The 115,343-nt window shown below is 55.9% G+C and carries 99 protein-coding genes and 1 pseudogene (2 of these 100 running past the window's edge); 57 read left to right on the forward strand and 43 right to left on the reverse strand.

Annotation, left to right across the window (positions count from 1 at the left end):
• From deoR to ACJ69_RS02835, 3 genes are all read right to left on the reverse strand, one after another.
• Positions 1-569, reverse strand: the 5' portion of a protein-coding gene (gene deoR, locus ACJ69_RS02825) for a DNA-binding transcriptional repressor DeoR (RefSeq protein ID WP_059346396.1). The gene continues 190 nt to the left of window position 1, outside the view; 569 of the gene's 759 nt are visible here — the first part of the coding sequence; the start codon lies at positions 567-569; its stop codon lies beyond the left edge, outside the window.
• Between the two features lie 67 nt (positions 570-636).
• On the reverse strand, positions 637-1,245 hold the full coding sequence (ybjG, locus tag ACJ69_RS02830) for an undecaprenyl-diphosphate phosphatase (RefSeq protein ID WP_029739928.1): 609 nt from the start codon (positions 1,243-1,245) through the stop codon (positions 637-639).
• A 7-nt stretch (positions 1,246-1,252) separates the two neighbouring features.
• Positions 1,253-1,981: a phosphatase PAP2 family protein gene (locus ACJ69_RS02835; RefSeq protein ID WP_059346397.1), complete on the reverse strand. Its 729-nt coding sequence runs from the start codon at positions 1,979-1,981 to the stop codon at positions 1,253-1,255.
• A gap of 168 nt (positions 1,982-2,149) precedes the next feature.
• Here ACJ69_RS02835 and ACJ69_RS02840 point away from each other — a divergent pair, with 168 nt between their 5' ends.
• Positions 2,150-3,382 (forward strand): MFS transporter, encoded by a 1,233-nt coding sequence (locus ACJ69_RS02840; RefSeq protein ID WP_029739435.1) that lies wholly within the window; start codon positions 2,150-2,152, stop codon positions 3,380-3,382.
• A gap of 89 nt (positions 3,383-3,471) precedes the next feature.
• On the opposite strand, the gene ACJ69_RS02845 is transcribed toward ACJ69_RS02840, so the two are convergent.
• Together ACJ69_RS02845 and ACJ69_RS02850 are read right to left on the reverse strand one after the other, a co-directional pair.
• On the reverse strand, positions 3,472-4,284 hold the full coding sequence (locus ACJ69_RS02845) for a Cof-type HAD-IIB family hydrolase (protein ID WP_054830334.1): 813 nt from the start codon (positions 4,282-4,284) through the stop codon (positions 3,472-3,474).
• Positions 4,274-5,488 (reverse strand): MFS transporter, encoded by a 1,215-nt coding sequence (locus tag ACJ69_RS02850; protein WP_059346398.1) that lies wholly within the window; start codon positions 5,486-5,488, stop codon positions 4,274-4,276. Before ACJ69_RS02850 ends, ACJ69_RS02845 begins: the two co-directional genes overlap by 11 nt.
• 81 nt (positions 5,489-5,569) lie before the next feature.
• On the opposite strand from ACJ69_RS02850, the gene ACJ69_RS02855 reads away from it, so the two are divergent.
• Positions 5,570-6,121 (forward strand): TetR/AcrR family transcriptional regulator, encoded by a 552-nt coding sequence (locus ACJ69_RS02855; protein ID WP_054830182.1) that lies wholly within the window; start codon positions 5,570-5,572, stop codon positions 6,119-6,121.
• Here ACJ69_RS02855 and ACJ69_RS02860 read toward each other — a convergent pair.
• The 5 genes from ACJ69_RS02860 to ACJ69_RS02880 all read right to left on the reverse strand — a co-directional run bounded on the left by ACJ69_RS02860 (position 6,118) and on the right by ACJ69_RS02880 (position 11,039).
• Entirely contained in the window at positions 6,118-6,888 is a 771-nt protein-coding gene (locus ACJ69_RS02860) for an SDR family NAD(P)-dependent oxidoreductase (RefSeq protein WP_059346399.1), read from the reverse strand. The two genes, ACJ69_RS02855 and ACJ69_RS02860, sit on opposite strands and share 4 nt — an antisense overlap.
• Before the next feature lie 118 nt (positions 6,889-7,006).
• On the reverse strand, positions 7,007-7,438 hold the full coding sequence (gene arsC / locus ACJ69_RS02865) for a glutaredoxin-dependent arsenate reductase (RefSeq protein ID WP_054830183.1): 432 nt from the start codon (positions 7,436-7,438) through the stop codon (positions 7,007-7,009).
• Between the two features lie 12 nt (positions 7,439-7,450).
• The gene (locus tag ACJ69_RS02870; RefSeq protein WP_059346400.1) at positions 7,451-8,740 is read right to left on the reverse strand and encodes an arsenic transporter; all 1,290 of its coding nucleotides are present in this window, start codon (positions 8,738-8,740) and stop codon (positions 7,451-7,453) included.
• Between the two features lie 40 nt (positions 8,741-8,780).
• Entirely contained in the window at positions 8,781-9,101 is a 321-nt protein-coding gene (locus ACJ69_RS02875; RefSeq protein WP_054830184.1) for a metalloregulator ArsR/SmtB family transcription factor, read from the reverse strand.
• Positions 9,102-9,353: 252 nt separating this feature from the next.
• Positions 9,354-11,039, reverse strand: a complete 1,686-nt coding sequence (locus ACJ69_RS02880; protein ID WP_029739442.1) for an aspartate:alanine antiporter — start codon at positions 11,037-11,039, stop codon at positions 9,354-9,356.
• 273 nt (positions 11,040-11,312) lie between these two features.
• On the opposite strand from ACJ69_RS02880, the gene ACJ69_RS02885 reads away from it, so the two are divergent.
• A complete protein-coding gene (locus ACJ69_RS02885) occupies positions 11,313-11,687 on the forward strand; it encodes an inner membrane protein YbjM (RefSeq protein ID WP_029739443.1) in 375 nt (124 codons plus the stop codon).
• A 30-nt stretch (positions 11,688-11,717) separates the two neighbouring features.
• Here the strand turns inward: ACJ69_RS02885 and ACJ69_RS02890 are convergent, their stop codons facing one another.
• Positions 11,718-11,987, reverse strand: a complete 270-nt coding sequence (locus ACJ69_RS02890; protein ID WP_006809455.1) for a GrxA family glutaredoxin — start codon at positions 11,985-11,987, stop codon at positions 11,718-11,720.
• 184 nt (positions 11,988-12,171) lie between these two features.
• Here ACJ69_RS02890 and nfsA point away from each other — a divergent pair, with 184 nt between their 5' ends.
• The 11 genes from nfsA (at position 12,172) to ACJ69_RS02950 (ending at position 22,939) form a co-directional block, all read left to right on the forward strand.
• Positions 12,172-12,894, forward strand: a complete 723-nt coding sequence (gene nfsA / locus ACJ69_RS02895) for a nitroreductase NfsA (protein WP_059346401.1) — start codon at positions 12,172-12,174, stop codon at positions 12,892-12,894.
• 69 nt (positions 12,895-12,963) lie between these two features.
• The gene (gene rimK, locus ACJ69_RS02900; RefSeq protein WP_029739445.1) at positions 12,964-13,866 is read left to right on the forward strand and encodes a 30S ribosomal protein S6--L-glutamate ligase; all 903 of its coding nucleotides are present in this window, start codon (positions 12,964-12,966) and stop codon (positions 13,864-13,866) included.
• A 63-nt stretch (positions 13,867-13,929) separates the two neighbouring features.
• A complete protein-coding gene (locus ACJ69_RS02905; protein ID WP_054830185.1) occupies positions 13,930-14,406 on the forward strand; it encodes a YbjN domain-containing protein in 477 nt (158 codons plus the stop codon).
• Between the two features lie 351 nt (positions 14,407-14,757).
• Positions 14,758-15,870, forward strand: coding sequence for a spermidine/putrescine ABC transporter substrate-binding protein PotF (potF, locus tag ACJ69_RS02910; RefSeq protein ID WP_023335062.1), 1,113 nt, complete (start codon positions 14,758-14,760; stop codon positions 15,868-15,870).
• Positions 15,871-16,013: 143 nt separating this feature from the next.
• Positions 16,014-17,147 (forward strand): putrescine ABC transporter ATP-binding subunit PotG, encoded by a 1,134-nt coding sequence (gene potG / locus ACJ69_RS02915; RefSeq protein WP_059346402.1) that lies wholly within the window; start codon positions 16,014-16,016, stop codon positions 17,145-17,147.
• 9 nt (positions 17,148-17,156) lie between these two features.
• Positions 17,157-18,110 (forward strand): putrescine ABC transporter permease PotH, encoded by a 954-nt coding sequence (gene potH / locus ACJ69_RS02920; protein ID WP_029739446.1) that lies wholly within the window; start codon positions 17,157-17,159, stop codon positions 18,108-18,110.
• Positions 18,107-18,952 carry a putrescine ABC transporter permease PotI gene (gene potI, locus ACJ69_RS02925; protein WP_059346403.1) on the forward strand — a complete coding sequence of 282 codons (846 nt, stop codon included), beginning with the start codon at positions 18,107-18,109 and terminating at the stop codon, positions 18,950-18,952. The genes potH and potI overlap by 4 nt, the downstream gene beginning before the upstream one ends.
• Positions 18,953-19,017: 65 nt before the next feature.
• Positions 19,018-19,491: a YbjO family protein gene (locus ACJ69_RS02930; RefSeq protein WP_059346404.1), complete on the forward strand. Its 474-nt coding sequence runs from the start codon at positions 19,018-19,020 to the stop codon at positions 19,489-19,491.
• Positions 19,492-19,531: 40 nt separating this feature from the next.
• Positions 19,532-20,662 carry a 23S rRNA (uracil(747)-C(5))-methyltransferase RlmC gene (gene rlmC, locus ACJ69_RS02935; RefSeq protein ID WP_054830186.1) on the forward strand — a complete coding sequence of 377 codons (1,131 nt, stop codon included), beginning with the start codon at positions 19,532-19,534 and terminating at the stop codon, positions 20,660-20,662.
• Positions 20,663-20,778: 116 nt separating this feature from the next.
• Entirely contained in the window at positions 20,779-21,486 is a 708-nt protein-coding gene (locus tag ACJ69_RS02945; RefSeq protein ID WP_059346405.1) for a response regulator transcription factor, read from the forward strand.
• The gene (locus ACJ69_RS02950) at positions 21,470-22,939 is read left to right on the forward strand and encodes a sensor histidine kinase (protein WP_059346406.1); all 1,470 of its coding nucleotides are present in this window, start codon (positions 21,470-21,472) and stop codon (positions 22,937-22,939) included. The genes ACJ69_RS02945 and ACJ69_RS02950 overlap by 17 nt, the downstream gene beginning before the upstream one ends.
• Before the next feature lie 80 nt (positions 22,940-23,019).
• Here ACJ69_RS02950 and artJ read toward each other — a convergent pair whose 3' ends face one another.
• From artJ to ACJ69_RS02980, 6 genes are all read right to left on the reverse strand, one after another.
• Positions 23,020-23,751: an arginine ABC transporter substrate-binding protein ArtJ gene (gene artJ, locus ACJ69_RS02955; RefSeq protein ID WP_025912906.1), complete on the reverse strand. Its 732-nt coding sequence runs from the start codon at positions 23,749-23,751 to the stop codon at positions 23,020-23,022.
• Between the two features lie 173 nt (positions 23,752-23,924).
• Positions 23,925-24,593 (reverse strand): arginine ABC transporter permease ArtM, encoded by a 669-nt coding sequence (artM, locus tag ACJ69_RS02960; protein ID WP_029739452.1) that lies wholly within the window; start codon positions 24,591-24,593, stop codon positions 23,925-23,927.
• On the reverse strand, positions 24,593-25,309 hold the full coding sequence (gene artQ, locus ACJ69_RS02965; RefSeq protein ID WP_023310941.1) for an arginine ABC transporter permease ArtQ: 717 nt from the start codon (positions 25,307-25,309) through the stop codon (positions 24,593-24,595). The genes artM and artQ overlap by 1 nt, the downstream gene beginning before the upstream one ends.
• Before the next feature lie 6 nt (positions 25,310-25,315).
• Entirely contained in the window at positions 25,316-26,047 is a 732-nt protein-coding gene (gene artI / locus ACJ69_RS02970) for an arginine ABC transporter substrate-binding protein ArtI (protein WP_008500032.1), read from the reverse strand.
• A 19-nt stretch (positions 26,048-26,066) separates the two neighbouring features.
• On the reverse strand, positions 26,067-26,795 hold the full coding sequence (artP, locus tag ACJ69_RS02975) for an arginine ABC transporter ATP-binding protein ArtP (protein ID WP_023335075.1): 729 nt from the start codon (positions 26,793-26,795) through the stop codon (positions 26,067-26,069).
• A 226-nt stretch (positions 26,796-27,021) separates the two neighbouring features.
• Positions 27,022-27,540 (reverse strand): lipoprotein, encoded by a 519-nt coding sequence (locus ACJ69_RS02980; protein WP_029739453.1) that lies wholly within the window; start codon positions 27,538-27,540, stop codon positions 27,022-27,024.
• Positions 27,541-27,637: 97 nt separating this feature from the next.
• Here ACJ69_RS02980 and ACJ69_RS02985 point away from each other — a divergent pair, with 97 nt between their 5' ends.
• Both ACJ69_RS02985 and ACJ69_RS02990 read left to right on the forward strand, forming a co-directional pair.
• A complete protein-coding gene (locus ACJ69_RS02985; protein ID WP_023310944.1) occupies positions 27,638-27,961 on the forward strand; it encodes a heavy metal-binding domain-containing protein in 324 nt (107 codons plus the stop codon).
• Positions 27,958-28,788: an N-acetylmuramoyl-L-alanine amidase gene (locus ACJ69_RS02990; RefSeq protein WP_059346407.1), complete on the forward strand. Its 831-nt coding sequence runs from the start codon at positions 27,958-27,960 to the stop codon at positions 28,786-28,788. The genes ACJ69_RS02985 and ACJ69_RS02990 overlap by 4 nt, the downstream gene beginning before the upstream one ends.
• An 81-nt stretch (positions 28,789-28,869) precedes the next feature.
• Here ACJ69_RS02990 and ACJ69_RS02995 read toward each other — a convergent pair.
• Positions 28,870-29,567 (reverse strand): IS1-like element IS1A family transposase gene (locus ACJ69_RS02995; RefSeq protein WP_103215986.1). Its coding sequence is split into 2 segments (ribosomal slippage): positions 28,870-29,318 and positions 29,318-29,567, totalling 699 coding nucleotides; the frame shifts between segments, so codons are not numbered across the junction.
• Between the two features lie 175 nt (positions 29,568-29,742).
• On the opposite strand from ACJ69_RS02995, the gene ACJ69_RS03000 reads away from it, so the two are divergent.
• Positions 29,743-31,572, forward strand: coding sequence for a chitinase (locus ACJ69_RS03000; protein ID WP_059346408.1), 1,830 nt, complete (start codon positions 29,743-29,745; stop codon positions 31,570-31,572).
• Positions 31,573-31,642: 70 nt separating this feature from the next.
• Here the strand turns inward: ACJ69_RS03000 and ACJ69_RS03005 are convergent, their stop codons facing one another.
• From ACJ69_RS03005 to poxB, 4 genes are all read right to left on the reverse strand, one after another.
• Entirely contained in the window at positions 31,643-32,656 is a 1,014-nt protein-coding gene (locus ACJ69_RS03005) for an NAD-dependent epimerase/dehydratase family protein (protein WP_054830052.1), read from the reverse strand.
• Between the two features lie 92 nt (positions 32,657-32,748).
• Entirely contained in the window at positions 32,749-34,188 is a 1,440-nt protein-coding gene (locus tag ACJ69_RS03010; protein WP_054830051.1) for an SDR family oxidoreductase, read from the reverse strand.
• Between the two features lie 10 nt (positions 34,189-34,198).
• The gene (gene ltaE / locus ACJ69_RS03015; RefSeq protein ID WP_059346409.1) at positions 34,199-35,200 is read right to left on the reverse strand and encodes a low-specificity L-threonine aldolase; all 1,002 of its coding nucleotides are present in this window, start codon (positions 35,198-35,200) and stop codon (positions 34,199-34,201) included.
• 38 nt (positions 35,201-35,238) lie between these two features.
• Positions 35,239-36,957, reverse strand: coding sequence for a ubiquinone-dependent pyruvate dehydrogenase (gene poxB / locus ACJ69_RS03020; protein WP_059346410.1), 1,719 nt, complete (start codon positions 36,955-36,957; stop codon positions 35,239-35,241).
• A 151-nt stretch (positions 36,958-37,108) separates the two neighbouring features.
• Between poxB and ACJ69_RS03025 the strand changes: the two genes are divergently transcribed.
• Positions 37,109-37,543: a DoxX family protein gene (locus ACJ69_RS03025; RefSeq protein ID WP_029739477.1), complete on the forward strand. Its 435-nt coding sequence runs from the start codon at positions 37,109-37,111 to the stop codon at positions 37,541-37,543.
• A 90-nt stretch (positions 37,544-37,633) separates the two neighbouring features.
• Here the strand turns inward: ACJ69_RS03025 and hcr are convergent, their stop codons facing one another.
• The 4 genes from hcr to aqpZ all read right to left on the reverse strand — a co-directional run bounded on the left by hcr (position 37,634) and on the right by aqpZ (position 42,186).
• The gene (gene hcr / locus ACJ69_RS03030) at positions 37,634-38,602 is read right to left on the reverse strand and encodes an NADH oxidoreductase (protein ID WP_054830050.1); all 969 of its coding nucleotides are present in this window, start codon (positions 38,600-38,602) and stop codon (positions 37,634-37,636) included.
• A 10-nt stretch (positions 38,603-38,612) separates the two neighbouring features.
• Positions 38,613-40,265 (reverse strand): hydroxylamine reductase, encoded by a 1,653-nt coding sequence (gene hcp / locus ACJ69_RS03035; protein ID WP_059346411.1) that lies wholly within the window; start codon positions 40,263-40,265, stop codon positions 38,613-38,615.
• A gap of 144 nt (positions 40,266-40,409) precedes the next feature.
• The gene (locus ACJ69_RS03040; RefSeq protein WP_059346412.1) at positions 40,410-41,309 is read right to left on the reverse strand and encodes a LysO family transporter; all 900 of its coding nucleotides are present in this window, start codon (positions 41,307-41,309) and stop codon (positions 40,410-40,412) included.
• A gap of 181 nt (positions 41,310-41,490) precedes the next feature.
• Positions 41,491-42,186 (reverse strand): aquaporin Z, encoded by a 696-nt coding sequence (gene aqpZ / locus ACJ69_RS03045; protein WP_014883193.1) that lies wholly within the window; start codon positions 42,184-42,186, stop codon positions 41,491-41,493.
• A gap of 372 nt (positions 42,187-42,558) precedes the next feature.
• Between aqpZ and ACJ69_RS03050 the strand changes: the two genes are divergently transcribed.
• Complete coding sequence (locus ACJ69_RS03050) at positions 42,559-44,217, forward strand: ATP-dependent endonuclease (protein WP_059346413.1); 1,659 nt, start codon at positions 42,559-42,561, stop codon at positions 44,215-44,217.
• Between the two features lie 33 nt (positions 44,218-44,250).
• On the opposite strand, the gene ACJ69_RS03055 is transcribed toward ACJ69_RS03050, so the two are convergent.
• Positions 44,251-45,204, reverse strand: coding sequence for a VirK/YbjX family protein (locus ACJ69_RS03055; RefSeq protein WP_059346414.1), 954 nt, complete (start codon positions 45,202-45,204; stop codon positions 44,251-44,253).
• Between the two features lie 159 nt (positions 45,205-45,363).
• Here ACJ69_RS03055 and macA point away from each other — a divergent pair, with 159 nt between their 5' ends.
• On the forward strand, positions 45,364-46,479 hold the full coding sequence (macA, locus tag ACJ69_RS03060; protein WP_047648189.1) for a macrolide transporter subunit MacA: 1,116 nt from the start codon (positions 45,364-45,366) through the stop codon (positions 46,477-46,479).
• Positions 46,476-48,416: a macrolide ABC transporter ATP-binding protein/permease MacB gene (macB, locus tag ACJ69_RS03065; RefSeq protein ID WP_029739484.1), complete on the forward strand. Its 1,941-nt coding sequence runs from the start codon at positions 46,476-46,478 to the stop codon at positions 48,414-48,416. The genes macA and macB overlap by 4 nt, the downstream gene beginning before the upstream one ends.
• A 70-nt stretch (positions 48,417-48,486) precedes the next feature.
• Here the strand turns inward: macB and cspD are convergent, their stop codons facing one another.
• Positions 48,487-48,708 (reverse strand): cold shock-like protein CspD, encoded by a 222-nt coding sequence (gene cspD / locus ACJ69_RS03070; protein ID WP_006809408.1) that lies wholly within the window; start codon positions 48,706-48,708, stop codon positions 48,487-48,489.
• A 267-nt stretch (positions 48,709-48,975) separates the two neighbouring features.
• Here cspD and clpS point away from each other — a divergent pair, with 267 nt between their 5' ends.
• The 3 genes from clpS (at position 48,976) to ACJ69_RS03085 (ending at position 52,342) form a co-directional block, all read left to right on the forward strand.
• A complete protein-coding gene (gene clpS / locus ACJ69_RS03075) occupies positions 48,976-49,296 on the forward strand; it encodes an ATP-dependent Clp protease adapter ClpS (RefSeq protein WP_006174393.1) in 321 nt (106 codons plus the stop codon).
• Positions 49,297-49,323: 27 nt separating this feature from the next.
• Positions 49,324-51,603: an ATP-dependent Clp protease ATP-binding subunit ClpA gene (gene clpA, locus ACJ69_RS03080; RefSeq protein ID WP_059346415.1), complete on the forward strand. Its 2,280-nt coding sequence runs from the start codon at positions 49,324-49,326 to the stop codon at positions 51,601-51,603.
• A gap of 298 nt (positions 51,604-51,901) precedes the next feature.
• Complete coding sequence (locus ACJ69_RS03085) at positions 51,902-52,342, forward strand: hypothetical protein (RefSeq protein ID WP_054830049.1); 441 nt, start codon at positions 51,902-51,904, stop codon at positions 52,340-52,342.
• A gap of 268 nt (positions 52,343-52,610) precedes the next feature.
• Here the strand turns inward: ACJ69_RS03085 and ACJ69_RS25120 are convergent, their stop codons facing one another.
• Positions 52,611-53,885 carry a hypothetical protein gene (locus tag ACJ69_RS25120; RefSeq protein WP_153251222.1) on the reverse strand — a complete coding sequence of 425 codons (1,275 nt, stop codon included), beginning with the start codon at positions 53,883-53,885 and terminating at the stop codon, positions 52,611-52,613.
• Between the two features lie 122 nt (positions 53,886-54,007).
• Here ACJ69_RS25120 and ACJ69_RS03105 point away from each other — a divergent pair, with 122 nt between their 5' ends.
• Genes ACJ69_RS03105 through ACJ69_RS25635 form a run of 3 tightly spaced genes read left to right on the forward strand, consistent with a single transcriptional unit; the run spans position 54,008 to position 57,109 of the window.
• Entirely contained in the window at positions 54,008-55,561 is a 1,554-nt protein-coding gene (locus ACJ69_RS03105; protein ID WP_059346416.1) for a bifunctional metallophosphatase/5'-nucleotidase, read from the forward strand.
• A gap of 22 nt (positions 55,562-55,583) precedes the next feature.
• On the forward strand, positions 55,584-56,570 hold the full coding sequence (locus tag ACJ69_RS25630) for an aryl-sulfate sulfotransferase N-terminal domain-containing protein (RefSeq protein ID WP_233424640.1): 987 nt from the start codon (positions 55,584-55,586) through the stop codon (positions 56,568-56,570).
• 41 nt (positions 56,571-56,611) lie between these two features.
• Positions 56,612-57,109, forward strand: coding sequence for a hypothetical protein (locus ACJ69_RS25635; protein WP_233424641.1), 498 nt, complete (start codon positions 56,612-56,614; stop codon positions 57,107-57,109).
• A gap of 208 nt (positions 57,110-57,317) precedes the next feature.
• On the opposite strand, the gene infA is transcribed toward ACJ69_RS25635, so the two are convergent.
• From infA to trxB, 5 genes are all read right to left on the reverse strand, one after another.
• Complete coding sequence (gene infA / locus ACJ69_RS03115) at positions 57,318-57,536, reverse strand: translation initiation factor IF-1 (protein ID WP_002211347.1); 219 nt, start codon at positions 57,534-57,536, stop codon at positions 57,318-57,320.
• 284 nt (positions 57,537-57,820) lie between these two features.
• Positions 57,821-58,525 (reverse strand): leucyl/phenylalanyl-tRNA--protein transferase, encoded by a 705-nt coding sequence (gene aat / locus ACJ69_RS03120; RefSeq protein WP_029739486.1) that lies wholly within the window; start codon positions 58,523-58,525, stop codon positions 57,821-57,823.
• 45 nt (positions 58,526-58,570) lie between these two features.
• Positions 58,571-60,292: a heme ABC transporter ATP-binding protein/permease CydC gene (cydC, locus tag ACJ69_RS03125; RefSeq protein WP_059346417.1), complete on the reverse strand. Its 1,722-nt coding sequence runs from the start codon at positions 60,290-60,292 to the stop codon at positions 58,571-58,573.
• A complete protein-coding gene (gene cydD, locus ACJ69_RS03130; protein WP_059346418.1) occupies positions 60,292-62,058 on the reverse strand; it encodes a heme ABC transporter permease/ATP-binding protein CydD in 1,767 nt (588 codons plus the stop codon). Before cydD ends, cydC begins: the two co-directional genes overlap by 1 nt.
• Before the next feature lie 114 nt (positions 62,059-62,172).
• Entirely contained in the window at positions 62,173-63,141 is a 969-nt protein-coding gene (gene trxB, locus ACJ69_RS03135) for a thioredoxin-disulfide reductase (RefSeq protein WP_023616696.1), read from the reverse strand.
• Positions 63,142-63,685: 544 nt separating this feature from the next.
• Between trxB and lrp the strand changes: the two genes are divergently transcribed.
• From lrp to ACJ69_RS03185, 10 genes and pseudogenes are all read left to right on the forward strand, one after another.
• A complete protein-coding gene (gene lrp / locus ACJ69_RS03140) occupies positions 63,686-64,180 on the forward strand; it encodes a leucine-responsive transcriptional regulator Lrp (RefSeq protein WP_000228469.1) in 495 nt (164 codons plus the stop codon).
• 135 nt (positions 64,181-64,315) lie between these two features.
• Positions 64,316-68,023, forward strand: coding sequence for a DNA translocase FtsK 4TM domain-containing protein (locus tag ACJ69_RS03145; protein WP_059346419.1), 3,708 nt, complete (start codon positions 64,316-64,318; stop codon positions 68,021-68,023).
• Between the two features lie 128 nt (positions 68,024-68,151).
• The gene (lolA, locus tag ACJ69_RS03150; protein WP_023310983.1) at positions 68,152-68,766 is read left to right on the forward strand and encodes an outer membrane lipoprotein chaperone LolA; all 615 of its coding nucleotides are present in this window, start codon (positions 68,152-68,154) and stop codon (positions 68,764-68,766) included.
• A 9-nt stretch (positions 68,767-68,775) separates the two neighbouring features.
• Entirely contained in the window at positions 68,776-70,119 is a 1,344-nt protein-coding gene (gene rarA / locus ACJ69_RS03155) for a replication-associated recombination protein RarA (RefSeq protein ID WP_059346420.1), read from the forward strand.
• A 92-nt stretch (positions 70,120-70,211) separates the two neighbouring features.
• Positions 70,212-71,504, forward strand: a complete 1,293-nt coding sequence (gene serS, locus ACJ69_RS03160) for a serine--tRNA ligase (protein ID WP_008499983.1) — start codon at positions 70,212-70,214, stop codon at positions 71,502-71,504.
• A gap of 211 nt (positions 71,505-71,715) precedes the next feature.
• Positions 71,716-74,160, forward strand: a complete 2,445-nt coding sequence (dmsA, locus tag ACJ69_RS03165; protein WP_029739491.1) for a dimethylsulfoxide reductase subunit A — start codon at positions 71,716-71,718, stop codon at positions 74,158-74,160.
• 10 nt (positions 74,161-74,170) lie between these two features.
• Positions 74,171-74,787, forward strand: a pseudogene (locus tag ACJ69_RS03170) (DMSO/selenate family reductase complex B subunit).
• Position 74,788: 1 nt separating this feature from the next.
• On the forward strand, positions 74,789-75,652 hold the full coding sequence (locus ACJ69_RS03175; protein ID WP_059346421.1) for a dimethyl sulfoxide reductase anchor subunit family protein: 864 nt from the start codon (positions 74,789-74,791) through the stop codon (positions 75,650-75,652).
• Between the two features lie 275 nt (positions 75,653-75,927).
• A complete protein-coding gene (locus ACJ69_RS03180; protein ID WP_023335120.1) occupies positions 75,928-77,076 on the forward strand; it encodes an MFS transporter in 1,149 nt (382 codons plus the stop codon).
• Between the two features lie 123 nt (positions 77,077-77,199).
• Positions 77,200-77,721, forward strand: coding sequence for an anti-virulence regulator CigR family protein (locus ACJ69_RS03185; RefSeq protein ID WP_054829900.1), 522 nt, complete (start codon positions 77,200-77,202; stop codon positions 77,719-77,721).
• 36 nt (positions 77,722-77,757) lie between these two features.
• Here the strand turns inward: ACJ69_RS03185 and pflA are convergent, their stop codons facing one another.
• The 4 genes from pflA to ycaO form a co-directional block, all read right to left on the reverse strand.
• Complete coding sequence (pflA, locus tag ACJ69_RS03190; protein WP_059346422.1) at positions 77,758-78,498, reverse strand: pyruvate formate lyase 1-activating protein; 741 nt, start codon at positions 78,496-78,498, stop codon at positions 77,758-77,760.
• A 204-nt stretch (positions 78,499-78,702) separates the two neighbouring features.
• The gene (pflB, locus tag ACJ69_RS03195; protein WP_029739495.1) at positions 78,703-80,985 is read right to left on the reverse strand and encodes a formate C-acetyltransferase; all 2,283 of its coding nucleotides are present in this window, start codon (positions 80,983-80,985) and stop codon (positions 78,703-78,705) included.
• A 51-nt stretch (positions 80,986-81,036) separates the two neighbouring features.
• Positions 81,037-81,894, reverse strand: a complete 858-nt coding sequence (gene focA / locus ACJ69_RS03200) for a formate transporter FocA (RefSeq protein ID WP_008499974.1) — start codon at positions 81,892-81,894, stop codon at positions 81,037-81,039.
• A 406-nt stretch (positions 81,895-82,300) separates the two neighbouring features.
• Entirely contained in the window at positions 82,301-84,061 is a 1,761-nt protein-coding gene (gene ycaO / locus ACJ69_RS03205) for a 30S ribosomal protein S12 methylthiotransferase accessory factor YcaO (protein WP_167347071.1), read from the reverse strand.
• A 127-nt stretch (positions 84,062-84,188) separates the two neighbouring features.
• On the opposite strand from ycaO, the gene ACJ69_RS03210 reads away from it, so the two are divergent.
• The 13 genes from ACJ69_RS03210 (at position 84,189) to ACJ69_RS03270 (ending at position 99,119) form a co-directional block, all read left to right on the forward strand.
• Entirely contained in the window at positions 84,189-84,881 is a 693-nt protein-coding gene (locus tag ACJ69_RS03210; protein WP_054829901.1) for a DUF421 domain-containing protein, read from the forward strand.
• Positions 84,882-85,043: 162 nt separating this feature from the next.
• On the forward strand, positions 85,044-86,132 hold the full coding sequence (serC, locus tag ACJ69_RS03215) for a 3-phosphoserine/phosphohydroxythreonine transaminase (RefSeq protein WP_039261569.1): 1,089 nt from the start codon (positions 85,044-85,046) through the stop codon (positions 86,130-86,132).
• A 69-nt stretch (positions 86,133-86,201) separates the two neighbouring features.
• On the forward strand, positions 86,202-87,485 hold the full coding sequence (aroA, locus tag ACJ69_RS03220; protein WP_029739498.1) for a 3-phosphoshikimate 1-carboxyvinyltransferase: 1,284 nt from the start codon (positions 86,202-86,204) through the stop codon (positions 87,483-87,485).
• A 185-nt stretch (positions 87,486-87,670) separates the two neighbouring features.
• Positions 87,671-88,354 (forward strand): (d)CMP kinase, encoded by a 684-nt coding sequence (cmk, locus tag ACJ69_RS03225; protein WP_013097305.1) that lies wholly within the window; start codon positions 87,671-87,673, stop codon positions 88,352-88,354.
• 111 nt (positions 88,355-88,465) lie between these two features.
• A complete protein-coding gene (gene rpsA, locus ACJ69_RS03230) occupies positions 88,466-90,139 on the forward strand; it encodes a 30S ribosomal protein S1 (protein WP_014169387.1) in 1,674 nt (557 codons plus the stop codon).
• Positions 90,140-90,309: 170 nt separating this feature from the next.
• The gene (ihfB, locus tag ACJ69_RS03235; protein WP_008499965.1) at positions 90,310-90,597 is read left to right on the forward strand and encodes an integration host factor subunit beta; all 288 of its coding nucleotides are present in this window, start codon (positions 90,310-90,312) and stop codon (positions 90,595-90,597) included.
• Between the two features lie 214 nt (positions 90,598-90,811).
• Entirely contained in the window at positions 90,812-93,076 is a 2,265-nt protein-coding gene (locus ACJ69_RS03240) for a ComEC family protein (RefSeq protein WP_059346424.1), read from the forward strand.
• Between the two features lie 36 nt (positions 93,077-93,112).
• Entirely contained in the window at positions 93,113-94,864 is a 1,752-nt protein-coding gene (msbA, locus tag ACJ69_RS03245; protein WP_023335128.1) for a lipid A ABC transporter ATP-binding protein/permease MsbA, read from the forward strand.
• Positions 94,861-95,838 carry a tetraacyldisaccharide 4'-kinase gene (gene lpxK / locus ACJ69_RS03250; protein WP_059346425.1) on the forward strand — a complete coding sequence of 326 codons (978 nt, stop codon included), beginning with the start codon at positions 94,861-94,863 and terminating at the stop codon, positions 95,836-95,838. The genes msbA and lpxK overlap by 4 nt, the downstream gene beginning before the upstream one ends.
• 44 nt (positions 95,839-95,882) lie before the next feature.
• Entirely contained in the window at positions 95,883-97,112 is a 1,230-nt protein-coding gene (locus ACJ69_RS03255; RefSeq protein ID WP_059346426.1) for a winged helix-turn-helix domain-containing protein, read from the forward strand.
• A gap of 45 nt (positions 97,113-97,157) precedes the next feature.
• Positions 97,158-97,340, forward strand: a complete 183-nt coding sequence (gene ycaR / locus ACJ69_RS03260; protein ID WP_006174474.1) for a protein YcaR — start codon at positions 97,158-97,160, stop codon at positions 97,338-97,340.
• A complete protein-coding gene (gene kdsB, locus ACJ69_RS03265) occupies positions 97,337-98,083 on the forward strand; it encodes a 3-deoxy-manno-octulosonate cytidylyltransferase (RefSeq protein ID WP_023311001.1) in 747 nt (248 codons plus the stop codon). The genes ycaR and kdsB overlap by 4 nt, the downstream gene beginning before the upstream one ends.
• 142 nt (positions 98,084-98,225) lie before the next feature.
• The gene (locus tag ACJ69_RS03270) at positions 98,226-99,119 is read left to right on the forward strand and encodes a YcbJ family phosphotransferase (RefSeq protein WP_029739503.1); all 894 of its coding nucleotides are present in this window, start codon (positions 98,226-98,228) and stop codon (positions 99,117-99,119) included.
• Here ACJ69_RS03270 and elyC read toward each other — a convergent pair.
• Positions 99,096-99,875, reverse strand: coding sequence for an envelope biogenesis factor ElyC (gene elyC, locus ACJ69_RS03275; RefSeq protein ID WP_059346427.1), 780 nt, complete (start codon positions 99,873-99,875; stop codon positions 99,096-99,098). The genes ACJ69_RS03270 and elyC overlap by 24 nt on opposite strands.
• Positions 99,876-99,999: 124 nt before the next feature.
• On the opposite strand from elyC, the gene cmoM reads away from it, so the two are divergent.
• The 7 genes from cmoM to ACJ69_RS03310 all read left to right on the forward strand — a co-directional run bounded on the left by cmoM (position 100,000) and on the right by ACJ69_RS03310 (position 110,636).
• The gene (gene cmoM, locus ACJ69_RS03280; RefSeq protein ID WP_023311004.1) at positions 100,000-100,779 is read left to right on the forward strand and encodes a tRNA uridine 5-oxyacetic acid(34) methyltransferase CmoM; all 780 of its coding nucleotides are present in this window, start codon (positions 100,000-100,002) and stop codon (positions 100,777-100,779) included.
• Between the two features lie 3 nt (positions 100,780-100,782).
• Positions 100,783-102,105, forward strand: a complete 1,323-nt coding sequence (gene mukF / locus ACJ69_RS03285) for a chromosome partition protein MukF (RefSeq protein ID WP_059346428.1) — start codon at positions 100,783-100,785, stop codon at positions 102,103-102,105.
• Positions 102,086-102,790 carry a chromosome partition protein MukE gene (gene mukE, locus ACJ69_RS03290; protein ID WP_021240871.1) on the forward strand — a complete coding sequence of 235 codons (705 nt, stop codon included), beginning with the start codon at positions 102,086-102,088 and terminating at the stop codon, positions 102,788-102,790. The genes mukF and mukE overlap by 20 nt, the downstream gene beginning before the upstream one ends.
• A complete protein-coding gene (mukB, locus tag ACJ69_RS03295; protein WP_059346429.1) occupies positions 102,790-107,241 on the forward strand; it encodes a chromosome partition protein MukB in 4,452 nt (1,483 codons plus the stop codon). Before mukE ends, mukB begins: the two co-directional genes overlap by 1 nt.
• 177 nt (positions 107,242-107,418) lie before the next feature.
• Positions 107,419-109,242 carry a L,D-transpeptidase gene (ldtD, locus tag ACJ69_RS03300; protein WP_054829902.1) on the forward strand — a complete coding sequence of 608 codons (1,824 nt, stop codon included), beginning with the start codon at positions 107,419-107,421 and terminating at the stop codon, positions 109,240-109,242.
• Positions 109,243-109,416: 174 nt separating this feature from the next.
• A complete protein-coding gene (locus ACJ69_RS03305; protein WP_023335137.1) occupies positions 109,417-109,968 on the forward strand; it encodes a YcbK family protein in 552 nt (183 codons plus the stop codon).
• Between the two features lie 20 nt (positions 109,969-109,988).
• Positions 109,989-110,636 carry an MBL fold metallo-hydrolase gene (locus ACJ69_RS03310; RefSeq protein ID WP_023311009.1) on the forward strand — a complete coding sequence of 216 codons (648 nt, stop codon included), beginning with the start codon at positions 109,989-109,991 and terminating at the stop codon, positions 110,634-110,636.
• Between the two features lie 48 nt (positions 110,637-110,684).
• Here ACJ69_RS03310 and ACJ69_RS03315 read toward each other — a convergent pair whose 3' ends face one another.
• The 4 genes from ACJ69_RS03315 to pncB all read right to left on the reverse strand — a co-directional run.
• Entirely contained in the window at positions 110,685-111,875 is a 1,191-nt protein-coding gene (locus ACJ69_RS03315; protein ID WP_029739507.1) for an amino acid aminotransferase, read from the reverse strand.
• Positions 111,876-112,059: 184 nt separating this feature from the next.
• Entirely contained in the window at positions 112,060-113,166 is a 1,107-nt protein-coding gene (locus ACJ69_RS03320; RefSeq protein WP_054829903.1) for a porin, read from the reverse strand.
• 606 nt (positions 113,167-113,772) lie between these two features.
• Complete coding sequence (gene asnS, locus ACJ69_RS03325) at positions 113,773-115,173, reverse strand: asparagine--tRNA ligase (RefSeq protein WP_029739509.1); 1,401 nt, start codon at positions 115,171-115,173, stop codon at positions 113,773-113,775.
• 166 nt (positions 115,174-115,339) lie between these two features.
• Positions 115,340-115,343, reverse strand: the 3' end of a protein-coding gene (pncB, locus tag ACJ69_RS03330) for a nicotinate phosphoribosyltransferase (RefSeq protein ID WP_059346430.1). It continues 1,199 nt past the right edge of the window; 4 of the gene's 1,203 nt are visible here — the last part of the coding sequence; the start codon falls outside the window, past its right edge — the gene reads right to left on this strand; the stop codon is at positions 115,340-115,342.

Consider the following 115,343-nt stretch of genomic DNA (forward strand, 5'->3'; position numbering starts at 1 on the left):
AGCTCTTCCAGGTTAAAGCAGGTCGCACCCTGACGCACGCTGACGCCTGCGGCGGAATAAAACGCGATATCCGGGCAGAGATTGCTGAGCGTGTCGTGCAGGTTAAGCGGCTTAAAGATGGCGTTGCTGGCGTGAAACTCGCCGCCGCAGAGAATAACCCGGCACTCGGGTTTCTCCTGAAGCGCCAGAAAGGTGTTCAGGGAGTAGCACACGGCGGTAAAAGGGATGCTGCTGTCGATGGCTTCGATAATCCACGGCGTGGTGGTTCCGCAGTCAAAAAACAACGTCTGGTGCGGCTGTACCAGTGAGGCCGCAAGCCGGGCGGCTTTGCGTTTCTCTTCCACCAGGCGCGTCTTCTGGTCGCTGATCAGGTAATGGCTGGCGCTACGCGGCTCAAGCACAATATACCCGCCCAACAGCACGACGGGCGCGCTTTCGCTGTTCAGATCCCGACGAATGGTCATCTCTGAGACGCCGAGGAGGTTGGCGGCTTCCTTAAGATGCAGCTTATCGCTGCGCTTCAGCGCCTGTAGCAGCTGAGCAATGCGGTCATCGCGACGTGTTTCCATAGTTCCTCGGGATAAAAAAGTGAACCCCCGCAGGGCGGGGGTTCAAGTGTAACCTGTCAGGTTGGGGTTAGTCACGTATCCAGCCTTTGCGGATCGGGATAGCGAAAATGGCGCGATAGAGCGAAGACAGCGTGCGGTAGAGCGCTTCACCGAAGAGGCTCCACAGGATAGCCGCGCTCACGCAGCCAATCAGCCCGACCAGGAAACCGCCCACCATATCCAGCGGCCAGTGAACGCCCAGGTAAACGCGAGACCAGGCGATTGCCAGGGCCGCCACCATCAGGACCGCACCGGACCACAGGCGATGCCAGAACAGGAAAGCCAGCGCGAAGGTGAAGATTACCGTACCGTGATCGCTCGGGAACGAGTCATCCGGCGCGTGGTGCAGGAAGGTATAGCCGACATGATCGACAAAAGGACGATCGTGCGGGAAGGCGTGACCCAGAATGTAGCTCAGCAGTACGCTTACCCCGAGCGCCATCGCCACTTTAATCACAAGCTGGCGCTGCGCCTTCACCTGGCTGCGGGGCCCCCACAGCCAGAGAATCGCAGCCAGTGCAGGCACGATGCTGATCAGATCTTTTGCCAGAAAGGTGGCAAAATCGATCGTCCACTCAGGCGAGGCTGGCGTGGCGTTGATCAGATAAAACAGCTGATAATTCAGATTCTCTAACATAGCGTTATCACTCTTTAGCAAACCGGGTGGAAATGAGTCCGTAGACAACCACCTGGGAAAACCAGACCCACCACCCGGCCCACAGGTTGTGAGAGAAAAAATGCGCCCCGCGCATGACCTGGCCATAGCCCATCGCCAGACCTAACACCACGCCCAGCGCGACGAAGCACCAGGCGAGACGCGGACGCTCGCGCCAGAAGGCAAAAAACAGCCCCATCACCATAAAGCCGCTGGAGGCATGACCGCCGGGGAAACAGCGCCCCGGACCGCTGTCAGCAGGGACGGCGCTGAACAGGGGATAAGACATAGCCTTACCGCCATATTCCACCAGATCCCACGGGCAGCTGTGATGGCTCACGCTTTTCAGCACGCCCACCACCAGCGCGCCAACGCCCATCAGCAGCGCCGCCGTGACCAGCCTTGCGTTACGCTTGTAGGCACCGTAAAACAGCGCCACGGCGCCTAAGGCGATGGCAATGTACTTCGCCAGACGGTGGTTCAGCAGATCCAGCAGATGATCTTTCTGCAGCGGAAAGGTCTGCGTTGCCGCGTCATACCAAAAGCCGGTGATCCACCTGTCGAGCGCTTCATTGCGCGATAGCCATGTAAACACCACGGCAAGGGCGATCAGTACGAAAAGCTGATAACCATAAAAGCGGGTCGGTAAGCGGTAAAGTCGTTTTGTCTTATTTGTCTGTAAGTTAGACAATTCTGAACGGCTGGAGGTGAGTGCCATAATTTGGGATCGTTGACGAGTAATCGGGCTATCATAAAACTGTCAACTTAAGGAAACCTTAAACGAAGACGATATGTGCTTTATTTCTGTTTATCCTCGATAAATCACTATCTCGGGCTGCGGCATTTCATTAAACTCGTCGCGATTTTGTCATTATAAAGAGATTGCATGTTAAACCGTTCTTCTTCTGGTTCACGTCTGGGTCGTCAGGCGTTGCTTTTCCCTCTGTGTCTGGTGCTCTACGAATTCTCTACCTATATCGGCAACGATATGATCCAGCCCGGTATGCTGGCCGTTGTGGCGCAGTACAACGCGGGTATTGAGTGGGTGCCGACCTCCATGACCGCCTATCTGGCCGGCGGCATGTTTTTACAGTGGCTGTTAGGCCCGCTGTCGGATCGTATTGGTCGTCGTCCGGTGATGCTCACGGGCGTGGTGTGGTTTATCGTCACCTGTCTCGCCACGCTGCTGGCGCAAAACATTGAACAATTTACCCTGCTGCGTTTCCTGCAGGGGGTGAGCCTGTGCTTTATCGGCGCCGTGGGGTATGCCGCCATTCAGGAGTCGTTTGAGGAGGCGGTGTGTATCAAGATTACCGCGCTGATGGCGAACGTGGCGCTGATCGCCCCCTTACTCGGGCCGCTGGTGGGTGCCGCGTGGGTGCACGTTGCGCCGTGGGAAGGGATGTTTGTGCTCTTTGCGCTTCTCGCCGCCTTCGCGTTCTTTGGCCTGCACCGGGCGATGCCGGAAACGGCCACCCGCATCGGCGAGAAACTCTCGCTGAAAGAGCTGGGTCGGGATTACAAAGAGGTGCTGAAGAATGGCCGCTTTGTGGCGGGCGCGCTGGCGACCGGGTTCGTTAGCCTGCCGCTGCTGGCGTGGATCGCGCAGTCGCCGGTCATTATCATCAGCGGTGAAAAGCTCAGCAGCTACGAGTATGGTCTGCTGCAGGTGCCGATCTTTGGCGCGCTGATTATCGGTAACCTGGTGCTGGCACGTTTGACGTCACGCCGGACCGTGCGTTCCCTGATTATCATGGGTGGCTGGCCAATTGCGGCAGGGCTGATTCTGGCTGCGGTCGCGACCGTGGCGTCATCCCACGCCTACCTGTGGATGACGGCGGGGCTCAGCCTCTATGCGTTCGGGATTGGCGTGGCCAACGCCGGGCTGGTGCGCCTGACGCTGTTTGCCAGCGAGATGAGTAAAGGCACGGTCTCAGCAGCGATGGGGATGCTGCAGATGCTGATTTTTACCGTCGGTATTGAGGTGAGCAAACATGCCTACGCGATGGGCGGCAACGGGCTGTTCAGCCTGTTTAACCTCGCCAACGGCGTGCTGTGGGTTGGCTTAATGGTGGTGTTCCTGAAAGACAAGCGCGTCGGAAACGCCCTGCAACCTTAATTCTTATTCCCTCTCCCTGTTGGCGAGCACGGAACAGTCCCCTCTCCCTGTGGGAGAGGGCTAGGGTGAGGGCACCAGACCGCACGCGGTCAATTAAACGGCGCCTCCCCGTTCAATACCTTCTCAATCACGTTTAAAACGCCTTCATCGTTATTATGTGGCGCTTCAAAACGCGCGGCCGCTTTAATATGCGGTCTGGCATTCGCCATCGCAAAGCTGAACCCGGACTGGCGCAGCATCTCCACGTCGTTGCCGCTGTCGCCGAAGGCCACCACTTCGCTATCGTCAATGCCCCAGCGCTTTTGCAGGATCCGCAGGCCGTTAGCTTTGTGCACGCCGGGGATGATCAGATCGATACTGCCGTGGCCGGTGGTGACGGGGACCATGATGTCACTCAGCTTTTCATGCAGCAGCGCCTGAATACGCGGAATTTCATCGTCAGACACGTTAAGCCCGAACTTAAAGAAAATATCGTTCAGATTGTCGAAATCGCTGACCATTTCGAGGCGGTGGTAATACTTCGCCGCGATATCCTTAAAGCCCTCGTCATAGCATTTCAGCGTGTACGCGCTGCTTTTCCCGCAGGCGATAATCTCAATGCCTGGAACCTCGTTTAACACGTTCGCGACGGTCTCGAAATGGGCTTTCGACAGTTCGCCGTTAAAGACATCTTCACCTTCGCTTACGACCCAGCCGCCGTTCTCCGCGACGAAGGCAATCTCATGCGCAATCTCCGGGAAAAAGGAGATCAGCTGGTAATACTGGTTGCCGCTGGCGACCACGAAGCGTATGCCTTGCGCCTTCATGCGGGCATACTGCGCCAGAAAGCGCGGGCGATTATAGGTCTTGGTATCGCTCAGGAAGGTACCATCCATGTCGACGGCGATCAGTTTAACGCTCATATCCCTTCTCCAGTGTCGTTTTATTCGTTTCCGGCTTTGCCACCGCGCGCGCCACCAGCGCCGCGATGATGACCAACCCTAACACCACCAGCATGGCGCTGCGCAGTCCGTAGTGCTCGCCGAGGAAGCCGAGCAGCGGCGGCCCGACCAGGAAGGCGAGATAGCCCGTGGTCGCCACCACGCTGACGCGCGTCGGGGCATCCGGGCCGGTATCGCTGGCGGCTGAAATGGTCAGCGGGAAGCCGAGCGACGCGCCCAGTCCCCAGAGGATCACCGAGACGCCGGCAATCCAGTCCACATCCACAAAGATGATCATCGCGATACCCAGGCCGCCCAGCAGGGCGCTGGCGCGCACCACTGCCACGCGGCTGTAGCGGTCGATAAACCAGCCGCCGGTGAAGCGACCCACGGTCATCCCCAGCGTAAACCCGGCGTAAATCAGCGAGCCGGAGGTCGGGCTAAAGCCGTGACCGTCGACCATCAGCAGCGGCAGCCAGTCGTTGGCGGAACCTTCGGCGAACGCCATCGCCAGCACCACCACGCCGATCAGCATCAGCTGGAAGTCGCGGTAGAAGGGCAGCCCTTTTTCGGCCGAATGCTGTTCGTCAGCGGAGTTCTTACCGGTGCCGTCCGGGATCGCCCGGATGCCGGTCAGGATCGGAATGATGCACACCAGCGCCGCCAGCAGGATATGCAGATTCGCGCTTACGCCGGTGGCCGTCAGCGCCATCCCCACGCCCGCGCCGGCCAGCGTGCCGAGGCTGTAAAAACCGTGCATCATCGGCAGCACGGTTTTGTTCATCTCACGTTCGACCGCCGCCCCTTCAACGTTGATGGCAACTTCAGCCGAACCGAAGCTGCCGCCGAATACCGTCAGGCCCAGGGCGAACAGCAGCGGCGAGGCAAACCACAGCGCCACGCTCAGTATCCCCATCCCGAACACGGCAAAGCACATGGTGGTGTGGATCACCGCTCGCGTACCAAAGCGCTTTACCAGCCACGCGGAGCAGAGGATGCCGCTCATGGAGCCTATCGACAGGCCGAACAGCACGATGCCCATCTCGGCGGTAGAAACGGACAAAATATCGCGAATAGCGGGGGTGCGCGTGGCCCAGGAGGCCATCAGCAGTCCGGGAATAAAGAAGAACATAAACAGCGCCCACAGGCGTCGCTGCAGGGCTTTACGGGGGGAGGTCAGCGTCATTGGGGTAGCACCAGAAGTACAACAATAGCGACAACACTAGCAAGTTTGTGTACATTTGTACACAAACCACGTGAGGAATTTATGAGCAGACCACCGAACGATCCGCATCGCAGGGAAAAGATCCTGCAGGCAACGCTCGATACTATCGCCGAGCACGGTATTCACGCCGTCACGCACCGTAAAATCGCCACCTGCGCGGGCGTGCCGCTGGGGTCGATGACCTACTATTTCGACGGCATGGAGCCGCTGCTGGAGGAGGCCTTCACGTGGTTTACCCGGCAGATTTCGCAGCAGTACCGGGATTTCTTTGCGGGCGTCACCGGGCCGGAAATGGCGTGCGAATCTATCACCACGCTGATCCACAGTTCCCAGGTGACCACGCCGCACAACATGGCGCTAATGTATCAGCTCTACGCCTTTATGCACCGCAGCGCGGCGCTGAAAACGGTGATGCAGGACTGGATGAGGATGAGCCAGACCACGCTGGAGCAGTGGTTCGACCCGGTCACCACCCGCGCGCTGGACGCGTTTATCGAAGGGATGACGCTGCACTATGTCACCGACCGGGCGCCGTTAACCCGCGAAGAGATCCGGGCGATGGTGGGCAGGATTGCGGGCGAGAGCGGCCGCTAGGTTGCGCCCGCGGTCATATTGACGGTAGTTCCCGTGATGGCGCCCGCCGCATCTGAGGCCAGAAACTTAATCGTGTCTGCCACCTGTGCCAGCGTCGGCAGGCGATGCGTCAGGGTGCTTTGCGCGGCACCGCCGAGAAACTGCTCAACCGTGATCCCCATCGCCTGCGCCCTGGAGGCGAAAATGGTCCCCACATACGAACCCGCCTGCACCGCGTCGGCTATCGCGTGTGAACGCACGCACAGCACGCGAATATTGTGTGTACCCAGTTCCGCAGCCAGCGCCCGGGTCAAGGCTTCCGTTCCGGCGCAGCCGACGATATGCCCGAGGTGGCCCGCCATTGTCATGTTGGCGGCGGGGGCGACGACGGTAATTATGGTCCCGCCATGCTCGCCGCCCATGCGGGGCGACGCGGCTTTTGCAATGTTAAAGTACGCGGCCAGGAAGGGGTCGAAACCCTGCCTGAACTCGCCGAGCGTTAACGCCTCAAGGCGTTTACCCTGATCGTGCATAAAGCCCGTGGCGTTGACGACGACATCAATGCGGGCAAGATCCGGGAGCTGCGAGGAGTCATCGAGCACATCGAAAATAAACGTGCTGGCAGACCCTCCGGCGGCGCGAATACGGCTGGCGACCTGCTCCAGCCTGGCGTGGTCACGCGCGGCGAGGTACACATCCGCCCCTTCACGCGCCAGAACGTGCGCCGCTGAACTGCCGATGGCGCCGCTGCCGCCGAAGATGACGGCGGTTTTATTTTTCAAGCCCATACCTGCATACCCTCACCAGGATTACCCCTCAAAAGTATGTGCCGGGTTTCGGCTGATGCAACCCGGCCGGTGGGTGAGGTATGCGGCTGGCAGGCCTTACTGCGCCATTATCAACGGGTTACTTTGGCGAGATTTTTTTCCCGCTGGCGTCCACGACGGCTTCGCCATCCTCTTTCGTAAACGCCCCTTTCTGCGCATCCGGCAGGATGTCGAGGACGACTTCAGACGGTCGGCACAGGCGGGTACCCAGCGCCGTCACCACGATCGGACGGTTAATCAGAATCGGGTGCTGCAGCATAAAATCGATAAGCTGGTCGTCGGTGAAGCTATCGTCGGCAAGGCCGAGCTGTTCATAGGGCTCCACGTTTTTACGCAGCAGGTCCCGCACCGAAATGCCCATATCGGCAATCAGGGTGGTCAGCTCATCGCGCGACGGCGGGGTTTCCAGATAGAGGATAATCTCTGGCTCCTTGCCGCTGTTGCGGATCATCTCCAGCGTGTTGCGCGACGTGCCGCAGGCGGGGTTGTGGTAAATGGTGATGTGGCTCATATCAATGGCTCATTACAGTGTGAAGGAGAGACGTAGCGCCAGCGCGGCGAGCGTCACAAACAGGACCGGCAGCGTCATGATGATGCCCGTCCGGAAATAGTAGCCCCAGGTGATCGTCATGTTTTTCTGCGCCAGCACGTGGAGCCAGAGCAGGGTGGCGAGGCTGCCGATAGGCGTGATTTTCGGCCCCAGGTCGCAGCCAATCACGTTGGCGTAAATCATCGCTTCCTTGATCAAACCTGTCGCCGTACTGCCCTCGATGGAGAGCGCGCCAATCAGCACCGTGGGCATATTGTTCATTATGGATGACAGGAACGCGGTGATGAATCCGGTCCCCAGCGTGGTGGCCCACAGCCCGTGTCCGGCCAGGCTATCCAGTACGCCGGAGAGATATTCCGTCAGCCCGGCATTGCGCAGGCCATACACCACCAGATACATCCCCAGCGAGAAGATGACGATCTGCCACGGCGCGCCGCGCAGCACTTTTCCGGTGTTTATCGCATGTCCGCGTTTTGCGACAGCGAATAAAATCAGCGCGCCGACGGTCGCGATGGCGCTGACCGGAATGCCGAGAGGTTCAAGCACAAAGAAACCGACGAGCAGAAGGAGCAGGACGAGCCAGCCCGTTCTGAACGTCGGGAGATCGTGAATGGCCCGCGCGGGCTCGCGGAGTTTTGCAAGGTCATATTCCGGGGGAATTTCCTTGCGGAAGAAGAGATGCAGCATCATCAGCGTTGCGGCAATGGCGGCGATATCTACCGGGATCATCACCGAGGCGTATTCGCTGAACCCCAGCTTAAAGAAGTCTGCCGACACGATGTTGACCAGGTTGGACACAATCAGCGGCAGGCTGGCGGTATCGGCGATAAAACCCGCCGCCATCACAAACGCCAGCGTGGCCTGCTTGCTGAACCCCAGCGCCAGCAGCATGGCGATAACGATAGGCGTCAGGATCAGCGCCGCACCGTCATTGGCAAATAGCGCCGCCACGGCTGCGCCCAGCAGCACGATATACGTAAACAGCAATCGCCCGCGACCGTTCCCCCAGCGGGCAACGTGCAGCGCCGCCCACTCAAAAAAGCCGGACTCATCCAGCAGCAGGCTGATGATGATGACGGCAATGAACGTTGCCGTGGCGTTCCAGACGATATTCCACACGACCGGAATATCGTTAATGTGAATCACGCCGCTGGCCAGCGCCAGTACGGCGCCAATGCTGGCGCTCCAGCCGATACTGAGCCCTTTGGGCTGCCAGATGACCAGTACCAGCGTAAACAGAAAAATAGCCCCTGCCAGAAACATCTCTTACTCCGTTATATCTGTTTTTGTGAATGTGTTTCGATCAGCACGAGCCTGAAAGTCGGTTTTTCAGCTTCATGCGCGTCTCTTCCCGCAGGCAGTTCCAGCTGTTGTCGATAACCGCTGCCGCCCATGCAGGCATGTTGGGAGAGAGACGGTAATGGACCCATTTCCCTTCACGGCGATCGATAACCAGCCCGGACTCGCGCAGCAGGGCCATGTGGCGGGAGACCTTCGGCTGCGACTCGGTGGTCGCGGAGCAGAGATCGCAGACGCACAGCTCGCCTGCTTCACGGAGCAGCATGACGATGGCGAGCCGCGTTTCGTCGGAGAGGGTTTTGAAGAGCTGGAGCGGGTGGAGCATAGGCGTTCCTGCAGGTGTGATTTTATATATGTTTAATCATATATGTTTTGGTGGCAAGAGAGAAGGTGAGATTTGAGGAAGGGGAATTTCAGGCAACAAAAAACCCATCAACCTTGAACCAAAACGGCGGGGTTGATGGGCTCCACAAATTGGGGACATCAAAGAAAAGCAGTGGCACTAGTTATGACTGCCCCCTGATAAAAAAGTTCTGCGCGTAACGAAAATATTTTCCATCACGCGCAAACTTAGGAGTTATCCGAGTCCCGGCCAGATGATAACGATCAGCGTACCCGCCAGCGTAAGCAGTACGTTAGCGATAGCGTACGTGCCCGCATACCCCAGCGCCGGGATGTTGCTGCGCGCGGTATCGCTGATGATTTCCATCGCAGGCGCACAGGTACGCGCGCCCATCATTGCCCCAAAGAGCAGGGCGCGGTTCATGCGCAGCACATAGGCGCCGAACAGGAAGCAGATCACCACCGGTACCAGGCTAACGATAAGTCCGGAAACCAGCATCTGCCAGCCGACGGCGCCCAGGCTGTGGCCGATACCGCTTCCCGCGCTTAAGCCGACGCCTGCCATAAAGACCATCAGACCGAACTCTTTCACCATGTTCAGCGCACCTTGCGGAATGTAGCCGAAGGTTGGATGGTTCGCTCGCAGGAAGCCCAGCATGATCCCGGCAAACAGCAGCCCGGCGGCGTTACCGATGCCGAAACTGAAGTTGCTGAACTGGAAGGTGATCATCCCGATCATCAGGCCAACAATAAAGAAGGCGCAGAAGGCCAGCAGGTCGGTGACCTGGCTGTGAATGGAGATAAAGCCGATGCGGTCGGCAACGGTTTTCACGCGACGCGCGTCGCCGCTGACCTGCAGAACGTCGCCTTTGTTGAGCACGACGTTATCGTCGATAGGCATCTCAATCTGGCTGCGGATCACGCGGTTGAGGAAGCAGCCGTGGTCGGTCAGCTTCAGCTGCGCCAGACGGCGGCCCACGGCGTTATGGTTTTTCACCACGATCTCTTCGGTGACGATACGCATGTCGAGCAGGTCGCGGTCGAACACCTCCTTGCCGTTACGGAAGCTCGGGTCGAGACGGGCGTGGGCATCCGGGTAACCCACCAGCGCGATGTCGTCGCCCATCTGCAGCACCGCGTCGCCGTCCGGGTTCGCCAGAATGCCGTTGCGGCGGATACGTTCGATATAGCAGCCCGTCTGGCGGTAAATCCCCAGCTCGCGCAGGTTTTTGCCGTCAGCCCATGCCACCAGCTCTGGCCCGACGCGATAGGCGCGGATCACCGGGAGATAGACTTTACGTTTGGAATCGGTATCGAGACCGCGCTCGCGGGCGATTTGCTGGGCGCTGGTCTGCAGATCCTGATGCTGAAGTTTTGGCAGGTAGCGCGCGCCAACGATCAGGCTCACCAGACCAATCAGATAGGTCAGGGCATAGCCCAGGCTCAGGTGGTCGAGCGCGGTAGAGAGCTGCGCGCCGGCCATGCCGGAATGGCGAAGAGTATCACCGGCACCCACGAGCACGGGGGTGGAGGTCATGGAGCCTGCCAGCATACCGGCCGTTAACCCGATATCCCAGCCAAACAGTTTACCCAGCCCTAACGCGATCAGCAGCGCGCTGCCGACCATCACCAGCGCCAGCATCAGATAATTTTTGCCGTCGCGGAAGAAAATTGAAAAAAAGTTCGGTCCTGCTTCCACGCCAACACAAAAAATAAACAGCATAAAACCTAAGTTGAGCGCGTCCGTGTTAATGCTGAAGTGCTGCTGGCCTAATAATAAGGAGACGACTAAAACGCCAATGGAATTACCAAGTTGAACTGAACCCAGGCGCAATTTACCCAGGCAAAGGCCCAGCGCCAGTACCACAAATAATAACAGGATGTAATTCCCATTTAACAAGTCTGCGACGTTTATATTCACGGAGGCTAACTTCTTGTTTACCAGTAAGTTGTTGAATGAAAGGACTATTTGGGCTACTGTTTTCTGGGTCAGGGAAAGGCGTTAACGCTCCCTGTTTCCTGCTTTATTCCCTAAAACATTAGCTGGCGTGTAGTTTAATCGCATTAGCTACTGACAGCTACCTATTATCGCATCACCCTGTGCGTACTTTGGCAAGGATTGCCGCACTGCTTTATCTGACTGGGCGTCTACCCGACGAAGGTGTATTTGATAGAGATAAGTCAGGAGGATAGTTTGAACATTAAACGAAACTGGGCGGGGGTGATCAGCTGCTTTTTGCTGTTTACCGTCGTGTGCATGTCGCTCGCTTTTAATGTGAAAGGGGCATTCAGGGCTGCCGGACATCCGGAGCTGGGGCTGCTCTTTTTTACCCTGCCGGGGGCCGCTGCCAGTTTTCTTTCCCGTAAAGGGGAGGTGGTCAAGCCGCTTATTGGCGCAATGCTGGCGGCACCGCTGTGTCTGCTGCTGATGCGCATGCTGTATGTATCAACGCGAAGTTTCTGGCAGGAGCTGGCGTGGTTGCTGAGCGGTGTCTTCTGGTGCGCCCTTGGCGCGCTGTGCTATTTGTTTGTGTGCAATCTGATTAAGCATCGACGGCACCACAATTAAAAACGCCCTCAGGGTGAGGGCGTCTTCGCATTACTGAGCGGCAAACAGGCCCAGATGCTCTTTGGCGTAAGCTTCAAAGTCAGTGCAACCGCCGATGTGTTTCTGATCGAGGAAGATCTGCGGTACGGTTTCAACCGGCTTGCCGACGGTTTTTTCGAGATCCGCTTTGGTGATGCCTTCCGCGTGGATATCCACGTAGCGGAAGTTGAAGTCATCGCGCTCTTCGGTCAGTTTCTCAGCCAGCTCTTTCGCGCGCACACAGTAAGGGCACCCTGGACGACCAAAAATTACTGCAAACATTTCTCTCTCCTCAAAAAACAAGCCTGACGGCGAATAGGACATATAGTGCCCGATAACCTGCCGCCATTAAAGAAGGTTTCGCCTGTCGCTTTGATACAGTAAGGCTATGTTTCGCCAATTACACCGCGCAAATCATTGCCTATACTGGCTGCCATACGGTTTAAGCAAGACAAAGAGAGACAAGATGACGCCAACCATAGACCTGCTCACATCCCACCGTTCCATTCGCCACTTCACCGATGAGCCGATTACCGAGGCGCAGCGCGAAGCGATTATTAACAGCGCCAGGGCGACCTCCAGTTCCAGTTTCCTGCAGTGCAGCTCGATTATCCGCATCACCGACCCGACCATGCGTGAACAGCTGGTCACGCTGACCGGCGGGCAGAAGCATGTGGCCCAGGCCGCGGAGTTCTGGGTGTTCTGCGCCGACTTCAACCGCCACCTACAGATCTGCCCAGAGGCGGAGCTGGGGCTGGCCGAACAGCTGCTGCTGGGCGTGGTGGATACCGCGCTGATGGCGCAAAACGCCTTTACGGCGGCGGAGTCGCTGGGTTTGGGCGGTGTCTACATCGGCGGCCTGCGTAACAACATCGAAAGCGTGACCGAGCTGCTGAAGCTGCCAAAACACGTCCTGCCGCTGTTCGGCCTGTGCCTCGGCTGGCCTGCGGATAACCCGGATCTGAAGCCGCGCATTCCTGCCGCCATGCTGGTGCACGAAAACCACTACCAGCCGGTCGATCAGGACGTCCTGAATCAATATGATGAAGAGCTGGCGAACTACTACATGACCCGCGGCAGCAATAACCGCCGCGATACCTGGACTGACCATATTCGTCGCACCATCATTAAAGAAAATCGCCCGTTTATTCTTGATTACCTCCACAAACAGGGCTGGGCGACGCGATAGTCCATTCCGCCTGCGCCAGCCTGCGTATATGATATGCAGGCTTTTTCCATGTCTTCAGAGAGGTGCAGGGTGAAAATTGCCATATTGTCCCGGGATGGAACGCTCTATTCATGTAAACGCCTGCGTGAGGCGGCGGCGAAACGCGGGCATCAGGTTGAGATCCTCGACCCGATGTCCTGCTATATGAACATCGACCCGGCCGCTTCGTCGATTCACTACAAAGGCCGCAAGCTGCCGCACTTTGATGCGGTGATCCCGCGCATCGGCTCCCAGATCACCTATTACGGCACCGCCGCGCTGCGCCAGTTCGAGATGCTGGGCAGCTATCCGCTCAACGAATCCGTCGCCATATCCCGCGCCCGCGACAAGCTGCGCTCGCTGCAGCTGCTCGCCCGTCAGGGGATCGATCTCCCCGTCACGGGGATTGCCCATTCACCGGACGACACCAGCGATCTCATCGATATGGTGGGCGGCGCGCCTTTGGTGATTAAGCTGGTGGAAGGCACGCAGGGCATTGGCGTGGTGCTGGCGGAAACGCGTCAGGCGGCGGAGAGCGTTATTGACGCCTTTCGGGGCCTCAATGCGCACATCCTGGTGCAGGAGTACATCGAAGAGGCGAAAGGGCGCGACATCCGCTGCTTCGTGGTCGGCAATGAGGTGGTGGCGGCCATTGAGCGCCAGGCGAAAGAGGGCGATTTCCGCTCTAACCTTCATCGCGGCGGCGTGGCGCGGGTAGCCGATATTAGCGATCGCGAACGGGAAATTGCCGTGAAAGCGGCGCAAACCCTGGGGCTGGACGTGGCGGGCGTAGACCTTCTGCGGGCGACGCGCGGGCCGCTGGTCATGGAGGTGAACGCCTCGCCGGGGCTGGAAGGCGTGGAAAAAACCACAGGTGTCGATATTGCGGGTAAAATGATCGCATGGATCGAGCGACATGCCACGCCGGGCTACTGTCTGAAAACGGGCGGTTAAATGGTATTGAACGCACTTTTTGCGTAATCTATGCGAAGTTTTTATTGAAGAGGCTGCACAGCGATGGATTTACAGATCGTACCTACACTGGATACGTTACGTCAATGGCTTGATGATGCCGGAATTACGTTCTTCGAATGCGATTCCTGTCAGGCGCTGCATCTGCCTCATATGCAGAATTTCGACGGCATTTTCGATGCCAAAATCGATCTCATTAACGACGTGATCCTTTTCTCCGCGCTGGCCGAAGTGAAGCCGTCCGCGCTGCTGGCGCTGGCCTCCGACCTGTCGGCGATCAACGCCAGTTCTTTGACGGTGAAAGCATTTCTCGACATACAGGATGATAATCTGCCAAAACTGGTCGTTTGCCAGTCTTTATTCTCCGGTGCCGGGCTGTCGTTCAAGCAGTTCTCCTGGTTTATGCGCTTGAGTGAAGAGCAAATTTCCATGGTCATGATGGAAGCCAATGCACACCATCTGCTGTATAGCGCGGAAGATGATGCAGAGAATAATGATGCATCTCCCAATTTTCTTCACTAAGCCTGTCTGACTTTTGCGCAGTCGCTGCCATAGCGGCTGCAGAAGGCCATTTTTTCTGCTGCTTTTAACCTTTCTTTAAAGAATTTTTCACCTCCCTGAAGGCCGTTTCGGCTTATCACGTAGACATAACCTGCATAAAAAATTGATAAAAGGCGTTTTTTCGTCTGGGCTATAGCCGGAGACACGGGCTACAGTTATTCTTGCGATGCTTAAAAAAGCGAGCGGAAGCTGCCGGGTAAAGAGGTTTCTTTTTATTTTAGGCAGAGCGACAAACTATGCATGATTATTGCATATCTTCAGATTGCACAGTTTTAGTTCGTTTGTTAACGAGCTTTCAGAAGGAATAAAGATATGATCGCCTTGAATAAAAAATGGTTATCGGGTCTGGTTGCGGGTGCTCTGATGGCCGTCTCTGCCGGCACGCTCGCTGCGGAACAAAAAACGCTGCACGTTTACAACTGGTCTGACTATATTGCGCCGGACACGGTGGCGAATTTTGAAAAAGAAACCGGCATTAAAGTGGTCTACGACGTTTTCGATTCCAACGAAGTGCTGGAAGGAAAACTGATGGCGGGCAGCACCGGGTTTGATCTCGTGGTGCCTTCTGCAAGCTTCCTCGAGCGCCAGCTGACGGCAGGCGTCTTCCAGCCTCTGGACAAGAGCAAGTTACCGAACTGGAAAAACCTCGATCCGGAAGTGCTGAAGCTGGTGGCGAAGCATGACCCGGACAACAAATACGCGATGCCTTACCTGTGGGCGACCACCGGTATCGGCTACAACGTGGATAAAGTCAAAGCGGTGCTCGGCCCGGACGTCAAACTGGACAGCTGGGACGTGGTGCTGAAGCCGGAAAACCTTGAGAAGCTGAAAAGCTGCGGCGTCTCCTTCCTCGATGCGCCGGAAGAGATTTTCGCCACCGTGCTGAACTACCTGGGCAAAGACCCGAACAGCAGTAAAGCCGATGATTACACCGGCCCGGCGACCGATCTGCTGCTGAAGCTGCGTCCAAACATTCGTTATTTCCACTCGTCTCAGTACATCAACGACCTGGCGAACGGCGACATCTGCGTCGCGATCGGCTGGGCAGGGGACGTGTGGCAGGCGGCTAATCGCGCGAAAGAGGCGAAAAACGGCGTGAACGTCTCTTACTTCATTCCGAAAGAGGGGGCGCTGGCGTTCTTTGACGTCTTCGCGATGCCGGCTGATGCGAAAAACAAAGACGAAGCCTATCAGTTCCTCAACTACCTGATGCGTCCTGAGGTGATCGCCCACATCAGCGACCACGTTTACTACGCGAACGGTAACAAGGCCTCGGTGCCGCTGGTAAGCGAAGAAATCCGTAACAACCCGGCTATCTATCCGCCAGCGGATGTGTTCGCTAAGCTCTTCACCCTGAAAGTTCAGGATCCAAAAATTGACCGCGTGCGTACCCGCGCGTGGACCAAGGTGAAAAGCGGTAAATAACGGCGTTTGGTATTGTTGCCCGGTGGCACTGTCGCCTACCGGGCCTGTACAACCCGTAGGCCGGGCAAGCATTAGCGCCGCCCGGCGATGCGCACCCTGACGGTGCGTTTGCACCAGTACTGATCTATGCCGGAGAACACCCCGTGAATGACGCGATCCCCCGCCCGCAGGCGAAAGTCCGTAAAGCGCTCACCCCGCTTCTTGAAATTCGTAACCTCACCAAATCTTTCGATGGCCAGCATGCCGTGGACGACGTCAGCCTGACTATCTATAAAGGCGAAATTTTTGCCCTTCTGGGGGCTTCTGGCTGCGGAAAATCGACCCTGCTGCGTATGCTGGCCGGTTTTGAACAGCCCACCGCCGGGCAAATCATGCTCGATGGCGTGGATCTCTCCAGCGTGCCGCCGTATCAGCGCCCGATTAACATGATGTTCCAGTCTTACGCGCTGTTCCCGCACATGACGGTGGAGCAGAACATCGCCTTTGGCCTGAAGCAGGACAAGCTGCCGAAGGCCGAAATTACCGCGCGCGTGGCCGAGATGCTGAGCCTGGTGCACATGCAGGAGTTCGCGAAGCGTAAGCCGCACCAGCTCTCCGGCGGCCAGCGCCAGCGCGTGGCCCTGGCGCGCAGTCTGGCAAAACGTCCGAAATTATTGCTGCTCGATGAGCCGATGGGGGCCCTGGATAAAAAGCTGCGCGACCGCATGCAGCTCGAAGTGGTGGATATCCTGGAGCGCGTGGGGGTGACCTGCGTGATGGTGACCCACGACCAGGAAGAAGCGATGACCATGGCCGGGCGTATTGCGATCATGAACCGCGGGAAGTTCGTGCAGATCGGCGAGCCGGAAGAGATTTATGAGCACCCGACCACCCGCTACAGCGCGGAGTTCATTGGCTCGGTTAACGTTTTCGAAGGGCTGCTGAAAGTTCGTCAGGAGGATGGGCTGGTCATCGAATCGCCGGGGCTGCAGCATCCGCTTAAGGTCGATCCTGATAACTCCGTGGTGGACAACGTGCCGGTCTACGTCGCGCTGCGTCCGGAGAAAATCATGCTCTGTGAGGATCCGCCTGCCGATGGCTATAACTTTGCCGTAGGCGAAGTGGTGCACATTGCCTATCTGGGCGACCTGTCTATCTACCACGTGCGGCTGAAAAGCGGGCAGATGCTCAGCGCGCAGCTGCAGAACGAACATCGCTACCGCAAGGGGCAGCCAACATGGGGTGACGAAGTGCGCCTGTGCTGGGATGCTGACAGTTGCGTAGTGCTGACGGTATAGGAGCGGCAAATGAGTGCACTTGAACCTCCAGCCCGCGCAGAAAAGCCGGGCGGCTTTGCCCAGTGGCTGACGCGCATGCAGATGAACCACGGCCGCAAGCTGGTGATCGCCATGCCGTACGTGTGGCTGATCCTGCTGTTCCTGCTGCCGTTTCTGATTGTTTTCAAGATAAGCCTGGCGGAAATGGCGCGGGCGATCCCGCCCTATACCAACCTGCTGGACTGGGCCGACGGGCAGCTGACGCTGACGCTTAATCTCGGCAACTTCCTGCAGCTCACCGACGATCCGCTCTATTTCGAAGCGTATCTACAGTCGCTGCAGGTGGCGGCAATTTCGACGCTCTGCTGTCTGGTGATGGGTTACCCGCTGGCGTGGGCGGTGGCGCACAGCAAGCCGTCGACGCGTAATATCCTGCTGCTGCTGGTGATCCTGCCGTCGTGGACCTCGTTCCTGATCCGCGTTTACGCCTGGATGGGGATCCTGAAAAACAACGGCGTGCTGAATAACTTCCTGATGTGGCTCGGGGTTATCGATCAGCCGCTGACGATCCTGCACACCAACCTCGCGGTCTATATCGGCATTGTGTACGCCTATCTGCCGTTTATGGTGCTGCCGATCTATACGGCCCTGACGCGTATTGATTATTCGCTGGTGGAAGCGTCGCTCGATCTCGGCGCCCGCCCGTTAAAAACCTTCTTCAGCGTCATTGTCCCGCTGACCAAAGGCGGCATTATCGCCGGATCAATGCTGGTCTTTATCCCGGCGGTAGGGGAGTTTGTGATCCCGGAACTGCTCGGCGGCCCGGACAGCATCATGATTGGCCGCGTGCTGTGGCAGGAGTTCTTCAATAACCGCGACTGGCCGGTGGCCTCTGCGGTGGCGATTGTTATGCTCCTGCTGCTGATCGTGCCGATCATGTGGTTCCACAAGCATCAGCAGAAACAGATGGGAGATCACGGATGAACAACTTACCGGTAGTGCGCTCCCCGTGGCGAATAGCGATCCTCGTTGTCGGCTTTACCTTCCTGTATGCGCCGATGCTGATGCTGGTGATCTACTCCTTCAACAGCTCCAAGCTGGTGACGGTCTGGGCAGGCTGGTCGACGCGCTGGTACAGCGAGCTGTTCCACGATGATGCGATGATGAGCGCGGTGGGGCTGAGCCTGACGATTGCCGCCCTGGCGGCGACAATGGCGTCCGTTCTGGGTACGATCGCCGCGCTGGTGATGGTGCGCTTCGGGCGTTTTCGCGGCTCAAACGGTTTCGCCTTTATGATCACCGCGCCGCTGGTTATGCCGGACGTGATCACCGGCCTCGCTCTGCTGCTGCTGTTCGTGGCCCTGGCGCACGCCATCGGCTGGCCGGCGGATCGCGGCATGCTCACCATCTGGCTGGCGCACGTCACCTTCTGTACGGCGTACGTGGCGGTAGTGATCTCCTCGCGCATGCGCGAGCTGGATCGCTCCATTGAAGAGGCGGCGATGGATCTTGGCGCGACGCCGCTGAAGGTCTTTTTCATCATTACCCTGCCGATGATTATGCCGGCGGTGATCTCCGGCTGGCTGCTGGCGTTTACGTTGTCGCTGGACGATCTGGTTATCGCCAGCTTTGTCTCCGGACCGGGCGCGACGACGCTGCCGATGCTGGTCTTCTCCAGCGTGCGCATGGGGGTTAACCCGGAGATTAACGCCCTGGCTTCCATCATCCTCGGCGTGGTCGGAATTGTCGGATTTATCGCCTGGTATTTGATGGCGCGCGCGGAAAAACAGCGCGTGCGCGATATCCAGCGTGCAAGACGCGGCTGAAGGATTTAAAATTTCCAGTGAAGTGCCGCGCATGACGCGGCACTGTTTTTCAGGGAAGTAAAACATTGGGATTATTAAATAAATCACGTACTACGCACGCGCGTCCTAACGTACCTGCACTGGTTCAGGTGGCGGCGCTCGCCATTATTATGATCCGCTGCCTGGACGTGCTGATGATTCTGAACACCCTGGGCGTGCGCGGCATCGGTGAATTCATTCACCGCAGCGTGCAGACGTGGAATCTGACGCTGGTCTTTTTGAGCAGCCTGGTGCTGGTGTTTATCGAGATCTACTGCGCGTTTTCGCTGGTCAAAGGACGCAACTGGGCGCGCTGGGTCTATCTGCTGACGCAAATTACCGCCGCCAGCTATCTGTGGGCCGCCTCGCTGGGATACGGCTACCCGGAGCTGTTCAGCATTGCCGGGGAATCCAAACGCGAGATCCTGCGCGCGCTGTTTATGCAAAAACTGCCGGATATGCTGGTTCTGTTTCTGCTTTTTATCCCCGCCTCCAGTCGGCGGTTCTTCCGCCTGCAATAATGTGTATAATCGCAGCCCTCGTGATTCTTAAGGTTTTCATATGCAGTGCGCACTCTATGACGCCGGACGCTGCCGCTCCTGTCAGTGGATAGAACAGCCGGTCTCTCAACAACTCACCGCCAAAATGGCCGACCTGCAACAGCTGCTCGCAGCGCACGCGGTGGGCGAGTGGTGCGCACCCGTCAGCGGCCCGGAGCAGGGCTTTCGTAATAAAGCCAAAATGGTGGTCAGCGGCAGCGTGGAAAAACCGCTGCTGGGGATGCTGCACCGCGACGGCACGCCGGAAGATTTAACCGACTGCCCGCTGTATCCCGCCTCCTTTGAGCCCGTCTTTGCCGCGCTGAAACCGTTTATCGCGCGTGCAGGATTAACGCCATACAGCGTCGCCCGCAGGCGCGGCGAGCTGAAATACCTTCTGCTGACGGAAAGCCAACTCGACGGCGGCATGATGCTGCGCTTCGTGCTCCGCTCCGAAACCAAGCTGGAGCAGCTGCGCGCGGCGCTGCCGTGGCTGCAGGAACAGCTGCCGCAGCTGAAGGTCATTACGGCGAATATTCAGCCGGTGCATATGGCGATCATGGAAGGGGAGAAAGAGATTTTCTTCACCGACCAGCACGCGCTGGCCGAAAGCTTCAACGGCGTGCCGCTGTGGATCCGCCCGCAAAGCTTCTTCCAGACCAACCCGACCGTGGCAAGCAGCCTGTACGCCACCGCCCGCGACTGGGTACGTGCGTTAAACATCCAGCATATGTGGGATCTCTTCTGCGGCGTGGGCGGCTTTGGCCTGCACTGCGCCACGCCCGAGATGCAGCTCACCGGCATTGAGATCTCTGCCGAAGCGATTGCCTGCGCGAAACAGTCTGCCGCCGGGCTGGGGTTAACGAATCTGCACTTCCAGGCGCTGGACTCCACGCAGTTTGCGACCGGCCAGGGCAACGTGCCGGAGCTGGTTCTGGTCAACCCGCCGCGCCGCGGCATCGGCAAGTCGCTGTGCGACTACCTGAGCCAGATGGCGCCCGAGTACATCGTCTATTCCAGCTGTAACGCCCAGACCATGGCAAAGGATATCGGCAGCCTGCCGGGCTACCGCATTGAACGCGTTCAGCTTTTCGATATGTTCCCGCATACTGCGCATTATGAAGTGCTGACGTTGTTGGTGAAAACGCGCTAATCCTTAACACAGCGCCACCCGGCATGAACCCCGCACAATGTTCAACAAAATGTGAACTCTTCCCCCGCTCGAAATCAGGTAAGCTTACGTCATAAGAAATGATTGAAGGCTTACCCATGAAGCAGATCCTGCTGGTGGAAGACGACCACGATATCGCGGCGCTTCTGCGACTCAATTTAGAAGACGAAGGCTACGCCATCACCCACGAGCCCGACGGGGGCAAGGCCTTACAGCGCCTTGAAAAACAGCCGTGGGATGCGGTGATCCTCGACCTGATGCTGCCCAACGTTGACGGTCTGGAGATTTGCCGCCGCATCCGTCAGATGACGCGCTACCTGCCGGTGATCATCATCAGCGCCCGCAGCAGCGAGACCGACCGCATTACCGGGCTGGAAACCGGCGCTGATGATTATCTTGCGAAACCATTCTCGGTTCAGGAACTCATTGCACGCATCAAAGCGCTGTTCCGCCGCCAGCAGGCGATGGGGCAGGCGCAAACCGACGGTCAAATTCAGGCCCACGGTCTGACCATCGATCCGCTGGCGCGCAGCGTGCTGCTTCACGGCCAGGTGGTGGATCTCACCCCGCGCGAATTCGAGCTGCTGTACTTTTTTGCCCGTCATCCTGGCGAGGTCTTTTCGCGTCTGGCGCTGCTGGAGCAGGTCTGGGGCTATCAGCACGAAGGCTATGAGCACACCGTTAACACCTATATTAACCGCCTGCGCATCAAGATTGAGAAGGATGCCGCCGAGCCGGAGATTATTCGCACCGTCTGGGGCAAGGGCTATAAGTTTGCGGAGCCAAATCATGATGCGCCGCTTTAGCCTGAGCCAGCGCCTGACGCTGCTGTTCATCCTGCTGATGATGCTCTGCGCCACCGTCGCCTGCGCGGTACAGCTCTACACCAGTACACAGTACGGTAATGCGATGGTGCAGCGGCTGTCGGGAGGGCTGGCGCAGCAGATCGTTCAGCGTGAAGCGATTCTGGACGCGCAGGGCAGGGTCGACCGAACGGCACTCAAGCCGCTGTTTGATCGGCTGATGACCTTTAATCCGAGCGTTGAGCTGTACGTCGTCTCCCCTGACGGCGATATCCTGGCCGACGCCGCACCGCCGGGGCACATTCAGCGGCAAAAAATCGATCTGGCCCCGGTGCAGACCTTCCTGAGCGGTACCGCCATACCGGTCCTGGGCGACGACCCGCGCAGTAAAAATAAAAAGGTCTTTAGCGCCACGCCGCTGCGGCAGGACGGCGAGCTAAAAGGCTACCTGTACATTATTTTGCAGGGCGAGGAGTCAAACGCCCTGGCGGAGATGGCCTGGTACAAGGCGCTGTGGAGCACGGTGCTGTGGTCACTGCTGTGGGTTGCGCTGTTTGGCCTGCTGGCAGGTTTACTGGTCTGGTACTGGGTTACGCGCCCGGTAAAACAGCTAACGGTCGAAGTCGCCGGGCTGGAGCAGGACAGCATCAGCGCTATCAGGCAGCTGGCGGCACAGCCGTCGGACGCGGCGGCAAAGGATGAAGTGGCGATCCTGCGCAACAGCTTTATCGAGCTGGCGCGCAAAATCTCCCGCCAGTGGGACCAGCTGGCCGACAGCGATCGCCAGCGCCGGGAGTTTATCGCCAACATTTCGCACGATCTCCGTACGCCGCTGACCTCGCTGCTGGGCTACCTGGAAACCCTGTCGCTAAAAGCCGCCACGCTGACGCCGCAGGAGCACCAGCAGTATCTCGCCACCGCGCTGCGTCAGGGGCAAAAAGTCCGTCATCTTTCGCAGCAGCTGTTTGAGCTGGCGCGCCTTGAGCACGGCGGCATTAAGCCGCAGCGCGAGCGTTTTGCGATGGGGGAGTTAATTTCCGACGTGGCGCAGAAGTTTGAGCTCACCGCCCGCACGCGCGAGGTGAATCTGCATATTGACGTGCCGGGACCGCTGCCGCTGATTAACGCCGACGTGTCGATGATCGAACGCGTAGTGACCAACCTGCTCGATAACGCGATGCGCCATACGCCAGGCGGCGGGGAAATTCGTCTGGCGGTCTGGCAGGAGAATGAACGGCTTCAGGTCGAAGTAGCAGACAGCGGAACGGGCGTGGATGCCTCGCTGCGCGACGATCTGTTCCAGCGCCCATCGGCGTTGAATACCCAGGCATCGCGGGAGAATCGCGGCGGGCTGGGGCTGTTAATCGTGAAACGCATGCTGGAGCTGCACGGCGGCGGGATTAGGCTGATGGAGTCGGCGAGCGGTGCACGGTTCAGGTTCTTTGTGCCGCTTTAAGAAATTGCCGGGTGGCGGCTTTCGCCTTACCCGGCCTACAGACTACCACCCCCGCAGGCCGAGTCACCCGGCAAAAAACGTTACTGCGGGAACCACTGCTCGCTGATTTTCTGATACGTACCGTCCGCTTTAATCGCTTTCAGCGCGCCGTTCAGTTTTTCCAGCAGGGCCTTGTTATCCGGACGTACCGCGATGCCGAGGCCCGTACCGAAGTACTGCGGATCGGTCACTTTCTCGGTTGCGGTGCCCAGCTGCGGATTGGTTTTCAGCCATTCGTTCACCACGGCGGTATCGCCGAACACGCCGTCGATGCGGCCATTTTTCAGGTCGATAATCGCGTTCTGATAGCTGTCATAGGCGACGGTTTTCACTTCAGGATGCTTGTCCTGGAGGTATTTCTGGTGCGTGGTGCCGTTTTCCATCCCGATGCGTTTGCCTTTCAGCTGCTCGAAAGAGGTATAAGCGCCTTTCTTCGCAATCACGACCGCAGAGTTGGCATAGTACGGGTCGGTGAACGCGACCTGCTTGCTGCGCTCAGGCGTGATGTCCATCCCGGAGATCACCGCGTCGTATTTTTTAAATTTCAGCGACGGGATCAGGCTGTCGAAGGCATGGTTGGTAAAGGTGCAGTCGGCCTGCATTTGTTTGCACAGCGCTTTCGCCAGGTCGATATCGAAACCGACGATCTGGTTGCTGGCATCCAGCGATTCAAACGGCGGATAGGTGGCGGACACGCCAAAATTGATTTTATCAGCTGCGGATGCGCCAGCGGCGAAGGTGGCGAGTAATGCGGCCAGAACTAACTTTTTCATTGTAATGCTCCCGTCTGTCTTATTTATGCGCCGTGTCTGCGGCATGGATGTACAATGCCATTTAATGAATTTATATGCAATAAAAATGATTAAATATTATTTAATGGTAAAAAAAAAGCGGATAACCCATCAGGTTACCCGCTCCATAAATACCGTTTTATGCACTCGCGTAGTTAATTTCTGCGCTCAAACGCCAGTGCTCTGCGCTCGATCAGGCGCATCATCAGCGTCAATAGACCGTTAACCACCAGGTAAACCACGCCTGCCGCACCGAACACCATCACGTCATAGGTGCGTCCGTACAGCAGCTGTCCGTGACCCATCACCTCCATCAGGGTGATGGTATAGGCCAGAGAGGTACTCTTGAACACCAGTACCACTTCGTTGGAGTAAGAGGAGAGCGCGCGCTTAAAGGCGTACGGCAGCAGGATCGCCAGCGTGTCTTTCTTGCTCATGCCCAGCGCTCCGCAGGACTGCCATTGTCCTTCCGGAATGGCGCGGATCGCCCCGTAGAACAGCTGGGTGGTATAGGCCGCACTGTTCAGCGAAAGGGCAATCAGAGCGCACAGCCACGGTTCAGAAAGCAGATGCCAGATAACCGGATACTCCTGCAGCGACGGAAACTGGCCCGGGCCGTAGTAAATCAGGAAGATCTGCACCAGTAGCGGCGTACCGGTAAACAGGGTGATGTACCCGCGCACAATCCACACCAGCACCGGCGTTTTCAGCGTCAGGATGATGGTGAAGATAAGGGCCAGGATCAGCGCCACGATAATGGACGCCACGGTCAGCGTCAGGCTGGTGTGGAGCCCTTTCATCAGCTCGGGGAAATATTCAAGCATCAGCCTGGTCTCCGTTCAAAGCGCGTCGCACGCAGGTCAATACGCTTGAGGATGTACTGACTGAGCAACGTGATCACCAGGTAGATAGCCGCCGCCACAATGTACCAGGTAAAAGGCTCCTGGGTGCGGGTGGCGATGCTTTTGGTTTGCAGCATCAAATCGTTAACGCTTATCAGGCTCACCAGCGCGGTATCTTTCAGCAGCACCAGCCACTGATTGCCGAGGCCTGGCAGGGCATGGCGCCACATCTGCGGCATGACCAGACGGAAGAAGATCGCTGATTTCGACAGACCTAACGCCTGACCCGACTCCCACTGACCCTGCGGCACGGCTTTCAGCGCACCGCGCAGGGTTTGCGACGCGTACGCGGAGTAGAGCAGGGAGAGGGCAATCACGCCGCACAGGAACGGGCTGACGTCGAAGTTTTCAATCTGCATCTGCACCGGGATCTGCGCAAAGCCAAGATTGATCGTGAAGCCGTCCGACAGCGTCAGCAGCAGCTGTGAGGAGCCGAAATAGATAAACAGGACCACCAGAATTTCCGGTAGCCCACGCAGCACGGTGACCAGCGCGGAGCCTGTCCAGGCGACGGGGAACCATTTCGCGGATTCCCACACCGCAAAGAACATCGCCAGCACGAGGCCGATAATCAGTGCGCAAACGGCAAGGCCGACGGTCATCCCGGCGGCGCTTGCTAAAGGAAAAATTTCATTCATCAGGAATTACTTCTGGAACCATTTTTTGTAGATGGTTTCGTAGGTGCCGTCTTTCTTCACTTTTTCCAGCGCAGCGTTGAATTTCTGCTGCAGCTCAGTGTTGCCCTGACGAACGGCAATCCCCAGACCGGTACCGAAGTAATCCTTATCGGTCACTTTGTCGCCCACTGGCGCCAGTTTATCGTTGGCTTTCAGCCACTCGGTCACGACCGCGGTATCACCAAATACGCCGTCGATACGGCCATTTTGCAGATCCAGCTTCGCGTTCTGGTAGCTGTCATACGGAACGGTGGTAATTTCCGGATGTTTATCCATGATGAATTTCTGGTGCGTGGTGCCGTTCTGCACGCCAACTTTTTTGCCTTTCAGCTGATCGACAGAGGTGAATTTCCCTTTCTGACCAATGAACAGGGCGGAGTTGTCGTAGTAAGGGGTGGTGAACAGCACCTGCTTTTCACGCTCCGGGGTGATGTCCATACCGGCCATCACGGCGTCGATACGGCGGAACTTCAGGCTTGGGATCAGGCTGTCGAACGCCTGGTTGCTGAAGGTACAGGTCGCGTCGATCTCTTTACACAGGGCGTTAGCCAGGTCCACGTCGAAGCCAACAATTTTGTTGTTCGCATCAATCGACTCAAACGGAGGGTAAGAGGCTTCCGTGGCGAAACGAATGGTCTGGGCTGCGGTAGCGGAAAGGGTAACGCCAGCAAGCAGCACGGCAAGTAATACTTTTTTCATTATATTTCCCCTGACACAATCAATGAGATAAATAGTTTTTGAAGGCATCGGTTTGCGGGTTCGCGAAGCAGCCCGCATCACCTTGCTCAACGATATAACCGTTTTCCATATAGACCACACGGCTGGCGGTTTTACGCGCCACTTCCACTTCGTGGGTGACGATAACCTGCGTAATATTGGTTTCCGCCAGCTCGCGAATGATGCTGACGATCTGGGCGGTAATTTCCGGGTCCAGCGCCGCGGTTGGCTCATCAAACAGCAGTACCGCGGGCTCCATCATCAGCGCGCGGGCAATGGCCACGCGCTGCTGCTGACCACCGGAAAGGTGCAGCGGATAGCGGTCGCTGTAAGGCTTAAGACGCAGACGATCCAGCAGCTTTTCGGCACGCGCGATCGCCTGATCCTTGCTTAACCCCAGCACGCGGCACGGCGCTTCAATCAGGTTTTGCAGGACGGTCAGATGCGGCCAGAGATTGTATTGCTGGAAGACCATGCCGACGTTTTGACGCAGTTCGCGAATCGCTTTATCAGACGGCGTTTTTGCGAAGTCAAAATGGTTACCGGCAATTGCCAGCGTACCTGAACGGGGCATTTCAAGCAGATTAAGGACACGCAGAAGGGAGCTTTTGCCTGCACCGCTTGGGCCAAGCAAAACCAGCGTTTCGCCTTCCGGGCAGTTCAGCGTGATGTCAAACAGCGCCTGGTGTGCGCCGTAGAAGCAGTTAATGCCGTTTAGTTTAATACTCATCGGGGCAGTCTTTACTCATCCAGGCAATCTATAGCAATTGAGGCCGCAGATAGTACCGTTGACAGAATAGTTATGCAATATTTATGCGTTAAAAGTTAAATATAACCCGTGTTTCCTCTTAAACATAGCACAAAATAGCGAACGGTAAGGTCGGCGAGTATAAATGTCGGCATTCCGCATGAAATGCCGCACATTTTACGGGGGTTACCAGGTTGTATCGGCGGGTTTAGCGATTCTCAATCGACTGGCGAAGGGTGCCTGCCGGGGCATGAACGCTGCCGCCAACGTAGCGCACGTCGTCTACCGCCCAGCACTGTCCTTCACGGATCATCAGCACTTCATCCTGCCAGGTTTGGGTTCCCTGCGTCAGCTTCACGCGCAGCGGAATATTGCGGGCATCGGTGTTCGGGATGGTTGACGCGCTGGCCACTTCGGCGCTGTCCGGCAGCGTGGTACGGCTGGAGAACGGATCGGATTTCAGCAATGTGTTGTGCTGAGGATCGCGGGTAGCGTCGTTAAGCAGTTTTGCCAGACCGTCGCTCAGATACGGGCGCAGGCCGGTGAGATCGTTGCTGCGGTGCTGAATGCGATAATCATAGAACTGCTGCGCCACGGTGTCCGGGCCGCCCTCAATGCAGGGGCCGCTGCGGGTACCGATATCCTTAAAGGCTGGCGTGACCGTGGTGGTACAGGCGCTGAGCACCAGCGCGCAGGGCACCAAAAGTGTTAAAGCAGAATAGCGCATGTTGATTTCCTTATTTATTAACTATCCTTTCAATCATAGCGTAACGAACCGATAATGCTGTGCCTAAGGCATTGAACGCTAAAGAAGGAGAGAAACCATGCAGTTTTCAACAACGCCAACCCTGGAAGGGCAGACAATAACCGAGTATTGCGGTGTGGTTACCGGCGAAGCGATTCTCGGCGCCAATATCTTCCGCGACTTTTTTGCCGGTATCCGCGATATCGTTGGCGGCCGCTCGGGCGCATACGAAAAAGAGCTGCGCAAAGCGCGTGAAATCGCCTTTAAAGAGCTTGGCGAGCAGGCGGAAGCCCTCGGCGCTGATGCGGTCGTGGGGATTGATATCGACTACGAAACGGTCGGAAAAGATGCCAGCATGCTGATGGTGAGCGTAAGCGGTACGGCGGTGAAAACCCTCCGATGAAGCGTTCGCTTGCCACGCTCCTGCTGGCGCTGCTGCTGGCAGGGTGTGCCACTGAAAAAGGGATCATCGATAAAGGCGCCTACGAGCTGGACACGCGCCATCAGGCGCAGGCGGCTTACCCGCGTATAAAGGTGCTGGTGATCCACTACACCGCAGATGACTTTGACAGCTCGCTGGCCACGCTGACGGATAAGAACGTCAGCTCTCACTATTTGATCCCGGCTAAACCTCCGGCACCGGACGGTAAGCCGCGCATCTGGCAGCTGGTACCCGAAAGCGAACTGGCCTGGCATGCGGGCATCAGCTTCTGGCGCGGCACCAACCGGATTAATGATACCTCGGTCGGCATTGAGCTGGAGAACCGCGGCTGGCAAAAAACGTCGGGCGTTAAGCATTTTACGCCGTTTGAGCCTGAGCAAATTGCGGCGCTGGTTCCGCTCGCCAAAGACATTATTACCCGCTACAACATCAGGCCTGAAAATGTGGTGGCCCACTCGGACATCGCTCCGCAGCGTAAAGACGATCCCGGCCCGCTGTTTCCGTGGCAGGCGCTCGCCATGCAGGGTATCGGGGCGTGGCCCGACCCGGCGCGGGTGGCGTTTTACCTGAACGGCAAGCCGCGCGACGAGCTCGTGGAGCCGAAGGTGCTGCTCGATCTGCTGGCGCGCTACGGCTATGAGGTGACCGATAACATGACGAACGCGCAGCAGAAGCGCGCGATCGTCGCGTTTCAGATGCATTTTCGCCCGGCGCGCTGGGACGGCGTGGCCGATCGCGAAACGCTGGCTATCGCGGAGGCGCTGTTAGAGAGCTACGGGCAGGGGTAATCCTTCGGGTTACCCGACGCCACTTTACACGATCTCCTTTTGGACTGATTTTTAATCACATTCACGGGTAATGACTCCAAATTATTGATAGTGTTTTATGTTCAGATAATGCCCGATGACTTTATCATGCAGCTCCACCGATTTTGAGAACGACAGCGACTTCCGTCCCAGCCGTGCCAGGTGCTGCCTCAGATTCAGGTTATGCCGCTCAATTCGCTGCGTATATCGCTTGCTGATTACGTGCAGCTTTCCCTTCAGGCGGGATTCATACAGCGGCCAGCCATCCGTCATCCATATCACCACGTCAAAGGGTGACAGCAGGCTCATAAGACGCCCCAGCGTCGCCATAGTGCGTTCACCGAATACGTGCGCAACAACCGTCTTCCGGAGCCTGTCATACGCGTAAAACAGCCAGCGCTGGCGCGATTTAGCCCCGACGTAGCCCCACTGTTCGTCCATTTCCGCGCAGACGATGACGTCACTGCCCGGCTGTATGCGCGAGGTTACCGACTGCGGCCTGAGTTTTTTAAGTGACGTAAAATCGTGTTGAGGCCAACGCCCATAATGCGGGCGGTTGCCCGGCATCCAACGCCATTCATGGCCATATCAATGATTTTCTGGTGCGTACCGGGTTGAGAGGCGGTGTATGTGAACTGTAACTGCCATGTTTTACGGCAGTGAGAGCAGAGATAGCGCTGATGTCCGGCAGTACTTTTACCGTTACGCACCACCCCGTCAGTAGCTGAACAGGAGGGACAGCTGATAGAAACAGAAGCCACTGGAGCACCTCAAAAACACCATCATACACTAAATCAGTAAGTTGGCAGCATCACCCGGCTGGTGTTCTTCATAAAACGAAAACTGCTCCCGGGTTTATTTATTAAATGATTAATAAATAAACCGCGAAACAATTAACTTTTATAGACCCTTAATATAATTAAGAGGACAATTGACATGAACAAAAGAACATTACTCAGTGTTCTTATTGCGGGCGCATGTATTGCACCCTTTATGGCTCAGGCAACCCAGCTGCAGGCCAGCAGCGAACCTTACACCGTTAAGGCCAGCGATCTGCAGAAGAAAGAGCAGGAGTTGACCAACTTCCCGCTGATGGCTTCAGTGAAGTCAACCATCCGCACGCTGGACAACAGCGTGGTGGAACAAATTGAGCCGGGTAAATCGACAAACCCGGAAAACGTCAAGCGCGTGGAAGGGATTATCAAGGCCAGCGACTGGGAATACCTCTTCCCACTGCGTGCGCCGGAATATACCTACAGCAACTTCCTGAAAGCGGTCGGTAAATTCCCGGCGCTGTGCCAGACCTATACCGATGGTCGTAACAGCGATGCCATCTGCCGTAAGTCTCTGGCAACCATGTTCGCGCACTTCGCGCAGGAAACCGGCGGCCACGAGTCCTGGCGTCCGGAAGCCGAGTGGCGTCAGGCGCTGGTTTACGTGCGTGAGATGGGCTGGAGCGAAGGTCAGAAGGGTGGCTATAACGGCGAATGTAACCCGGATGTCTGGCAGGGGCAGACCTGGCCGTGCGGTAAAGACAAAGATGGTGATTTCGTTAGCTACTTTGGTCGCGGTGCGAAACAGCTCTCCTATAACTACAACTACGGCCCGTTCTCTGAAGCGATGTACGGCGACGTCCGCGTACTGCTGGACAAACCTGAGCTGGTGGCGGACACCTGGCTGAACCTTGCTTCCGCGATCTTCTTCTTCGCCTACCCGCAGCCGCCAAAACCGAGCATGCTGCAGGTTATCGACGGCACCTGGCAGCCGAACGATCACGATAAGGCGAATGGTCTGGTTCCGGGCTTCGGCGTAACCACGCAGATCATCAACGGCGGCGTGGAGTGCGGTGGTCCGACAGAGATCGCCCAGTCTCAAAACCGTATCAAATACTACAAAGAATTCGCCAACTACCTGAAGGTGCCTGTTCCGTCTAACGAAGTGCTGGGCTGCGCCAACATGAAGCAGTTCGACGAAGGCGGTGCCGGCGCGCTGAAGATCTACTGGGAACAGGACTGGGGATGGAGCGCGGATACCCCGTCAGGCCAGACCTACTCTTGCCAGCTGGTGGGTTACCAGACGCCATTCAGCGCCTTTAAAGAGGGTGACTACACCAAATGCGTGAAGCATTACTTCAACGTCAACGTGGTGGGTGAAGACGGGACTTCCGACGGCGGTAGCGTCACGCCAGCCCCGACGCCGACCCCTGTCGACCCAACGGACGAAGGCAATACCACGCCGGTGCCGGACGATAACACCCCGGCTCCGGACGATACTACGCCAGCGCCGGTAAACCATGCGCCGGTAGCAAAAATCGCCGGTCCAGTGGGGGCGGTTGAAGCGGGTAAATCTGTTTCTCTGAACGCGTCTGGCTCGACTGACGAAGACGGTAACCACCTGACTTATACCTGGACGGCTCCGAACGGCCAGACCGTAAGCGGCGATGATAAAGCGATTATTACGTTCAATGCACCGGAAGTGGCGGCGGCGACGCAGTACCCGATCAACCTTACCGTCAGTGACGGCGAGCTGAGCAGCACCACAACCTATACGCTGAACGTACAGGCTAAGCAGACCAACGGCGGCCAGACCGGGACTTACCCGACCTGGACTTCCAAAACCAAATGGAAAGCAGGCGATATCGTTAACAACCGCGGCCAGCTGTTCCAGTGCAAACCTTATCCGTACAGCGGCTGGTGCAATAACGCGCCATCCTACTACGAGCCAGGTAAAGGGATTGCATGGCAGGACGCGTGGACTGCGCTGTAATCGGCAAAATGACAAACGGCAACCTTCGGGTTGCCGTTTTTTTTCTCATCGCAAAAAGGCAGGGCCCGATCTACCGATGAAGCTTCCCGTGATCCCGCAGCCACGCCGCCGTACGCGTAATCCCTTCATCCAGCGTCACAACCGGTTTATACCCAAGCTCGTTCTCCGCCCGCGAAATATCCAGGGTGAAATCAAAGTTAAGCTTCGATACGCCGTAATGCGTCAGCGCAGGCTCTTTGGCCGATTTACTGCCAAAACGCTCCATGCTGCGGGCAATCATATCCAGCATTGGGTAAGGGACTGAACGGATGCGGCAGTCGATCTGCAGCTCGTCAATTAAGCGCTGCACAATGCTGCGCAGCGTGCAGGGTTCGCCGTTCGTGACGTTGTAGGCCCGACCGGAGATCAGCTTATCGCAGTCCGGCTGGCTTGCCAGCCACATGGCGTGGACGGCGTTTTCGTAATAGGTCATATCCACCAGCGCATCGCCGCCGCGCGGCAGCAGCACGCTGCCGTAGTGGTGCATCATCTGCGCCAGGCGCGGAATAAACACTTTGTCGTGCGGCCCGAACAGGCTCTGCGGACGTAAGACCGTAAAACGGGTATGCGGGTTCGACTGTGCCAGCAGGTCAATCACCTCTTCGCTGGCAGCCTTGCTGCGGGCAAACTCGCAGGCAAAGCGAGCAGGGCGGAAATCTTCCTGCACGTCACGATGGTGGTGATAGTCAAAATAGAGCGACGGTGAGGAGATATGAATAAAGTTGCGCACGCCCCAGGCGACGGCCCATTCGCCCAGACGGCGGGTTGCCCGCACGTTGGCGAGATCGAAGGCTTCCTGGGTACCCCACGGGGAGGTGAAACTGGAGCAGTGCCACAGCGTGTCGATACCGGCGAGCATCACTTTCGCCTGAGAGGAAACCAGCTCCGTCAGGTCAGCATGGACGAACTCCGCGCCCATTTTTTGCAGCAGTTTTCCCATCGCTTCGTTGCGACCGGTAGCCCTGACGCTGATGCCCTTGTTGCGCAGAAATTCGACCGCATTTCGGCCTAAGCCGCTGGTCGCCCCGGTAACCAGTACCTTCATATCAATCCACTGTGTTGAAAAGAATTTCGTGCGCATTCTTTCGTGAATTACGGCGCTATGCAATGGGAAAGGTGAAAGAAAGAGAGTTTTATTTAGATCTTTTCCGTCTTTTGTTCTGCCCGTTGCGCAATCCGCTTTGCCATCCCGCGGAAGATAAACAGGTGGGCGGGGATCATCAACAGCCAGTAGAACAGACCCGGCATTCCGTGGGGATGCCACCAGGCGCGGACGTCCAGTTCACGACAATCGCCTTTGTCTTTCAGGGTAAAGCAGAGCCGGCCCAGCCCCGGGGCTTTCATGCCGAACAGCATCGCCAGCTGCTTTTCCGGCTCGACGATGATCACCTTCCAGCTGTCGACCGCATCGCCCACCTCAAGATACGGGCGTGCCGGGCGGCCTTTTGCCAGCCTGTGCCCCACCAGCAGATCCATTGCTCCGCGCGTTTGCCAGAGGATATTGCCGAAGAAATAACCGTCTTTGCCGCCAATCTGGTTCACGACTTCCCACAGATCTGCAAGGCTGGCGGAAGTTTTCACCGTGCAGCCCGCCTGTTTCGGGTAATAGCCGTACTCCGGCCGCCAGCGGGCAAACGCCTGGGCGTCGTAGCCCCAGTCGCTGGAGTTCACCAGCTGCTCTTCCTCTTTCAGCGTATTGCGCACGGCATCATCAAAGCGGATCAGATCCTGGGGAATGAGTGCCCGCAGTTCGCGATCGTCCGCCAGTAAATCGTGTTTGAGCCCCTGGATCAGCGCTTTGGCGGTCGTCGGCGGCACCGAGGTGATCACATTCAAAAACCACACCGAAATCCAGCGGGTCGGGAAGGGGATGGGGATCAGCCAGCGGCGGCGGCCGCTGACGCGCATGAAATGTTCGAACTGCTCCTGATAGCTCAGCACTTCAGGGCCTGCCGCCTCCAGCACGCGGTGTTGCTCCGCCGGGTGATCCAGCAGGGCCACCAGATAATGCAGTAAATTCTCCAGCGCAATCGGCGTGGTGCGCGAGCGCACCCAGCGCGGCGGCGTGAGTACCGGCAGGTTGTAGACCATATCGCGCATCACTTCGAAGGCGGCGGAGCCTGCACCGACGATGATCCCGGCGCGCAGTTCGGTGACGGGGATATTCGCCCCGCGCAGGGTTTCAGCCGTCAGCTGGCGGGCGCGCAGGTGATCGGACTGCTCGTGTTCAGGCGCCTGGAGCGAGCTTAAAAAAATGACCTGCTTCACCGGGGTTTTTTGCAGCAGGGCATCGCGGACGTTCATCGCCACCTGACGCTCGTGGGCGATAAAATCCCCGCCTTCGCCCATGCTGTGCACCAGGTAGTAAAGCGTGTCGACCCCTTCCAGCAGCGCGGGAAGTTCCTTCGGCCAGTTGAGGTCAACGCTGTGGCAGGTGACGCCGGGCAAGCTGAGTCTTTGCAGGCGTTCGGTGTTGCGTGCCGCTGCCAGCACCCGGTGTCCCTGCTGGCTTAACGCCGCGGTGAGATGCTGACCGATATACCCGCTGGCGCCGAGCACCAGAATGCGTTGCGGCACGTGATGCTCCTTATCGCTGTAAAAACGCCTGCCAGTGTTTCACCACGTCCGCCAGCTGTTCGCGGCTCACGTCGAGATGCATAACCAGGCGCACGACAGGTGAGGCGTTGATCAGCACGCCACGTGATTTCATAAATTCACCCAGCGCGGCGGCGCGATCATCGCCGACGCGAACAAACAGCATGTTGGTGTCGTGACGCATCACGTCGGCACCAATTTCGCGCAGCTGCGTAGCCATCCACGCGGCGTTGTCGTGATCGTCCTTCAGGCGCGCCACGTTGTTTTTCAGGGCATACAGCCCGGCAGCCGCCAGAATACCTGCCTGACGCATGCCGCCGCCGGTCATTTTGCGCCAGCGGTTGGCGCGCTTGATGTAGTCCGCGTTGCCCACCAGCAGAGAGCCCACCGGCGTGCCCAGACCTTTAGAGAGGCAGATGGTGAACGAGTCGCAGTATTGCGCAATCTCTTTCAGCTCGCAGCCATACTCCACGACGGCGTTAAAGATACGCGCGCCGTCAACGTGCAGGCCGAGCCCGCGCTCGCGGGTGAATTCCCACGCTGCTTTCAGGTATTCGCGCGGCAGCACTTTGCCGTTGTGGGTGTTTTCGAGGCTGAGCAGCCGGGTGCGGGCGAAGTGAATATCGTCAGCTTTGATTTTCGCCGCGACCTTATCGAGCGGCAGGGAGCCGTCCGGCGCGACGTCAATCGGCTGCGGCTGAATGCTGCCGAGTACGGCGGCACCGCCTGCTTCATACAGATAGTTATGCGCGCCCTGGCCGACGATATACTCTTCCCCGCGCTCGCAGTGGCTGAGGAGCGCCACCAGGTTAGCCTGCGTTCCGGTCGGCAGGAACAGCGCGGCCTCCTTGCCGCTCAGTTCAGCCGCGTAGCGCTGCAGCTCGTTGACCGTCGGGTCATCGCCGTAGACGTCGTCCCCGACCGGGGCGGCCATCATCTCTTCGAGCATGGCGCGGCTCGGGCGGGTTACGGTATCACTGCGTAAATCGATCATGGCATGTCCTTATTATTAAAAAGGCGATGCCAGATGTTTTACCTGAGCCAGTTGGTTTTTGCCAGTTCGATCACCTCATCGCCGCGCCCGCTGATGATGGCGCGCAGCATATACAGGCTAAAGCCTTTGGCCTGTTCCAGCTTGATCTGCGGCGGGATCGCCAGCTCTTCTTTGGCGACGACGACATCCACCAGCACCGGACCGTCGATGGAGAAGGCGCGCTGCAGGGCTTCATCCACCTCTGAGGCTTTCTCCACGCGAATACCGGTGATGCCGCAGGCCTCGGCGATGCGCGCGAAGTTGGTGTCGTGCAGCTCGGTGCCGTCCGTCAGGTAGCCTCCGGCCTTCATCTCCATCGCCACGAAGCCCAGCACGCTGTTGTTGAAGACCACAATTTTCAGCGGGAGCTTCATCTGCAACACCGACAGGAAATCCCCCATCAGCATGCTGAACCCGCCGTCGCCGCACATCGCCACCACCTGACGCTCCGGGGCCGTCGCTTTTGCGCCCAGCGCCTGCGGCATGGCGTTGGCCATCGAGCCGTGGTTGAACGAGCCGAGCAGGCGGCGTTTGCCGTTCATCTTCAGATAGCGGGCCGCCCAGACGGTTGGCGTGCCCACGTCGCAGGTAAAGATGGCATCGTCGTCAGCGAAATGGCTGATCTGCTGCGCCAGATACTGCGGGTGAATGGCTTTGTCGCTCGGTTTGGCGAGGTCGTCCAGCCCCTTGCGGGCGTCGCGATAGTCACTCAAGGCCTTATCAAGGAACTTGCGGTCCGTTTTTTCTTCCAGCAGCGGCAGCAGGGCGGAAAGGGTAGATTTGATGTCGCCCACCAGCGCCATATCGACCTTGCTGTGCGCGCCGATGCTGGCCGGGTTGATATCAATCTGAATGATTTTGGCATCCGCCGGATAGAACGGACGATACGGGAACTGGGTGCCGAGCAGGATCAGCGTGTCGGCGTTCATCATGGTGTGGAAGCCGCTGGAGAAACCGATCAGCCCGGTCATCCCCACGTCGTAAGGGTTGTCGTACTCGACGTGCTCTTTACCGCGCAGGGCGTGGACAATCGGCGATTTCAGCTTACCGGCAAATTCAAGCAGCTCCTTGTGGGCGCCCGCGCAGCCGCTGCCGCACATCAGGGCGATATTGCTGAAGTAACGCAGCAGCTGCGCCAGCTTTTTCAGCTCCTCTTCGGCAGGCGTTACCACGGGCTGTGGGGCGTGATACCAGTGGGTGCTGGCCCCTTCCGGCGCGGCCTTGAGGGCCACATCGCCCGGGATAACGACCACAGAAACGCCGCGGTTCAGCACGGCCTTGCGCATGGCGATCGCCAGCACCTGCGGGATCTGCTCCGGGGATGAAACCAGCTCGCAATAGTGGCTGCATTCACGGAACAGCTCCTGCGGATGCGTCTCCTGAAAATAGCCGCTGCCGATTTCGGAAGAGGGGATATGGGCGGCAATCGCCAGCACCGGCACGTGGTTACGGTGACAGTCGAACAGCCCGTTGATCAAATGCAGGTTGCCGGGACCGCACGAGCCCGCACACACAGCCAGTTCCCCCGTAAGCTGTGCTTCAGCGCCTGCGGCGAAAGCGGCAACCTCTTCATGGCGGGTGGGCATCCATTCGATAGTCTTCATCTTGTTGAGGCTGTCGCTAAGTCCGTTCAGGGAATCGCCGGTTACGCCCCAGATACGTTTCACGCCAGCCTGTTCGAGCGTTTTCGCTATATATGCAGCCACGGTTTGTTTCATGGTTTTCCGTCTCCTTTTTGTGATTTCGCTTACAAGCTTAGAAGAAAGTCTCCGTATTGCCCGTCGCATCCCCCCAATTAAAAGGTGCTTTTCACGCGCAATTATTCGGCATAATCTGGTGATGTCTCGGTGAAAACAGGAATAATTTCAAATGGTTAAATCATTGTTAATTGCTGTTAATGAAAAGCTATCGTGCGACGATCTTGGCAAACTCTTGTTACGACTTGCCGTCGGCGGGCTGATGCTTTTTCACGGTTTGCACAAGCTTTTTGGCGGCGTGGGCTTTATTAGCGGCATGCTGGTGGAAAAAGGGCTGCCGGGATTTATCGCCTACGGCGTGTTGGTTGGAGAAGTGGTGGCACCGGTTCTGATTATTGTCGGGCTTTTTACGCGTCCGGCCGCGCTGGTGCTGGCCTTTACGATGATTGTGGCGTGGCTGATGGTGGGAATGGGTGAAACGCTCGCCCTCGATAAAGTAGGCGCATGGGCGATTGAAAGCCTGGTGTACTTCTTTATCGGCTCGCTGGCGGTCGCGTTTTTAGGCGCAGGGCGGTTTGCGCTGGGTAAAGCGCCCGCGTGGCGGTAGGGTTGTTGTAGGTCGGGTAAACGTAGCGCCACCCGACAAAAAGCCCGGTGGCGCTAGCGCTTACCGGGCCTACGATCGAACGTTTAACCCTTATGCGAGGACCAGATCGCCCTGCGGGTGGCATGAGCACGCCAGCACGTAACCCTCGGCAATTTCCGCGTCGGACAGCGTCATGGTGCTGGTGACGGTATACTCCCCGGAAACGACCTTCGTCTTACAGCAGCCGCACACGCCCGCGCGACAGGCAGCCGCTACCGGCACCTTGTTGCTTTCCAGCGCCTCCAGCAGCGTGGTACCCACGCGACCAAAGAAGATCTGCGCAGGCTGCAGCTTGGTGAACTTAACGCCGCTGGTTGCCGCTTCCGCCACCGGCGTGAAGAACTGCTCTTTGAAGAAGCGGGTCACGCCAAGCGCTTTCACCTCTTTCTCGACGATATCCATGTAAGGCGCCGGGCCACAGGTCATCACGGTGCGGTTCGCCATATCCGGCACGCTTTGCAGCAGCTCGCGGCTCAGGCGACCGGGCACAAAGCCGTGGGTCGCGTTGTGCTCCGCCACCAGCGTCACTGGATAATCACGCCACTCCTCGGCAAAAATCACGTCTTCCGGGGAACGTACGCTGAAAATAACCTGCACGTCGGCCAGCGGGCGGTTCTTCGCCAGCCAGCGGCGCATCGACATAATCGGCGTTACGCCACAGCCCGCCGCCAGCAGCAGGAATTTATCGTCTGCTTTGTCGTCACAGGTGAAATCACCCTGCGCGTCAGACAGCCAGATATAATCCCCGCGCTTCACGTCCCGCGTCAGCCACTGCGAGCCCGCGCCGTCCTCAATGCGGCGGACGGTGAGCGTAATGTACTCGCTCACCCCCGGCGTTGAGGAGATCGTGTAGGCGCGCAGGGTGTCCGCCGAATTGCGAACGCTGACCAGCGCGTACTGGCCTGCACGGTACGGATAGTAGTCATGGCACAGCAGCGACAGCGTCCACACATCCGGCGTCTCCTGATGGATGTGATGAACCTGCATCCGCCACGAACATTGTGAGGTTGGCATGGTCATGAATAACTCCTTACGCGCTCAGCAGCTGTTTCATATCATCTTCAACGTTGGTCACGGAACGCAGGCCGAATTTCTCCTTCAGCACCGCCAGCAGGTCCGGCGTCAGGAAGCCTGGCGCGGTCGGGCCGGTCACGATGTTGGTGACGCCGAGAGAGAGCAGGGTCAGCAGGATGACAATCGCTTTCTGCTCGAACCACGACAGCACTAGAGACAGCGGCAGGTCGTTCACGCCGCAGCCCAGTTTCTCCGCCAGCGTGACCGCGAGAATGATGGCCGAGTAAGCATCGTTACACTGGCCCGCATCGATCAGGCGCGGCAGACCTTCGATGTCGCCGAAGTCCAGCTTGTTAAAACGGTATTTGCCGCACGCCAGGGTCAGGATCAGGCAGTCTTCCGGCACGCTGGTGGCGAAATCGGTGAAGTAGTTACGCTCGCCGCGCGCGCCGTCGCAGCCGCCGACGAGGAAAATGTGGCGCAGCTTTTCACGGCTGACGAGATCGATCAGCGAATCAGCGGCGCCGAGCAGGGTTTCACGACCGAAGCCGACGGTAATCAGGTGCGGGATCTCGCTGTACGGGAAGCCTGCCATCTGCTGCGCCTGGGCGATAACCGGACCGAAATCGTCACCTTCAAGATGGCTCACGCCAGGCCAGCCGACGATGCTGCGGGTCCAGATGCGGTCGTCATACGCGCCTACGGTAGGGTCGATGATGCAGTTAGAGGTCATCACGATAGGGCCAGGGAAGCGGGCAAACTCCACCTGCTGGTTCTGCCAGCCGCTGCCGTAGTTACCGATCAGATGCTTAAATTTACGCAGCTCCGGGTAGCCGTGCGCCGGGAGCATTTCGCCGTGGGTATAGACGTTAACGCCGGTGCCTTCGGTTTGCTTCAGCAGGTTGTAGAGATCTTTCAGGTCGTGACCGGAAATCAGGATGCACTTGCCTTCGGTCGCCTTGACGTTGACCTGAGTCGGCGTCGGGTGGCCGTAGGTGCTGGTTTCACCGGCATCCAGAATGCTCATCACGCGGAAGTTCATCTGACCGATTTCCATTGAGCATTCCAGCAGCGCGTTCATATCGGCAGGCCAGGTGCCCAGCCACGCCATGATTTTGTGGTACTGGGCGTAGATGTCATTGTCGTACTGGCCGAGCACGTGCGCGTGTTCCATATAGGCCGCAGCGCCTTTCAGGCCGTACAGGCACAGCAGGCGCAGGCCGAGAATGTTCTCGCCAATCGCCGCTTTGTCTTTATTCGGGGTGAATTCTGCCGCCTGACGCTGGAGGTCGCCGAGATCGTCGCTGACCAGCTGCAGTTCAGACATCGGGTTTTCCACGCGGGCGCCGGCATCCGCCTTCAGGCACTGGGCTTTCAGCGCTTCACGCAGGGCAATAGCTTCGCGGGCATAGCCGACAATGCGCGGGGAATCGAAGTTAACGTTGGTCAGCGTGGAGAAAAACGCGCGCGGGGCGAAGCTGTCGACGTAGTGGTCGACAATGCCGTATTCGCGGGCTTTGAACGCCCATGCGGAAAGGCCTTGCAGGGCAGCAATCAGCAGGTCCTGCAGGTCAGATGTTTCTGCGGTTTTGCCGCACATACCCTGTGCGTAAGAGCAGCCATTGCCTGCCGGGGTACGGATGGTTTGTTCACATTGCACACAAAACATAATCACACCTGTTAAAGTTATATTTGATATACATGTTTAAGGTTATGCCTGTGCCAGAACGGAGAAAAGGGCTTTCTGCTACAAAATAGAGGGAGATTGATTTAGCGCAATTTTGGCGGCAGGAAACCTACCGCCAAAGAAGTATCAGGCAGAGAAGAAGGCCATCATGATCGGAACCAGCAGGCTTAAAATAAAGCCGTGCACGATAGCCGCGGGCACCATCTCCAGCCCCCCGGAGCGCTGGAGTACCGGCAGGGTAAAGTCCATCGACGTCGCGCCGCACAGGCCCAGCGCGGTAGAACGACTGCGGCGAACCAGGCCTGGGATCAGCATGATGGCAATCAGCTCGCGCGCCAGATCGTTAAAGAAGGCGGCGCTGCCGATCACCGGGCCGAATGATTCGGTTAGCAGAATACCGGAGAGGGAGTACCAGCCAAAACCTGATGCCATCGCCAGGCCGGTTTTCAGCGGCAGATCGAGAATAAAGGCATTAATGACGCCCGCCACCATTGAACTGGCAACAACCATGACGGCAACCATCATCCCCCGACGGTTCAGGACAATTTGTTTCAGCGTCATGCCATTATTTCGCAGCTGAATACCAATCAGGAACAGCAAGAAGATCAGCGTATATTCACTGGCCTCTGTCGCGTGCTGTAAAAATGCCCAACCGGTCAGCCCAAGAAGAAAACCGAGCACCACGACGCCGCATAATTTTAATGATTCAAGCGCCATTGCAATTCGAGAAGGGAGCTTTTCCTGATGATGGTGATTTTTCCATGGAATAGTGCGTTCCAGCCACAGCAGCGCGGCAATATTGCACAGCAAAATAACCACCACGGTGACGACAGAATAATGGAGGATGGAGAGTAAATTCGCCGACAGGTTGTCCAGAAATGCCAGGCTAATCCCCATAAAGAAAAGAATAACGTAGACAATCCAGCTCAGGAATCGATTAATGAGCCTTAATGCGGATTCACGATGCAGCGGAATAAGATAGCCCACGATCAAGGGCAGCAAAATGATGAGGAGTCCTGAAAACATGAACAGCCGGTCCTTTTTAGTATCGGTTAAGCGCCAGTGACACTACCCAATAAAGGCTGTTCAGTAAAGCGGCAAAATAAAGCCGGGTGGCGGCTGCGCCTTACCCGGCTTGTGTCAATGTGGGGTGTGCGGCCTGTGGCCCTCACCCCGGCCCTCTCCCACGGGGAGAGGGAGGGAAAGATTAATCGCGTTTTTCCAGCAGGGTGCGATACAGCACGCCGCCCAGGATACCGCCGATAATTGGCATTACCCAGAACAGCCACAGCTGCTCAAGCGCCCAGCCGCCCTGGAAGATAGCGACGGCGGTGCTGCGTGCCGGGTTAACGGAAGTGTTGGTGACCGGAATAGAAATCAGGTGGATCAGCGTCAGCGCCAGACCAATCGCAATCGGGGCAAAACCGGCCGGCGCGTGTTTGTCCGTTGCGCCGTGGATCACCAGCAGGAAGCCGGCGGTCAGCACGATTTCAATCACGATGGCAGACAGCATGGAGTAGCCGCCCGGGGAATGCTCGCCGAAGCCGTTAGAGGCAAAGCCGCTGGCCGCCGCGTCGAAGCCGGCTTTACCGCTGGCAATCACGTACAGAACGCCTGCCGCAATAATACCGCCAACTACCTGCGCCACAATGTAGCCAATTACGTCTTTCGCCGGGAAACGGCCGCCCGCCCATAAACCTAACGTCACTGCCGGGTTAAAATGACCGCCGGAAATATGTCCCACGGCAAACGCCATGGTTAATACGGTTAAACCAAACGCCAGCGCGACGCCGACAAAACCGATACCTAATTCCGGGAATGCTGCTGCCAGAACGGCGCTACCGCAGCCACCAAATACCAGCCAGAATGTACCAAAGCATTCTGCTGCCAATTTTCTAAACATAACCACCTCAAATAATTATCCGCACGCATTCCCGCGTGCGGGATATATCGCCATAAAGGGATGACGACTCAAAGAGCCCGTATTTTAAAAACCAACAACACCCCTTCGCCACTTAAATAAATTCGATTAATTTGATTTAAGGCAATGTGATGTCAATCCTTGTTCAAACTGGAGGTAAATAGAGCATAGTCCAATTTGCGGGCGGTAGTATCTTGCGAGATGTGGGTTATTTCAAATGAAACCTGATGGATAAATTCTGAATTTTTCGTGCTTCCGCCAGGTTATGGAGACGGATTGCAGTGTCAAGCCTGTATGCATCCCGCTATACTGCTGATTACTTGAAGGAAAAAGTGATCATTTGTCGGGGGATTTATGCTTCTCGAACGTGTGGAAATTGTCGGGTTTCGCGGTATTAACCGTCTGTCGCTGCAGCTGGAGCAGAACAACGTCCTGATCGGCGAGAACGCGTGGGGTAAGTCCAGCCTGCTGGATGCGTTGACGCTACTGCTTTCGCCCGAAGACGATCTGTATCACTTCGTCCGCGACGATTTCTGGTTCCCGCCCGGCGACGTAACGGGGCGCGAGAAGCACCTGCATATCATCTTGACGTTCCGCGAATCCGAGCCCGGACGTCACCGCGTGCGTCGCTTCCGCCCGCTGTCACCCTGCTGGGTGCCGTGCGACGACGGTTTCCACCGGATTTTCTATCGGCTGGAAGGCGAGATGGCGGAGAACGAGGGGGTACTCACCCTGCGTGATTTTCTCGATGAGAAAGCCAACCCGATCCCGCTGGACAATATCGACGATCTTGCCCGTCACCTGATCCGCCTGACGCCGGTGTTACGCCTGCGCGATGCGCGTTTTATGCGGCGTATTCGTAACGGAACCGTACCCAATATGCCGGAAGTGGAGGTCACCGCCCGCGAGCTGGATTTTCTGGCAAGAGAGCTGGTGTCGCGTCCGCAGAATCTGACCGATGGTCAAATCCGACAGGGGTTGTCCGCAATGGTGCAACTCCTGGAGCACTATTTTTCCGAGCAGGGAACCTCGGAGTCGCGCCATCGTCTGATGCGCCGCCGCTCTCATGATGAGCAGCGAAGCTGGCGTTATCTCGACATCATTAACCGGATGATCGACCGGCCCGGCGGTCGTACCCATCGGGTGATTCTGCTGGGGCTGTTTTCAACGCTCCTGCAGGCCAAAGGCACCGTTCGTCTTGACCGGGACGCCCGGCCGCTGCTGCTGGTGGAAGACCCGGAAACGCGCCTGCATCCCATCATGCTCTCCGTGGCCTGGCATCTGCTGAATCTGCTGCCGCTCCAGCGCATTACGACCACTAATTCCGGGGAGCTATTATCGCTGACGCCGGTAGAACACGTCTGTCGCCTGGTGCGTGAATCCTCCCGCGTCTCCGCTTTCCGGCTTGGGCCGGGCGGTTTGAATGCGGAAGACGGGCGGCGCATCGCGTTTCATATTCGCTTTAACCGGGCGTCGTCGCTCTTTGCCCGCTGCTGGCTGCTGGTCGAGGGGGAAACGGAAACCTGGGTCATCAACGAGCTGGCGCGCCAGTGCGGCCACCATTTTGATGCGGAAGGCATTAAGGTGATTGAATTCGCGCAGTCGGGATTAAAGCCGCTGATAAAATTCGCCCGACGGATGGGGATCGAGTGGCACGTGCTGGTAGACGGTGATGAGGCGGGTAAAAAATATGCCTCGACCGTGCGGAGCCTGCTGAATAACGAGCGCGAGGAAGAGCGCGATCATTTAACCATACTCCCCGCGATGGACATGGAACACTTTATGTATCGTCAGGGGTTCGACGACGTCTTCCACCGCATTGCCATGGTGCCGGTCGATGTCCCGATGAACATGCGGCGGGTGATCGCCAAAGCCATTCACCGTTCGTCAAAACCGGATTTAGCCATTGAAGTGGCGACGGAAGCGGGTAGGCGGGGCGTGGAGGCGGTACCGACCCTGCTACGGAAGATGTTCTCCCGCGTGCTGTGGCTGGCACGCGGGAAAGCGGATTAGCGTTGGGTCGCCTGTTTCATCTGCTGAATCAGGCTATCCAGCAGCGCGTAGCGGCGGCGATATTCGGCTATCCAGCAGCGCGTAGCGGCGGCGATATTCGGCGCGTTTTTTGCTGGCGATCTCTTCCATCGGTTTACGCGGCATGACGAGCGGCAGCATAAAATTACCGTTGTCCTGTTTTTCACCGCCGATGGAGAGCCAGAAACTGTCGTAATCGGCCAACAGTTTGCCCTCTTTTTTCTTGCGGTAGCGCCAGCTGCGATAAATATGGGTATCGTTACTGACGGCGACAATCTGCTCTACCGGGAACGCGGCGCCGAGCGTCATTGCGGCCTCGACCAGCAGACGTTTCGGGAACAGACCGTGGCAGGCTTTCGTCGCTCCCTGGATCAGCTCATGGGGAACATGCGCTTTTGCGCCCTGCAAACCGCCAATGAACAGCGTCGATTTTCCCTCAAACTGGCACAGCGTAAAGGTCATCTCCGCCAGCGCCGTATTTTGACCGTCACAGAAAACGAGGGTAGCTTCTCCCTCTTTATCCATAAACGCGTCGGCACACAGGCGGACGCTAAATTGCTGTTCATCTTTTCCGGTTAAGGTCAGCAGAGTCACGCCCTGTTTTGAAAGGTAACCATGAGTCAGCGTCGCCGGCAGCTGACGACACATCGTCTGATAGTGCCAGGACAGCGATTCCAGCGCACGCTGCCGATCCATATTGACCGTTAACCACGGACGATGAAGGCGGCAGGGCAGCCCTGGCTGAACCTGGAGCATTTGCATCAGGTGCGGATGTTTCGCAAGATCAGACAGCAGGCGAGCAGTGCTGAGCGGTGTCGCCAGTGAACGCAGCATGAACTTGCGTCGATAGGCGGTTTTTTCCCATGCCAGCCCGGGTGCGATCTCACCGAAAGCCAGGTTTTTGAAGAGCTGCCAGCCGGATTTTGGCTGCGGCAGGTTTGAAAGTGATGTATCGACGATAGAAGACATGGTAGATCCTGATCCTTTTGGAATATCGCTATTTCAGCAGGAGAAATGTCAACATCTCGTAAACAAATTAGGACGATTTCGGAGAACAGGGCTTTCGTTGAAGAGTCGTTTAGTTAGAATCAACGCTTATCATTGCCAGAACATTTATTTGGAATATTTATGAACCTCAAGGGAAAACGCAGAACGCTGTTTCTGCTGCTGGCGGTCGCGATTTTAGCCGGTGGGTACTGGCTATGGCAGGTGCTGAATGCGCCGGTGCCGCAGTATCAGACGCTGATTGTTCGCCCGGGCGAACTGCAGCAAAACGTCCTCGCGACGGGCAAGCTTGACGCGCTGCGCAAGGTTGACGTCGGCGCTCAGGTCAGCGGCCAGCTGAAAACGCTGTCGGTTGAGATTGGCGACAAGGTGAAAAAAGGCCAGCTGCTCGGCGTTATCGATCCTGAGCAGGCTGAGAACCAGATTCGCGAGGTGGAAGCCACGCTGATGGAGCTGCGCGCGCAGCGTGCGCAGGCGCTGGCAGAACGTAACCTGGCCCAGGTGACGCTGACTCGTCAGCAGGCGCTGGCCAAAACCCAGGCTATTTCGAAACAGGATTTAGATACTGCCACCACTGAACTGGCGGTGAAACAGGCGCAGATTGGCACGATTGACGCGCAGATCAAACGCAATCAGGCCTCGCTGGATACGGCAAAAACCAACCTCGATTACACCAAAATCGTCGCGCCGATGGCGGGCGAAGTGACCCAAATCACCACGCTGCAGGGCCAGACGGTGATTGCCGCGCAGCAGGCGCCAAATATTCTGACGCTGGCTGATATGAGCACCATGCTGGTCAAAGCCCAGGTCTCAGAGGCGGATGTGATCCATCTTAAGCCGGGACAGAACGCCTGGTTTACGGTGCTTGGCGACCCGCAGACGCGCTACGAAGGCGTGCTGAAAGACATTCTGCCGACGCCGGAAAAAGTGAACGACGCTATCTTCTACTATGCCCGCTTCGAAGTACCCAACCCGCAGGGCGTGCTGCGTCTGGATATGACCGCGCAGGTGCATATCCAGCTGACCGGCGTGAAGAACGTGCTGACCATTCCGCTCTCTGCGCTCGGTGAATCCGCCGGGGAGAGCCGTTATAAAGTGAAAGTGCTGCGCAACGGCGAAACGCGCGAGCGCGAGGTCGTGATAGGCGCGCGCAACGACACCGACGTGGTGGTGGTGAAAGGGCTGGAAGAGGGCGAGGAGGTTGTTGTCAGCGAAAGCCTGCCCGGAGCCGCTAAATGACGGCGCTGCTTGAGCTGAATAACATTCGTCGCAGCTATCCGTCAGGCGACGGCCCGGTGGAGGTGCTGAAGGGCATCTCCCTGCGCGTGGAAGCGGGCGAGATGGTGGCCATTGTCGGCGCGTCGGGTTCCGGTAAATCGACGCTGATGAACATTCTCGGCTGTCTGGATAAACCGACCAGCGGGACCTATCGCGTGGCCGGGACGGATGTCTCCACGCTGGACGGCGACGCGCTGGCGAAGCTGCGCCGGGAACACTTCGGCTTTATCTTCCAGCGTTATCACCTGCTTTCTCACCTTAACGCGGCCCAGAACGTGGAAGTGCCTGCGGTGTATGCGGGCGTCGAGCGTAAAAAGCGCCTTGAGCGCGCGCAGATGCTGCTGACGCGTCTGGGGCTGGCGGAGCGGGTGGAGTATCAGCCCTCGCAGCTTTCCGGCGGCCAGCAGCAGCGCGTGAGTATTGCCCGCGCCCTGATGAACGGAGGGCAGGTGATCCTCGCGGATGAACCGACCGGCGCGCTCGACAGCCATTCCGGCGAAGAGGTGATGGCGATCCTCCATCAGCTTCGCGATCAGGGGCACACGGTGATTATCGTTACCCACGATCCGCAGGTAGCGGCGCAGGCGGAACGCATTATTGAGATCCACGACGGCGAGCTGGTCAGCAACCCGCCGCCGCGTGAGTCCAGGGCTGCGGCGCCGAAAGAAGTGCTGCCGGCATCAACCGGCTGGGGACAGTTCTCCAGCGGCTTTCGCGAAGCGCTGACCATGGCCTGGCTGGCGATGGCGGCCAACAAAATGCGCACCCTGCTGACGATGCTCGGCATCATCATCGGTATCGCCTCTGTGGTGTCGATCGTGGTGGTGGGCGACGCGGCCAAGCAGCTGGTGCTGGCCGATATCCGCGCCATCGGCACTAATACCATTGACGTTTATCCCGGCAAAGACTTTGGCGACGACGAGCCGCAGTATCAGCAGGCGCTAAAATACGACGACCTGGCGGCGATTCAGAAGCAGCCGTGGGTGAACTCCGCCACGCCTGCGGTTTCGCAGAACCTGCGTCTGCGCGTGGGCAACGTTGACGTGGCCGCCAGCGCTAACGGCGTGAGCGGAGACTATTTCAACGTCTACGGCATGACCTTCAGCGAAGGCGCCACCTTCAACGCCGAGCAGCTGGCGGGCAGGGCGCAGGTGGTGGTGCTGGACGCGAACTCGCGCAGGCAGCTCTTCCCCAATAAAGCCAACGTGGTGGGCGAAGTGATCCTGGTCGGTAACATGCCTGCCACGGTCATCGGCGTGGCGGAAGAGAAGCAGTCGATGTTTGGCAGCAGCAAGATCCTGCGCGTCTGGCTGCCCTACACCACCATCTCAGGGCGGATTATGGGGCAGTCCTGGCTCAACTCCATCACCGTACGCGTGAAGGAGGGCTACGACAGTGCGCTGGCCGAACAGCAGCTTGAGCGGCTGCTAACCCTGCGCCACGGGAAGAAAGATTTCTTCACCTGGAATATGGACGGCCTCTTGAAAACGGCGGAAAAGACCACACGTACTCTTCAGCTGTTCCTCACGCTGGTGGCGGTGATCTCGCTGGTCGTCGGCGGCATCGGGGTGATGAATATCATGCTGGTGTCGGTCACCGAGCGCACCCGGGAGATCGGCATCCGCATGGCGGTCGGCGCCCGGGCCAGCGACGTGCTGCAGCAGTTTTTGATTGAAGCGGTACTGGTATGTCTGGTCGGCGGGGCGATGGGCATTGCGCTCTCGATGATGATCGCGTTTGCGCTCCAGCTCTTTTTACCCGGCTGGGAGATTGGTTTCTCGCCGGTCGCCATTATTACCGCGTTTTTGTGTTCGACCTTTACCGGCATTTTGTTTGGCTGGTTGCCCGCCCGCAACGCGGCGCGGCTGGATCCGGTGGACGCGCTGGCTCGGGAATAACCCGAAAATAAAAATGCCAGCCGATCGGGCTGGCATTTTGACTGCGGGATGTACACAATAAAACAGAGAGCTATGCAACCGTCTCTGCTTCAACGGGTACGATTAGGCTGGCATGATTGCCTTTTGGTCCCTGATGTACATCGAACCGGACGGACTGCCCGGCTTTGAGCGTTCTGTAACCATCCATCTGAATGGTGGAATAGTGAGCGAAGATATCCTCGCCGCCGCCTTCGGGGCAGATGAAGCCAAACCCTTTGGCGTTGTTGAACCACTTAACAGTACCCATTTCCATGCTTCGACATCCTTCGTAAATCTTATAAGTTAAGATGGAATGAACCGGTGGTGGAGTGGGGGCTGTTCAAAACCTCGCCATCTCACGCTTGTACAATTTAGAGAAACGAAAGAAGTCGTCAAGCGTTTGGCGCTGGAGATGGGACAATAATCAACCAAAGTTTGAAGCAGTTAACGCTATTGCAACAGTTTGTGACAGACATCGCGGATGACAGTAATAGATGATTGTTATCTAACATCTGAGGTAGATTCAAAGTGGTTATGCATAATGGGTAAGACCAACGATTGGCTGGATTTTGACCAGCTGGCGGAAGATAAAGTGCGCGACGCGCTAAAACCGCCATCTATGTATAAAGTTATGTTAATGAACGATGATTACACGCCGATGGAATTTGTTATTGACGTGCTACAAAAGTTCTTTTCTTATGATGTAGAACGTGCAACGCAACTGATGCTTACCGTTCATTATCGTGGCAAAGCTATCTGCGGCATCTTCACAGCCGAAGTGGCGGAAACCAAAGTAGCGATGGTGAACGACTATGCGAGGGAGAACGAGCATCCGTTGCTGTGTACGCTGGAAAAGGCCTGATAAGGCATAAAATTGGGGGAGGTGCCTATGCTCAATCAAGAACTGGAACTCAGTTTAAACATGGCTTTCGCCAGAGCGCGTGAGCACCGACATGAGTTTATGACCGTCGAGCATTTACTGCTCGCACTGCTTAGCAACCCATCTGCCCGCGAAGCGCTGGAAGCCTGCTCCGTGGATCTGGTGGCGCTACGTCAGGAACTCGAAGCCTTCATCGAACAAACCACACCGGTGCTGCCAGCCAGTGAAGAAGAGCGCGACACGCAGCCGACGCTCAGCTTCCAGCGCGTGCTGCAGCGCGCGGTATTCCACGTCCAGTCTTCCGGACGTAGCGAAGTGACTGGCGCAAATGTCTTAGTCGCCATCTTCAGCGAGCAGGAGTCACAGGCTGCCTACCTGCTGCGCAAACACGAAGTCAGCCGCCTCGACGTGGTTAATTTTATTTCTCACGGAACGCGCAAAGACGAGCCTAACCAGGCATCGGATTCCAGCAATCAGGTCAATAACAATGAAGAGCAAGCAGGCGGGGAGGATCGTATGGAAAACTTCACCACCAACCTTAACCAGCTTGCTCGCGTTGGCGGTATCGACCCGCTGATTGGTCGCGATAAAGAGCTGGAGCGCGCGATCCAGGTGCTGTGCCGTCGCCGCAAGAACAACCCGCTGCTGGTGGGCGAGTCAGGCGTGGGTAAAACCGCGATTGCCGAAGGGCTTGCCTGGCGCATCGTGCAGGGCGACGTGCCGGAAGTGATTGCCGACTGCACCATCTACTCGCTGGATATCGGCTCGCTGCTGGCGGGCACCAAATACCGCGGTGATTTTGAAAAACGCTTCAAGGCGCTGTTAAAACAGCTGGAGCAGGACACCAACAGCATCCTGTTTATCGATGAGATCCACACCATCATCGGCGCAGGTGCGGCCTCCGGTGGCCAGGTGGATGCCGCGAACCTGATCAAACCGCTGCTCTCCAGCGGCAAGATCCGCGTGATTGGCTCCACGACCTACCAGGAGTTCAGCAACATCTTTGAGAAAGACCGTGCGCTGGCGCGCCGCTTCCAGAAAATCGACGTGACCGAGCCGTCCGTCGAGGAGACGGTGCAGATCATCAACGGCCTGAAGCCGAAGTACGAAGCGCACCACGACGTGCGTTACACCGCGAAAGCGGTCCGTGCGGCGGTGGAGCTGGCGGTGAAATACATCAACGACCGTCATCTGCCGGATAAGGCGATTGACGTGATTGATGAGGCAGGGGCGCGTGCGCGCCTGATGCCGGCCAGCAAGCGTAAGAAAACCGTTAACGTGGCGGATATCGAGTCCGTGGTGGCCCGCATCGCGCGTATCCCTGAGAAGAGCGTTTCTCAGAGCGACCGCGACACGCTGCGCACCCTCGGCAATCGCCTGAAAATGCTGGTCTTTGGTCAGGATAAGGCCATTGAGGCCTTAACCGAAGCGATCAAGATGACCCGCGCCGGGCTGGGGCATGACCACAAACCTGTCGGTTCCTTCCTGTTCGCTGGCCCGACCGGCGTGGGGAAAACCGAGGTGACGGTTCAGCTCTCCAAAGCGCTGGGCATTGAGCTGCTGCGCTTTGATATGTCCGAGTATATGGAGCGTCACACCGTCAGCCGTTTGATTGGTGCGCCTCCGGGCTACGTGGGCTTTGACCAGGGTGGCCTGCTCACCGACGCGGTGATCAAGCATCCGCACGCGGTCCTGCTGCTCGATGAAATCGAGAAGGCGCACCCGGACGTGTTCAACATCCTGCTGCAGGTGATGGACAACGGGACGCTGACCGACAACAACGGGCGCAAGGCGGACTTCCGCAACGTGGTGCTGGTGATGACCACCAACGCCGGCGTGCGTGAAACCGAGCGTAAATCCATCGGCCTGATCCACCAGGATAACAGCACTGATGCGATGGAGGAGATCAAGAAGATCTTCACGCCTGAGTTCCGTAACCGTCTGGACAACATTATCTGGTTCGATCACCTGTCTACCGACGTGATCCATCAGGTGGTGGACAAGTTCATCGTCGAACTGCAGGTTCAGCTGGATCAGAAAGGCGTGTCGCTGGAAGTGAGCCAGGAGGCCCGCAACTGGCTGGCCGAGAAAGGCTACGACCGTGCGATGGGTGCCCGTCCGATGGCGCGCGTGATTCAGGACAACCTGAAGAAACCGCTGGCGAACGAGCTGCTGTTTGGCTCGCTGGTGGACGGCGGCCAGGTGACCGTGGCGCTGGATCAGGCGAAGAACGAACTGACGTACGATTTCCAGAGCGCGGCGAAGCACAAGCCGGAAGCGGCTCACTGAGTTAAATGTTAATGTTAAAAACCGGGCATTTGCCCGGTTTTTTTATGCCTGCCAAGGTAAAAGCAAAACGACAACAGTGTTGTCGTTTTTAGTGTTTTCTCCCTCTCCCTGTGGGAGAGGGCTGGGGTGAGGGCAACAGACCGCAGAGAAATTTTGCGAGGCGCTTTCCAGTTTCTTTCGAAGTCAGTTGCTGGATAAATCCACAGTAATAAAATGGCGGCGCACCTGCAAAATCAGGTGCCGGGATTGGCGTCCTGAAAGTGTGCACAAACAATCTTACGTGCATAAAGGATCACATATGACTGATATTAATAACTTCGCCCAACTTTACAGCGAACTCTCCCTCAACCCCGATCTCCCAACCCTGGCCGAGCGCTGCAAACTGCTCACCGAAATCCTCCTCGACTGCAAATCACTCCCGCAAACGCAGCCCGTTTGCCGCTGTCTCGGAGCCTACCTGGAAGAGGTTAAATCCGGCCTCACAGAATCCATGCGTGATTTTCAGATAGTGGAATTTGAGAAAGAAGCGGAACAACCGCGACAAAAAGAGTGGTTGCTGGAAGATACCGCAACACAGTGCGATTACTGCCGCGCGTTAAACCATATACTGCTGGTATCGCATTTTGACCGCGATATGTTGCCGCACCTGACGGGACTGCTGCATGACATTACGCATTCGATGGCCGCAGATGTCGTTGCACCTCAAAGTGCAAAAACGGTAATTCACATTATTTCCTGACGTCGATCCGAGGCGTCGGGGGAGTTCCTCTGACGCCAAATGGATAAATCTTCGGAAAAGTGGGTAATGATACCAACGTGTTGATTTCGTATTTTCACTGACACCAGGATCATCCTGATGTTACAAGGATTGAATGACTACAGATTAAAATAGTCATCAACAGGTTGACAGCATTACCGAAAAGTGGGTGTTACAGGAAGACGTTAATAACTTTTGATGACAATAAAACAGTGCAGTTCGCTGCCGTACAGCTCGCGTTATTAAGCCCTTAACTACCTGAATTTTCCTTCATCTGTTGGTTATAAATACAGCCAAGACCCACTAAATGCTGGCTCACTACCCGTGCCCCATAGTTATGGCACTGTAATGACCATGGATGGGATTTCAGCCAGACAGCAAATGCAGTGCAGGATGCAAGTGAAATTAACGCGGGCTCCGCTGTACCTTGCTGTCCGGTCAGTAGGCCAATCATCTTGCATATTTCGCCATTATCCCAACGCTGCCACACATTTTTCCACCATCCCATTTTCCAGCTACCAGTAAGGCAAAATGCTTTGTCAGAGAGGTTGGCGTTTTCAGTATTTTCAGACACAAACCAAAGATCGGTTTTTCCAAGTCGGACTTCTGTTGACCAGGCAGTTATAGCCCCGCCGCGCAAAACGCACTCATGGGCGAGATAATGATCGGTTACACCCGGGAAGCGTCGTTTTAATCGCTGGAAATGACCGTGTATGGTAATGACAGGACGGACCATGCTTCCCCGGTCGTTTCGCTTAAGCTCGGCACTACCGTACTGAATTTCATCAAATTGACTCCGTTTAAGAAATTGCATTTCTTGCTCCCGAATAAGATCGGTATTGCTCGACGGTAGTATCGAAGAAGGGAAAGACTTAGAACCCTGATAGAGCAACGAATCACCTGCCTTCCAGTCGCAATAGTTGGTTGTTATTTGAATAATTTTGCCGGAGCCAGCATCGGCACTGATCACAACATACAGTTTCTGCCTCGCAGAATGACCCTGAAACGGTATAACCATTGTGGTCGTTGACACCCTTGTTAGCGCAGGGAGTGAAACATGCAGATCGTGTTCGAACCCGTTAACCGCTTGCGCAAGGACCCTTTTGTTTGTCGTTTCACCAGAGTGCACCCCTTGTTCGAGCTGGGAAAGAAGGGTGATATTTTTATTCAGGCATACAGCATTGTCATAGTGTGGAGTAAACACATGGCGGCAGGTACAACACTGAAGGCGTGGGTTTCTGGCTTTTGTGTATCCATAGCGAATGACCTGAGCGGTAAAACAGCGGGGGCAACCTTGTCCTGTATGTCCTAATTTTCGCTGCATGAATTGTCTGAACCACTCGTCACATTCTTTTTTATTAAACAGTGGAGGAAGGCTGCCACATTTTTGACATTCAAGAGCAGCGTAGCCCAGACGATAAACAGGAAAAACATAATCACTCGCATCTGGTATTCCGAGATTTGGACATGACCAGCTTTTACAAACATTGAGATCTATTTTTGGAGCGGATTCCATGTGCTTCACCAACTCATTCTGTTAGTCGTAAATTTTCGCGTCTCCCTTTTCCATATGTCGTGAGAAGGTTCACAAAATCTGTTTTTTGCTAATCGATAATGAAATTGTTTCTTTAATTCGAGAGTTAAAAAATGAAAAAAACAGTAATCGCGTTTTTATTACTATCGGGATATGCTTCGCTAAGTCCAGCGCAGGACGTTACCGTCATTTATACCAATGACCTGCATGCACATGTTGAGCCCTATAAACTCCCTTATGTTGCAGAAGGTAAAAGAGCTGTCGGTGGCTTCGCAAATATTGCGACTTACGTTAAGCAAGAAAAGCAAAAGAATAAGGCTACTTTTTATTTCGATGCTGGAGATTACTTTACCGGTCCATACATTAGCAGCCTGACAAAAGGGCGGGCAATCATAGATATTATGAATACAATGTCATTTGATGCTGCATCTGTCGGCAATCATGAGTTCGACCATGGTTGGGATAATACGCTGATACAGCTCAGTCAGGCTAAATTCCCGATACTGTTAGGGAACGTTTTTTATAAAAATAGTAATGCCCCCTTCTGGAATAAGCCGTATACCATCATCGAAAAGGATGGCGTTAAAATTGGGGTTATTGGGTTGCATGGCGTGTTCGCTTTCGATGATACCGTTTCATCGTCAATGCGTCAGGGCATTGAAGCGCGTGACGAGGTGAAATATCTCCAGCGTTATCTGGACGACCTACGTGGAAAAGTGGATATTACCGTTGCACTCATGCATGAAGGTTTCCCCGCACGCCAGTCCAGTATCGGCAATACTGATGTCAAACGCGCCCTTGATAAGGATATCCAGACGGCGAAGCAGGTGAAAGGACTGGATATTCTGATTACCGGACATGCGCATGTTGGAACGCCGGAGCCGCTTAAAGTAGGTAACACGCTGGTGCTTTCGACTGACAGCGGTGGGATTGATATTGGTAAGCTGGTCCTGGATATGGATCTAAAAAAACATCACAACAAAATAAAAAGCTTCGAACTTAAAACCCTTTATGCTGATGAATGGAAACCCGATCCGGCGACTCAGAGTGTTATTGATAGCTGGAATAAAAAGCTCTCCGAAACGGTTCGCCAAAAAGTTGGAGAGACGCCTGTTACGCTTACGCGCGCCTACGGGGAATCATCTTCGCTGGGCAATTTATTTACCGATGCAATGCTTGCTGCTGCGCCCGATGCGCAACTGGCGCTCACTAATTCAGGTGGTCTGCGGGCTGATTTGAATGCCGGTCCGATAACTCTCGGCGATGTTATTAGCGCGTTCCCGTTTCCAAATGAGCTAACCGTAATGGATTTGAAAGGGAAATCCTTACGAAATCTTATGGAGCATAGTGCATCACTCACTAACGGTGTTTTGCAGATGTCGAAAGGACTGGAAATGCGCTACGACCAACATAAACCTGTTGGGCAACGCGTTGTGCTACTTACGCTTAATGGCAAGCCAATTGTAGACTCAGATACCTATCGCGTAGCGACAAATAGTTTCCTTGCTCCTGGTGGCGATGGTTTTACTGCATTCATTGATGGCCAGAACAAACAGGTAAAAGGTGGATATAACCTTTCCGATGCGGTTATTGATTATCTGGTGAAAGGAAATAAGATCATTCCCCAACAGGTGAATGAGATGCGAGTAAAAGAAGTTACACAGTAATAATTAACAACAGGTGAATAATATGGCAATTACCTATCTTGGAATGGATCTCGCTCCTGCTAACAACCAGCTTGCGGTCTATCTGAAGTTTATAATTGATGAGGCGATAACATATTCCTATACGGTACTGGGAAGATCGACTAGCACGACAAGTTTAGACTTTACGTATTCTTCAAATGACATTGTCTCTTTACCAGAGATAAAAATTCCGGTTATTGGACTGTATGCAAACTACCTTAACCAGGTGCAGGTTGTCTTTAAAAACCTTAGCGGAGTGGAAGTTTTTAATCAAACCATCCAGGTAAGCACACAGGAACAACTCTACCGCGATGGGACAATTTTCCATATCGATATTGAGCAAACGGATCCCTCTAACTTCACGACCGTATGGGGAAACAGTTGGGTAATGACTACCAATTGTGATGGCTACGACCGGAACGGCGACCTTCGCTGCTATTATGCTCAGCCCTACCGTAATCAGATGCTAAAAACGCATAATGGTTATTTCTATATCGGCAGTGATGAAGATGAACACTGGTATGGGCGACGCTTTTTCAAAATCGATATTTTAGGCAACGAGATTCTGGAGTTTGATTTACGTGACCGCGATGGTAACCGCTACGCTAACACCCACGATCTTATCTGGGATTCAGCCGATAATCTTTTCATGATTGGTAATGATAACCCGGACCGTTCGACCAACACGATGAGACAGGACGCATCAATTTTAAAATTTGATGAAAAGACAGGCGTGATGTTGTGGGCAAAAAATTATACTCGTGCATTTGATAATACTCAGATCCTGAATAATAGCCCCACAAACGATGCTCATCTTAACTCGCTTTCCTGGATCCCCGCAGGCGAGGCAAATGCTGAAGCGATTGTTGTCCATACTCGCTCTGCAGGCCTGACGTTTGGTATTTCTCCTGCCGATGGTGAGATATTATGGAGTATTAATACCGGGGGTTTAACAGTAATTTTGCAGCAGGACAGGGCGTTACGCAGATAGATACTTCCGGTATTGAGAATTTTGAAAATGGCGCTCATACCGTGTTCGTCACTAAAAATAGTGCTTTTGCTGGGTTAAGCAATGAGACTGAGGGAAAATTTGTTCTTTCGCTCTTTGATAATCGCTCCTGCGTCGATAATGTAGGCAATGCGGTTACTCGAGATATTACACGTGATTCAACGGCTGATTCTTACAAAACCGATCCTGCGAGAGTCATGTTCTATGCTGTTGATCTCGTCGCCAATACAGCAACCCAGGCAGGTAGTATTATCCAGTTACCCTCCGATCGTGTTCCTCAAGTCACTGATTTTATGGGAGCAGCAATAGATTATGGTGACTACTATGGCATCTACACCAACCACGCACGCTCTTTCTTTATCAGCGATGCAACAGGCCATATTATTGCCACAATCTACGATCTGATTTGCTCGATGGATGGCTATCCAGAGTTCCCTGGTGAATGCTACCGGGCAAGGTTGTTTGCAAAAGGCGAGCTTGATGCTTTGATAAATAAAGGTTATCAGGTGGCAAACGGCTGATAGCATAGCCAGACACAGCCATTAAAAGGGCATTGCGGCTGCTAATGTCGGTCACTTACAGTGGCTGGCCTTGCTGTCGACCAGACAGCCCTGACGCTGAAACGAACGGCTAAATAATTGTTCAAATAATCGCCTGCAGCACAAAAAAGTAAGGCCGGGAAAATCCCGGCCTTATTTAATATTCATCTGCCATTACAGGCGAAAACAATTAGCGACTACGGAAGACAATGCGGCCTTTGCTCAGGTCGTACGGGGTCAGTTCAACAGTCACTTTGTCGCCCGTCAAAATGCGGATATAGTTTTTGCGCATTTTACCGGAGATGTGCGCAGTTACCACGTGACCGTTTTCCAGCTCTACGCGAAACATGGTATTAGGCAACGTATCAAGTACGGTACCCTGCATTTCAATATTGTCTTCTTTGGCCATCTAATCCTCTGGGGTATCACTACCAAGTTTTGAACCGGCAAGATAATGCCGAAATTCATCAATTAAGTAAAGAATTGCGCGATTAAAACGCAGCAAAACAGTTTCGGCGCATTGCCCAAGCGTCACGGTACAACCGAACAGGAAGCGCATTCGTAAAGGGGAGACAACAGGATAAACGTCAGGACGTTATCTGAAGCGAGGGTCCCAAACGGCGGCGGGGCAACAGGCAGAAGCTACTCTGCGGCATAATTATAACACCCTCACAAAAAATATGCGGAAAACATTTAGGCATTGGGCATAAAGAGCGTTCCCGGTATCCAGAAGTCGCGCGGGAGCTTCTCCTGACGGCTGGCATCCAGTTGTTCGATGTACTGGCGTCGCGGAATTTCAACCGCACCCAGGGAGGCCGTATGCTCGTTGAGCACCTGACAATCGATCAGGCGTCCGCCGCGCTGAGCAAACGCCTCGCAGAAGACCAGCAGCGCGGTTTTCGAGGCGTTAACCGCACGAGAGAACATCGACTCGCCGCAAAACAGCGTCCCCTGCGCCACGCCGTACATGCCGCCGACGAGTGCTCCGCCTTCCCACACCTCTATGGAGTGGGCGTAGCCAAGCTCATGGAGCTGGTGGTAGGCGGTAATGATATCGCGGGTTATCCATGTCCCTTCATAGCGGTCTTCAGCGCAGCCTTCAATGACCTGACCAAAAGCGTGGTTGAGGGTGACGCGATAGGGTGATTTCGCATGGAAACGCTTCATGCTGCGGCTCACGTGAAACTGCGCTGGCCACAGCACGGCGCGCGGATCGGGGGACCACCATAAAATCGGATCGCCGGGGGAAAACCAGGGGAAGATACCGCGCTGGTACGCCATTAATAGCCGCGCGGGACTGAGGTCACCACCAAGGGCCAGCAGCCCGTTGGGCTCACGCAGCGCCCCTTCCGGAGAAGGGAACGCGATGTTATGACGAGAAAGCTGGACCAGGCGCATGACAGCAAAACTCCAGTACGCGAGTAAGGACGCTACAAATATAGTCTACAGACGCTGTTTAAACTGGTAGTAGCGACCCTGTTTCGCCAACAGCTCTGCGTGACTACCTTGCTCAATAATGTGTCCGTTGTCCATCACAATTATCTCATCAAAACTCGCCAGTCCGCGCAGGCGGTGTGTGACCATCAGCACGGTTTTGCCGGCCATGACATTCGCCAGTAAATCAAGGATTTGGCTTTCGGTCGTGGCGTCCAGCCCTTCGGTGGGTTCGTCGAGCAGCATCAGCGGCGCATCGTGCAGCAGCGCGCGCGCAATGGCCAGACGGCGCAGCTCGCCGCCGGAGAGCTGACGGCCGCCATCGCCCAGCCAGCTGTTCAGCCCGTCGTCCTCAAGCAGTTTTTGCAGTCCGACCTGCTCCAGCACGGCGCGAAGCGCATCATCAGAGGCCTCTGGCGCGGCCAGCAGCAGGTTATCACGCAGGGTGGCGCTAAACAGATGCACGCGCTGCGGAACGACGCTCACCGTCTTGCGCAGGGCCTGCTCGCTGAAATCGGTCAGCAACGTGTTATTAAAACGAATATGACCGCGCTGCGGATCCCAGGCGCGGGTCAGCAACTGCAGCAGCGTCGATTTACCGCAGCCGGTACGGCCGAGGATCGCAATCCGCTGTCCTGCCTTAACAGAAAGGTTGATACCTTCCAGCGCGTTCTGCGTCTGCTTGTCGTAGGCGAAGGTGACATCTTCAAGCGTTAGCGCAACCTGCTCTGGTACCGCAGTTTGCCCGGCACTGAACGTGACTTCAGGCTTCTGTTCGGCAATCTGCGTGATGCGCAGGGCAGAGGCGATCACCTGACCAAGATGCTGGAAGGCGCCAGTCACCGGGGCCAGCGCCTCAAACGCCGCCAGCGCGCAGAAGACGAAAAGGGCAATGAGAGGACCCGGCTGTGAATTTCCCCCGACATCGCCGGAAGCCAGCCACAGCATGGCAATCACCGCCACGCCGCCGATTAACATCATCAGCGCCTGAGAGAAGGCCGTCAGCTCCGACTGGCGGCGCTGGGCCTCATGCCAGTTAAGCTCCGTACTTTCCATCCGCGCACGGTAGCGCTTGCTGGCGCCAAAAATCGTCAGCTCTGCCTGCCCCTGAAGCCAGGAGGTAAGCTGCTGGCGGTAGTCCCCGCGCAGGCGCGTCAGGTTTTCCCCGGTGGATTTCCCGGCGCGGTAAAACAGCGGCGGCAGAATGATGAGCGTCAGCAGCATGATCCCGCCCAGCGTCAGCGCAACGGAAACATCCAGAACAGACAGCCCCAGCGTGACCACCACAATCACCACAAACGCGCCCACGATCGGGGAAATCACGCGCAGGTAAAGGTGATCCAACGTGTCGACATCCGCAACAACACGGTTAAGTAATTCACCCTGACGAAAACGCGCCAGCCCGGCAGGGGAGAGGGGTAGCAGTTTGCTGAAGGTGTAGATGCGCAGGTGCTGCAGCACGCGGAAAGTGGCGTCGTGGCTGACCAGCCGTTCGAAATAGCGTCCGGCAGTCCGCGTGATGGCGGTACCGCGAACGCCGGCAGCCGGGAGCATATAGTTGAAGCTGTATAAACCGGCAAAGCCCGCGACGGCCGAGGCCGACAGGAACCAGCCGGAAAGCGTGAGCAGGCCAATGCTGGCGAGCAGCGTGACAATCGCCAGCACAATCCCCAGCGTCAGCATCCATTTGTGGCGTTTATAGAGCGCAAGATAAGGCAGCAGAGCACGCATCAGATGTCCTCCTGACGGTTCGCCAGCAGGGCGGCAAACGGTCCCTGCGCGGCAACGAGAGAGGCGTAATCGCCTTGCTCAACAATACGGCCGTTCTCCATCACCCAGATCTGGTCCCAGTCGGCAATCCCCTCCAACTGATGGGTAACCATCAGGGTGGTTTGCTGCCGGGAGGCGGCGTTCAGGGCCTCCATTACGCGCTGCTCGCTGTGGGCGTCCAGGCTGGCGGCGGGCTCATCCAGCAGCATCAGCTGACAAGGATTCAACAACGCGCGGGCAACGGCTACGCGCTGCGCCTGTCCGACCGACAGCCCGGCGGACTGATCGCCGACCACGGTATCTACCCCCTGCGGAAGCAGCGGCAGAAACTCGCTGACCCAGGCGCGGTCGAGCACCGATAGCAGTTCATCTTCACGCGCGTCCGGGCGCGCCAGCAGAACGTTTTCACGCAGCGTAGAGGCTGGAAGCTGCGGGTTTTGTCCTACCCAACTGAGCTGTTTACGCCAGGCGTCTGGATCGAGGTCGCGCAGTTCGGTTTTGTTGATCCGCAGTGAACCCGTGTAGGCCATAAAGCCGGATAGCGCATTCAGCAGAGAACTTTTACCGGAACCGCTGGTGCCGACGAGCACCACCCGTTGTCCGGCAGGTAAGGTAAAGTTCAGCGGACCCGCGAGCACTTTGCCTTCCGGTGACAGAATAGAAAAGTCCTGCGCTTCAATGGTCACGGGGTCTTTAGCATTCAGCGTCACGTCACCCCGCTCCGGATGAGCCAGCGGCGTTTCAAGGAACGTTTTCAGGCTATCGGCTGCGCCAACCGCCTGCGCTTTGGCGTGATAGAAGGTTCCCAGATCGCGAAGCGGCTGGAAAAACTCCGGGGCCAGGATCAGCGCCAGGAAACCGGCAGAAAGGGTCACCGCCGTGCCGTAATGGCCGAAATCCAGCGCGCCAAGGTAGGAGAAGCCAAAGTAGACCGCCACGAGGGCAATCGACAGTGAGGTAAAGAATTCCAGTACGCCGGAAGACAGGAAGGCGAGGCGTAGCACTTCCATGGTGCGCTGACGGAAGTCCTGCGATGCCTGGCGAATATTTTCGGTTTCCGCTTCACCGCGGCCAAAAATGCGTAACGTCTCCATGCCGCGCAGACGATCGAGGAAATGGCCGCTCAGGCGACCCAGTGCCAGGAAGTTACGGCGGTTGGCATCCGCTGCCCCCATGCCGACCAGCGCCATAAACAGCGGGATCAGCGGGGCGGTGCCCATCAGAATCAGCGCAGCCATCCAGTTCACCGGGAAGATGGCGATCACGATCAGCAGCGGAACGAAGACGGCAAGGGCCATTTGCGGCAGATAGCGCGCATAGTAGTCGTGCATATCGTCAATCTGCTCAAGGATCAGCGTCGCCCAGCTACCGGCCGGTTTACCCTGGATCCACGCGGGCCCGGCTTCCTGAAGGCGATCCAGCACCTGACGGCGGATCTCGTAGCGGATGTGCTGTCCGGCGTGAAAACCGACGCGCTCACGCAGCCACACCACCCAGGCGCGCAGGATAAAAATCAGGATCAGGACAATAAAGGGCAGCAACAGCGCTTCGCGCGGGATGTTCTCCATGATCATGTGATTAAGAATGCGGGCCAGCAGCCATGCCTGGGCAACAATCAACAGACCGCTAACGAATCCCAGGAGACGGGAAATCGTAAGCCAGCGGCGGGAAATAACGCTTTGCTGTTTCAGCCAGCGTGTTAACTCTTGTTGACGGGTTTTTTCCATTGCGTACTTTGCAGGTGACGTTATTAGAAATTGGGCAGCGCAATGTTACAACGGGGAGACAATAAAGGCGACTTATCGCCGCCTTTATTTACGTTTGTTACTGACTTGTAAAGATTATTTACCTTGTTCAGCCAGTCCATCGAGGTAGCGTTCAGCGTCCAGAGCGGCCATACAGCCGGTGCCCGCAGATGTAATCGCCTGACGATAAATGTGGTCCATCACGTCGCCAGCCGCGAACACGCCCGGGATGCTGGTCTGGGTCGCATTACCGTGAATGCCGGACTGCACTTTGATGTAGCCGTTTTCCAGCTCCAGCTGACCATCGAAGATTGCGGTGTTCGGGCTGTGGCCGATCGCCACAAACAGACCCGCCACTTCAAGCGTTTCGACGTTATCGGTGTTCTGGGTATCACGGATACGCAGACCGGCAACGCCCATCTGGTCGCCCGTCACCTCTTCCAGGGTACGGTTGGTATGCAGCACGATGTTGCCGCTTGCCACTTTATCCATCAGGCGTTTGATCAGGATCTTCTCCGCGCGGAAGGTTTCGCGACGGTGGATCAGGTGCACTTCAGAGGCAATGTTCGCCAGGTAGAGTGCTTCTTCCACTGCGGTGTTGCCGCCGCCGATGACCGCGACTTTCTGATTACGGTAGAAGAAACCGTCACAGGTTGCGCAGGCAGAGACGCCGCGGCCTTTGAACGCTTCTTCGGATGGCAGACCGAGGTAACGGGCAGAGGCGCCGGTGGCGACGATCAGCGCGTCACAGGTGTATTCGCCGCTGTCGCCCGTCAGGCGGAACGGACGGTTCTGCAGATCGACCTTATTGATGTGGTCGAACAGAATTTCAGTTTCGAATTTAGCGGCATGCTCGTGCATACGTTCCATCAGCAGCGGCCCGGTCAGGTCGTTCGGGTCCCCTGGCCAGTTTTCCACTTCGGTGGTGGTGGTCAGCTGACCGCCTTTTTCCATACCGGTGATGAGTACCGGGTGCAGGTTAGCGCGTGCAGCATAGACCGCTGCGGTATATCCCGCAGGTCCAGAACCAAGGATTAGCAGCTTACTGTGTTTGGCCGTGCCCATGAGATCCCCATTGTTGTTGGCAGACATTTGGCTGGATTGTAGGGAATTTGTTGTCGTAAAAAAAGAGCGCAGCAATTTTGATATCAATCTGTGTAATAGCCACGGACGATGAGTGGCGCGCTATAACATCACGCTTTCGCCTGAAAACCGGTCGTTTGTAAGGCAATAAAATGAGGATTAATACCCTGCCGTAATGAATATCCGGCATGTTGTACTAAAAAACGATGTTTTGCTTTGACAATCCCCTGCGCTTTTGCGAAAACATTCAAGGAAGAAAAAAAACCGCGTTAACCGTATGCCGCATAGGCATGCACGTAAATGCCATTTTTACCGGGTCAGTGAAATCTACGCATGGCGTGGACAGACGCCATACGTGATGTCGGTGACTGCCTTCGGGCAACGGTCTTCTTACCAACAGAACCCGAATCCGCATCGCGTCTAATACAAAACCAGGCGATGTGATGACTAACGGGTACAGGCTCTGAACAGTGATGTGCACAGGGTCCAGGCAGGAGTAGGGAAGGAATACAGAGAGACAATAATAATGGTAGATAGCAAGAAGCGCCCTGGCAAAGATCTCGACCGTATCGATCGTAACATTCTTAATGAATTGCAAAAGGATGGGCGTATTTCCAACGTCGAGCTTTCAAAACGTGTGGGACTTTCCCCGACGCCGTGCCTTGAGCGTGTGCGCCGACTGGAAAGACAGGGTTTCATTCAGGGCTACACTGCTCTGCTGAACCCGCATTATCTGGATGCCTCACTTCTGGTATTTGTTGAGATTACTCTGAATCGTGGTGCGCCGGATGTGTTTGAGCAATTTAACGCCGCTGTACAAAAACTTGAAGAAATTCAAGAGTGTCATCTGGTATCCGGTGATTTCGACTACCTGTTGAAAACCCGTGTGCCTGATATGTCCGCCTACCGTAAGCTGCTGGGGGAAACCCTGCTGCGTCTGCCAGGCGTGAACGACACCCGTACGTATGTGGTGATGGAAGAGGTCAAACAGAGCAATCGTCTGGTTATTAAGACGCGCTAACACGGAACAGGTGCAAAATCAGCGTAGTTTGATTACACTCCTGTTAATCCATACAGCAACAGTGCCGGGGAGTCCCGGCGCTGTTGTCCGTTTTAGCAAAAAGGCAGGATATGCCTGATACCTGGAGAGCCTTTTTTGAGCCAGGAATACACTGAAGACAAAGAAGTCACACTATCGAAGCTAAGCAGCGGACGTCGTCTCCTCGAGGCTTGGCTGATTGTTATTGCCCTTTTTGCCGTCTGGCTGATGGCAGCCTTACTCAGTTTCAACCCCTCAGATCCCAGCTGGTCACAAACTGCATGGCATGAGCCTATCCATAATTTAGGCGGTGTCCCCGGTGCCTGGCTTGCGGACACGCTGTTCTTCATTTTCGGTGTGATGGCCTACACCCTTCCCGTCATTATCATTGGCGGATGCTGGTTTGCGTGGCGTCATCGTCAGAACGATGATTACATCGACTATTTTGCCTTGTCGCTGCGCCTGATTGGCGCGCTGGCGCTGATCCTCACCTCGTGCGGGCTGGCGGCAATCAATGCAGATGATATCTGGTACTTCGCCTCTGGCGGGGTGATCGGCAGTTTACTCAGTTCTGCACTGCAGCCGATGCTGCACAGCAGCGGCGGCACGCTGGCGCTGCTGTGTATCTGGGCGGCCGGGCTGACGCTGTTTACCTGCTGGTCCTGGGTGAGCATTGCCGAGAAGATCGGAAGTTTTATCCTCACCATTCTGACTTTCGCCAGCAACCGTACTCGCCGTGACGATACGTGGGTTGATGAAGAAGAATACGAAGATGAAGAGGAAGATGACGCGCCTGTGCAGCGTCGCGAGTCTCGTCGTGCGCGTATTCTGCGCAGCGCGCTGGCCCGTAGTCAGCGTGTTGCTGAGAAATTTGCCAACCCGCTGGGTCGTAAAACCGATGCGGCGCTCTTCTCCGGTAAACGCATGGATGAAGACGAGCAGGTAGCGTATCGCGCGGCGGGTGTCGCCGTCGATCCTGACGATGTGCTCTTCTCCGGCAGCCGGGCCACTCCGGGTGACTTCGACGAATACGATCCGCTGTTAAATGGCCATTCGGTTACCGAGCCGGTTGCGGCCGCCGCAGCCGCGACGACCGCTGCGCAGGCGTATGCCGCGCCTGTCGACGCCGTGACGCCATCCGCGCCGGTTTCGCCACCGGAATCCGTTATTCAGCAGCCTCAGGTTGACTGGCAGACTGCGCCGGGCGTTCACACGCCGGAGCCCGTTATCGCGCCTGAACCTGAAAGCTACATCCCTGTACAGCAGGAGCAGTGGCAGCAGCCGTATCAGCCGCCGCAGCCTGCGTATGAACCGCAAGATTACCCGCACTATGAACAGCCTGTGGCCCAACCTTATCAGGGGTATGTGCCTGAGCCGGTTGAACCTGTGCAGCCTTATGTAGAGCCGGAGCCTGAACCTGAAATCGTGGAAGAGGTAAAACCCTCTCGTCCACCGATGTACTATTTTGAAGAAGTTGAAGAGCGTCGTGCGCGTGAACGCGAGCAGCTGGCGGCCTGGTACCAGCCTGTGCCTGAACCGGTGCAGGAGCCGGTGACGAAAGCGCCTTCTGTTTCCGTTCCACCGATCGACCCGACGCCTGCAGTCGCACCCGTAGCGGAAAGCGTGAAGCAGGCTACCGCTGCCGCTGCCGCTGCCGTAGCTGCACCTGTCTTTAGCCTGGCAACAGGGGGCACGCCACGTCCTCAGGTGAAGGAGGGGATTGGTCCGCAACTGCCTCGCCCTAACCGCGTTCGCGTTCCAACCCGCCGTGAGCTTGCCTCTTATGGCATCAAGCTGCCTTCCCAGCGTATGGCCGAAGAGAAAGCGCGCGAGCCTGAGTACGAAGATGACGCCGATGAAATGCAGCAGGACGAGCTGGCCCGTCAGTTCGCTGCGCAGCAGAATCAGCGCTACGGTGAAGAATACCAGCACGATGAACCGGTGCTGGAAGACGAAGAGGACGCGGCTGAAGCAGAACTGGCGCGCCAGTTTGCCGCCACCCAGCAGCAGCGCTATTCCGGTGAGCAACCGGCTGGCGCAAATCCGTTCTCGCTGTCTGATTTTGAATTCTCGCCGATGAAGGATCTGGTGGATGATGGCCCGAGCGAGCCTTTATTTACCCCGAGCGTGATGCCGGAAGCGGAGCCTGTGCGTCAGCAGCCAGCACCACAAGCCTACGTGCAGCCGCAGCAGCCTGTTCAGCAGCCGTATGCGCAGCCGCATCAACCTGTTCAGCAACCGCAGCAGCCACCACAGTTCCAGCAGCCTGCGCCTCAGCCGCAGGAAAGTCTGATTCACCCGCTGCTGATGCGTAACGGTGACAGCCGTCCGCTGCAGCGTCCAAGCACGCCGCTGCCGTCTCTGGATCTGTTAACGCCGCCGCCGTCAGAAGTGGAGCCGGTTGATACCTTCGCGCTTGAGCAGATGGCGCGTCTGGTGGAAGCGCGTCTGGCTGACTTCCGCATCAAGGCAGACGTGGTGAACTACTCGCCGGGTCCTGTTATCACCCGTTTTGAACTGAACCTGGCGCCCGGCGTTAAAGCCGCGCGTATTTCCAACCTGTCCCGCGACCTGGCGCGTTCTCTGTCGACCGTGGCGGTACGTGTGGTGGAAGTGATTCCGGGCAAGCCTTACGTTGGCCTCGAGCTGCCGAACAAGAAACGTCAGACCGTCTACCTGCGTGAAGTGCTGGATAACACCAAGTTCCGCGATAACCCGTCCCCGCTGACCGTGGTGCTGGGTAAAGATATCGCAGGCGATCCGGTGGTGGCAGATCTCGCCAAAATGCCTCACCTGCTGGTTGCGGGTACCACCGGCTCCGGTAAGTCTGTCGGGGTGAACGCCATGATCCTCAGCATGCTCTATAAAGCGCAGCCGGAAGATGTGCGTTTCATCATGATCGACCCGAAAATGCTCGAACTGTCGGTCTACGAAGGCATCCCACATCTGCTAACCGAAGTGGTTACCGACATGAAGGACGCCGCCAACGCCCTGCGCTGGAGCGTCAACGAGATGGAACGCCGCTACAAGCTAATGTCTGCGTTGGGCGTGCGTAACCTGGCCGGTTATAACGAGAAAATCGCCCAGGCTGTGCGCATGGGACGTCCAATCCCGGATCCTTACTGGAAGCCGGGTGACAGCATGGATGCCCAGCATCCGGTGCTGGAAAAACTGCCTTATATCGTCGTGCTGGTCGATGAATTTGCTGACCTGATGATGACCGTCGGTAAGAAAGTGGAAGAGCTGATTGCCCGTCTGGCGCAGAAAGCGCGTGCGGCCGGTATTCACCTTGTGCTCGCGACCCAGCGTCCTTCCGTGGACGTGATCACTGGTCTTATCAAAGCGAACATCCCGACGCGTATCGCCTTTACCGTATCCAGTAAAATTGACTCACGTACCATTCTTGATCAGGGCGGCGCAGAGTCGCTGTTGGGTATGGGTGATATGCTCTATTCCGGCCCGAACTCCACCTCTCCGGTGCGTGTCCACGGTGCGTTCGTCCGCGATGAGGAAGTACACGCCGTCGTGCAGGACTGGAAGGCGCGCGGTCGTCCGCAATACGTTGACGGTATTACCAGCGACACGGAAAGCGAAGGCGGCGGCGGTGGCTTCGACGGCGGCGAAGAGCTGGATCCGTTATTCGATCAGGCGGTTAACTTCGTTACCGAAAAACGCAAAGCGTCCATCTCAGGCGTGCAGCGTCAGTTCCGCATCGGCTATAACCGCGCGGCGCGCATCATCGAGCAGATGGAAGCGCAGGGCATTGTGAGCGAGCAGGGGCATAACGGTAACCGCGAGGTGCTGGCGCCGCCGCCGTTTGATTAACCTTCAGCGATTGCAAAGAAGGGTAAATCAGCCAAAATTAAGCATTTTCTTCTGTCGCCTGCCTTCGGGCAGGTCCAGAATAGAAGACGGAAACCCCATATCGGGAAGACGTATTTTAAGGAATAACAATGAAAAAAATCGCCATCGCCTGTGCATTACTCACCAGTTTTGTCGCCAGCAGCGTCTGGGCTGATGCAGCCAGCGACCTTAAAAGCCGACTGGATAAAGTAAGCAGCTTCCACGCCAGCTTCACGCAAAAAGTGACGGACGGCAGCGGCAACGCGGTGCAGGAAGGTCAGGGAGATTTGTGGGTAAAACGCCCGAATCTGTTCAACTGGCACATGACCCAGCCGGATGAAAGCATCCTGGTCTCTGACGGTAAAACCTTATGGTTCTTCAACCCGTTCGTTGAGCAGGCAACGGCGACCTGGCTGAAAGATGCCACCAGCAATACACCGTTTATGCTGATTGCCCGTAACCAGTCCAGCGACTGGCAGCAGTACAATATTAAACAGACGGGTGACGAGTTTGTCCTGACGCCGAAAGGCAGCAACGGCAACCTGAAGCAGTTCACCATTAACGTAAGCACCAACGGTACCATTAATCAGTTCGGCGCGGTTGAGCAGGACGATCAGCGCAGCAGCTACCAGCTTAAATCTCAGCAGAACGGCGCCGTTGATGCATCGAAATTCACCTTTACCCCGCCGCAGGGCGTAACGGTGGACGACCAACGCAATAAGTAAGAGGCGTGAGTGGGCAATCTGTCGCTCGATTTTTCAGATAACGCGTTTCAACCTCTGGCCGCTCGTATGCGGCCAGAAAATTTAGCGCAGTACATCGGCCAGCAGCACCTGCTGGCTGCCGGTAAGCCATTGCCGCGCGCCATTGAGGCCGGGCATCTTCACTCCATGATCCTCTGGGGCCCCCCTGGCACCGGCAAGACCACGCTTGCAGAAGTGATCGCCCGCTATGCCAACGCGGACGTTGAACGCATCTCGGCGGTCACCTCCGGCGTGAAAGAGATCCGTGAGGCGATCGAGCGTGCGCGGCAGAACCGCAATGCCGGACGTCGCACCATCCTCTTCGTGGACGAAGTCCACCGCTTCAACAAGAGCCAGCAGGATGCCTTCCTGCCGCATATTGAAGACGGCACGATCTTCTTCATCGGCGCGACCACCGAAAACCCATCGTTTGAACTGAACTCGGCGCTGCTTTCCCGCGCGCGCGTTTACCTGCTCAAATCGCTGACCACCGAAGATATCGAAAAGGTTCTCACCCAGGCGATGGACGACAAAGCGCGCGGCTACGGCGGACAGGATATCGTTCTGCCTGACGACACGCGTCATGCGATCGCCGAGCTGGTCAACGGCGATGCGCGTCGGGCGCTGAATACGCTGGAAATGATGGCCGATATGGCCGAAGTCGACGATGCCGGGAAGCGGGTGCTGAAGCAGGAACTGCTCACCGAAATTGCGGGTGAACGCAGCGCGCGTTTCGATAACAAAGGCGACCGTTTTTACGACCTGATCTCGGCGCTGCATAAGTCCGTGCGCGGCAGCGCGCCGGATGCGGCGCTTTACTGGTACGCGCGCATTATCACTGCGGGCGGCGATCCGTTATATGTCGCGCGTCGCTGTCTGGCGATTGCGTCAGAAGATGTCGGCAATGCCGATCCTCGCGCCATGCAGGTCGCGCTGTCGGCCTGGGACTGCTTCACCCGCGTTGGACCCGCGGAAGGCGAACGTGCCATTGCGCAGGCGATTGTTTATCTGGCCTGCGCGCCGAAAAGTAATGCGGTATATACCGCTTTCAAAGCGGCGATGTCGGATGCGCGCGAACGCCCGGACTACGATGTGCCGGTTCATCTGCGTAACGCGCCGACCAAACTGATGAAAGAGATGGGGTATGGGCAGGAGTATCGTTACGCTCATGATGAACCCAACGCCTACGCTGCCGGGGAGGAATATTTCCCGCAGGAGATGGCACAAACGCGCTATTATTACCCCACAAACAGAGGTCTTGAAGGCAAGATTGGTGAAAAGCTCACCTGGCTCGCCGGACAGGATCAAAATAGCCCTATAAAACGCTACCGTTAGTTCAATCGTTGCGGTAATGTTGGCATAGTATCCTTGTGGCCGCAGGCTGTGGTCACATTTTCCTATTTTAATTCGATAAGCACAGGATAAGCATGCTCGATCCCAATCTGCTGCGTAATGAGCCAGACGCAGTCGCTGAAAAACTGGCACGCCGGGGCTTTAAGCTGGATGTAGATAAGCTGCGCGCTCTCGAAGAGCGTCGTAAAGTTCTGCAGGTACAAACTGAAAATCTGCAGGCAGAGCGTAATTCTCGATCGAAATCCATCGGCCAGGCGAAAGCGCGCGGGGAAGATATTGAGCCATTACGCCTGGAAGTGAACAAACTGGGTGAAGAACTGGATCAGGCAAAAGCTGAGCTGGACGTTCTTCAGGCCGAGATTCGTGATATTGCCCTGGCTATCCCGAATATTCCTGACGACAGCGTGCCTGTCGGCAAAGATGAAAATGACAACGTTGAAGTGAAACGCTGGGGTACGCCTCGTGAGTTTGACTTCGAAGTGCGCGATCACGTGACGCTGGGCGAAATGCACGCGGGCCTGGACTTTGCTGCAGCGGTTAAGCTGACCGGCTCCCGTTTTGTGGTGATGAAAGGCCAGATTGCCCATCTGCACCGCGCACTGGCGCAGTTCATGCTGGATCTGCACACCGAGCAGCATGGCTACAGCGAAACCTACGTGCCGTATCTGGTCAACCACGATACGCTGTACGGTACGGGTCAGCTGCCGAAATTTGCAGGCGATCTGTTCCATACCCGTCCGCTGGACGAGGAAGCAGACAGCAGCAACTACGCGCTGATCCCAACCGCTGAAGTGCCGCTGACTAACCTCGTGCGTGATGAGATCATCGATGAAGACGACCTGCCAATTAAGCTGACGGCACACTCTCCGTGCTTCCGTTCTGAAGCAGGTTCTTACGGTCGCGACACGCGCGGTCTGATCCGTATGCACCAGTTCGACAAAGTTGAGATGGTGCAGATCGTCCGTCCTGAAGAGTCCATGGACGCGCTGGAAGAGATGACCGGCCACGCTGAGAAAGTGCTGGAGCTGCTGGGTCTGCCGTACCGTCGTATGGCCCTGTGCACCGGTGATATGGGCTTTGGCGCCTGCAAAACCTTCGATCTGGAAGTGTGGGTGCCTGCGCAGAACACCTACCGTGAAATCTCCTCCTGCTCTAACGTCTGGGATTTCCAGGCGCGTCGTATGCAGGCACGCTGCCGCAGCAAATCTGACAAGAAAACCCGTCTGGTGCATACCCTGAACGGTTCTGGTCTGGCTGTGGGCCGTACGCTGGTTGCCGTGCTGGAAAACTATCAGCAGGCAGACGGTCGTATTGAGATCCCTGAAGTGTTGCGTCCATACATGAAAGGCCAGCAGTACATCGGCTAATTCTTTGCCTCACAACAAAAAAGCGCCTTTAGGCGCTTTTTTTATGCCGCTGAATTGACACGACGCAATACCCCCTCCCTCTAAAGTAGTAATACTCCTCCGAATGAAAGTCAGCATAAAAAGCTGATTACGTAAAAATTCGTTGTATATAAAACTACATAGCGGTTTGCGCCGCCACTCTTTTCTTTGTGAGCAACCAAAGTGAGTCTCTATGAAAATCAACGCGCCTGAAGCATTAATGGCTGCCGAGGTCACTCGCCGTGGGTTGATGAAAACCACGGCAATAGGCGGCCTGGCCGTAGCCAGCAGCGCCTTCACGCTCCCTTTTACCCGACTGGCTTCAGCGGCGGATGCATTATCCCCAGCTTCAGCTCCGGAAAAAGTGGTGTGGAGTGCCTGTACCGTTAACTGCGGTAGCCGTTGTCCGCTGCGTATGCACGTGGTGGATGGCGAAATTAAATATGTCGAAACCGACAATACCGGGGACGATAACTATGAAGGGTTACATCAGGTTCGCGCCTGTCTGCGCGGCCGCTCCATGCGTCGTCGCGTGTATAATCCGGACCGCCTGAAATATCCGATGAAGCGCGTCGGTAAGCGTGGGGAAGGGAAGTTCGAGCGCATTAGCTGGGACGAAGCCTATGACATCATCGCCACCAATATGCAGCGCCTTATCAAAGAGTACGGCAACGAATCCATCTACCTGAACTACGGCACCGGGACGCTCGGCGGCACGCTGACCCGCTCCTGGCCGCCGGGAAAAACGCTGGTGGCGCGCCTGATGAACTGCTGCGGCGGTTATCTTAATCACTACGGCGACTACTCATCGGCGCAGATTGCTGCTGGCCTGAACTACACATACGGCGGCTGGGCGGACGGCAACAGCCCGTCCGATATCGAAAACAGTAAGCTGGTCGTGCTGTTTGGTAACAACCCGGGCGAAACCCGCATGAGCGGCGGCGGGGTAACCTACTACCTGGAACAGGCCCGCGCAAAATCCAATGCCCGCATGATCATCATCGATCCGCGCTATACCGACACCGGCGCCGGACGTGAAGACGAGTGGATCCCAATCCGTCCGGGTACCGATGCGGCATTAGTGTCAGCGCTGGCATGGGTGATGATCACAGAAAACCTCGTCGATCAGGCTTTCCTGGATAAATACTGCGTCGGCTATGACGAGAAAACCCTGCCAGCCAGCGCGCCTGCTAACGGTCACTACAAGGCGTATATTCTCGGGCAGGGCAGCGACGGCGTGGCGAAAACGCCCGAGTGGGCGTCCACCATCACCGGTATTCCGGTGGAGCGTATCGTTCAGCTGGCGCGCGAGATTGGCTCGGCCAAACCGGCCTACATCAGCCAGGGCTGGGGACCGCAGCGCCATGCGAACGGCGAAATCGCGACCCGTGCCATCTCCATGCTCTCCATTCTAACCGGCAACGTCGGTATTCACGGCGGTAACACCGGCGCGCGTGAAGGCTCGTATGAAGTGCCGTTTGAACGTATGCCGACGCTGGATAACCCTGTTCAGACCAGCATCTCCATGTTTATGTGGACCGATGCGATCGAACGCGGCCCGGAAATGACCGCCCTGCGCGACGGCGTGCGCGGCAAGGACAAGCTGGACGTGCCAATCAAGATGATCTGGAACTATGCCGGTAACTGTCTCATCAACCAGCACTCCGAAATCAACCGCACCCATGAAATCCTGCAGGATGATAAGAAGTGCGAGATGATTGTGGTGATCGACTGCCACATGACCTCCTCGGCGAAATACGCCGATATCCTGCTGCCGGACTGCACCGCCTCTGAGCAGATGGATTTCGCGCTGGACGCCTCCTGCGGCAACATGTCCTACGTGATTTTTACGGATCAGGCCATCAAGCCGCGCTTCGAGTGCAAAACCATCTATGAGATGACCTCTGAACTGGCGAAACGTCTTGGCGTTGAGCAGCAGTTTACCGAGGGGCGTACACAGGAAGGGTGGATGCGCCATCTGCATGAACTCTCCCGTAAGGCGGTCCCTGATCTGCCTGATTTCGATACCTTCCGCAAGCAGGGTATGTACAAACAGCGCGATCCGGAAGGGCACCACGTGGCGTACAAAGCGTTCCGTGAAGATCCGCAGGCGAACCCGCTGACCACGCCGTCGGGCAAAATCGAAATCTACTCCGAAGAGCTGGCAAAAATCGCGTCGACCTGGGAGCTGCCGGAAGGGGACGTTATCGATCCGCTGCCGATCTACACGCCGGGTTTTGAGAACTACAACGATCCGCTGACGGCGAAATTCCCGCTGCAGCTGACCGGTTTCCACTACAAAGCGCGCGTGCACTCCACCTACGGCAACGTCGACGTACTTAAGGCCGCCTGCCGTCAGGAGATGTGGATCAACCCGATGGATGCCAAAGCACGCGGCATCAGCAATGGCGATCGCGTGCGTATCTTCAACGGGCGCGGCGAGGTGCACATTGAAGCCAAAGTGACGCCGCGCATGATGCCAGGCGTGGTGGCGCTGGGGGAAGGGGCCTGGTACAGCCCTGATGCCAACCGCATCGACCAGGCGGGCAGTATTAACGTGCTGACCACGCAGCGTCCGTCGCCGCTGGCGAAGGGCAACCCATCCCACACAAACCTTGTCCAGGTTGAAAAGGTTTAAGGAGTAGCCGATGACAACCCAGTATGGATTTTTTATTGATTCCAGCCGTTGCACCGGGTGCAAAACCTGCGAGCTGGCCTGTAAAGATTACAAAGACCTGACTCCTGACGTCAGCTTCCGCCGCATCTACGAATACGCCGGTGGCGACTGGCAGGAAGATAACGGCGTCTGGCATCAGAACGTCTTTGCCTATTACCTGTCGATTGCCTGCAACCACTGTGAAGATCCGGCCTGCACCAAGGTCTGCCCGAGCGGGGCGATGCACAAGCGTGAAGACGGCTTTGTGGTGGTGGATGAAGATGTCTGCATCGGCTGTCGGTACTGCCACATGGCGTGCCCGTACGGCGCGCCGCAGTACAACGCCGCCAAAGGTCATATGACAAAATGCGACGGTTGCCACACCCGCGTGGCGGATGGCAAAAAGCCGATTTGCGTCGAGTCCTGCCCGCTGCGCGCGCTGGACTTCGGCCCGATTGAAGAGCTGCGTGAAAACACGGTCAGCTTGCCGCAGTGGCGCCGCTGCCGTCTGCGCACTTCACGAAGCCGAGCATTGTGATTAAACCTAACGCCAACAGCCGTCCTACTGGTGACACCACCGGCTACCTGGCAAACCCGAAGGAGGTGTGAGATGGGAAGTGGATGGCATGAATGGCCGCTGATGATCTTCACGGTCTTTGGTCAGTGCGTGGCGGGCGGTTTCATTGTGCTCGCGCTGGCGCTGTTAAAAGGGAACCTCAATGCCGAACAGCAGCAGCGTTTGGTGTTGAGCATGTTTGGCCTGTGGGTGCTGATGGGAATTGGCTTTATCGCCTCTACGCTGCACCTGGGTTCGCCGATGCGCGCGTTTAACTCTCTGAACCGCGTAGGGGCATCGTCCCTCAGTAACGAGATTGCCAGCGGGGCAATTTTCTTTGCCGTCGGTGGGCTGGGCTGGCTGCTGGCCGCTTTGAAGAAATTGCCTGCGGGTCTGCGCAGCCTGTGGTTGATCGTGACGATGGTTCTGGGCGTGGTGTTCGTGTGGATGATGGTGCGCGTCTATAACACTATCGATACCGTTCCAACCTGGTACAGCGTCTGGACGCCGATGAGCTTCTTCCTGACGATGTTTATCGGCGGACCGCTGCTGGGCTACCTGCTGCTGCGCGTGGCGGTCGTAGACGGGTGGGCAATGCGTTTGCTGCCCGCTGTTTCGCTGCTGGCGCTGGTGGTGAGTGCGATGGTCGCCCTGATGCAGGGGGCTGAACTGGCAACCATTCACAGCTCTATTCAGCAGGCTTCTGCCCTGGTGCCGAACTACGGTTCTCTGATGGCCTGGCGCATCGTTTTGCTGGTCGCTGCGTTGGTATTCTGGATTGCTCCTCAGCTCAAAGGCTATCAGCCCGCGCTGCCGCTGCTGTCACTGGCCTTTGTGCTGGTCCTGGCGGGTGAACTGATTGGCCGCGGCGTGTTCTACGGGTTGCATATGACCGTAGGTATGGCTATCGCCAGCTAACGTTGCATTTCGTTATATCAAGCCGGGCCTGAGTGCCCGGCTTTTTCTTTTTTCGATCATGAAATTTTTCGACTGTCGTTTTGTTTTAATTTTGCCCATTAATAAATAAAAACAGATACATAATTAATATCTATAGCAGGCGTGGCATTAGCAGGATAAGTTTTTTAAATCGACAGGGAACATATTGTGCGAGGCGGCTAAGTCAGTGGATTGACTTTGTTTTTGCCAGTGGCATGATGCGCACGAAATCTGAACTTCCTCACGGTTTTTAATCCATGACCACCTATACCCGGCCAGTGCTTCTGTTGCTCTGTGGCCTGCTTCTGTTGACCCTGGCGATCGCAGTGTTAAATACGCTCGTCCCGCTGTGGCTCGCCCATGAAAACTTACCAACCTGGCAGGTGGGTATGGTCAGCTCGTCCTTTTTTACCGGCAACCTGCTGGGTACGCTGGTGACCGGGAGCCTGATTAAGCGCTTTGGCTTTAATCGCAGCTATTATCTGGCTTCGCTGATTTTCGCCGCCGGGTGTGCCGGGCTGGGCCTGATGGTCGGCTTCTGGAGCTGGATGGCATGGCGCTTTATCGCTGGCGTAGGCTGCGCGATGATTTGGGTGGTGGTTGAAAGTGCGCTGATGTGCAGCGGCACCTCCCGCAACCGCGGACGCCTGCTGGCGGCCTATATGATGGTTTACTACGTCGGCACCGTGCTGGGGCAACTGATGGTCAGCAAGCTGCCAACCGACCTGATGAGCGTTCTGCCGTGGGTCACGGGCATGGTGCTGGCCGCAATCCTGCCGCTGCTCTTCACGCGCATTGTGAACCAGAACAGCGAGCATCAGGAAGCGACCCACGTCTGGCCAATGCTCAGACTGCGCCAGGCGCGTCTGGGCGTTAACGGCTGCATTATCTCGGGGATTGTACTAGGCTCGCTCTACGGCCTGATGCCGCTCTATCTGAATCATCAGGGCGTCAGCGATTCCGGAATTGGCTTCTGGATGGCTGTCATGGTGAGTGCGGGCATCGTCGGGCAGTGGCCGATTGGCCGTCTGGCGGATCGTTTCGGCCGTCTGCTGGTGCTGCGCGTTCAGGTCTTCGTGGTCATCATGGGATGCCTTGCCATGCTCAGCAACGCCGCGATGGCGCCTGCGCTGTTTATCCTCGGGGCCGCCGGCTTTACGCTCTATCCGGTCGCGATGGCGTGGGCCTGTGAGAAAGTTGAACATCACCAGCTGGTGGCAATGAACCAGGCGCTGTTACTGAGCTATACCATCGGCAGTTTATTAGGGCCGACGTTTACCGCGATGCTGATGCAGAATTACTCTGATAATTTATTGTTTATCATGATCGCCAGCGTATCGTTTATTTATCTCTTAATGCTGCTGCGCAAAGTGGGCGAACACCCAACGCCTGTGGCTCATGCCTGATTAATTAAAAGCCTGTCGATGACAGGCTTTTTTGTCCCTGTCACAACTAAGAGTTTTACTTATTGTTTGTTTATTGCGCCAGGCGATAATTCATGTGAGTCCTACCACTATAAGGCAGCAATCATGTCTATTCGTCGTTTTTCCACTACCGCACTTGCCGTAGTGTTGTCTTTAACGTTTGCAACGGCTCCGGTCATGGCTAATCCTGGAAACGGGAATGGCGGTGGGCACGGAAACGGTGGCGGGCAAGGTAATGGCGGCAATCATGGTAACGGGAATTCTGGTAACCATGGCAATAAGCAAAATAACGGTCAGGATAACCCTGGAAAATCGGATAAGAGCTTTAAAAACAGTAAAGATGTCGGTAACGATGTCGACGCGCGCGTGAGCTTCGATCATGCCCGCCATCTGGCGCTGAATTATGGCTTAACGGGCTATGACTCTCTGCCTCCGGGGATCGCGAAAAACCTGGCGCGCGGTAAGCCGTTGCCTCCGGGCATTGCGAAGAAAACCGTACCGGCCTCAATGCTGGGTCAGCTTCCTTCCTATCCAGGCTATGAATGGCGCGTGGTCGGAGACGACCTGGTCTTAATTGCGCTGAGCACTGCGATTGTGACGTCCGTTATTAACGGCGTCTTTAAATAGAATATAAAAAGGCCCGGTTCTCACCGGGCCTTTTCTTTAATACATCACCTTGTGGCCGTACTGTTCTAGAATACCTTTGACGCGTTCCATCGTCTCTTTTTTCGGCGGCTTCACGCCATCAAGTTTGTACTCTTCGCCCATCGCCACCCATTTATGTTTACCCAGCTCGTGATAGGGCAGAAGCTCGATTTTCTCGACGTTGCCCATGTCGCGGGTAAATTCCCCGAGGCGGTGCGCGGAGTCGTCGTCATCTGACCAGCCGGGAACAACTACGTAGCGGATCCAGGTTTTGATGCCTTTATCGGCAATGTATTTGGCAAATTCCAGCGTGCGGTGGTTTGAGACGCCAACGAGGTTCTGGTGGATCTCATCGTTCATCTGTTTGAGATCTAGCATCACCAGATCGGTCACTTCAAGCAGCTCGTCGATAACCGGATCGTAGCGGCGTACGAAGCCGTTGGTGTCCAGGCAGGTATGAATGCCTTCTTTGTGGCAGGCACGGAACCAGTCGCGGACAAATTCAGCCTGCAGAATGGCTTCACCCCCGGATGCGGTGACGCCGCCGCCGGATGCGTTCATAAAGTGGCGGTAGGTCACCACCTCTTTCATCAATTCTTCAACGGTCACTTCTTTACCGCCATGGGTATCCCAGGTGTCACGGTTATGGCAGTACAGGCAGCGCATCAGGCAGCCCTGGAAAAAGGTAATAAAGCGGATGCCCGGGCCATCGACGGTGCCACAGGATTCAAAGGAGTGAATGCGACCAATAATTGACATTGCGGTGATATCTCCAGCATCGGCCCGTCCGGGGCCTGAGTATGCACAGCTCAAAGCCGGCTGTGTTGAAGTCTGTTTTGGCTGATATCCATAGAGTATAGATAGCGGACAAAAGAGACTGAGGTGGAGAGGGTGCTAAAAAGGCCCCACTGACGTGGAGCCTTTATTGTACGCTTTTTAACGCGTGATTTCAGTCAATTCCACTTACATGGACTGAGTGAAAGTACGGGTGATAACGTCCTGCTGCTGTTCTTTAGTCAGGGAGTTAAAACGTACTGCGTAGCCAGATACGCGGATGGTCAGCTGAGGATATTTCTCAGGGTGTTCCATCGCGTCGAGCAGCATTTCACGGTTCATGACGTTCACGTTCAGGTGCTGACCACCTTCGATGGACGCTTCGTGGTGGAAGTAACCATCCATCAGACCCGCGAGGTTAGTTTTACGCACTTCGTCGTCTTTACCCAGCGCGTTTGGCACGATAGAGAAGGTGTAAGAGATACCATCTTTCGCGTAAGCAAACGGCAGTTTAGCAACAGAGGTCAGAGAGGCAACCGCACCTTTCTGGTCACGACCGTGCATTGGGTTAGCACCTGGGCCGAATGGCGCGCCAGCACGACGACCGTCTGGGGTGTTACCGGTTTTCTTACCATACACAACGTTTGAGGTGATGGTCAGAACAGACTGAGTCGGGATAGCGTTACGGTAAGTAGTCAGTTTCTGAATTTTCTTCATGAAACGTTCTACCAGGTCAACCGCCATGTCATCAACGCGAGAGTCATTGTTACCAAACTGCGGGTATTCACCTTCGATTTCGAAGTCTACAGCCAGGCCGTCTTCGTCACGAATTGGTTTAACTTTCGCATATTTGATTGCAGACAGGGAGTCAGCAGCAACGGACAGACCAGCGATACCACACGCCATGGTGCGAACCACGTCACGGTCGTGCAGCGCCATCAGAGAAGCTTCGTAGCTGTACTTGTCGTGCATGTAGTGGATAACGTTCAGTGCAGTGACGTACTGTTTAGCCAGCCAGTCCATGAAGTGATCCATACGCTCCATCACTTCGTCGAAGTTCAGAACGTCGCCTTTGATCGGCTCAGACTTAGGACCAACCTGCATTTTCAGTTTTTCATCAACGCCGCCGTTGATTGCGTACAGCATGGTTTTCGCCAGGTTTGCACGCGCACCGAAGAACTGCATTTGTTTACCAACAACCATTGGGCTTACGCAGCAAGCGATAGCGTAATCGTCGTTGTTGAAATCCGGACGCATCAGGTCATCGTTCTCGTACTGCAGAGAAGAGGTATCGATGGACACTTTAGCGGCGAATTTCTTGAAGTTCAGAGGCAGTTTTTCAGACCACAGAACGGTGATGTTCGGCTCCGGAGAAGGACCCATGGTGTACAGGGTGTTCAGGAAGCGGAAGCTGTTTTTGGTTACCAGAGTACGGCCGTCAACGCCCATACCACCGATTGATTCTGTTGCCCAGATTGGGTCACCAGAGAACAGCTCATCGTATTCAGGGGTGCGCAGGAAGCGAACCATACGCAGTTTCATGACCAGGTGGTCAATCATTTCCTGAGCGTCTTGCTCGGTGATTTTGCCTGCTTTGATGTCGCGTTCGATGTACGCATCCAGGAAGGTGGATACGCGACCGAAGGACATTGCTGCACCGTTCTGAGACTTAACCGCGGCCAGGTAGCCGAAGTAGGTCCACTGGATAGCTTCCTGAGCGTTGGTAGCAGGACCAGAGATATCGCAGCCATATTTCGCCGCCATCTCTTTGATCTGACCCAGCGCGCGGTGCTGTTCAGCGATTTCTTCACGCAGACGGATAGTCGCTTCCAGGTTTACGCCGTTTTCCAGATCGGACTGCAGGGAAACAAACTGCGCGTACTTGTCTTTCATCAGGAAGTCGATACCGTACAGCGCAACGCGACGGTAGTCACCGATGATACGGCCACGGCCATACGCATCTGGCAGACCAGTCAGAACGCCAGATTTACGGCAGTTCAGAATGTCTTTGGTGTAAACATCGAATACACCCTGGTTGTGGGTTTTGCGGTATTCGGTGAAGATTTTTTTCAGCATTGGATCCAGCTCGCGGTTATACGCTTTGCAGGAACCTTCAACCATTTTGATACCACCGAACGGGATGATTGCGCGTTTCAGTGGTGCTTCAGTCTGCAGACCAACGATTTTCTCAAGGGCTTTGTTGATGTAGCCAGCATCGTGAGAAGTGATGGTGGAAGCAACGGAGGTGTCAAAATCAACTGGCGCGTGAGTGCGGTTTTCCAGTTTAACGCCTTCCATTACGCTGTCCCACAGCTTGGTGGTCGCGTCAGTTGCGCCAGCCAGGAAGGATTCGTCACCTTCATACGGGGTATAGTTTTTCTGAATGAAGTCACGTACGTTTACTTCATTCTGCCAGTCACCTTTCGCAAAACCTTCCCAGGCTGTGGCTAACTTTTCATTAAGCTCGGACATGTAACACCTACCTTCTTAAGTGGATTTTTTATTTACTGCCTGAGAAAACCATCAATGATGATCGTCGCCACGCAGGTAAATGACCCAGTATGTCAACCCAACTAACAGACCCCCACCGATAATGTTCCCGATAGTGACAGGGATCAGGTTATCAGTAATGAAATTCATAATAGTCAGGTGAGAGAAACTTTCCGGGGATGAACCAACTGCGGTCCAGAACTCCGGGCTCGCAAAGTCGCGGATAACAATGCCCATTGGGATCATGAACATATTCGCGATACTGTGCTCAAAGCCGCTGGCAACAAACATCGCAACCGGCAGAACCATAATTAAGGCTTTGTCCATCAGGCTACGACCAGAGTAGCTCATCCATACAGCCAGGCAGACCATCAGGTTAGCGAGGATGCCGAGAGCAACGGCTTCGATAAATGTGTGGTGCATTTTGTGGTCGGCGGTTTGCAGGACGTTAAGGCCCCAGCCACCGTTGGCGGTCATGTACTCGCCAGAAAGCCACATTAACAAAACAAAGAGCAGACAGCCAACCAGGTTACCCACGTAGACGTTAAGCCAGTTACGTGCCAGCTGACCCCAGGTAATTCTTCCGCTGGCCTTTGCCACGACAATCAGCACCGTTGAGGTGAAGAGGTCGGCGCCGCAGATGACGCAGAGAATCAGACCCAGTGAGAAGCAAATGCCGCCAATCAGTTTGGCCATGCCGAAAGGCATTCCGGCAGTACCGGTGGTGGCGGTGATGTAGAAGACGAAAGCGATAGAGATGAACACACCAGCCGTGATCGCCAGATAGAACGTCTTCATCGGGTGTTTCGTTGCTTTATAGACACCCGCTTCTTCGGCAACTTTGGCCATCGCAGCAGGGAGTAAAAGATCAAAAGGGTTGTCAGCTTTCACACTAACTCTCTCTTTATTAAGTCGGCGACGAGATACTAACAAAGCATTATAGAAGAGAAATTGATATAGATCATATCTCGCCTGGCTTATAGGCCCGCAGTGTGTATGGTTTTACAACAAATGCGGAGTAAGTAATTGATTATCCGTATAAAAATAAATTTTAAAAGTTATGAAAAGAGTTGAATTTTTTCGTTCGGCCACCCCTGACGCAGTTAATTAATATGGAGTATTTACCATAAAAAGTAACAGTAAAGCCCAGGTAAATATTATTATATTTACCCATGTTTAACTTTATTATTACAATCAACAGTCATTGCCGAAGAAAATAAAAAACGGGGCAATGAAATTGCCCCGTAATATAGCCCAGACGATTGAATACGCCTACTGCTGGTAATGTTATCTGCGCTTATTTTGACCAGTAAGCGGCTTTTGCTTTCTGCAGCTTTTCGTAGGCCTTCAGCAGCGACTGATGCGCCGGGAAGGCTTTCAGATCGCTATCAACAGCCTGCAGGCCATAGAACGGCGCTTCGCCGCTCAGGGCCGCGCTGGCTGCTTCAACGGCTTCAGCTCCGTACATACGCACGAAAGCGTTCAGGTATTGCAGCGGCTCGCGATCGTCTTCCTGGGCCAGCAGCAACAGGGTTTGCAGGCAGCGGTAATAATTGGTGCGTTCGGCAGAGAAGACAGACTGGTTGAATTCCATGGTCCACTCGGTCCAGGCCAGCGCCTGATCCAAATCGCCACCCGCCAGGGCCAGCATCGCTTTCAGCTCACCGATGCGCAGGGTATACCAGCCGTTGTCTTTACCTGTCGCCAGGCCCAGCAGTTCGCGTACGCGGGTAAAGTCATCGTGGCCTTCTTCGTCCAGTTGGGCGATCAGGTTCAGATAATCTTCTTTCTCCCACTCGCTGCCCGGCAGAGCCAGCAGCGTTTCGCGCAGGTGCGCGCCCATGCTGTTATTCGCCAGCCACAGATCTTCAGCCGGGTAGATGTCGGACATGCCCGGAACGATAATGCGGCACGCGTAAACGCCAAGATGTTCGTAGTCGGCAATGTAGACTTCCTGATCTTCCGCGTTGAAGATGGCCATCAGCGTGGCGAACTCTTCTTCCGTGGTACCGGCAAAGCTCCAGTCCACGAACGGATAGTCGGCGTCCTGCTTGAACATATCCCAGGAAATTAAACCGCTGGAGTCAATGAAGTGGGTTTCAAGGTTGGTATGCTCGGCCACTTCTTCATCGTCAAACGTTGGCGGAGTGAAGACGTCGAGATCTTTCAGGCTACGGCCCTGCAGCAGCTCGGTAACGGTACGCTCCAGCGCCACGCCGAAGTCAGGGTGCGCGCCGAATGAGGCGAAGCAGGTACCGTTGGCCGGGTTAAACAGCACCACGCAGATAACCGGGTACTTGCCGCCCAGCGAGCCGTCATAGGCAAAGATTGGGAAACCTTCTGCTTCCAGCTTAGCGATGGACTCTACTACGCCCGGGTAGCGCGCCAGCACGTCTGCCGGAATTTCTGGCAGGCTGATGGATTCAGCGATGATGCGGTTTTTAATGTGGCGTTCAAAGACTTCAGACAGGCCCTGCACGCGCGCTTCATTGCGGGTGTTACCGGCGGACATACCGTTGGACACATACAGGTTGCCGACGATGTTCATCGGGATATACACGGTCTGCTCGTCAGACTGACGGGTGAACGGCAGGGCGCAGATACCGCGATCCTCGTTACCGGACTGGAGATCGATCAGCATGCTGGCGGTCAGTTCGCTGTCTGGATCGTAGAAGGCACGCAGGCGCGCGTCGAGAATACCTTCCGGCAGCTCGTCATCTTCGGTCAGCGGGAACCATTTTTCATTTGGATAGTGAACGAACGGACCGTTAGCGATGTTCTCGCCCAGCCAGAAGTCTGCGAAGAAATAGTTGGTGGACAGACGCTCAAAATACTCACCCAGCGCAGAGGCCAGTGCCGCTTTTTTTGTCGCGCCTTTACCGTTGGTAAAGCACAGGGCACAGTCTTTATCGCGAATATGCACGGACCAGACATGAGGCACCGGATTGAGCCAGGAGGCTTCTTCGATGTTAAAACCCAGGTCGGTCAGTTTCTGCTGGAAGCGAGCGATGGAATCTTCCAGAGCGGCGTCTTTGCCGGGGATAAACGTTTGAGTCATGGCGTTCACTTTTATCGTACGTAAAGCGCGCAATGATACGGGTTTTGCGTGACGGGTGCTATCTTCGGCGAAAATAAAAGGCTGGGCTATGCTTAGTGGCAGTAACTGACTGTTAAGGCATAGAAAAATGAAAGCATTTGATCTCCAGCGGATGGCGTTTGATAAAGTTCCTCCTGAATTTCTGGGCGAAGTGGCGCTGCGCAGCCTGTATACCTTCGTACTCGTCTTCCTGTTTCTAAAAATCACCGGCCGCCGCGGCGTGCGGCAGATGTCGCTCTTTGAGGTGTTGATCATCCTGACGCTGGGGTCTGCGGCGGGGGACGTCGCCTTTTATGACGACGTGCCGATGGTGCCGGTGTTTATCGTTTTTGTCTCACTGGCGCTACTTTACCGTCTTGTCATGTGGCTGATGTCGAAAAGCGAAAAGCTGGAAGATCTGCTTGAAGGGAAGCCGGTCGTTATCGTCGAGGACGGACAGCTGGCCTGGGAAAATGTACAAAGCGCTAATATGACCGAGTTTGAGTTCTTTATGGAGCTACGCCTGAACAGCGTTGAACAGCTCGGGCAGGTGCGTCTGGCGATCATGGAAACTAACGGGCAAATCAGCGTCTATTACTATTCTGACGACGAGGTGAAGCCGGGACTGTGTATCCTGCCGGATACGCTCATTGAGCGTTTCAGAACGGTACCGGAATCAGGCGAGTATGCATGCGTAAGATGTAGCCATGTAGTCGCGATGCAGCCGGGGGATCGCCAATTATGCCCCCGCTGTGCAAATCCGGAATGGACGAAGGTTAGCCGGGCCAAACGTATCACCTGACAGCCATTTTGTCGGTTTTGTCTTAGCGAGGCGGCAGATTGTTTTGTGTGATGCGGGCCACATTTCACGGGTCATAAGTTTTAGACATTGCGGCGCGTGTCACTGAATGATAAAACCGATATCCACAGTTATAACTTATGGCTTTTAGCGTGGTGAGGGGAAATGGCTCAAGTCTTTAATTTCAGTTCAGGTCCGGCAATGTTACCGGCAGACGTGCTTAAACAGGCTCAACAGGAACTTTGTGACTGGAACGGTCTCGGTACGTCGGTGATGGAAATCAGCCACCGTGGTAAAGAGTTTATTCAGGTGGCGGAAGAGGCAGAAAAGGATTTTCGCGATCTGCTGAATATTCCCTCGAACTACAAAGTATTGTTCTGCCACGGCGGTGGACGCGGCCAGTTTGCAGGCGTTCCGCTGAATATTCTCGGTGACAAAACGACGGCTGACTACGTTGACGCGGGTTACTGGGCGGCAAGCGCCGTTAAAGAAGCGCATAAATACTGCACGCCGAATGTTATCGACGCCAAAGTGACCGTTGACGGTCTGCGCGCCGTGAAGCCAATGAGCGAGTGGCAGCTTTCCGATAACGCAGCGTATCTGCACTACTGCCCGAACGAAACCATTGACGGGATTGCCATCGACGAGACGCCAAACTTCGGCAGCGATGTCGTGGTTGCCGCCGACTTCTCCTCCACCATTCTGTCTGCGCCAATTGATGTCAGCCGCTACGGCGTTATCTATGCGGGCGCGCAGAAAAATATCGGTCCGGCCGGTTTGACTATCGTCGTCGTGCGTGAAGACCTGCTGGGTAAAGCGCATAAATCCTGCCCGTCGATTCTCGATTACACCGTGCTGAACGATAACGACTCTATGTTCAACACCCCACCAACGTTTGCCTGGTATCTCTCCGGCCTGGTCTTCAAATGGCTGAAGCAAAACGGCGGCGTGGCGCAGATGGACAAGGTCAATCAGCAGAAAGCTGAACTGCTGTATGGCGTGATCGACAAGAGCGATTTCTACCGCAACGATGTGGCGAACGCTAACCGTTCCCGCATGAACGTGCCGTTCCAGCTGGCGGACAGCAGCCTGGACAAAGTGTTCCTGGAAGAGTCCTTCGCGGCAGGTCTGCATGCGCTCAAAGGCCACCGTGTCGTTGGCGGCATGCGTGCCTCCATCTATAACGCGATGCCGCTGGAAGGCGTTAAAGCCCTGACGGATTTCATGATCGACTTCGAACGTCGTCACGGTTAATTTGCTGTTTTTCACCCCCGCAGCGTCCCTGCGGGGTTTTTATTATGTTGAGTTGAGAGTTTAGTTTTCATGGAATCCCTGACGTTACAACCTATCGCGCGGGTAGATGGCACCATTAATCTGCCTGGTTCAAAAAGTGTCTCGAACCGCGCTCTGCTGCTGGCAGCTCTGGCAAACGGCACCACCGTCCTCACAAACCTGCTGGACAGCGATGACGTGCGCCATATGCTCAATGCGCTGAAAGCGTTGGGCGTTCATTACACTCTCTCTGACGATCGTACCCGCTGCGAAGTGACCGGCAACGGCGGCGCGCTGCGCTCGGGCGAAGAGCTTGAGCTGTTTCTGGGCAACGCGGGTACCGCGATGCGCCCGCTGGCGGCGGCCCTGTGCCTGGGGAGCAACAACATTGTGCTGACCGGCGAGCCGCGCATGAAAGAGCGTCCGATTGGTCACCTGGTGGATGCCCTGCGTCAGGGCGGCGCGCAGGTTGAGTATCTGGAGCAGGAAAACTATCCGCCACTGCGTCTGCGCGGAGGTTTTACCGGCGGTCACGTCGAGGTTGACGGCAGCGTTTCCAGCCAGTTCCTGACGGCACTGCTGATGACCGCGCCGCTGGCACCGCAGGATACGGTTATCACCATTAAAGGTGAACTGGTCTCCAAACCGTACATTGATATCACCCTGCACCTGATGAAAACCTTCGGCGTTGAGGTGGAAAACCAGTCTTATCAGCGCTTCGTGGTGCGCGGCGCGCAGCAGTACCAGTCTCCGGGCAACTATCTCGTTGAAGGGGATGCGTCATCCGCGTCCTACTTCCTGGCCGCGGGTGCGATTAAAGGCGGCACGGTAAAAGTGACCGGTATTGGCCGTAACAGCGTACAGGGCGACATCCGTTTTGCGGACGTGCTGGAAAAGATGGGCGCCATTGTCACGTGGGGCGATGACTTCATCTCCTGTACCCACGGTGAGCTGAACGCCATCGACATGGACATGAACCATATCCCGGATGCGGCGATGACCATTGCCACTGCGGCGCTGTTTGCCAAAGGCACCACCACGCTGCGTAACATCTACAACTGGCGCGTAAAAGAGACGGACCGCCTGTTCGCAATGGCGACCGAGCTGCGAAAAGTCGGTGCCGAGGTGGAAGAGGGCGAAGACTACATTCGCGTGACCCCTCCGGCAAAACTGCAGTTTGCGGAAATCGGCACCTACAACGATCACCGTATGGCGATGTGCTTCTCGCTGGTGGCGTTGTCAGACACGCCTGTCACCATTCTTGACCCGAAATGTACCGCGAAAACCTTCCCGGACTACTTCGAACAGCTGGCACGCATTAGTACGCTGGCCTGATAACGTATTGCCGCATCACCCGATGCGGCATTTGCTTACGCTTCATTACGAACACCTCCGCTCATTTCTTCTACACTCTGCTTCAATCATTCCGTAATTTGCACGCAAAGGTAACAGTTGCGCACGTTGGCGCGTATAATGCGCTGCGTTCATGTAAACGGTATGCCTTATTTAAGGAGAAAAAGATGACGGCAGTTGCCCCGGTAATCACCATTGATGGGCCGAGTGGCGCAGGGAAAGGTACTCTGTGCAAAGCGATGGCGGAAGCATTGCAATGGCATCTTTTAGATTCGGGAGCAATCTATCGCGTGCTGGCGCTGGCCGCGCTGCATCACCATGTGGATGTCGCGTCTGAAGAAGCGCTGGTTCCGCTGGCCGCGCATCTGGATGTGCGTTTCGTATCGACCGATGGCAACCTGGAAGTCATCCTTGAAGGGGAAGACGTGAGCGGCGAAATCCGTACGCAGGAAGTGGCGAATGCGGCCTCCCAGGTTGCGGCCTTCCCGCGCGTTCGAGAGGCGCTGCTGCGTCGTCAGCGCGCGTTCCGTGAAGCCCCGGGGCTGATCGCTGACGGACGCGATATGGGAACCGTGGTATTCCCTGATGCGCCAGTGAAAATTTTCCTTGACGCCTCTTCGGAAGAACGTGCTCAACGCCGCATGCTTCAGTTGCAGGAAAAGGGGTTTAGTGTTAACTTTGATCGCCTTTTATCCGAGATAAAAGAGCGCGATGACCGCGATCGTAACCGCGCCGTCGCCCCACTTGTTCCTGCAGAAGATGCATTAGTTCTGGATTCAACCAGTTTAACTATTGAGCAAGTGATTGAAAAAGCGCTACAATATGCGCGCCAAAAACTGGCACTCGCGTAATCGCGACCGATTTTGTAGTACCCCCGCTGCAATGGATTGACGGCGGGTATGTGAAACAACCCCATCCGGCACGGAGCCAGGTGGACGTTAATATTAACCTGAAGATTAAACATGACTGAATCTTTTGCTCAACTGTTTGAAGAATCCTTAAAAACAATCGAAACCCGCCCGGGTTCCATCGTTCGCGGTGTTGTTGTTGCTATCGACAAAGACGTAGTACTGGTTGACGCCGGTCTGAAATCTGAGTCCGCCATTCCGGCAGAGCAGTTCAAAAACGCCCAGGGCGAGCTGGAAATCCAGGTAGGTGACGAAGTTGACGTTGCTCTGGACGCAGTAGAAGACGGCTTCGGTGAAACCCTGCTTTCTCGTGAGAAAGCTAAACGTCACGAAGCATGGATCACGCTGGAAAAAGCTTACGAAGAAGCTGAAACTGTGGTCGGTGTTATCAACGGCAAAGTTAAAGGTGGCTTCACTGTTGAGCTGAATGGTATTCGTGCGTTCCTGCCAGGTTCTCTGGTAGACGTTCGTCCAGTTCGTGACACTCTGCACCTGGAAGGCAAAGAGCTTGAGTTCAAAGTAATCAAGCTGGACCAGAAGCGTAACAACGTTGTTGTTTCCCGTCGTGCCGTTATCGAATCCGAAAACAGCGCAGAACGCGATCAGCTGCTGGAAAACCTGCAGGAAGGCATGGAAGTCAAAGGTATCGTTAAGAACCTCACTGACTACGGCGCATTCGTTGACCTGGGCGGCGTTGATGGCCTGCTGCACATCACCGACATGGCGTGGAAACGCGTTAAGCACCCAAGCGAAATCGTGAACGTGGGCGACGAAATCACTGTTAAAGTGCTGAAGTTCGACCGCGAGCGTACTCGTGTATCCCTCGGCCTGAAACAGCTGGGCGAAGATCCATGGGTAGCTATCGCTAAGCGTTACCCAGAAGGTACTAAACTGACTGGTCGCGTAACCAACCTGACTGACTACGGCTGCTTCGTTGAAATCGAAGAAGGCGTTGAAGGCCTGGTGCACGTTTCCGAAATGGACTGGACCAACAAAAACATCCACCCATCCAAAGTTGTTAACGTTGGTGATGTAGTGGAAGTGATGGTTCTGGATATCGACGAAGAACGTCGTCGTATCTCCCTGGGCCTGAAACAGTGCAAAAACAACCCATGGCAGCAGTTCGCGGAAACCCACAACAAGGGCGACCGTGTTGAAGGTAAAATCAAGTCTATCACTGACTTCGGTATCTTCATCGGCCTGGACGGCGGCATCGATGGCCTGGTTCACCTGTCTGACATCTCCTGGAACGTTGCAGGCGAAGAAGCAGTTCGTGAATACAAAAAAGGCGACGAAATCGCTGCAGTTGTTCTGCAGGTTGACGCAGAGCGTGAGCGTATCTCCCTGGGCGTTAAACAGCTCGCAGAAGATCCGTTCAACAACTGGGTTGCACTGAACAAGAAAGGCGCAATCGTAAACGGTAAAGTGACTGCAGTTGACGCTAAAGGCGCAACCGTAGAACTGGCTGACGGCGTTGAAGGTTACCTGCGCGCTTCTGAAGCTTCACGTGACCGCGTTGAAGATGCCACTCTGGTTCTGAACGTAGGCGACGACGTTGAAGCTAAGTTCACCGGTGTTGACCGTAAGAACCGTGCAATCAGCCTGTCTGTTCGTGCTAAAGACGAAGCTGATGAGAAAGATGCAATCGCAACTGTTAACAAACAGGAAGATGCAAACTTCTCTAACAACGCAATGGCTGAAGCTTTCAAAGCAGCTAAAGGCGAGTAATATCAGGTTCTCAGCATCATTTGCGCTGTAACGCATTTACAGCGTGAAGGATGAGGAGCAAACTTGACAGATTGCAGGATTCGTCCTGTAATCAATAACAAAGGGCGGCTACGGCCGCCCTTGTTTAATGAGCTGTTCAGCTAATTGGTTTGAAAGGAACCGGAGGAATCATGACCAAGTCAGAATTGATTGAAAGACTTGCCAGTCAGCAACCGCATATCCCTGCCAAGGCAGTGGAAGATGCCGTAAAAGAGATGCTGGAGCATATGGCCTCCACTCTTGCCCAGGGCGAGCGCATTGAAATCCGCGGTTTCGGTAGTTTTTCTCTGCACTATCGTGCTCCACGTACCGGGCGTAACCCGAAAACTGGCGATAAAGTCGAGCTGGAAGGCAAGTACGTTCCACACTTTAAGCCGGGTAAAGAACTGCGCGATCGCGCCAATATTTACGGCAACTGAGTTTAGCCAGCAGGTTAAACTGGGTTCGAAAGAAAGCACCTGCGGGTGCTTTTTTTGTCTCTGTCGCTTTCATTCTGAAGATACCCCGCATTTTCCGTTTTGTTTTCTGCAAACCGATAAAAACAGCACAGCGCGCGCTGTAAAATGTACTTTTCCCATCTGACAAATCGCTCTGCCTGATTACATACTGCCCCTCTGAAACAGGGAGGTAGCAATGGGAATTCCCGCGCTTAGCATCTGCGCCATTCTGGCGATAGCCCCGTTACTCTGGTTACCTGAACTGCCATCACGTCATACCGTGTGGATAATGATTGTTGGCGGAGTCGTGCTGGCCGCACGGCGAAATGTACGACTGAAGTATGCGGGTATCACGCTGTTATTTTGCGTGTGGGGTATTCTGGCTGCGAAGGAGAGCGTCTGGCCAATGCAGCATTTAACCACGGGGGCTGCGCAGGCTGAGGTAGCGATCACCGCCACAGATGGCTCAACGCAGCATCAGGGCAACATTCTCAGCGTAGAGGGCAAGCGCTGGTGGGCCTCCACCGGCGTAACGCTGTATGGCAATTATCTGCCACAAAAAGCGTGTGCCGGTCAGCGCTGGACCATGACGCTCAGGCTCAGGCCTGCCCACGGCGAACTGAACGACGGCGGATATGATTCTCAGCGCAGCGCCTTTGCCCGTCATCAAACGCTGAGCGGTCACTTTACCCATGCTGAACTCGTCGATGGGCGCTGCAGCCTGCGAGCGCAATACCTGACGTCACTGCAAAACCGACTTTCTGCTTACCGCTGGGGGGCGGTTATCCTCGGACTGGGAATGGGGGAACGTCTGGATGTGCCCCGGGAAATAAAAGACCTGATGCGTGAAACCGGGACGCTACATTTGATGGCGATTTCGGGTCTGCATATCGCGCTGGCGGCATCCCTCGCCTGGTTACTCGCGCGTGGGCTTCAGTTTCTATTACCCAGCCACCGGGTCCACTGGCAAATGCCTCTTCTGGCCGGGTTATGCTTTGCCGCTTTCTACGCCTGGCTTACCGGTTTGCAACCACCTGCGCTACGAACGGTCATCGCGCTTACTGTGCTTGCAATGTTGCGGATCGCTGCCCGGCAATGGTCTCCATGGCAGGTATGGGGTTGCTGTATCGCGGCGATCCTGATAAGCGATCCCTTAGCCATACTCTCGCAGAGTCTGCTCTTGTCTGCATTTGCCGTCGCCGCGCTGATTTTCTGGTTTCAGTGGCTGCCTCTTCCAGGCTGGCACCGGGCACGACGTATACGGCCGCTGCTGAACCTGATCTATCTGCAGGTCGGTATGCTGATGCTGCTGATGCCGCTACAGGTTCTGATTTTCCATGGCTTCAGCATCTCCTCCCTGGTCGCGAATCTCTTTGCCGTTCCCCTGGTGACGTTTGTCTCCGTGCCGCTGATCCTGCTCGGCATGCTGCTTCATCTCCTACCGCTGGCGGCACCGGAAAGCGTTGTCTGGTTCGCAGCCAATAAGTCACTTGCGGGGCTGTTCTGGCTCCTCATGCGCCTGCCTGACGGCTGGCAAAATGTCGACCAACGCTGGCAGTACATGACATTACTGCCCTGGCTTATCATCATCGGCTGGCGCTTTCGTGCCTGGAAAACCCTTCCTGCCGTTTGCCTTGCAGGAAGTGTTTTACTCACATTTCCTCTCTGGAGAACGGAAAAAAACGAGAGCTGGACGCTGCATATGCTGGATGTAGGGCAGGGGCTGGCGATGGTCGTTGAACGGCAGGGGAAAGCCATTCTCTATGATACCGGGCTTGCCTGGCCGGGCGGGGATAGCGCTCAGCGGTTAATTATCCCGTGGCTTCGCTGGCATCACCTGCGGCCTGAAGGCGTTATTCTCAGTCATGAACACCTCGACCATGCGGGAGGACTCGCATCGTTGCAAAAAGCGTGGCCGGACGTGTGGGTAATAAGCCCCTTGCACCAGGCGGGACATCGCCCCTGTTTTCGCGGGCAGAGATGGCGATGGCAGGGACTTACCTTCACCGCCCACTGGCCCCCTGAAAATTACCCTGCTCAGGGAAATAACCATTCCTGTGTGGTAAAGGTGGACGACGGTGAGCAGAGCGTTCTGCTAACGGGGGACATTGAAGCGCAAGCGGAACAGGCTATGCTTAGCCATTACTGGCGTTATCTCACGTCCACGCTCATACAGGTGCCCCATCATGGCAGCAATACTTCTTCTTCATTGCCGCTGGTGCAGCGGGTGGAAGGTCAGATCGCCCTGGATTCAGCGGCACGGTATAACGCATGGCGATTCCCGTCGGCAAAAGTTGTCCGTCGTTATCGAAAAGAGGGGTATATCTGGCACGATACCCCTCATTCTGGACAAATATCGGTGACATTCTCGCAACATCACTGGCAAATCCGGCGCTTGCGAGAGCAATTTTTACCCGTTTGGTATCATCAGTGGTTTGGCGCGCCCGTCGATAACGGGTAGAATATGCGGCTATTTCAACGAATGCTGGTTTTTTGAATGCATAACGACAAAGATCTCTCCACGTGGCAAACCTTCCGCCGACTCTGGCCGATGATTGCGCCCTTTAAAACAGGCCTGATCGTGGCGGGAGTAGCGTTAATCCTCAACGCAGCCAGCGATACTTTTATGCTATCGCTTCTCAAACCGTTACTGGACGACGGTTTTGGTAAAACGGATCGCTCAGTGTTGCTATGGATGCCTCTGGTGGTTATCGGACTGATGATCTTACGCGGCATCACCAGCTATATCTCCAGCTACTGTATTTCCTGGGTATCAGGGAAAGTGGTGATGACCATGCGCCGTCGCCTGTTCAGCCACATGATGGGCATGCCGGTTTCGTTCTTTGACAAGCAGTCTACCGGGACGCTGCTGTCCCGTATTACCTACGACTCAGAACAGGTCGCCTCTTCGTCCTCAAGCGCGCTGATCACCGTTGTGCGTGAGGGTGCGTCAATCATCGGCCTGTTCGCGATGATGTTCTATTACAGCTGGCAGCTGTCGATCATCCTTATCGTTCTGGCGCCGATAGTTTCTATTGCCATCCGCGTCGTCTCAAAGCGCTTCCGCAATATCAGTAAGAATATGCAGAACACGATGGGGCAGGTGACGACCAGCGCGGAACAGATGCTGAAAGGGCATAAAGAAGTTCTGATTTTTGGTGGTCAGGACGTCGAAACCAAACGCTTTGATAAAGTCAGCAACAAAATGCGTCTTCAGGGGATGAAAATGGTCTCGGCCTCTTCCATCTCTGATCCGATTATTCAGCTGATTGCCTCCCTGGCGCTGGCATTCGTCCTCTATGCGGCAAGCTTCCCGAGCGTGATGGAGACGCTGACGGCGGGTACCATCACCGTGGTCTTCTCCTCGATGATCGCCCTGATGCGTCCGCTAAAATCCCTGACGAACGTGAACGCCCAGTTCCAGCGCGGGATGGCCGCCTGTCAGACACTGTTCAGCATTCTGGATTCCGAACAGGAAAAGGATGAAGGTAAGCGCGTTATCGAGCGTGCAAACGGAGACGTCGAATTCCGCAACGTGACCTTTACCTATCCAGGCCGTGAAGTGCCTGCCCTGCGTAATATCAACCTGTCTATTCCGGCGGGTAAAACCGTTGCGCTGGTGGGCCGCTCCGGCTCGGGTAAATCGACTATTGCCAGCCTGATGACCCGTTTCTACGATATTAACGAAGGTGAGATCCTGTTAGACGGTCATGACCTACGGGAGTATACCCTGCAGTCGCTGCGTAACCAGGTTGCGCTGGTCTCTCAGAACGTGCATCTGTTTAACGATACGGTCGCCAACAACATCGCTTACGCACGCACTGATGAGTACAGCCGCGAACAGATTGAGAACGCCGCGCGTATGGCCTACGCAATGGACTTTATCAACAAGATGGATAACGGTCTGGATACGATAATCGGTGAGAACGGGGTACTGCTCTCCGGCGGTCAGCGACAGCGTATCGCCATTGCGCGTGCGCTGCTGCGCGATAGCCCGATTCTGATCCTGGACGAAGCGACCTCTGCGCTGGATACGGAGTCTGAACGCGCTATCCAGTCCGCGCTAGATGAGCTGCAAAAGAACCGTACCTCGCTGGTGATTGCGCACCGTCTATCGACTATCGAGCAGGCTGACGAAATCGTCGTGGTTGAGGATGGCGTCATTGTTGAACGCGGAAGCCATGCCGATTTGCTGGAACACCGCGGCGTTTACGCTCAGCTTCATAAGATGCAGTTTGGCCAACAATGATTGCACGCATCTGGTCCGGTGAATCTCCGCTGTGGCTGCTGCTTTTGCCGCTCTCCTGGCTATATGGCCTGGTGAGCGGCGCTATCCGTCTGCTATACCGCCTGGGGCTGAAGCGTGCCTGGCGCGCGCCGGTTCCGGTTGTGGTTGTCGGTAATCTTACGGCGGGCGGCAACGGTAAAACGCCGGTGGTGATCTGGCTGGTGGAGCAATTGCAAAAACGCGGTATCCGCCCGGGGGTGGTATCGCGCGGGTATGGTGGTAAAGCGGCGCGTTATCCGCTGCTGCTGACGGCGGAAACCACGACTGCCGAAGCGGGTGATGAACCGGTATTGATTTTCCAGCGTACCGGCGCACCGGTTGCGGTCTCCCCGGTGCGCAGCGACGCCGTTCAGGCTCTGCTTGCCGAACACGCGGTACAAATCATTATCACTGACGATGGCCTGCAGCATTACGCCCTGGCGCGTGATAAAGAGATTGTGGTCATCGACGGTGTTCGCCGTTTCGGTAACGGCTGGTGGCTGCCGGCTGGCCCCATGCGCGAACGCGCTTCGCGTCTTAAGTCCGTTGATGCGGTGATTGTTAACGGCGGTGAGGCAAACGCGGGTGAAATCCCGATGCACCTTCAGCCGGGTCTGGCGATCAACCTGGTGACGGGGGAACGCCGGTCGGTTGCTGAGCTGCCTTCACCGGTGGCGATGGCGGGGATTGGCCATCCGCCGCGCTTCTTCGCGACGCTGGAACAGTGTGGTGCCCGGCTTGAAAAACGCGTTCCGCTGGCCGACCACCAGGCGCTGGTGGAAGGGCAGGTAGACGCCCTGACCGTACCCGGGCAGTCTCTGATCATGACCGAAAAAGATGCGGTGAAATGCCGTGCCTTCGCGAAAGAAAACTGGTGGTATCTGCCGGTTGACGCTGAACTCAGCGGCGAGCAGCCGGAACGTTTGCTCAAGGAACTGATTGCGTTGGTGAAATAAACGCTTACGCGGTTCTGGTGGCGCTTTGACTGACAGGAAAAAGCATGTCTTTACCGCAACTCTCACTTTCAGCCGCACGTCATTTACACCTTGCCGCGCAGGGGCTGCTTAAAAAGCCCCGCCGCCGCGCGCAGCCTGCCGATATTCTCTCGACCGTTCAGCGCATGTCGCTGCTTCAAATCGACACCATTAACATTGTTGCCCGTAGCCCTTACCTGGTTCTGTTTAGCCGTCTGGGAAATTATCCTTCGCAGTGGCTGGATGAGGCGCTCAGCAAAGGGGAGTTAATGGAGTACTGGGCGCACGAAGCCTGCTTCCTGCCCCGCAGCGATTTTGCCCTGGTTCGCCACCGTATGCTTGCCCCGGAAAAGATGGGCTGGAAATACCGTCAGGCGTGGATGCTGGAACATGCGGCTGAAATTGAGCAGCTTATCGCGCATATTCAGGATAACGGTCCCGTACGCTCCGCCGATTTTGAACACCCGCGCAAAGGCACCAGCGGCTGGTGGGAGTGGAAGCCGCATAAACGTCATCTCGAAGGGCTGTTTACCTCTGGCAAAGTCATGGTGATTGAGCGGCGTAATTTTCAGCGCGTCTACGACCTGACGCATCGCGTGATGCCGCACTGGGACGACGAGCGTGACCTGCTTACCCAGGAGGCGGCCGAGGCCATCATGCTGGAGAACAGCGCACGCAGCTTGGGGATTTTCCGCACGCAATGGCTGGCAGACTATTACCGCCTTCGCCAGCCCGCGCTGAAACCGCTGCTGGACATCTGGCAACGCGAACAGCGCGTCATTCCCGTCACGGTGGAAACGCTGGGCGAAATGTGGCTGCATGCGGATCTCCTCCCGCTACTGCCTCAGGCCCTGGAGGGGAAACTTCAGGCAACCCACAGTGCGGTGTTGTCGCCTTTCGACCCGGTCGTCTGGGACAGAAAACGCGCCGAGCAGCTGTTCGATTTTAGCTACCGGCTGGAATGTTATACCCCGGCCCCAAAGCGCCAGTATGGTTACTTTGTACTCCCGCTGCTGCATAAGGGGCAACTGGTCGGGCGCATGGACGCCAAAATGCACCGCAAGACCGGCACGCTTGAAATCATTGCGCTTTATCTGGAAGAGGGCATCAGGGTGACGGCGAGCCTGGAAAAAGGGTTAACGTCCGCCATTAGCGAATTCGCGTGCTGGCAGGGTGCCCGCGACGTGACGCTGGGCCGGGTACCCGACGGGCTGTTTACATCCTGTCGAAGTGGCTGGGAAACAGGCACTCCCTGAAAAGGGAATGTGTTAAGCTTTAGCGATTACCCATACGGAGGAACTATGGATCACCGTTTACTTGAAATTATTGCCTGCCCGGTATGCAACGGCAAACTCTACTACAGCCAGGACAAACAGGAGCTGATCTGCAAGCTGGACAGCCTGGCTTTCCCGCTGCGTGACGGCATTCCGGTACTTCTGGAAAATGAAGCTCGTTCCCTGGTGGCAGAAGAGAGCAAACCATGAGTTTTGTTGTCATTATTCCTGCGCGTTATGCCTCAACGCGTCTGCCGGGTAAACCGCTGGTGGATATCAACGGCAAGCCGATGATTGTGCATGTCCTTGAGCGTGCGCGTGAATCCGGTGCCGATCGCGTGATTGTTGCTACCGATCATCCTGACGTCGCCCGTGCGGTTGAGGCAGCAGGCGGTGAGGTATGCATGACCCGCGCCGATCACCAGTCCGGCACCGAGCGTCTGGCGGAAGTGGTTGAGAAATGTGGCTTCAGTGATGATACGGTCATCGTTAACGTGCAGGGTGACGAGCCGATGATTCCGGCGGTGATTATCCGTCAGGTGGCAGAAAACCTGGCTCAGCGTCAGGTTGGTATGGCGACGCTCGCGGTGCCTATTCACCACGCTGAAGAGGCATTCAATCCGAATGCGGTGAAGGTGGTCATGGATGCCGAAGGCTATGCGCTCTATTTCTCACGCGCCACCATCCCGTGGGATCGCGATCGCTTTGCGCTCTCTAAAGAGACCATCGGCGATACCTTCCTGCGTCATATTGGGATCTACGGCTATCGGGCCGGTTTTATCCGTCGATATGTTACCTGGGCGCCGAGTCCGCTGGAGCATATCGAAATGCTGGAACAGCTTCGCGTGCTCTGGTACGGCGAAAAAATTCACGTTGCCGTTGCCAGCGAAGTGCCTGGAACGGGCGTTGATACGCCGGAAGATCTTGAGCGCGTCCGCGCCGAGCTGCGCTAATATCGCCTGCATCCCTCCTGACGGGGGGATGTCCTCTCCCCATTAATTCCCGTTTCTTTTTCCCTAATTGATCTCTTCCGGGTGACATCTCCCTTAAGGACGCTCATTATAAAAGCAGTAGTCTTAATGGGGGTAATCTCATATGGAACAGCTGCGTGCCGAACTTAGCCATCTGCTGGGTGAGAAATTAAGTCGGATCGAATGCGTGAGTGAAAAGGCCGATACCGCGCTTTGGTCGTTGTATGACGGTCAGGGCAACCCAATGCCGCTGATGGCCAGAAGTTTCACCTCGCCGGGCGTTGCCAGACAGCTTGCATGGAAAATGTCGATGCTGGCGCGGGAGGGAACCGTCCGGATGCCGACGGTGTACGGCGTGATGACCCACGAGGAACATCCCGGCCCGGACGTGCTGCTGATTGAGCGTTTACGCGGCGTGCCCGTTGAAGCGCCCGCGCGCACGCCGGAACGCTGGGAGCAGTTAAAAGACCAGATTGTCGAGGCGCTGCTGGCCTGGCATCGTCAGGATAGCCGCGGGCTTGTCGGTCCGGTCGACAGCACTCAGGAAAACCTGTGGCCGCTGTGGTATCGCCAGCGGGTGGAAGTGCTGTGGGGAACGCTTAACCAGTTCAACAATACCGGTTTAACCATGCAGGACAAACGTATTCTGTTTCGCACCCGCGAGTGCTTACCGGCGCTGTTCGACGGTTTTAATGACAACTGCGTGCTGATCCACGGTAATTTCACCCTGCGAAGCATGCTCAAAGACTCCCGTAGCGATCAGCTTCTGGCGATGTTGGGGCCGGGGATCATGCTCTGGGCTCCGCGCGAATACGAGCTGTTCAGGCTCAGCGACAGCGGGGCGGCGGAAGGTTTGCTGTGGCACTACCTTCAACGCGCGCCCGTTGCAGAAGCGTTTCTCTGGAGGCGCTGGCTTTACCTGCTCTGGGACGAAGTCGCGCAGCTGGTCAACACCGGACGTTTTAATCGCGCAAATTTCGATCTGGCAACAAAATCACTCCTGCCCTGGCTCGCCTGACGATCCTTTCAGCCACTGCCAGAGGCGTCCGAGCGTCTCATAACCGACGCGATCGCTGTGCATCAGCCACGCCGGGGATGGGATCGCCCGTTCCCACGGGTTAAGCGGCGCGTCGATGGCCATCTGGTTTGCCGGTGCGGGAAGCGGATGCAGGCCTTGCTTCTGGAAGAAAATCATCGCGCGTGGCAGGTGTGAGGCGGAGGTCACCAGTAAGAACGGGACATCGCCAATTGCCTGCTTCACTGCGGCAGCCTCTTCTTCGGTATCTTTTGGGCTGTCCAGAGTGATAATTGAGGAGCGCGGCACGCCGAGTGATTCTGCGACCCTGGCGCCCGCTTCAGCCGTACTCACCGGGTTCGTTTTGGCTGCCGCGCCGGTGAAGATCATTTTTGATCCCGGATTTGCCAGCCAGAGGCGAATGCCTTCGTTTAGCCGTGGCAGGCTGTTGTTGATCAGGTTTGAACTGGGCGCCCAGTCAGGATCCCAGGTATATCCACCGCCCAGCACCACGATGTACGCCACTTTCTGATTTCCCTGCCATGTTGGGTACTTGTTTTCGATGGGTCGTAGCAGACCATCCGCGACCGGCTGCAGGCTCAGCAGCAGCATAACAAACCAGCCGAGCGTGATAAGCGTTTTGCCACTCTTCTGGAAGCGACTGAACCACACCAGCGCCAGCCCCAGCGCGATGATGATGAGCAGCAGCGGAAGGGGAAGCATCATCCCTCCAAAGTATTTCTTAAGGGTAAAAAGCATCCTTTTTGGTTCCTTTTTTGACCATATAGCAGGTGATTACCCGTGATATTACACCAGAGAGGTTCATTCTCCGCGCGGGTGTGACAAAATAGCGGTTTTGCAGTTAGCGAGTGGAACTCTCCCAATGCGGGATCGCAATTTTGATGACATCGCGGAAAAGTTTTCGCGCAACATTTATGGCACCACGAAAGGGCAGCTCCGTCAGACGATCCTCTGGCAGGATCTGGACACCATCCTGGCTACCTTTGGCGGGCAAACGTTGCGCGTGCTGGACGCCGGTGGCGGTGAAGGGCAGACGGCGATAAAAATGGCCGAGCGCGGTCATCACGTCACTCTTTGCGATCTTTCTGCTGAAATGGTCGCCCGCGCGACGCGTGCTGCAGAAGAGAAAGGTGTGAGCGACAACATGCATTTTATACAATGCGCCGCTCAGGACATCGCGCAGCATTTGGAAACCCAGGTTGATCTGATATTGTTTCATGCGGTGCTGGAGTGGGTTGCCGATCCGCAAAGCGTGTTACAAACCCTGTGGTCGATGTTGCGCCCGGGCGGCACGCTGTCGCTGATGTTCTACAATGCTAACGGCTTCCTGATGCACAACATGGTTGCAGGAAACTTCGACTATGTGCAGGTCGGGATGCCCAAAAAGAAAAAGCGCACGCTTTCCCCGGACTATCCGCGCGATCCACAGCAGGTTTATGGCTGGCTGGAAGCGATTGGCTGGCAGATCGTCGGGAAGACGGGCGTCAGGGTGTTTCATGATTATCTGCGTGAAAAACACAAACAGCGTGACTGTTTTGACACCTTAACAGAATTAGAAACGCGGTATTGCCGTCAGGAGCCTTTTATCAGCCTTGGCCGCTATATTCACGTCACCGCGCACAAGCCGCAGATGCAAGGATAACCTATGAGTGAATTTTCCCAGACAGTCCCCGAACTGGTTGCCTGGGCCAGGAAAAACGATTTCTCCATCTCGCTGCCGGTAGACAGACTCTCTTTCCTGCTGGCGGTTGCCACGCTGAACGGCGAACGGCTGGACGTTGAAATGAGCGAGGGTGAACTGGTGGATGCGTTCCGCCATGTCAGTGATGCGTTTGAGCAAACCAGCGAAACCATTAGCGTGCGTGCCAACAACGCGATCAACGATATGGTGCGTCAACGTCTGCTGAACCGCTTTACCAGCGAGCAGGCGGAAGGAAACGCCATCTATCGCCTGACGCCGCTGGGCATCGGCATCACCGATTACTACATCCGCCAGCGTGAATTTTCCACGCTGCGTCTTTCCATGCAGCTCTCGATCGTGGCGGGTGAGCTTAAGCGCGCCGCCGACGCGGCGGATGAAAACGGTGACGAATTCCACTGGCACCGTAACGTCTACGCGCCGCTGAAATATTCGGTGGCCGAGATTTTCGACAGTATCGATCTCACCCAGCGCCTGATGGACGAACAGCAGCAGCAGGTGAAAGACGATATCGCGCAGCTGCTGAATAAAGACTGGCGAGCGGCCATCTCCAGCTGTGAACTTCTGCTGTCAGAAACCTCCGGCACGCTGCGCGAACTCCAGGATACGCTGGAAGCCGCAGGGGACAAGCTGCAGGCCAACCTGCTGCGCATCCAGGATGCGACGCTGGCGCACGACGATCTGCATTTTATCGACCGCCTGGTGTTCGATTTGCAGAGTAAGCTTGACCGCATTATCAGCTGGGGCCAGCAGTCGATCGACCTGTGGATCGGCTACGACCGACACGTGCATAAATTTATCCGTACCGCGATTGATATGGATAAAAACCGCGTCTTTGCTCAGCGTCTGCGTCAGTCGGTGCAGACCTATTTCGATGCGCCGTGGGCGCTGACCTACGCCAATGCCGATCGTCTGCTGGATATGCGCGACGAAGAGATGGCGCTGCGCGATGAAGAGGTGACCGGTGAACTGCCGCCGGATCTGGAATACGAAGAATTTAACGAAATTCGCGAGCAGCTTGCGGCGATGATCGAAGAACAGCTCGCTGTCTACAAAACCAGACAAGTGCCGCTGGATCTTGGTCTCGTGGTTCGCGACTATCTGGCGCAATATCCACGCGCGCGCCACTTCGACATTGCCCGCATTGTGGTAGACCAGGCGGTGCGCCTGGGCGTCGCGCAAGCAGATTTCACCGGACTGCCGCCGAAGTGGCAGCCAATTAACGATTACGGAGCCAAGGTACAGGCGCATGTCATTGACAAATATTGAACAAGTGATGCCCGTTAAGCTGGCACAGGCGCTGGCGAATCCGTTATTTCCGGCGCTGGACAGCCAGCTGCGTGCCGGTCGTCACATTGGCTTAGACGAGCTGGATAATCACGCCTTTTTGATGGACTTTCAGGAGTACCTGGAAGAGTTTTACGCACGCTACAACGTGGAGCTTATCCGCGCGCCGGAAGGGTTTTTCTACCTGCGCCCGCGCTCCACGACGCTGATTCCGCGTTCCGTGCTTTCCGAGCTGGATATGATGGTCGGCAAAATTCTCTGCTACCTCTACCTCAGTCCGGAACGTCTGGCGAATGAAGGGATCTTCACCCAGCAGGAACTTTACGACGAGCTGTTGACGCTGGCAGATGAAGGCAAGCTGCTCAAGCTGGTGAACAACCGCTCCACGGGGTCGGATCTTGACCGTCAGAAATTACAGGAAAAGGTTCGCTCTTCCCTGAACCGTCTGCGTCGTCTGGGGATGGTCTGGTTTATGGGCCACGACAGCAGCAAATTCCGCATCACGGAATCTGTCTTCCGCTTCGGCGCCGACGTGCGTGCGGGCGATGACGCGCGTGAAGCGCAGCTTCGCATGATCCGCGACGGTGAAGCGATGCCGGTGGAAAACCATTTGCAGCTCAATGACGAGCATGAAGAGAATCTGCCGGATAGCGGGGAGGAAGAGTAATGATTGAACGCGGTAAATTTCGCTCACTGACGCTGATTAACTGGAACGGCTTCTTTGCCCGAACGTTCGATCTGGATGAGCTGGTCACGACGCTCTCCGGCGGTAACGGTGCGGGTAAATCCACCACCATGGCGGCCTTTGTTACGGCGCTGATCCCTGACCTGACGCTGCTTCACTTCCGTAACACCACCGAAGCGGGGGCAACAAGCGGCTCCCGTGATAAAGGCTTGCACGGTAAGCTGAAGGCCGGCGTCTGTTATTCGGTTCTGGACGTCATTAACTCCCGTCATCAGCGTGTGGTGGTGGGCGTGCGGCTGCAGCAGGTCGCCGGTCGCGACCGTAAAGTGGATATCAAACCGTTTGCGATCCAGGGGCTGCCAACGTCCGTGCAGCCGACGGCGCTGCTGACGGAAACCCTGAACGAACGTCAGGCGCGCGTGCTGACGCTGCAGGAGCTGAAGGACAAGCTCGAAGCTATCGAAGGCGTACAGTTCAAGCAGTTCAACTCCATTACCGACTACCACTCGCTGATGTTCGATCTGGGCGTGGTGGCGCGTCGTCTGCGCACCGCATCAGACCGTAGTAAATACTACCGCCTGATCGAAGCATCTCTGTACGGCGGTATCTCCAGCGCGATTACCCGCTCCCTGCGCGACTACCTGCTGCCGGAAAACAGCGGCGTGCGTAAGGCCTTCCAGGATATGGAAGCGGCGCTGCGCGAAAACCGCATGACGCTGGAAGCGATTCGCGTTACCCAGTCTGACCGCGACCTGTTTAAACATCTGATCAGCGAAGCCACCAACTACGTGGCGGCGGACTACATGCGCCACGCCAACGAGCGCCGGGTGCATCTCGATCAGGCATTAGAATACCGCCGCGAGCTGTTTACCTCCCGTAAACAGCTGGTGGCCGAGCAGTACAAGCACGTCGAAATGGCGCGCGAGCTGGGCGAGCACAACGGTGCTGAAGGCGACCTGGAAGCCGATTACCAGGCCGCCAGCGATCACCTGAACCTGGTGCAGACCGCGCTGCGTCAGCAGGAAAAAATCGAGCGCTATGAAGCGGATCTCGATGAGCTGCAGATTCGTCTCGAAGAGCAAAATGAAGTGGTGGCTGAAGCCGCCGACATGCAGGAAGAGAACGAAGCCCGCGCCGAAGCGGCCGAGCTGGAAGTGGATGAGCTGAAAAGCCAGCTTGCCGATTACCAGCAGGCGCTTGACGTGCAGCAGACGCGTGCGATTCAGTACACCCAGGCACTGCAGGCATTACAGCGTGCAAAAGAGCTGTGCCATCTGCCTGACCTGACGCCGGACAGCGCCGACGAGTGGCTGGATACCTTCCAGGCCAAAGAGCAGGAAGCCACCGAGAAACTGCTCTCCCTTGAACAGAAAATGAGCGTCGCGCAAACGGCGCACAGCCAGTTTGAACAGGCTTATCAGCTGGTGGTCGCAATTAACGGCCCGCTGGCGCGTAACGTAGCCTGGGACGTTGCCCGTGAACTGCTGCGCGACGGTGTGAACCAGCGCCATCTGGCCGAGCAGGTTCAGCCGCTGCGTATGCGTCTGAACGAGCTTGAGCAGCGCCTGCGCGAGCAGCAGGAAGCCGAGCGTCTGCTGGCGGAATTCTGCAAGCGTCAGGGAAAAAATTACGATTTCGACGAGCTTGAGGCCCTGCATCAGGAGCTGGAAGCGCGTATTGCGGCCCTGTCCGATACCGTATCAAACGCCAGCGAACAGCGTATGACCCTGCGTCAGGAGCTGGAGCAGATTCAGTCCCGTTCGAAGACGCTCCTGGAGCGAGCGCCGGTCTGGCTGGCGGCTCAAAGCAGCCTGAACCAGCTCAGCGAGCAGTGCGGCGAGCAGTTCGAATCCAGCCAGGAAGTGACCGAATACCTGCAGCAGCTGCTGGAGCGCGAGCGCGAAGCCATCGTTGAGCGTGACGAAGTGGGTGCCCGCAAGCGCGACGTCGATGAAGAAATTGAGCGTTTAAGCCAGCCGGGCGGGTCAGAAGATCCGCGCCTGAATGCGCTAGCGGAGCGTTTTGGCGGCGTGCTGCTGTCCGAGATTTATGACGATGTTGGCCTTGACGATGCCCCGTACTTCTCCGCGCTGTACGGTCCATCCCGCAACGCGATTGTGGTCCCGGATCTGTCGCTGATTTCTGATCAGCTTGCCGGCCTGGAAGATTGCCCGGAAGATCTCTATCTGATCGAAGGGGATCCGCAGTCGTTCGATGACAGCGTATTCAGCGTCGACGAGCTGGAAAAAGCGGTGGTGGTGAAAATTGCCGACCGTCAGTGGCGTTACTCCCGCTTCCCTGAGCTGCCGCTGTTTGGCCGCGCCGCGCGCGAAAGCCGCATCGAGAGCCTGCACGCCGAGCGTGAAACGCTGTCTGAACGTTTTGCGACCCTGTCGTTTGACGTGCAGAAAACCCAGCGTCTGCATCAGTCGTTCAGCCGCTTTATCGGCAGCCATCTCGCCGTTGCGTTTGACGCGGATCCGGAAGCCGAAATCCGCAAGCTCAATACCCGCCGCGGCGAGCTGGAACGTGCGATTGCAAGCCATGAAAGTGATAACCAGCAAAGTCGCGTTCAGTTTGAACAGGCAAAAGAGGGCGTCTCTGCCCTTAACCGCATTCTGCCGCGCCTGAATCTGCTGGCGGATGACACGCTGGCTGACCGCGTGGATGAGATCCAGGAGCGTCTGGATGAAGCGCAGGAAGCCGCGCGTTTCGTTCAGCAGCATGGCAATCAGCTTGCGAAGCTGGAGCCCGTCGTGTCTGTCCTGCAGAGCGACCCGGAACAGTTCGAGCAGTTAAAAGAAGATTATGCCTGGTCGCAGCAGGTGCAGCGCGAAGCGCGTCAGCAGGCGTTTGCCCTGACGGAAGTGGTGCAGCGTCGCGCGCACTTTGGCTACTCCGATTCGGCTGAAATGCTGAGCGGTAACAGCGACCTGAACGAAAAACTGCGTCAGCGCCTTGAGCAGGCGGAAGCGGAACGTACTCGCGCCCGCGAAGCAATGCGCAGCCATTCCGCTCAGCTCAACCAGTACAACCAGGTGCTGGCCTCGCTGAAAAGCTCCTTCGATACCAAGAAAGAGCTGTTAAACGATCTGCAGAAAGAGCTTCAGGACATCGGCGTTCGCGCCGACAGCGGGGCAGAAGAGCGCGCGCGTATTCGTCGTGACGAGCTGCATTCGCAGCTCAGCAATAACCGCGCGCGTCGTAATCAGCTGGAAAAAGCGCTGACCTTCTGCGAAGCGGAAATGGATAACCTGACCCGTCGCCTGCGCAAGCTGGAACGCGACTATCACGAAATGCGCGAGCAGGTCGTGACCGCCAAGGCGGGCTGGTGCGCGGTGATGCGCATGGTGAAAGACAACAACGTTGAGCGTCGTCTGCACCGCCGCGAGCTGGCGTATCTCTCTGCCGATGAGCTGCGCTCCATGTCGGATAAGGCATTGGGTGCGCTGCGTCTGGCGGTGGCGGATAACGAACACCTGCGCGACGTGCTGCGCATGTCGGAAGATCCGAAACGTCCGGAACGTAAAATTCAGTTCTTCGTGGCGGTTTACCAGCACCTGCGCGAGCGTATTCGTCAGGACATCATCCGTACCGACGATCCGGTTGAAGCCATCGAACAGATGGAAATCGAGCTGGGTCGCCTGACGGAGGAGCTGACCTCCCGCGAGCAGAAGCTGGCGATCAGCTCCCGCAGCGTGGCGAACATCATTCGCAAAACCATTCAGCGCGAGCAGAACCGTATCCGCCAGCTGAACCAGGGTCTGCAAAGCGTATCGTTTGGCCAGGTGAACAGCGTGCGCCTCAACGTCAACGTGCGTGAGGCCCACGCGACGCTGCTGGAAGTGCTCTCAGAGCAGCACGAGCAGCATCAGGATCTGTTCAACAGCAACCGTCTGACCTTCTCCGAAGCGCTGGCGAAGCTGTATCAGCGCCTGAACCCGCAGATTGATATGGGGCAACGTACGCCGCAGACCATCGGTGAAGAGCTGCTTGACTACCGTAACTACCTGGAAATGGAAGTTGAGGTAAACCGTGGCTCAGACGGCTGGCTGCGTGCGGAATCCGGGGCGCTCTCTACCGGTGAAGCGATCGGTACCGGGATGTCAATTCTGGTGATGGTCGTACAGAGCTGGGAAGATGAAGCGCGTCGCCTGCGCGGCAAAGACATCTCGCCGTGCCGACTGCTGTTCCTGGATGAGGCGGCGCGTCTTGATGCCCGCTCGATTGCCACGCTGTTCGAGCTTTGCGAACGTCTCGATATGCAGCTCATTATTGCGGCGCCGGAGAACATCAGCCCCGAGAAGGGCACCACCTACAAACTGGTGCGTAAAGTGTTCCAGAACAGCGAACACGTTCACGTTGTCGGTCTGCGTGGCTTTGCGCCGCAGCCGCCAGAGTCATTGCCGGAAACCACGGCGGACGCTTCCTGAAGCATGTTCTGACCCGAAGCGGCGCACTGGCGCCGCTTTTTTTTTAAACTTAACTTGTGCTTGGGGCTGCGTTATCTTTAAACTTCTTTACATAAGGTAAGGCAACAGCTTAGCCGTCTACCTATAATGAAAGAAAGCCCCACGTGATGGGCATGTCGTGAAAACAGGGGGCAAGGGATGTTGCTAAAGAAAGAATGTGGTCGTCAGCTGTCTGCGCTGAGTTTATGCCTGGCAGTGATGTTTGCTCCGCTGTTAACCGCCCAGGCCGACGAGCCTGAAATTGTGCCGACTGACAGCTCGGCAACGACAGGCGCTCAGCCAACGTCGTTGTCCCAGCCGCTGGAGCAGTCTCCGGCGACGGCTATCATGGCCGGTATTAAACCGCTTCCGGAAGGCATCGACGCAGAATCGCTCAGTCAGCAGCTGCAGTCGGGGCTGCCGTCAGGCTATACGCCTGTCTATATCAACCAGCTCACGCTCCTCTATGCTGCCCGCGATATGAAACCGATGTGGGAAAATCGCGATGCCGTGCGTGCCTTCCAGCAGCAGCTGGCAGAGGTTGCGATTGCAGGGTTTCAGCCGCAGTTTACAAAGTGGGTTGAGCTGTTAACCGATCCTGCCGTCACCGGGCAGGCGCGTGATGTGGTGCTTTCCGATGCCATGATGGGCTACCTGCAGTTCGTGGCGGGTATTCCGGTCAATGGCAACCGCTGGCTGTACAGCGATAAGCCTTACAAGCTGGCGACGCCGGCGCTGTCGGTGATTAACCAGTGGCAGCTCGCGCTGGACAATGGCGAACTGCCGCGCTTTATTGCCAGCCTGGCACCGGCGCATCCACACTATGCCACTCTGCACCAGTCGCTCCTCGCGCTGGTGGGGGACACGCGTCCATGGCCGCAAATGCGCGGTACCGCGACGCTGCGTCCGGGGCAGTGGAGCAGCGATGTTCCTGCCCTGCGCGAGATCCTGATGCGTTCCGGTATTCTGGAAGGCGGGCCAAAGATTGCTCTTCCGGGTGACGATCCACAAAGCGTCGCCGTCAGCCCGTCAGCTCCCGTGAAAGAGAAGAAAGCCGTTGTTCTGAGCAACAAACCCGCGGCTTACGATCGCGAGCTGGTAGCGGCCGTTAAACAGTTCCAGGCCGCTCAGGGACTGGGGGCCGATGGCGTCATTGGCCAGACGACGCGCGACTGGCTGAACGTATCGCCTGCGCAGCGGGCAGGGGTGCTGGCGCTCAATATTCAGCGTTTGCGCTTGCTGCCGGGAACGCTCTCTACCGGGATTATGGTAAACATCCCGGCGTATTCCCTGGTCTATTATCAGGATGGTAGCGAAAAACTGGCGTCGCGCGTGATTGTCGGGCGTCCGGATCGTAAAACACCGATGATGAGCAGCGCGCTGAATAACGTGGTGGTTAACCCGCCGTGGAACGTGCCGCCGACCCTGGCACGAAAAGACATTCTGCCGAAGGTCTGGAACGATCCGGGTTATCTGGAACGTCATGGCTATACGGTGATGCGTGGATGGAACAGTAAAGAGGCCATCGATCCTTATATGGTCGACTGGTCGACGATTACAGCGTCGAATCTGCCGTTCCGCTTCCAGCAGGCTCCCGGAGCGCATAACTCTTTAGGGCGCTACAAATTCAACATGCCGAGTTCAGAAGCTATTTATCTGCACGATACGCCGAACCACAACCTGTTCCAGAAAGATACGCGCGCGCTGAGTTCTGGCTGCGTGCGTGTGAACAAAGCCTCGGAGCTGGCCAATATGCTATTGCAAGATGCGGGCTGGAACGATACGCGCATCTCGGATGCCCTGAAACAGGGGGATACGCGTTACGTTAATATTCGCCACAATATTCCGGTCAATCTTTACTATCTGACGGCGTTTGTGGGCGAAGACGGGCGTACCCAGTATCGTACAGATATTTACAATTATGATCTCACCGCGCGATCCGGCGCACAAATTTTGCCAAAAGCGGAACAATTAATCAGGTAAATGAAGTAGTTCGGGAAAAATGATTGTCGTAAGTTATGGTGAATAAGGGGCTATATCGCTGCAAGCCGCGTATTCACTGGGGTTGGGCGCCTTGACGTACCTGGTTTTGCCAGTTAAGGTGCCCTTCGTGCGCTAAGCATATTACGATTTCTTTTACCTGTAGACCTGATTATCATGGACAAATTTGACGCTAATCGCCGCAAACTGCTGGCGTTAGGTGGTGTTGCGCTTGGCGCAGCGGCCATCTTGCCGACGCCAGCATTTGCCACCCTCTCGACACCTCGTCCGCGAGTTTTAACGCTCAACAATCTTCATACCGGTGAGTCGCTAAAAGCGGAGTTTTTTGATGGCAGAGGCTATATTCAGGATGAATTAGCAAGACTTAACCATTTTTTCCGTGATTTCCGCGCGAATAAAATAAAAGCCATCGATCCAGGACTGTTTGATCAGATTTTCCGCCTTCAGGGCCTGCTGGGCACCAGCAAGCCGGTTCAGCTCATTTCTGGCTATCGCTCAATTGATACCAATAATGAACTGCGCGCCCACAGTCGTGGGGTAGCGAAAAAAAGCTATCACACGAAGGGCCAGGCAATGGATTTCCATATTGAAGGCGTTTCGTTAGCCAATATTCGCAAAGCCGCGTTATCTATGCGCGCAGGTGGTGTAGGATATTACCCCAGCAGCAACTTTGTGCATATTGATACCGGTCCGGTTCGGCACTGGTAATAACGAAACACAGGAGCAGTATGAACTATCGTATTATTCCGGTTACCGCGTTCTCCCAGAATTGTTCATTGATCTGGTGCGAACAGACTAAACTGGCCGCGCTTGTCGATCCCGGCGGTGACGCTGAGAAAATCAAGCAGGAAGTCGCAGCAAGCGGCGTCACGCTGATGCAGATTTTGCTCACTCATGGTCATCTTGACCATGTAGGTGCTGCCGCTGAACTGGCTGAACACTACGGTGTGCCGGTGATCGGCCCGGAAAAAGAAGATGAGTTCTGGCTGCAGGGGTTACCCGCCCAAAGCCGCATGTTTGGCCTTGATGAGTGTCAGCCCCTGACGCCCGATCGCTGGCTGAACGAAGGAGAGCGCGTTAACGTAGGGAATGTGACTTTACAGGTGTTGCATTGTCCTGGGCATACGCCAGGCCATATCGTCTTCTTTGATGACCAGTCCCGTCTGCTGATTTCCGGCGATGTGATCTTCAAAGGTGGCGTAGGACGCAGCGATTTTCCGCGCGGCGATCACGGCCAGCTGATTCAGTCGATTAAACAAAAGTTATTGCCGCTGGGTGATGACGTTACGTTTATCCCTGGACACGGTCCGATGTCGACGCTGGGCTATGAACGGCTCCATAATCCGTTCCTTCAGGATGAGATGCCTGTCTGGTAACCAGAATAAAAAAAGCCTGCATAACGCAGGCTTTTTTATGGACGCAAATTACAGTACGGCGACAATCGCTTCGCACAGTGGCGCCATGTTGTCAGGCGTCATGCCAGCAACGTTCACGCGGCCAGAGGCCACTGCGTACACGCCAAACTCTTCACGCAGACGCAGAACCTGCTCTTTGGTCAGGCCGCTGAATGAGAACATGCCGTTCTGTTTGATGATAAAGCTGAAGTCGCGGTCCGCGCCTTTCTCAGCCAGGGTGTTCACAAACAGCAGGCGCATGCGCTGAATACGCTGACGCATATCGTTCAGCTCTTGTTCCCAGATAGCGCGCAGCGCATCGTTGCTCAGGATAGTGGCAACAACAGACGCACCGTGTGCCGGTGGGTTAGAGTAGTTAGCGCGGATAACCGATTTCATCTGGCTGAACGCGCGATCGACGGTCTCTTCGTTAGCTGCAACCAGCGTACAGGCGCCTACGCGCTCATTGTACAGACCGAAGTTCTTGGAATAAGAACTTGCGACAATCAGCTCCTGATGCACGGCTGCGAACGCGCGCAGGCCTTCGGCATCTTCTTCCAGACCACGGGCGAAGCCCTGGTAGGCAAAGTCAAACAGCGGCAGCCAGCCTTTTTCAACGGACAGCTTCGCCAGGTGTTGCCACTGCTCAAGCGTCGGATCGATACCGGTTGGGTTGTGGCAGCAGCCGTGGAACAGCACCACGTCACCTGCCTGCGCTTCGCTCAGGCTCGCCAGCAGGCCGTCAAAGTCGAGAGAGTGGTTTGCTGCGTCGTAGTAGGCGTATTCACGCACTTCCAGACCCGCAGAGTTAAACACGCTCTTGTGGTTCGGCCAGCTTGGGTTGCTTACCCATACGCGCTTAACAGAGGTGTTTTTCGCCAGGAAATCCGCCGCAACGCGCAGCGCGCCGGTACCGCCAGGGGTTTGTGCTGTGCGAGCGCGTTTGCTGCTCACAATTTCGCTGCCTTTACCGAACAGCAGTTCCTGAGTGCAGCGACCAAATTCAGGGATACCATCAATACCGAGGTAGTTTTTGGTGGTTTCGTTTTCCAGCAGATACTGCTCAGCTTTCTTAACGCTGGTCAGTACCGGAGTTTTGCCGGTTTCATCTTTATATACACCAATACCCAGGTTGATTTTGCCAGGGCGGTCGTCGGCACGAAACAGATCGGCCAGGCCCAGAATAGGGTCGGCAGGAGCGGCGGTAATGTTCTCAAACATGACGAAGTTCCATTGTGATTACAGAAGTGAAATCCGCTATCAGGTTAACGGTAGATTTACAAAATGCCAACCGTTTGCGACGAAAAGCGTGCGGCTTTTCAAAAGTCGCCATTATTTTCTGTCACCCATAAAAAAACAGGGCCGAAGCCCTGTTCATTAAGCATATAACAAAGTGGTGTTCTGATTAGAACTGGTAAGTCACACCTACAGCAGCCATATCGTCGTTGCCGTTCAGACCGCCAACAGCTTTCGCGTAGTCGGAGTCTTTGTCCAGCAGGTTGATGTAGTAGTCAGCCCACACGTTGAAGTTTTTGTTGAAGTAGTAAGTGGTACCAACCTGGATGAATTTAGCCAGATCTGCATCGCCACCGCTGAAGCCACCGACGGCAGCCAGGTCTTTACCTTTGGTCTGCACGTAGGAGATGGCTGGACGCAGGCCGAAATCGAACTGGTACTGAGCAACAACTTCGAAGTTCTGCGTTTTGTTAGCGAAGCCAGCGTCACCGTTAGAACCGGTACGGGTGGTGTTACGGGTTTCAGCATAGGTGGTCGCCAGGTAGATGTTGTTGGCATCGTATTTCAGACCCAGACCCCATGCTTCAGCTTTGTCGCCTTCGCCGTCAGCTTTCTGATTCAGAGTACGGTTAGCGTTGCTGTAAGATGCGATTGCACCGAAGCCTTCGCCGAAATCGTAGCCCAGAGAGTAGCCTACGCCGTCACCGTTAGAGGTTTTAACGTCAGTACGGTCGTTTTTGCCCTGGTACTGAACGCCCAGGCTCAGGCCGTCAACCAGACCGAAGAAGTTGCTGTTACGGTAGGTCAGCAGACCGGTGCTGCGGCTGGTCATAAAGTTATCAACATAGTTACCGCCCCAGGTCATACCAGAGAAGGACGGCGCCATATCGGTGTAGGATTCTACGTCGTAAACGATACCGTAGTTACGACCGTAGTCGATGCTGCCAGCATCGCCCGCTTTCAGGCCAGCGAATGCCAGACGGTTTTTGTTAGTCTGAGCACCATTTTCAGCCTGGTTGGCCAGGAAACGGTATTCCCACTGGCCGTAACCGGTCAGCTGGTCGTTGATCTGAGTTTCGCCTTTGAAACCGATCTGCGCGTAGGTAGCGTCGTTATTGTTGGTGTTATCACCAGAAGTCACGAAATCGTGCTCGGCGTTAACTTTACCGTAGAAGTCCAGTTTGTTGCCGTTCTTGTTATAGATTTCTGCAGCGTTAGCTGCACCGGCTACCAGCAGGGCAGGGATTACCACTGCCAGAATATTGCGCTTCATCATTATTTATTACCCTCATTGGTTTTTTTATGACACTCGCCACTGCCGTCAATAAATTCTGTCAATAAATATTTCCGGAACTATTGATGAGAGTTTGGTGTCTTTATGTATCTGACAGGCATCTTTCCATTCGGCGAAGCGTTTCGCTAGCCTGAAAGTGCTACAATTCTCAAGATTAAGTAACCAAAAGAAATTATGTGTAACTAAATATGTATTTTTGGGAACTTTGTGAACCACCTCAAACTTCAGACCAGCCTGGCGAATTAAACGGCAAAACCTATCCTATATATATGAATTTCTTATGATTAATTGAGATAAAGGTGATTCGTATAAACAGATATTAAACGACTCTGTTTTTCTTATGACCCCAAAAAGACTTCTGGACGGCTGTAAAAGCGGTTGAAATTTGTGCTATCGCTTGAGGATGTAATAATCGCAATAAGAATGGGGTTTATTTTTTGTGGCTAGATATTTCGCGGAAACAAAACGTAACAGGTAGTGGTTGTGACGGGGTGAAGGTTTAAAGATGCTGACTTTACGCTGACGAAAACTGACAATACAGAATAAAATAATGGCCAGCATAAGCTGGCCATTTTAGTCTTGTACTGATTAGAAGCTGGCGTTACGTGGAGTACGTGGGAAAGGAATCACGTCACGTACGTTCTGAACTCCGGTAACGTAGGCAATCAGACGCTCGAAGCCCAGACCAAAACCGGCGTGCGGTACGGTACCGTAACGACGCAGATCGCGGTACCAGCTGTAATCAGCTGGGTTGAGCCCCATCTCTTCCATACGCGCGTCTAGCACGTCAAGACGCTCTTCACGCTGAGAGCCACCGATGATTTCACCAATGCCCGGCGCCAGTACGTCCATCGCTGCCACGGTTTTACCGTCTTCGTTAAGGCGCATATAGAAGGCCTTAATGTCTTTCGGGTAATTTTTAACGACAACCGGCGCTTTGAAATGTTTCTCGGCCAGATAGCGTTCGTGCTCAGACGCCAGGTCAACGCCCCAGTAAACCGGATTCTCGAACGTCTCACCGCATTTCTCGAGGATCGCCACCGCGTCGGTATAGTCCACCTGCGCAAAGTCGGCAGAGACGAAACGCTCCAGACGCGCCACAGCATCGCTGTCTACGCGTTCTGCAAAGAATTTCATGTCGTCAGGACGTTCTTCCAGCACAGCTTTGAACACATACTTCAGCATGGCTTCCGCCAGACCCGCAACATCGTCCAGGTCGGCGAAGGCCACTTCAGGCTCCAGCATCCAGAATTCCGCCAAGTGACGGCTGGTGTTGGAGTTCTCGGCGCGGAAGGTTGGGCCAAAGGTGTAGATCTTAGACAGCGCACAGGCGTACGTTTCGCCGTTGAGCTGACCAGATACCGTCAGGAAAGCTTCTTTACCAAAGAAGTCTTTGTCATAGTCCACTTTACCTTCAGGCGTACGCGGCAGGTTTTCCATGTCCAGCGTCGAGACGCGGAACATCTCACCGGCACCTTCCGTATCGGACGCAGTGATCAGCGGGGTAGACACCCAGAAGTAACCCTGCTCATCGAAGAAACGATGCAGCGCCTGCGCCAGCGTATGACGCACGCGCGCCACCGCACCAATCAGGTTGGTACGCGGACGCAGGTGGGCGACTTCACGCAGATATTCAATGCTGTGGCGTTTTGCCGCCATCGGATAGGTGTCAGGATCTTCAACCCAGCCGGTGACTTCAATGGCAGAGGCCTGAATTTCGAAGCTCTGGCCCTGACCCGGTGAAGCCACAACCACGCCGGTAACAATGACGGAGCAACCCGTTGTCAGTCGCAGAACGTCATCATTGTAATTGGGCAGAGAATTATTAATGACGGCCTGTACAGGATCAAAGCAGGAACCGTCATAGACGGCAAGGAAGGAGATGCCAGCTTTAGAATCTCGGCGGGTACGCACCCATCCGCGCACGGTGACTTCCTGGTCAACGGCGACACGGCCCTGGAGTACGTCGGCTACAGGCACAACGCTCATAATATTCTCTCTGTTAATAGTCGGAAAAAATAAACACTTGTCCACCCTTATGGGGGGATATCTATGTTACCTGCCATCCGCTATCAGACAAGTAAATTTCGCAGTCAAAAGAGAAGAATTGAGAAATAAATAAGGAGAAGGGAGCCATAAAGGCTCCCGTAAGCGCTTAA

It is taken from the genome of Enterobacter asburiae (assembly GCF_001521715.1).
Classification (GTDB): domain Bacteria; phylum Pseudomonadota; class Gammaproteobacteria; order Enterobacterales; family Enterobacteriaceae; genus Enterobacter; species Enterobacter asburiae.

Bases quoted from the DNA above. Each gene is read 5' to 3' on its own strand.
- ybjG (WP_029739928.1), bottom strand. From the start codon at position 1,245: ATGTTAGAGAATCTGAATTATCAGCTGTTTTATCTGATCAACGCCACG.
- ACJ69_RS02835 (WP_059346397.1), bottom strand. From the start codon at position 1,981: ATGGCACTCACCTCCAGCCGTTCAGAATTGTCTAACTTACAGACAAAT.
- ACJ69_RS02840 (WP_029739435.1), top strand. From the start codon at position 2,150: ATGTTAAACCGTTCTTCTTCTGGTTCACGTCTGGGTCGTCAGGCGTTG.
- ACJ69_RS02845 (WP_054830334.1), bottom strand. From the start codon at position 4,284: ATGAGCGTTAAACTGATCGCCGTCGACATGGATGGTACCTTCCTGAGC.
- ACJ69_RS02850 (WP_059346398.1), bottom strand. From the start codon at position 5,488: ATGACGCTGACCTCCCCCCGTAAAGCCCTGCAGCGACGCCTGTGGGCG.
- ACJ69_RS02855 (WP_054830182.1), top strand. From the start codon at position 5,570: ATGAGCAGACCACCGAACGATCCGCATCGCAGGGAAAAGATCCTGCAG.
- ACJ69_RS02860 (WP_059346399.1), bottom strand. From the start codon at position 6,888: ATGGGCTTGAAAAATAAAACCGCCGTCATCTTCGGCGGCAGCGGCGCC.
- arsC (WP_054830183.1), bottom strand. From the start codon at position 7,438: ATGAGCCACATCACCATTTACCACAACCCCGCCTGCGGCACGTCGCGC.
- ACJ69_RS02870 (WP_059346400.1), bottom strand. From the start codon at position 8,740: ATGTTTCTGGCAGGGGCTATTTTTCTGTTTACGCTGGTACTGGTCATC.
- ACJ69_RS02875 (WP_054830184.1), bottom strand. From the start codon at position 9,101: ATGCTCCACCCGCTCCAGCTCTTCAAAACCCTCTCCGACGAAACGCGG.
- ACJ69_RS02890 (WP_006809455.1), bottom strand. From the start codon at position 11,987: ATGTTTGCAGTAATTTTTGGTCGTCCAGGGTGCCCTTACTGTGTGCGC.
- nfsA (WP_059346401.1), top strand. From the start codon at position 12,172: ATGACGCCAACCATAGACCTGCTCACATCCCACCGTTCCATTCGCCAC.
- ACJ69_RS02905 (WP_054830185.1), top strand. From the start codon at position 13,930: ATGGATTTACAGATCGTACCTACACTGGATACGTTACGTCAATGGCTT.
- potF (WP_023335062.1), top strand. From the start codon at position 14,758: ATGATCGCCTTGAATAAAAAATGGTTATCGGGTCTGGTTGCGGGTGCT.
- potH (WP_029739446.1), top strand. From the start codon at position 17,157: ATGAGTGCACTTGAACCTCCAGCCCGCGCAGAAAAGCCGGGCGGCTTT.
- potI (WP_059346403.1), top strand. From the start codon at position 18,107: ATGAACAACTTACCGGTAGTGCGCTCCCCGTGGCGAATAGCGATCCTC.
- rlmC (WP_054830186.1), top strand. From the start codon at position 19,532: ATGCAGTGCGCACTCTATGACGCCGGACGCTGCCGCTCCTGTCAGTGG.
- ACJ69_RS02945 (WP_059346405.1), top strand. From the start codon at position 20,779: ATGAAGCAGATCCTGCTGGTGGAAGACGACCACGATATCGCGGCGCTT.
- ACJ69_RS02950 (WP_059346406.1), top strand. From the start codon at position 21,470: ATGATGCGCCGCTTTAGCCTGAGCCAGCGCCTGACGCTGCTGTTCATC.
- artJ (WP_025912906.1), bottom strand. From the start codon at position 23,751: ATGAAAAAGTTAGTTCTGGCCGCATTACTCGCCACCTTCGCCGCTGGC.
- artM (WP_029739452.1), bottom strand. From the start codon at position 24,593: ATGCTTGAATATTTCCCCGAGCTGATGAAAGGGCTCCACACCAGCCTG.
- artQ (WP_023310941.1), bottom strand. From the start codon at position 25,309: ATGAATGAAATTTTTCCTTTAGCAAGCGCCGCCGGGATGACCGTCGGC.
- artI (WP_008500032.1), bottom strand. From the start codon at position 26,047: ATGAAAAAAGTATTACTTGCCGTGCTGCTTGCTGGCGTTACCCTTTCC.
- artP (WP_023335075.1), bottom strand. From the start codon at position 26,795: ATGAGTATTAAACTAAACGGCATTAACTGCTTCTACGGCGCACACCAG.
- ACJ69_RS02980 (WP_029739453.1), bottom strand. From the start codon at position 27,540: ATGCGCTATTCTGCTTTAACACTTTTGGTGCCCTGCGCGCTGGTGCTC.
- ACJ69_RS02985 (WP_023310944.1), top strand. From the start codon at position 27,638: ATGCAGTTTTCAACAACGCCAACCCTGGAAGGGCAGACAATAACCGAG.
- ACJ69_RS02990 (WP_059346407.1), top strand. From the start codon at position 27,958: ATGAAGCGTTCGCTTGCCACGCTCCTGCTGGCGCTGCTGCTGGCAGGG.
- ACJ69_RS03000 (WP_059346408.1), top strand. From the start codon at position 29,743: ATGAACAAAAGAACATTACTCAGTGTTCTTATTGCGGGCGCATGTATT.
- ACJ69_RS03005 (WP_054830052.1), bottom strand. From the start codon at position 32,656: ATGAAGGTACTGGTTACCGGGGCGACCAGCGGCTTAGGCCGAAATGCG.
- ltaE (WP_059346409.1), bottom strand. From the start codon at position 35,200: ATGATCGATTTACGCAGTGATACCGTAACCCGCCCGAGCCGCGCCATG.
- poxB (WP_059346410.1), bottom strand. From the start codon at position 36,957: ATGAAACAAACCGTGGCTGCATATATAGCGAAAACGCTCGAACAGGCT.
- ACJ69_RS03025 (WP_029739477.1), top strand. From the start codon at position 37,109: ATGGTTAAATCATTGTTAATTGCTGTTAATGAAAAGCTATCGTGCGAC.
- hcr (WP_054830050.1), bottom strand. From the start codon at position 38,602: ATGACCATGCCAACCTCACAATGTTCGTGGCGGATGCAGGTTCATCAC.
- hcp (WP_059346411.1), bottom strand. From the start codon at position 40,265: ATGTTTTGTGTGCAATGTGAACAAACCATCCGTACCCCGGCAGGCAAT.
- ACJ69_RS03040 (WP_059346412.1), bottom strand. From the start codon at position 41,309: ATGTTTTCAGGACTCCTCATCATTTTGCTGCCCTTGATCGTGGGCTAT.
- aqpZ (WP_014883193.1), bottom strand. From the start codon at position 42,186: ATGTTTAGAAAATTGGCAGCAGAATGCTTTGGTACATTCTGGCTGGTA.
- ACJ69_RS03050 (WP_059346413.1), top strand. From the start codon at position 42,559: ATGCTTCTCGAACGTGTGGAAATTGTCGGGTTTCGCGGTATTAACCGT.
- ACJ69_RS03055 (WP_059346414.1), bottom strand. From the start codon at position 45,204: ATGTCTTCTATCGTCGATACATCACTTTCAAACCTGCCGCAGCCAAAA.
- macA (WP_047648189.1), top strand. From the start codon at position 45,364: ATGAACCTCAAGGGAAAACGCAGAACGCTGTTTCTGCTGCTGGCGGTC.
- macB (WP_029739484.1), top strand. From the start codon at position 46,476: ATGACGGCGCTGCTTGAGCTGAATAACATTCGTCGCAGCTATCCGTCA.
- cspD (WP_006809408.1), bottom strand. From the start codon at position 48,708: ATGGAAATGGGTACTGTTAAGTGGTTCAACAACGCCAAAGGGTTTGGC.
- clpS (WP_006174393.1), top strand. From the start codon at position 48,976: ATGGGTAAGACCAACGATTGGCTGGATTTTGACCAGCTGGCGGAAGAT.
- clpA (WP_059346415.1), top strand. From the start codon at position 49,324: ATGCTCAATCAAGAACTGGAACTCAGTTTAAACATGGCTTTCGCCAGA.
- ACJ69_RS03085 (WP_054830049.1), top strand. From the start codon at position 51,902: ATGACTGATATTAATAACTTCGCCCAACTTTACAGCGAACTCTCCCTC.
- ACJ69_RS03105 (WP_059346416.1), top strand. From the start codon at position 54,008: ATGAAAAAAACAGTAATCGCGTTTTTATTACTATCGGGATATGCTTCG.
- ACJ69_RS25630 (WP_233424640.1), top strand. From the start codon at position 55,584: ATGGCAATTACCTATCTTGGAATGGATCTCGCTCCTGCTAACAACCAG.
- infA (WP_002211347.1), bottom strand. From the start codon at position 57,536: ATGGCCAAAGAAGACAATATTGAAATGCAGGGTACCGTACTTGATACG.
- aat (WP_029739486.1), bottom strand. From the start codon at position 58,525: ATGCGCCTGGTCCAGCTTTCTCGTCATAACATCGCGTTCCCTTCTCCG.
- cydC (WP_059346417.1), bottom strand. From the start codon at position 60,292: ATGCGTGCTCTGCTGCCTTATCTTGCGCTCTATAAACGCCACAAATGG.
- cydD (WP_059346418.1), bottom strand. From the start codon at position 62,058: ATGGAAAAAACCCGTCAACAAGAGTTAACACGCTGGCTGAAACAGCAA.
- trxB (WP_023616696.1), bottom strand. From the start codon at position 63,141: ATGGGCACGGCCAAACACAGTAAGCTGCTAATCCTTGGTTCTGGACCT.
- lrp (WP_000228469.1), top strand. From the start codon at position 63,686: ATGGTAGATAGCAAGAAGCGCCCTGGCAAAGATCTCGACCGTATCGAT.
- lolA (WP_023310983.1), top strand. From the start codon at position 68,152: ATGAAAAAAATCGCCATCGCCTGTGCATTACTCACCAGTTTTGTCGCC.
- serS (WP_008499983.1), top strand. From the start codon at position 70,212: ATGCTCGATCCCAATCTGCTGCGTAATGAGCCAGACGCAGTCGCTGAA.
- dmsA (WP_029739491.1), top strand. From the start codon at position 71,716: ATGAAAATCAACGCGCCTGAAGCATTAATGGCTGCCGAGGTCACTCGC.
- ACJ69_RS03175 (WP_059346421.1), top strand. From the start codon at position 74,789: ATGGGAAGTGGATGGCATGAATGGCCGCTGATGATCTTCACGGTCTTT.
- ACJ69_RS03180 (WP_023335120.1), top strand. From the start codon at position 75,928: ATGACCACCTATACCCGGCCAGTGCTTCTGTTGCTCTGTGGCCTGCTT.
- ACJ69_RS03185 (WP_054829900.1), top strand. From the start codon at position 77,200: ATGTCTATTCGTCGTTTTTCCACTACCGCACTTGCCGTAGTGTTGTCT.
- pflA (WP_059346422.1), bottom strand. From the start codon at position 78,498: ATGTCAATTATTGGTCGCATTCACTCCTTTGAATCCTGTGGCACCGTC.
- pflB (WP_029739495.1), bottom strand. From the start codon at position 80,985: ATGTCCGAGCTTAATGAAAAGTTAGCCACAGCCTGGGAAGGTTTTGCG.
- ycaO (WP_167347071.1), bottom strand. From the start codon at position 84,061: ATGACTCAAACGTTTATCCCCGGCAAAGACGCCGCTCTGGAAGATTCC.
- ACJ69_RS03210 (WP_054829901.1), top strand. From the start codon at position 84,189: ATGAAAGCATTTGATCTCCAGCGGATGGCGTTTGATAAAGTTCCTCCT.
- serC (WP_039261569.1), top strand. From the start codon at position 85,044: ATGGCTCAAGTCTTTAATTTCAGTTCAGGTCCGGCAATGTTACCGGCA.
- aroA (WP_029739498.1), top strand. From the start codon at position 86,202: ATGGAATCCCTGACGTTACAACCTATCGCGCGGGTAGATGGCACCATT.
- cmk (WP_013097305.1), top strand. From the start codon at position 87,671: ATGACGGCAGTTGCCCCGGTAATCACCATTGATGGGCCGAGTGGCGCA.
- rpsA (WP_014169387.1), top strand. From the start codon at position 88,466: ATGACTGAATCTTTTGCTCAACTGTTTGAAGAATCCTTAAAAACAATC.
- ihfB (WP_008499965.1), top strand. From the start codon at position 90,310: ATGACCAAGTCAGAATTGATTGAAAGACTTGCCAGTCAGCAACCGCAT.
- ACJ69_RS03240 (WP_059346424.1), top strand. From the start codon at position 90,812: ATGGGAATTCCCGCGCTTAGCATCTGCGCCATTCTGGCGATAGCCCCG.
- msbA (WP_023335128.1), top strand. From the start codon at position 93,113: ATGCATAACGACAAAGATCTCTCCACGTGGCAAACCTTCCGCCGACTC.
- lpxK (WP_059346425.1), top strand. From the start codon at position 94,861: ATGATTGCACGCATCTGGTCCGGTGAATCTCCGCTGTGGCTGCTGCTT.
- ACJ69_RS03255 (WP_059346426.1), top strand. From the start codon at position 95,883: ATGTCTTTACCGCAACTCTCACTTTCAGCCGCACGTCATTTACACCTT.
- ycaR (WP_006174474.1), top strand. From the start codon at position 97,158: ATGGATCACCGTTTACTTGAAATTATTGCCTGCCCGGTATGCAACGGC.
- kdsB (WP_023311001.1), top strand. From the start codon at position 97,337: ATGAGTTTTGTTGTCATTATTCCTGCGCGTTATGCCTCAACGCGTCTG.
- ACJ69_RS03270 (WP_029739503.1), top strand. From the start codon at position 98,226: ATGGAACAGCTGCGTGCCGAACTTAGCCATCTGCTGGGTGAGAAATTA.
- elyC (WP_059346427.1), bottom strand. From the start codon at position 99,875: ATGCTTTTTACCCTTAAGAAATACTTTGGAGGGATGATGCTTCCCCTT.
- cmoM (WP_023311004.1), top strand. From the start codon at position 100,000: ATGCGGGATCGCAATTTTGATGACATCGCGGAAAAGTTTTCGCGCAAC.
- mukF (WP_059346428.1), top strand. From the start codon at position 100,783: ATGAGTGAATTTTCCCAGACAGTCCCCGAACTGGTTGCCTGGGCCAGG.
- mukE (WP_021240871.1), top strand. From the start codon at position 102,086: ATGTCATTGACAAATATTGAACAAGTGATGCCCGTTAAGCTGGCACAG.
- mukB (WP_059346429.1), top strand. From the start codon at position 102,790: ATGATTGAACGCGGTAAATTTCGCTCACTGACGCTGATTAACTGGAAC.
- ldtD (WP_054829902.1), top strand. From the start codon at position 107,419: ATGTTGCTAAAGAAAGAATGTGGTCGTCAGCTGTCTGCGCTGAGTTTA.
- ACJ69_RS03305 (WP_023335137.1), top strand. From the start codon at position 109,417: ATGGACAAATTTGACGCTAATCGCCGCAAACTGCTGGCGTTAGGTGGT.
- ACJ69_RS03310 (WP_023311009.1), top strand. From the start codon at position 109,989: ATGAACTATCGTATTATTCCGGTTACCGCGTTCTCCCAGAATTGTTCA.
- ACJ69_RS03315 (WP_029739507.1), bottom strand. From the start codon at position 111,875: ATGTTTGAGAACATTACCGCCGCTCCTGCCGACCCTATTCTGGGCCTG.
- ACJ69_RS03320 (WP_054829903.1), bottom strand. From the start codon at position 113,166: ATGATGAAGCGCAATATTCTGGCAGTGGTAATCCCTGCCCTGCTGGTA.
- asnS (WP_029739509.1), bottom strand. From the start codon at position 115,173: ATGAGCGTTGTGCCTGTAGCCGACGTACTCCAGGGCCGTGTCGCCGTT.